Annotated in this window: 94 protein-coding genes, 1 tRNA gene and 1 other RNA gene; 35 read left to right on the top strand and 61 right to left on the bottom strand. The window is 48.0% G+C overall.

What is annotated here, in order from left to right:
• The first annotated feature begins 16 nt into the window (after positions 1–16).
• The gene (rmuC, locus tag ACSHX2_RS04570) at positions 17–1,570 is read left to right on the top strand and encodes a DNA recombination protein RmuC (RefSeq protein ID WP_435691031.1); all 1,554 of its coding nucleotides are present in this window, start codon (positions 17–19) and stop codon (positions 1,568–1,570) included.
• Positions 1,571–1,663: 93 nt separating this feature from the next.
• On the opposite strand, the gene efp is transcribed toward rmuC, so the two are convergent.
• From efp to ACSHX2_RS04555, 3 genes are all read right to left on the bottom strand, one after another.
• Positions 1,664–2,227 (bottom strand): elongation factor P, encoded by a 564-nt coding sequence (efp, locus tag ACSHX2_RS04565; protein WP_435691029.1) that lies wholly within the window; start codon positions 2,225–2,227, stop codon positions 1,664–1,666.
• A gap of 126 nt (positions 2,228–2,353) precedes the next feature.
• Positions 2,354–3,337, bottom strand: a complete 984-nt coding sequence (locus ACSHX2_RS04560) for a KpsF/GutQ family sugar-phosphate isomerase (protein ID WP_435691027.1) — start codon at positions 3,335–3,337, stop codon at positions 2,354–2,356.
• 13 nt (positions 3,338–3,350) lie between these two features.
• Positions 3,351–4,538, bottom strand: a complete 1,188-nt coding sequence (locus ACSHX2_RS04555) for a formylglycine-generating enzyme family protein (RefSeq protein WP_435691025.1) — start codon at positions 4,536–4,538, stop codon at positions 3,351–3,353.
• A 53-nt stretch (positions 4,539–4,591) separates the two neighbouring features.
• Between ACSHX2_RS04555 and hisA the strand changes: the two genes are divergently transcribed.
• Both hisA and ACSHX2_RS04545 read left to right on the top strand, forming a co-directional pair.
• Positions 4,592–5,356, top strand: a complete 765-nt coding sequence (hisA, locus tag ACSHX2_RS04550) for a phosphoribosylformimino-5-aminoimidazole carboxamide ribotide isomerase (RefSeq protein ID WP_435691023.1) — start codon at positions 4,592–4,594, stop codon at positions 5,354–5,356.
• Positions 5,357–5,364: 8 nt separating this feature from the next.
• Positions 5,365–6,177 carry a zinc-dependent peptidase gene (locus ACSHX2_RS04545; protein ID WP_435691021.1) on the top strand — a complete coding sequence of 271 codons (813 nt, stop codon included), beginning with the start codon at positions 5,365–5,367 and terminating at the stop codon, positions 6,175–6,177.
• A gap of 74 nt (positions 6,178–6,251) precedes the next feature.
• Here the strand turns inward: ACSHX2_RS04545 and ACSHX2_RS04540 are convergent, their stop codons facing one another.
• Entirely contained in the window at positions 6,252–7,397 is a 1,146-nt protein-coding gene (locus ACSHX2_RS04540) for a DEAD/DEAH box helicase (RefSeq protein ID WP_435691019.1), read from the bottom strand.
• A 115-nt stretch (positions 7,398–7,512) separates the two neighbouring features.
• Between ACSHX2_RS04540 and ACSHX2_RS04535 the strand changes: the two genes are divergently transcribed.
• Positions 7,513–8,232, top strand: a complete 720-nt coding sequence (locus ACSHX2_RS04535) for a hypothetical protein (protein WP_435691017.1) — start codon at positions 7,513–7,515, stop codon at positions 8,230–8,232.
• Between the two features lie 300 nt (positions 8,233–8,532).
• On the opposite strand, the gene sufT is transcribed toward ACSHX2_RS04535, so the two are convergent.
• Positions 8,533–9,081, bottom strand: a complete 549-nt coding sequence (gene sufT / locus ACSHX2_RS04530; protein WP_435691016.1) for a putative Fe-S cluster assembly protein SufT — start codon at positions 9,079–9,081, stop codon at positions 8,533–8,535.
• A gap of 265 nt (positions 9,082–9,346) precedes the next feature.
• On the opposite strand from sufT, the gene ACSHX2_RS04525 reads away from it, so the two are divergent.
• On the top strand, positions 9,347–10,741 hold the full coding sequence (locus tag ACSHX2_RS04525; RefSeq protein WP_435691014.1) for a UTP--glucose-1-phosphate uridylyltransferase: 1,395 nt from the start codon (positions 9,347–9,349) through the stop codon (positions 10,739–10,741).
• A 191-nt stretch (positions 10,742–10,932) separates the two neighbouring features.
• The gene (locus ACSHX2_RS04520) at positions 10,933–11,550 is read left to right on the top strand and encodes an HAD family hydrolase (RefSeq protein ID WP_435691012.1); all 618 of its coding nucleotides are present in this window, start codon (positions 10,933–10,935) and stop codon (positions 11,548–11,550) included.
• Between the two features lie 68 nt (positions 11,551–11,618).
• Here ACSHX2_RS04520 and ACSHX2_RS04515 read toward each other — a convergent pair whose 3' ends face one another.
• A complete protein-coding gene (locus ACSHX2_RS04515; protein WP_435691010.1) occupies positions 11,619–12,413 on the bottom strand; it encodes an MlaE family ABC transporter permease in 795 nt (264 codons plus the stop codon).
• A 222-nt stretch (positions 12,414–12,635) separates the two neighbouring features.
• On the opposite strand from ACSHX2_RS04515, the gene leuC reads away from it, so the two are divergent.
• Complete coding sequence (gene leuC, locus ACSHX2_RS04510) at positions 12,636–14,039, top strand: 3-isopropylmalate dehydratase large subunit (protein ID WP_435691008.1); 1,404 nt, start codon at positions 12,636–12,638, stop codon at positions 14,037–14,039.
• Positions 14,040–14,128: 89 nt separating this feature from the next.
• Here leuC and ACSHX2_RS04505 read toward each other — a convergent pair whose 3' ends face one another.
• The 4 genes from ACSHX2_RS04505 to ACSHX2_RS04490 all read right to left on the bottom strand — a co-directional run bounded on the left by ACSHX2_RS04505 (position 14,129) and on the right by ACSHX2_RS04490 (position 28,417).
• Positions 14,129–15,901 (bottom strand): Trx7/PDZ domain-containing (seleno)protein, encoded by a 1,773-nt coding sequence (locus ACSHX2_RS04505; RefSeq protein ID WP_435691006.1) that lies wholly within the window; start codon positions 15,899–15,901, stop codon positions 14,129–14,131.
• Entirely contained in the window at positions 15,894–16,727 is an 834-nt protein-coding gene (locus tag ACSHX2_RS04500) for an EF-hand domain-containing protein (protein WP_435691004.1), read from the bottom strand. The genes ACSHX2_RS04505 and ACSHX2_RS04500 overlap by 8 nt, the downstream gene beginning before the upstream one ends.
• A gap of 101 nt (positions 16,728–16,828) precedes the next feature.
• Complete coding sequence (locus ACSHX2_RS04495; protein ID WP_435691002.1) at positions 16,829–18,832, bottom strand: TonB-dependent receptor domain-containing protein; 2,004 nt, start codon at positions 18,830–18,832, stop codon at positions 16,829–16,831.
• A 327-nt stretch (positions 18,833–19,159) separates the two neighbouring features.
• Positions 19,160–28,417, bottom strand: coding sequence for a S8 family serine peptidase (locus ACSHX2_RS04490; protein ID WP_435691000.1), 9,258 nt, complete (start codon positions 28,415–28,417; stop codon positions 19,160–19,162).
• A 108-nt stretch (positions 28,418–28,525) separates the two neighbouring features.
• Between ACSHX2_RS04490 and ACSHX2_RS04485 the strand changes: the two genes are divergently transcribed.
• Together ACSHX2_RS04485 and ACSHX2_RS04480 are read left to right on the top strand one after the other, a co-directional pair.
• Positions 28,526–29,047 carry a hypothetical protein gene (locus ACSHX2_RS04485; RefSeq protein WP_435690998.1) on the top strand — a complete coding sequence of 174 codons (522 nt, stop codon included), beginning with the start codon at positions 28,526–28,528 and terminating at the stop codon, positions 29,045–29,047.
• A gap of 133 nt (positions 29,048–29,180) precedes the next feature.
• Positions 29,181–31,874, top strand: a complete 2,694-nt coding sequence (locus tag ACSHX2_RS04480; protein WP_435690996.1) for an MGH1-like glycoside hydrolase domain-containing protein — start codon at positions 29,181–29,183, stop codon at positions 31,872–31,874.
• On the opposite strand, the gene ACSHX2_RS04475 is transcribed toward ACSHX2_RS04480, so the two are convergent.
• The 7 genes from ACSHX2_RS04475 to ACSHX2_RS04445 all read right to left on the bottom strand — a co-directional run bounded on the left by ACSHX2_RS04475 (position 31,864) and on the right by ACSHX2_RS04445 (position 36,853).
• Positions 31,864–32,223: a sulfite exporter TauE/SafE family protein gene (locus ACSHX2_RS04475; protein WP_435690994.1), complete on the bottom strand. Its 360-nt coding sequence runs from the start codon at positions 32,221–32,223 to the stop codon at positions 31,864–31,866. The two genes, ACSHX2_RS04480 and ACSHX2_RS04475, sit on opposite strands and share 11 nt — an antisense overlap.
• Positions 32,224–33,336, bottom strand: a complete 1,113-nt coding sequence (holA, locus tag ACSHX2_RS04470; RefSeq protein ID WP_435690992.1) for a DNA polymerase III subunit delta — start codon at positions 33,334–33,336, stop codon at positions 32,224–32,226. It abuts the gene before it with no gap.
• 12 nt (positions 33,337–33,348) lie between these two features.
• The gene (locus ACSHX2_RS04465) at positions 33,349–33,825 is read right to left on the bottom strand and encodes a DUF2017 family protein (protein ID WP_435690990.1); all 477 of its coding nucleotides are present in this window, start codon (positions 33,823–33,825) and stop codon (positions 33,349–33,351) included.
• Positions 33,822–34,109 carry an ATP-dependent Clp protease adapter ClpS gene (clpS, locus tag ACSHX2_RS04460; protein WP_435690989.1) on the bottom strand — a complete coding sequence of 96 codons (288 nt, stop codon included), beginning with the start codon at positions 34,107–34,109 and terminating at the stop codon, positions 33,822–33,824. The genes ACSHX2_RS04465 and clpS overlap by 4 nt, the downstream gene beginning before the upstream one ends.
• A gap of 109 nt (positions 34,110–34,218) precedes the next feature.
• The gene (nadA, locus tag ACSHX2_RS04455; protein ID WP_435690987.1) at positions 34,219–35,157 is read right to left on the bottom strand and encodes a quinolinate synthase NadA; all 939 of its coding nucleotides are present in this window, start codon (positions 35,155–35,157) and stop codon (positions 34,219–34,221) included.
• A gap of 185 nt (positions 35,158–35,342) precedes the next feature.
• Complete coding sequence (locus ACSHX2_RS04450; RefSeq protein WP_435690985.1) at positions 35,343–35,948, bottom strand: bactofilin family protein; 606 nt, start codon at positions 35,946–35,948, stop codon at positions 35,343–35,345.
• A gap of 86 nt (positions 35,949–36,034) precedes the next feature.
• Complete coding sequence (locus ACSHX2_RS04445; protein WP_435690983.1) at positions 36,035–36,853, bottom strand: tetratricopeptide repeat protein; 819 nt, start codon at positions 36,851–36,853, stop codon at positions 36,035–36,037.
• 179 nt (positions 36,854–37,032) lie between these two features.
• Here ACSHX2_RS04445 and thiE point away from each other — a divergent pair, with 179 nt between their 5' ends.
• On the top strand, positions 37,033–37,674 hold the full coding sequence (gene thiE, locus ACSHX2_RS04440; protein WP_435690981.1) for a thiamine phosphate synthase: 642 nt from the start codon (positions 37,033–37,035) through the stop codon (positions 37,672–37,674).
• A gap of 9 nt (positions 37,675–37,683) precedes the next feature.
• A complete protein-coding gene (locus tag ACSHX2_RS04435) occupies positions 37,684–38,607 on the top strand; it encodes a PfkB family carbohydrate kinase (protein ID WP_435690979.1) in 924 nt (307 codons plus the stop codon).
• Between the two features lie 219 nt (positions 38,608–38,826).
• Here ACSHX2_RS04435 and ACSHX2_RS04430 read toward each other — a convergent pair whose 3' ends face one another.
• Complete coding sequence (locus tag ACSHX2_RS04430; RefSeq protein ID WP_435690977.1) at positions 38,827–39,528, bottom strand: esterase/lipase family protein; 702 nt, start codon at positions 39,526–39,528, stop codon at positions 38,827–38,829.
• Between the two features lie 31 nt (positions 39,529–39,559).
• Positions 39,560–41,782: a replication restart helicase PriA gene (gene priA, locus ACSHX2_RS04425; protein ID WP_435690975.1), complete on the bottom strand. Its 2,223-nt coding sequence runs from the start codon at positions 41,780–41,782 to the stop codon at positions 39,560–39,562.
• A 232-nt stretch (positions 41,783–42,014) separates the two neighbouring features.
• Between priA and ACSHX2_RS04420 the strand changes: the two genes are divergently transcribed.
• From ACSHX2_RS04420 to ACSHX2_RS04410, 3 genes are all read left to right on the top strand, one after another.
• Complete coding sequence (locus ACSHX2_RS04420; RefSeq protein ID WP_435690973.1) at positions 42,015–42,794, top strand: hypothetical protein; 780 nt, start codon at positions 42,015–42,017, stop codon at positions 42,792–42,794.
• A 165-nt stretch (positions 42,795–42,959) separates the two neighbouring features.
• Complete coding sequence (locus ACSHX2_RS04415; protein WP_435690971.1) at positions 42,960–43,475, top strand: RNA polymerase sigma factor; 516 nt, start codon at positions 42,960–42,962, stop codon at positions 43,473–43,475.
• A gap of 12 nt (positions 43,476–43,487) precedes the next feature.
• Entirely contained in the window at positions 43,488–45,578 is a 2,091-nt protein-coding gene (locus ACSHX2_RS04410; RefSeq protein WP_435690969.1) for a vWA domain-containing protein, read from the top strand.
• 60 nt (positions 45,579–45,638) lie between these two features.
• On the opposite strand, the gene ACSHX2_RS04405 is transcribed toward ACSHX2_RS04410, so the two are convergent.
• From ACSHX2_RS04405 to ACSHX2_RS04390, 4 genes are all read right to left on the bottom strand, one after another.
• Positions 45,639–47,741, bottom strand: a complete 2,103-nt coding sequence (locus ACSHX2_RS04405; protein ID WP_435690967.1) for a prolyl oligopeptidase family serine peptidase — start codon at positions 47,739–47,741, stop codon at positions 45,639–45,641.
• A gap of 101 nt (positions 47,742–47,842) precedes the next feature.
• Positions 47,843–49,033: an RsmB/NOP family class I SAM-dependent RNA methyltransferase gene (locus ACSHX2_RS04400; RefSeq protein WP_435690965.1), complete on the bottom strand. Its 1,191-nt coding sequence runs from the start codon at positions 49,031–49,033 to the stop codon at positions 47,843–47,845.
• Between the two features lie 41 nt (positions 49,034–49,074).
• A complete protein-coding gene (gene dusB / locus ACSHX2_RS04395) occupies positions 49,075–50,079 on the bottom strand; it encodes a tRNA dihydrouridine synthase DusB (protein WP_435690963.1) in 1,005 nt (334 codons plus the stop codon).
• 37 nt (positions 50,080–50,116) lie between these two features.
• On the bottom strand, positions 50,117–50,815 hold the full coding sequence (locus ACSHX2_RS04390) for a zinc ribbon domain-containing protein (protein WP_435690961.1): 699 nt from the start codon (positions 50,813–50,815) through the stop codon (positions 50,117–50,119).
• Between the two features lie 127 nt (positions 50,816–50,942).
• Here ACSHX2_RS04390 and ACSHX2_RS04385 point away from each other — a divergent pair, with 127 nt between their 5' ends.
• Together ACSHX2_RS04385 and ACSHX2_RS04380 are read left to right on the top strand one after the other, a co-directional pair.
• Positions 50,943–52,514 (top strand): hypothetical protein, encoded by a 1,572-nt coding sequence (locus ACSHX2_RS04385; RefSeq protein WP_435690959.1) that lies wholly within the window; start codon positions 50,943–50,945, stop codon positions 52,512–52,514.
• 51 nt (positions 52,515–52,565) lie between these two features.
• A tRNA-Leu gene (locus ACSHX2_RS04380) sits at positions 52,566–52,652 on the top strand.
• Between the two features lie 116 nt (positions 52,653–52,768).
• On the opposite strand, the gene ACSHX2_RS04375 is transcribed toward ACSHX2_RS04380, so the two are convergent.
• From ACSHX2_RS04375 to ACSHX2_RS04360, 4 genes are read right to left on the bottom strand one after another with little or no spacing between them, the layout of a single operon-like run.
• Positions 52,769–56,230: an AAA family ATPase gene (locus tag ACSHX2_RS04375; protein ID WP_435690958.1), complete on the bottom strand. Its 3,462-nt coding sequence runs from the start codon at positions 56,228–56,230 to the stop codon at positions 52,769–52,771.
• Between the two features lie 30 nt (positions 56,231–56,260).
• The gene (locus ACSHX2_RS04370) at positions 56,261–57,505 is read right to left on the bottom strand and encodes a metallophosphoesterase family protein (RefSeq protein ID WP_435690956.1); all 1,245 of its coding nucleotides are present in this window, start codon (positions 57,503–57,505) and stop codon (positions 56,261–56,263) included.
• Between the two features lie 43 nt (positions 57,506–57,548).
• Positions 57,549–59,324 carry a GTPase gene (locus ACSHX2_RS04365; protein ID WP_435690954.1) on the bottom strand — a complete coding sequence of 592 codons (1,776 nt, stop codon included), beginning with the start codon at positions 59,322–59,324 and terminating at the stop codon, positions 57,549–57,551.
• Positions 59,321–61,306, bottom strand: a complete 1,986-nt coding sequence (locus ACSHX2_RS04360; protein ID WP_435690952.1) for a hypothetical protein — start codon at positions 61,304–61,306, stop codon at positions 59,321–59,323. The genes ACSHX2_RS04365 and ACSHX2_RS04360 overlap by 4 nt, the downstream gene beginning before the upstream one ends.
• A gap of 389 nt (positions 61,307–61,695) precedes the next feature.
• Between ACSHX2_RS04360 and ACSHX2_RS04355 the strand changes: the two genes are divergently transcribed.
• Together ACSHX2_RS04355 and ACSHX2_RS04350 are read left to right on the top strand one after the other, a co-directional pair.
• Complete coding sequence (locus ACSHX2_RS04355; protein WP_435690950.1) at positions 61,696–62,259, top strand: class I SAM-dependent methyltransferase; 564 nt, start codon at positions 61,696–61,698, stop codon at positions 62,257–62,259.
• 87 nt (positions 62,260–62,346) lie between these two features.
• On the top strand, positions 62,347–63,075 hold the full coding sequence (locus ACSHX2_RS04350; protein WP_435690948.1) for a DUF481 domain-containing protein: 729 nt from the start codon (positions 62,347–62,349) through the stop codon (positions 63,073–63,075).
• Between the two features lie 86 nt (positions 63,076–63,161).
• On the opposite strand, the gene ACSHX2_RS04345 is transcribed toward ACSHX2_RS04350, so the two are convergent.
• Positions 63,162–66,725, bottom strand: coding sequence for an ATP-binding cassette domain-containing protein (locus ACSHX2_RS04345; RefSeq protein ID WP_435690946.1), 3,564 nt, complete (start codon positions 66,723–66,725; stop codon positions 63,162–63,164).
• A 122-nt stretch (positions 66,726–66,847) separates the two neighbouring features.
• On the opposite strand from ACSHX2_RS04345, the gene ftsH reads away from it, so the two are divergent.
• Both ftsH and ACSHX2_RS04335 read left to right on the top strand, forming a co-directional pair.
• Positions 66,848–69,283: an ATP-dependent zinc metalloprotease FtsH gene (gene ftsH / locus ACSHX2_RS04340; protein ID WP_435690944.1), complete on the top strand. Its 2,436-nt coding sequence runs from the start codon at positions 66,848–66,850 to the stop codon at positions 69,281–69,283.
• A gap of 113 nt (positions 69,284–69,396) precedes the next feature.
• Positions 69,397–70,320, top strand: a complete 924-nt coding sequence (locus ACSHX2_RS04335; RefSeq protein WP_435690942.1) for a tetratricopeptide repeat protein — start codon at positions 69,397–69,399, stop codon at positions 70,318–70,320.
• Here the strand turns inward: ACSHX2_RS04335 and mfd are convergent.
• The gene (mfd, locus tag ACSHX2_RS04330) at positions 70,317–73,547 is read right to left on the bottom strand and encodes a transcription-repair coupling factor (protein WP_435690940.1); all 3,231 of its coding nucleotides are present in this window, start codon (positions 73,545–73,547) and stop codon (positions 70,317–70,319) included. The genes ACSHX2_RS04335 and mfd overlap by 4 nt on opposite strands.
• 79 nt (positions 73,548–73,626) lie before the next feature.
• Between mfd and ACSHX2_RS04325 the strand changes: the two genes are divergently transcribed.
• A complete protein-coding gene (locus tag ACSHX2_RS04325; RefSeq protein WP_435690938.1) occupies positions 73,627–73,863 on the top strand; it encodes a DUF1653 domain-containing protein in 237 nt (78 codons plus the stop codon).
• Between the two features lie 187 nt (positions 73,864–74,050).
• Positions 74,051–74,731 (top strand): proprotein convertase P-domain-containing protein, encoded by a 681-nt coding sequence (locus ACSHX2_RS04320; protein WP_435690936.1) that lies wholly within the window; start codon positions 74,051–74,053, stop codon positions 74,729–74,731.
• Between the two features lie 848 nt (positions 74,732–75,579).
• Here the strand turns inward: ACSHX2_RS04320 and ACSHX2_RS04315 are convergent.
• From ACSHX2_RS04315 to ACSHX2_RS04270, 10 genes are all read right to left on the bottom strand, one after another.
• Positions 75,580–76,596 (bottom strand): glutamine synthetase beta-grasp domain-containing protein, encoded by a 1,017-nt coding sequence (locus ACSHX2_RS04315; protein WP_435690934.1) that lies wholly within the window; start codon positions 76,594–76,596, stop codon positions 75,580–75,582.
• Between the two features lie 119 nt (positions 76,597–76,715).
• A complete protein-coding gene (locus tag ACSHX2_RS04310) occupies positions 76,716–77,528 on the bottom strand; it encodes a PP2C family protein-serine/threonine phosphatase (RefSeq protein ID WP_435690932.1) in 813 nt (270 codons plus the stop codon).
• Complete coding sequence (locus ACSHX2_RS04305) at positions 77,528–77,926, bottom strand: serine/threonine protein phosphatase (RefSeq protein WP_435690930.1); 399 nt, start codon at positions 77,924–77,926, stop codon at positions 77,528–77,530. The genes ACSHX2_RS04310 and ACSHX2_RS04305 overlap by 1 nt, the downstream gene beginning before the upstream one ends.
• Positions 77,927–77,938: 12 nt before the next feature.
• The gene (gene crcB, locus ACSHX2_RS04300; protein ID WP_435690928.1) at positions 77,939–78,325 is read right to left on the bottom strand and encodes a fluoride efflux transporter CrcB; all 387 of its coding nucleotides are present in this window, start codon (positions 78,323–78,325) and stop codon (positions 77,939–77,941) included.
• Positions 78,326–78,327: 2 nt separating this feature from the next.
• Entirely contained in the window at positions 78,328–79,164 is an 837-nt protein-coding gene (locus ACSHX2_RS04295; protein ID WP_435690926.1) for a metal ABC transporter permease, read from the bottom strand.
• 3 nt (positions 79,165–79,167) lie between these two features.
• Entirely contained in the window at positions 79,168–79,932 is a 765-nt protein-coding gene (locus tag ACSHX2_RS04290; protein WP_435690924.1) for a metal ABC transporter ATP-binding protein, read from the bottom strand.
• A 6-nt stretch (positions 79,933–79,938) separates the two neighbouring features.
• Entirely contained in the window at positions 79,939–80,415 is a 477-nt protein-coding gene (locus ACSHX2_RS04285) for a hypothetical protein (protein WP_435690922.1), read from the bottom strand.
• Positions 80,416–80,542: 127 nt separating this feature from the next.
• Entirely contained in the window at positions 80,543–81,199 is a 657-nt protein-coding gene (locus tag ACSHX2_RS04280) for a phosphoribosylanthranilate isomerase (protein ID WP_435690920.1), read from the bottom strand.
• 78 nt (positions 81,200–81,277) lie between these two features.
• Positions 81,278–82,048 carry a hypothetical protein gene (locus tag ACSHX2_RS04275; RefSeq protein ID WP_435690918.1) on the bottom strand — a complete coding sequence of 257 codons (771 nt, stop codon included), beginning with the start codon at positions 82,046–82,048 and terminating at the stop codon, positions 81,278–81,280.
• A gap of 30 nt (positions 82,049–82,078) precedes the next feature.
• Positions 82,079–82,981, bottom strand: coding sequence for a hypothetical protein (locus ACSHX2_RS04270; RefSeq protein ID WP_435690916.1), 903 nt, complete (start codon positions 82,979–82,981; stop codon positions 82,079–82,081).
• A 555-nt stretch (positions 82,982–83,536) separates the two neighbouring features.
• On the opposite strand from ACSHX2_RS04270, the gene ACSHX2_RS04265 reads away from it, so the two are divergent.
• From ACSHX2_RS04265 to ACSHX2_RS04240, 6 genes are all read left to right on the top strand, one after another.
• On the top strand, positions 83,537–84,286 hold the full coding sequence (locus ACSHX2_RS04265) for a hypothetical protein (protein ID WP_435690914.1): 750 nt from the start codon (positions 83,537–83,539) through the stop codon (positions 84,284–84,286).
• Positions 84,287–84,384: 98 nt separating this feature from the next.
• Positions 84,385–85,806, top strand: coding sequence for a hypothetical protein (locus tag ACSHX2_RS04260; RefSeq protein ID WP_435690912.1), 1,422 nt, complete (start codon positions 84,385–84,387; stop codon positions 85,804–85,806).
• Positions 85,807–85,862: 56 nt separating this feature from the next.
• Positions 85,863–87,011 (top strand): hypothetical protein, encoded by a 1,149-nt coding sequence (locus tag ACSHX2_RS04255; protein WP_435690910.1) that lies wholly within the window; start codon positions 85,863–85,865, stop codon positions 87,009–87,011.
• A gap of 6 nt (positions 87,012–87,017) precedes the next feature.
• Positions 87,018–87,677: an ATP-binding cassette domain-containing protein gene (locus ACSHX2_RS04250; protein ID WP_435690908.1), complete on the top strand. Its 660-nt coding sequence runs from the start codon at positions 87,018–87,020 to the stop codon at positions 87,675–87,677.
• Entirely contained in the window at positions 87,616–88,749 is a 1,134-nt protein-coding gene (locus ACSHX2_RS04245; RefSeq protein ID WP_435690906.1) for a hypothetical protein, read from the top strand. Before ACSHX2_RS04250 ends, ACSHX2_RS04245 begins: the two co-directional genes overlap by 62 nt.
• On the top strand, positions 88,736–89,368 hold the full coding sequence (locus ACSHX2_RS04240; protein ID WP_435690904.1) for a DUF1461 domain-containing protein: 633 nt from the start codon (positions 88,736–88,738) through the stop codon (positions 89,366–89,368). The genes ACSHX2_RS04245 and ACSHX2_RS04240 overlap by 14 nt, the downstream gene beginning before the upstream one ends.
• Here the strand turns inward: ACSHX2_RS04240 and queA are convergent.
• Positions 89,365–90,345, bottom strand: coding sequence for a tRNA preQ1(34) S-adenosylmethionine ribosyltransferase-isomerase QueA (gene queA / locus ACSHX2_RS04235; RefSeq protein WP_435690902.1), 981 nt, complete (start codon positions 90,343–90,345; stop codon positions 89,365–89,367). The genes ACSHX2_RS04240 and queA overlap by 4 nt on opposite strands.
• Before the next feature lie 71 nt (positions 90,346–90,416).
• Here queA and ACSHX2_RS04230 point away from each other — a divergent pair, with 71 nt between their 5' ends.
• Together ACSHX2_RS04230 and ACSHX2_RS04225 are read left to right on the top strand one after the other, a co-directional pair.
• Positions 90,417–92,531, top strand: coding sequence for a glycosyltransferase (locus tag ACSHX2_RS04230; protein ID WP_435690900.1), 2,115 nt, complete (start codon positions 90,417–90,419; stop codon positions 92,529–92,531).
• A 30-nt stretch (positions 92,532–92,561) separates the two neighbouring features.
• Complete coding sequence (locus ACSHX2_RS04225; RefSeq protein ID WP_435690898.1) at positions 92,562–93,155, top strand: trimeric intracellular cation channel family protein; 594 nt, start codon at positions 92,562–92,564, stop codon at positions 93,153–93,155.
• Positions 93,156–93,215: 60 nt separating this feature from the next.
• On the opposite strand, the gene pyk is transcribed toward ACSHX2_RS04225, so the two are convergent.
• The 3 genes from pyk to ACSHX2_RS04210 all read right to left on the bottom strand — a co-directional run bounded on the left by pyk (position 93,216) and on the right by ACSHX2_RS04210 (position 96,890).
• The gene (gene pyk, locus ACSHX2_RS04220) at positions 93,216–94,616 is read right to left on the bottom strand and encodes a pyruvate kinase (RefSeq protein WP_435690896.1); all 1,401 of its coding nucleotides are present in this window, start codon (positions 94,614–94,616) and stop codon (positions 93,216–93,218) included.
• A gap of 130 nt (positions 94,617–94,746) precedes the next feature.
• On the bottom strand, positions 94,747–96,102 hold the full coding sequence (locus ACSHX2_RS04215) for a sigma-54-dependent transcriptional regulator (protein WP_435690894.1): 1,356 nt from the start codon (positions 96,100–96,102) through the stop codon (positions 94,747–94,749).
• Between the two features lie 47 nt (positions 96,103–96,149).
• Positions 96,150–96,890 (bottom strand): isoprenyl transferase, encoded by a 741-nt coding sequence (locus tag ACSHX2_RS04210; RefSeq protein ID WP_435690892.1) that lies wholly within the window; start codon positions 96,888–96,890, stop codon positions 96,150–96,152.
• Positions 96,891–96,945: 55 nt separating this feature from the next.
• Here ACSHX2_RS04210 and glpK point away from each other — a divergent pair, with 55 nt between their 5' ends.
• Entirely contained in the window at positions 96,946–98,472 is a 1,527-nt protein-coding gene (gene glpK, locus ACSHX2_RS04205) for a glycerol kinase GlpK (RefSeq protein ID WP_435690890.1), read from the top strand.
• A gap of 17 nt (positions 98,473–98,489) precedes the next feature.
• Here glpK and ACSHX2_RS04200 read toward each other — a convergent pair whose 3' ends face one another.
• The 7 genes from ACSHX2_RS04200 to ACSHX2_RS04170 form a co-directional block, all read right to left on the bottom strand.
• The gene (locus ACSHX2_RS04200) at positions 98,490–98,969 is read right to left on the bottom strand and encodes a DUF1348 family protein (protein WP_435690888.1); all 480 of its coding nucleotides are present in this window, start codon (positions 98,967–98,969) and stop codon (positions 98,490–98,492) included.
• A 61-nt stretch (positions 98,970–99,030) separates the two neighbouring features.
• On the bottom strand, positions 99,031–99,474 hold the full coding sequence (cynS, locus tag ACSHX2_RS04195; RefSeq protein ID WP_435690886.1) for a cyanase: 444 nt from the start codon (positions 99,472–99,474) through the stop codon (positions 99,031–99,033).
• A 588-nt stretch (positions 99,475–100,062) separates the two neighbouring features.
• Positions 100,063–100,878 (bottom strand): formate/nitrite transporter family protein, encoded by an 816-nt coding sequence (locus ACSHX2_RS04190; protein WP_435690884.1) that lies wholly within the window; start codon positions 100,876–100,878, stop codon positions 100,063–100,065.
• Positions 100,879–101,278: 400 nt separating this feature from the next.
• Positions 101,279–101,626 (bottom strand): histidine triad nucleotide-binding protein, encoded by a 348-nt coding sequence (locus tag ACSHX2_RS04185; RefSeq protein WP_435690882.1) that lies wholly within the window; start codon positions 101,624–101,626, stop codon positions 101,279–101,281.
• A gap of 42 nt (positions 101,627–101,668) precedes the next feature.
• A protein-coding gene (gene prfB, locus ACSHX2_RS04180) for a peptide chain release factor 2 (protein WP_435690880.1) occupies positions 101,669–102,800 on the bottom strand; the annotation gives its coding sequence in 2 pieces (ribosomal slippage) (positions 101,669–102,721 and positions 102,723–102,800; 1,131 coding nt in all).
• A 70-nt stretch (positions 102,801–102,870) separates the two neighbouring features.
• Positions 102,871–103,737: a M56 family metallopeptidase gene (locus ACSHX2_RS04175; RefSeq protein WP_435691337.1), complete on the bottom strand. Its 867-nt coding sequence runs from the start codon at positions 103,735–103,737 to the stop codon at positions 102,871–102,873.
• Between the two features lie 101 nt (positions 103,738–103,838).
• Entirely contained in the window at positions 103,839–104,213 is a 375-nt protein-coding gene (locus tag ACSHX2_RS04170) for a BlaI/MecI/CopY family transcriptional regulator (protein ID WP_435690878.1), read from the bottom strand.
• Positions 104,214–104,390: 177 nt separating this feature from the next.
• Between ACSHX2_RS04170 and ACSHX2_RS04165 the strand changes: the two genes are divergently transcribed.
• Positions 104,391–105,107, top strand: a complete 717-nt coding sequence (locus ACSHX2_RS04165; RefSeq protein WP_435690876.1) for a hypothetical protein — start codon at positions 104,391–104,393, stop codon at positions 105,105–105,107.
• 72 nt (positions 105,108–105,179) lie between these two features.
• Here the strand turns inward: ACSHX2_RS04165 and ACSHX2_RS04160 are convergent, their stop codons facing one another.
• The 3 genes from ACSHX2_RS04160 to ACSHX2_RS04150 all read right to left on the bottom strand — a co-directional run bounded on the left by ACSHX2_RS04160 (position 105,180) and on the right by ACSHX2_RS04150 (position 107,331).
• Entirely contained in the window at positions 105,180–105,509 is a 330-nt protein-coding gene (locus ACSHX2_RS04160; protein ID WP_435690874.1) for a hypothetical protein, read from the bottom strand.
• Between the two features lie 157 nt (positions 105,510–105,666).
• A non-coding RNA gene (gene ssrS / locus ACSHX2_RS04155) (6S RNA) lies at positions 105,667–105,844 on the bottom strand.
• Between the two features lie 59 nt (positions 105,845–105,903).
• A complete protein-coding gene (locus ACSHX2_RS04150; RefSeq protein ID WP_435690873.1) occupies positions 105,904–107,331 on the bottom strand; it encodes an FAD-dependent oxidoreductase in 1,428 nt (475 codons plus the stop codon).
• A 36-nt stretch (positions 107,332–107,367) separates the two neighbouring features.
• Here ACSHX2_RS04150 and ACSHX2_RS04145 point away from each other — a divergent pair, with 36 nt between their 5' ends.
• Both ACSHX2_RS04145 and ACSHX2_RS04140 read left to right on the top strand, forming a co-directional pair.
• A complete protein-coding gene (locus ACSHX2_RS04145) occupies positions 107,368–108,066 on the top strand; it encodes a glycerophosphodiester phosphodiesterase (protein ID WP_435690871.1) in 699 nt (232 codons plus the stop codon).
• Positions 108,063–108,830 carry a hypothetical protein gene (locus tag ACSHX2_RS04140; protein ID WP_435690869.1) on the top strand — a complete coding sequence of 256 codons (768 nt, stop codon included), beginning with the start codon at positions 108,063–108,065 and terminating at the stop codon, positions 108,828–108,830. The genes ACSHX2_RS04145 and ACSHX2_RS04140 overlap by 4 nt, the downstream gene beginning before the upstream one ends.
• 24 nt (positions 108,831–108,854) lie before the next feature.
• Here the strand turns inward: ACSHX2_RS04140 and ACSHX2_RS04135 are convergent, their stop codons facing one another.
• The 6 genes from ACSHX2_RS04135 to ilvE form a co-directional block, all read right to left on the bottom strand.
• Complete coding sequence (locus ACSHX2_RS04135; protein WP_435690867.1) at positions 108,855–109,682, bottom strand: hypothetical protein; 828 nt, start codon at positions 109,680–109,682, stop codon at positions 108,855–108,857.
• A gap of 31 nt (positions 109,683–109,713) precedes the next feature.
• On the bottom strand, positions 109,714–110,844 hold the full coding sequence (gene lpxB / locus ACSHX2_RS04130) for a lipid-A-disaccharide synthase (RefSeq protein WP_435690865.1): 1,131 nt from the start codon (positions 110,842–110,844) through the stop codon (positions 109,714–109,716).
• Between the two features lie 71 nt (positions 110,845–110,915).
• A complete protein-coding gene (locus tag ACSHX2_RS04125) occupies positions 110,916–111,674 on the bottom strand; it encodes an MBL fold metallo-hydrolase (RefSeq protein ID WP_435690863.1) in 759 nt (252 codons plus the stop codon).
• Positions 111,675–111,747: 73 nt separating this feature from the next.
• Positions 111,748–112,050, bottom strand: a complete 303-nt coding sequence (locus ACSHX2_RS04120; RefSeq protein ID WP_435690861.1) for a peroxiredoxin family protein — start codon at positions 112,048–112,050, stop codon at positions 111,748–111,750.
• A 9-nt stretch (positions 112,051–112,059) separates the two neighbouring features.
• Positions 112,060–112,260, bottom strand: a complete 201-nt coding sequence (locus ACSHX2_RS04115; protein WP_435690859.1) for a redoxin domain-containing protein — start codon at positions 112,258–112,260, stop codon at positions 112,060–112,062.
• 115 nt (positions 112,261–112,375) lie between these two features.
• A complete protein-coding gene (gene ilvE, locus ACSHX2_RS04110; protein WP_435690857.1) occupies positions 112,376–113,257 on the bottom strand; it encodes a branched-chain-amino-acid transaminase in 882 nt (293 codons plus the stop codon).
• A gap of 160 nt (positions 113,258–113,417) precedes the next feature.
• Between ilvE and ACSHX2_RS04105 the strand changes: the two genes are divergently transcribed.
• On the top strand, positions 113,418–113,930 hold the full coding sequence (locus ACSHX2_RS04105) for a hypothetical protein (protein WP_435690855.1): 513 nt from the start codon (positions 113,418–113,420) through the stop codon (positions 113,928–113,930).
• Between the two features lie 65 nt (positions 113,931–113,995).
• Here the strand turns inward: ACSHX2_RS04105 and ACSHX2_RS04100 are convergent, their stop codons facing one another.
• Entirely contained in the window at positions 113,996–114,388 is a 393-nt protein-coding gene (locus ACSHX2_RS04100) for a DUF167 domain-containing protein (protein ID WP_435690853.1), read from the bottom strand.
• A 254-nt stretch (positions 114,389–114,642) separates the two neighbouring features.
• On the bottom strand, positions 114,643–115,206 hold the full coding sequence (locus tag ACSHX2_RS04095) for a PEP-CTERM sorting domain-containing protein (RefSeq protein WP_435690851.1): 564 nt from the start codon (positions 115,204–115,206) through the stop codon (positions 114,643–114,645).
• Between the last annotated feature and the right edge of the window lie 137 nt (positions 115,207–115,343).

Below are 115,343 nucleotides of genomic sequence, written 5' to 3'. Positions count from 1 at the left end.
TCGCAAGTATCAAGATATGGATAAAGTGACACCTGAGATGTGGGCTATTTATGGAATCAGTCTGTTAGTCGTAGCAGTGCTGGTCTGGATAGGGAGTAATTCTGGTAAAAAAGTGGCTATGCAGTCGGCTGTAAAGTCGGCAGTGGATGCTGTGGAGGGGAAACTCCAGAGTTCCTTAGATGCTGAAAAGCAGCGCTCTTCTGAACTCAGTGTTAGATTATCTGGTGCTGAAAAAGAGGTGACATCACTACGTGTGAAAGAGGCTGATTTAACCAGTATGGAGGCTGGTCTACGCGCTAAGCTGGAGGCCGAGCAAAAAATGCTCAAGCAGAAGGAGGAACTCTTAGGGAGAGCTGAACAGAAGTTCACGGATACTTTTAAAGCGCTCTCTCAAGATGCTCTCAAAGCAAATCAAGAGCAGTTTCTACAGCTAGCTAAGACGACTCTACAGGCTCAGCAGGAGTCTGTGAAGGTGGACATGGATAAGCGTGTCGACGCTGTCGAGCGTTTGGTGAAGCCTATCAACGAATCTTTAGATAAAGCTCAAAAGCAGGTAACTGAAATCGAGAAAGTCCGAGAGGGTGCTTACGAGTCTCTCCGTGAACAGGTACGACACATGCAGTCAACCCATCTTGGATTACAGAAGGAAACTCAGAAGTTAGTGAAAGCGCTTCGTCAGCCAACTGGTCGTGGACAATGGGGCGAGATGCAGCTTCGCCGTGTAGTGGAGATGAGTGGCATGCAGGAGCATTGTGATTTCGAAACTCAGACCACGACGACGACAGATGAAGGTAAAAAGCTTCGTCCTGATCTGATAGTGAAACTTCCGGGTGGTCAGAATATTATCGTGGATTCAAAGGCTCCGATGGATGCCTACTTAGATGCCGTTGAAACGAATGACGATCTAGAGAAAGAGGCAGCTTTAGTGAGGCATGCTGCTCAGGTGCGTACACACATTCAGCAGCTTAGTAGTAAAAAGTACCAAGACCAGTTCGAGACGAGCCCTGAGTTTGTCGTGTTGTTCTTACCAAGTGAGGCATTCTTTTCCGCAGCTCTGGCTCAAGATAGTTCATTGATCGAAAAAGGGGTGGAGCAAGGAGTGATTCTCGCGACGCCAACCACACTTATCGCGCTGCTTCGAGCAGTAGCTTATGGTTGGAGACAAGAAGCGCTTGCGCAGAATGCTAGGGCTATTTCAGCTGTCGGCCAGGAGCTTTATGAACGTCTCAGTAAATTTACTGAGCATGTCGACAAGGTGGGGCGTTCGCTTGGAACAACAGTGAACCATTTCAATAATGCTGTAGGTTCATTGGACTCCCGCGTACTAGTAAGTGCCCGAAAGTTTGAAGATCTCGGTGCCGCTACTGAGTATACTAAGCTTACCGATGTCCAGCCGTGTGAGAAGGTGGTTAGAGACGTGAAGTCGGTAGCTACTGAAGCTATCCCTGTGGTGGAAGATCCTATGGACGCTCTCCAGTCAGTAACGGACTTTGGAGACTTTGCCTCAGTGGTGTCCAGCGAAGACGGTTTTGAGGGCTTTACCGCTGAAGGCGAGGGCGACGGAATTTAATTCTGCTAAGTGAAGATCGGCAGATTGATTTACAAAAAAAGCGTTCCCTATTAATGGGAACGCTTTTTTGTTTGAAGAGAGTAATTTAGAAAATTACGCGCGGCCGAGGTATGACGCATCTTCGGTGTTGATCTTAAGTATGTCACCTGGTTTGACGAAGAGTGGCACCTGAACGGTTTTACCAGTTTCAAGCACTGCAGGCTTGGTCGGGTTGTTCGCTGTATCTCCTTTGATGCCTTCAGAGGACTCCGTGACGAGTAGCTCAACAGTGGCAGGGAGAGTGATGGAAACAGCGTTGCCTTCAATGAAGAGAACTTCTACTTCGAGACCTTCTTTGAGGAAGTCAGTGGACTCCGCTACAAGCTCTTTATCGAGAGTGATAGTTTCGTAAGTAGTGAGGTCCATGAAGTTATATCCAGATGGATCTGCGTAGGAAAACTCAAGTTTTTGGCGGTCTGTATCTACAAGTTCTACCTTATCTGAGGATGCAAAACGGATAGACTTAGTCTTGCCGGATTGGAAGGAGCGGATAGTAGCGGCGATGAGAGCATTGCCTTTGCCAGGTGTGCGGTGGTCGAGCGCTAGGACGAGACCAGTTTCACCTTGGTACTTAATACAGTGGCCTTTTTTGAGGTTAGTTGCGACTACGGATGCCATGATTATAAAAGTTTTAAAATTAGAGTTAAGGTTGAGCGGGTGAGTTACTACACAAGTATTTGTTACTAGGTGGCAAGCTCAGCGTCGTTCGATGGGCTATTTGGTAGGCAATCGGTGGCGGATTGGCTAGACAATTTTTAGACGAGCGAGGTCTTGAGAGTCGACGAGACCGACGACTTCTTTTTGAGCGTTCAGAACAATGATGTCATCGATGCGGTGTTTCTCAAAAATTTTCACTGCTTCTACAGCGAGAGCTTCTTGTCTAATGCTGATTGGTGTTTTATTCATGAAGTCTTCTACCGGCTGAGACCCTATGTCTTCACCAGTAAGGAAGTTTCTGGCAAAGTCTCCGTGAGTGTATATCCCGCAGAGGCTTTTCTTATCAGGCGACACTATGATGCATGAGCCAGTTCGGGCTGTACTCATGGCGGAGATGGCATCGGCAACTGTCGCGTCACTATGTACGATCGCTATATTGATACCTTGGCGCATAATATCTGTCACCTTTGTGAGTAAGGCTCTACCTAATGAACCACCAGGGTGATAGCGGGCAAAGTCTTCTTGAGTGAATCCACGCTTATCTAATAGCGCCATAGCTAGAGCGTCACCCATTACTAAAGCTGCGGTGGACGAAGAGGTAGGTGCTAGGTTGAGCGGGCACGCTTCACGTCGTATAGGAGTGCAGACGGTTACGTCTGAGTACTTAGCTAGTGATGAGTCCTTACTCTTAGTAATGCTGATGATGTTGACATCGAAACGCTTAATGAAGGGGATAAGGTCTATGAGTTCTGCTGTTTCTCCGGAATAGGAGAGAGCGATGACCGCATCTCCATCCGAGAGCATGCCTAGATCCCCATGCAATGCATTTTGAGAGTTAAGAACGACGGCTGTGGAGCCTGTAGAGTTTAAGGTAGCTGCGATTTTGTGACCAACGTTACCCGACTTTCCAATCCCAATGACTACGATCTTACCTCTATTTTGGATAGATTCAGCAAGTGTGTTAACAGCGAGAGCAAAGTCGTCATCTAAGTGGTTTACAATTTGCTGGAGTGCATCGATTTCAATCTCGATGACACTTTTACCGCGGGCAATAAGTTCGGAGTTAGTCAAAGTGGTCAGTTAGTTAGGGTTTTTCTGCAGAAACATCTTTCACGCAGCGGAAGCCTGTATGGTGCGCAGGTGTTAGAGGTTCATGATAATGACGTGCACCGGGGCGGAAGCGCAAGCAATAAGAGAAGTGACAGAGGAATGATCCACCTCTCGCTACACGGAGCTTCGTGAGTTCATGTAGGTTAGGTATCTCTGTGTATTCTCCTGTGCGTTCGATTTCGCTTGATTGGCCTTCAGTGATTCCAGTGCTTGGGCCTTGCGGATTATCATGTGGGGCTTTGACGAATTCGAAATAATAGCGTGGATTGTAGTAATCGCTACAAATCTCCCAGATGTTTCCAGCCATATCATAGAGACCGTAGTCGTTTGGTGGGTAGGATTTCACGGGAGCGGTGAAGTGGAAGCCGTCCTGATCATCTGATTTGTTCGGGAAGTCTCCTTGGAAGCAGTTGCTCATCCATTTGTCGTCTTTCTTAACATGGTCACCCCAGATGAACATGCGTTTTTCATGGCCTCCGCGAGCAGCAATCTCCCATTCAGCCTCAGTTGGGAGGCGTTTGCCGGCCCATTTGGCGTAGGCCCTAGCATCATCATAATTCACATTAACCACTGGGTGATCCATGATGTCTGCTATGGAAGAATCTGGGCCTTGTGGGTGACGCCAGTTCGCGCCTTCAGTAAATGCCCACCAGCGCCACGCATCATTCGAGCGGCGAGGGTTAATGTCTTCAGCTGGTTTGGTGTAGACATTTGCTCCCCCAACGAGGTCTTCAGGCCTAGCGTTTGGAAATTCTTCTGCTGAGAGACCTTTTTCAGCCATTGTTACGTAGCCGGTGGCGTCGACGAATGCTTTGAACTGACGGTTCGTGACTTCGGTTTCATCCATGTAGAAGCCCTTGACGGTGGTCTGGTGTACGGGGCGTTCTTCTTTGAAATGTCTTTCGGCAATTTGTTGGCGTTGGATAGGGTTAGATGCGCCTTCTTGGAAAATAGAAAGGTTGCCCGGGTCTTTATCATTACCTCGCCAGTAGGTGCCGCCAGGAACCCAGACCATTCCCTCTGGAGCTGGATCCGGACCCTGTGGTAGGGAAGACTCTTCGCTAGTGGTTGCTGCTGTTGCTTGGTCAGTCACAGGTTTTTCACAGGAAGTGAATGCGAGTGCGGAAAGGGTTGCTAGAATAGATGTTTTGAAAGGATTCATAGGCTTGAAGCTTGCGCTTTGCTCTTGTCTAGACTCTGCTTGTCGGCAGAGCGATGACGAAATTTAGACCATGCATTGATATTCACAATGGCCAAGTGAAGCAAATTGTTGGCGGCACATTATCTGACGATGGTGCGGGCTTGAAGGAAAATTTCGTGGCTGATGCCTCGGCCGCTGAGTTTGCCCAACGCTACCAGCAAGACGCCCTTAGAGGTGGTCATGTGATTCAGCTCGGGCCTGGGAATCGGGAGGCGGCGATCTCAGCTCTCGAAGCTTGGCCAAATGGTTTACAACTTGGTGGTGGGGTGACGATTAAGAATGCAGCCGAGTGGATCGAAGCGGGGGCGAGTCAGGTGATAGTGACATCGTGGCTTTTTGATCAAGATGGAAGATTTCGTATGGATAGGCTCAAGCAGCTTTCTGAGGAAATTGGGCGTGAACGCTTAGTGGTAGATCTGAGCTGCCGGCGCACTGATGCTGGTTGGACCGTCGCGATGAACCGCTGGCAGACACTCACGGATATGGAGGTGACTAAGGAGTCGCTCGATAGTATGGCTGAGTACTGCGCTGAGTATCTAATCCACGCCGCAGACGTGGAAGGTCTGTGTGGCGGTGTGGATATTGAGCTGGTACAATTACTCGGTGACTGGGCTGGTATTCCTATGACCTACGCTGGTGGAGTTGGCTCAATGAAAGATATTCTAGTAGTCGACGAGCAGAGTGGTGGAAATGTGGATATCACGGTCGGTTCCGCATTGGATATATTCGGTGGCTCAGGAGTGAAGTACGAGGAACTCGTAGTTTGGAACCAACGCTAAAAATTATTATGTTTAATACCTCAAGTATTTTGTTCGCAGCAGCGGTGTTAGTAGTCGCTATTTTCATCCTACGCAAGCTCGGTAATAGCCGGGAAACGAGGCGGGGTGTGCTGTTAGGTAAGCGGCTGACTTTGGCGGAACGTGAAAAATTAGCAGAGGATTTTCATCTTTATGCAAGGTTACCAGAGGCTCTGAAGGATGAACTCGATGGGCTGATCCACGTATTTGTTGAAGAGAAAAACTTTGAAGCATGTGGCGGCCTTGAGGAGGTGACCCTACATATGCAGCGCGTTATAGCTGCGCAGGCATGCATGCTCTTATTGCGGACGCCTCATCACTATTACCGTAACCTCAGAAGTATCTTGCTCTATCCAGATGCTTACCGGGCGCCTGGACAGCACGGTGCTGAAGATGTTAGGTTAGGCGAGAGCTGGGGCTCAGGATCTGTAGTGCTTTCCTGGGGCAGTGTCTTAAGTGGTGGCAAAAATGATGAGGATGGTCATGATGTCGTGATTCATGAGTTTGCTCATCAGTTAGATCAAGCTGATGGAGCTGGTGATGGTGTTCCATATCTCAGGAGCCGCGGAGCGTATCGCTCATGGGCTGCAGCTTTTCAGCCTGCGTTTGAGCAATTTTCTAAACAAGTCCATGCCGGTAAACGGACCGTGATAGATGACTATGGGGCTGAGAATCCGGCGGAGTTTTTCGCGGTAGTGACCGAGACCTTTTTCGAAAAGCCACATCAGCTGAAGGAACGTTATCCCGAAGTCTATGCTCAGTTAGTCGACTACTACGGAGTAGATCCGGACGAATGGAAGTAAGGGCTTATTCATTAAATAAAAAAGGCGACCTGATACGGTCGCCTTTTTTGTGAAATGAGTAAAGGGATGAAGGATTAGACGCCGTGCAGGTTGATGTCGTCGCTGTGCTGCATAGGGACTTTATTACCGGTCTTTTTCTGGATCACGCGGAAGTGGGGGAGTTCCTCCATAGTGATCAGAGTGATGGCGTCGCCAGGAGAGCCGGCGCGGCCAGTTCTGCCGATGCGGTGGATGTAGTCTTTAGGCGCGCGTGGGAGCTCGTAGTTGATCACGCAGGGGAGGAATTCGATGTCGATTCCACGGCCTAAGAGGTCGGTGGCGACGAGTACTTTAAGACTGCCGTTTTTGAATTGACGCAGAGCATCTTGGCGTGCGCTTTGGCTCATTTTTGAGTGAATGGCTGCGGCGGGAAGTTTGTTTTTTCTGAGCTTATTGACGACAGAGTCTACAGTTTTCGATGAAGAGGCAAACACGAGGACCTGCTTGCGGTTTTCGCTTTTGATTAGATAACGAAGGAGTGGGCCTTTGCGCTCGGTTGTGACGAAGTATCCAAGCTCGTTGATAAGGTCTTCATCCTCCTCGTCGTTGGATTCGATTTTGATGACACTTGGGTCAACTAAAAACCCTTTTTGGATGGAATCGAGATCGTCGCTGAGGGTGGCGGAGAAGAGGAGGTTTTGTCGTTTGGTCGGGAGAAGAGAAAGGATGCGGTCGACTTCCTCTTTGAAGCCGAGGTTAAGCATCTTGTCTGCCTCATCGAGCACGAGGGTGGAAACTGAGTCGAGCTTGAGAGCGTTCTTGTCGATGAGATCGAGCAGGCGGCCAGGTGTGGCAACAAGAATGTCGATTTTCCCCAGAGCTTGCATCTGAGAGTTGACTGAGCGACCACCGTAGACCGCAAGCGAGCTGATGCGCTGAGGGAGTTTCTCGGTAAAACTGCGTATGACTTCTAGAACTTGATCGGCGAGTTCGCGAGTGGGAACGAGAATGAGTACAGCGGGTTCGCGGTGCTTAGCTGAAGTCTGAGTGAGAAGATTCTGGAGAATTGGTAGCACGAAGCTAGCGGTCTTTCCCGAGCCGGTTTTAGCAATACCCATGACATTCTTACCCTCAAGAATAGCTGGAATGACTTCCTGCTGGATCGGAGTGGGGGTGTCGTGGCCTTGGGATTCAAGGGCCTGGAGGAAAAGGTCGTTGAGACCTGTGGATGAGAAAGACATGGATTGCGTTTTTGGTTGGCTGCCAGTTCTGATGAAAAACGTAAAGAATAGCAAGGGCTATAGCATTTGGTTCTGATTGACAGTTCCTGTGCGCTATGTGGGTATTTAAACAGCTATGAAAAAATCCTTTCGATCTCTCATTCTTTCGACACTCAGCGTGCTCGTGTTCTCTAGTTGTTCGGGAGGTCTGACCCAGCAGCAAAAAGACGCGATTACCACGGTCAGTGTGTTGAACCATTCGGTAAATAAGAACGCTCAAATGCCTATCAATGGAACGGAGGCTCCGAGTCACACACACAAGGCGCCGTTTGTCTACACAGGTGACGAAAACTTCTCGAGCACCGAGGCTACGGGAACGACTGGTCTGCTTTTTGAAGAAGCAGCAGATGCCGACATGCTAGAGGTGCAAGCAAAGGGATTTCAAAAGCAGTACAGAACCGAACTCGAGAAGATGAACTCAGTGGTCTATCCGAAAATTGCTGAAGGTATCGAAAAGAGAGCCATTTCTGCAGTAAAAGAGAATGGATTCTTAGGGGGACGTTGGGCTAAAAATTCTCCCCACTATTTCGACGGTGAAATCATAGCCTATGGGCTCCAACGTAAAGTTCGTAGTGGTGAGGAGACCTACCTCGAGGCCGTTGTGGGCATGCGTGTTTGGTTTGTCTCGGAGGGCAAGCAGCTCTTTAATGAGTCTATTGTGATGCGTTCTAGAAATGCACACACTGTGGCATCCTATGTGGAAAACCCTGAACTCCTACGCACGGTTTTTCAAGAAGCGGGAAATGACTTCAGCATCCAGTTCAAAGAGTTGCTAGAAAAGAAGTTCGGTAAATAAAGGGCACCTCCGACACCTCCCGTTCTCGGTGTGAATGTTATTTATTCTTTGAAATTGCGAGCCGAGCTCGTTTTTGATGATAGGCCCCCTTCGGGCTAAAAAGCCTCTCTGCGCAACGTTTCGTTGCTCTTCATATCACGGATATAAATCTGCTCACTCATCACGTCTAGCCTAGCTTGAAATTCTTTACAGCACCAACAACGCTAGTTGCCGGAGCTGCCCTAAAGGTTTCCACCGCAGTGGAGTACAATAAAAAAGGCGACCGAATTGGTCGCCTTTTTGAAATTGATTGAAGGGGGGTTAGATCATACCGAGTTTCATTTTACCTTCTTCGGTGATCATGTCTTGGTTCCAGACAGGATCCCATACGAGGTCGACTTGAGCGCCTTCGATGTTGTCGAGCGACATGATGCGTGCTTGGGCGTCTGCAGCGATGACTGGTCCCATTCCGCAACCTGGAGCCGTGAGAGTCATTTTGACGTTCACGTCGGTCTTGCCATTTTCATTTTCTGCGAGCACACAGTCATAGACGAGGCCTAAGTTGACAATGTCTACAGGAATTTCAGGATCATAAACTTCCTTGAGCTGTGCCCAAACTTGGTCTTCGAGCGGCGCGTCTTTGAGTTTATTTTCGTATTCTTTTTTCTCCTGAACTTCATTGGCGTCTATGCCGAGAGCATCTGAGTCATTTGCAGAAATGCGGGCTAGGCCGGCTTGTGTTGCGACAGTATAGCTACCACCGAGTGTCTGAGTCACTACAACTGGTGTGCCTACGGGAAGTGTGACGCTGTCACCGCTAGGAATTTGAATGGCGTTGACCTCGCGTTCGAGAATGATTTCCTGATTCATGGGCGGAGTTTCAGTGTGGAAAGTAGAACTTGCAAGAGCTTTCAGACCTTTGGTCGGGGTTTTTAGGTTTCGTCTATTTTAGTTGCAGGTGTGAAGTAGGTTCATGTTACGCATTAGTATTGTGTGTAGTGTTGTAAGTTTCTTAACAATAGATCTTAATGGTTTTTTGTGCTGGTGTGGTGTGACGGGTGAGCCTTGGTTTTTCCTTAGCTAGAGAACTTCTGGCGTGACTTGGTGTCCGTATTACGTAATGCAGTATCTACCCATGAGTTCATTTACCCCTTTTCAAGAAAAGATGGAGCAGGCTGATGTCAGCGTGTCAGCAATCAAGAGTTTTGAGCGAAACTATAATATTCTGGTGGAGGGAAGTTCGACCGATATCACTGAGGACAGTATTGACCCTGTGTGTAAGCTGACTGAGCTAGAGGAACTCTCTGAGGAGGGTGAAGCTTTTGATCCAGCGCTTCTTGCTCAGACCGTGGTGATAAAATTGAATGGGGGTTTAGGGACCAGCATGGGGCTTCAGAAAGCCAAGAGCTTGTTAGAAGTGAAGAATGGAGCGACATTTTTAGACATTATTGTTGAGCAGATATCTTACCTTCGTGAGAGCACCGGTGCTCAGGTGAAGTTTCTTTTGATGAATAGCTTTAGTACCTCAGCTGACACTTTAGATCACCTAGCACAATATGCAGATCGAGGACTGGCGGCGAAAGAGGATGTGGAGCTTCATCAGAATCAGATCCCCAAAATTAATGCGGAGACCCTAGACCCAGTTGAATTTCAAGACAATCCAAGTCTGGAGTGGTGTCCGCCTGGGCATGGCGACCTCTATCCCGCAATTGCAGGTTCAGGTTGGCTAGAGAAACTTCTCGAAGATGGGGTGAAGTATGCATTTGTATCGAACTCCGATAACTTAGGAGCAGTGCTTCATCCGGGGATTCTCCGCTATTTCGCGGAGAGTGGTAAACCATTTTTGATGGAAGCGACTCGCCGTACTGAGGCCGATAAAAAGGGGGGGCACCTCGCGATTCGCAAGTCTGATAAGCAGATGCTTTTACGTGAAGTAGCACAGTGTTCTGATGCTGATCTGCCCGAGTTTCAGAATGTTGAAAAGCATCAGTATTTTAATACGAATAGCCTCTGGATTAATCTCGAATCACTCAAAGCTGAGCTAGAAGCGCAAGGTGGTGTGCTGCCTCTGCCTGTAATTATTAATAAAAAAACAGTCGACCCTCGCAACAAGGCTTCTCAATCAGTGTACCAGTTAGAGACGGCTATGGGAGCTGCGATCGAGTGCTTCAAAGGGGCTGATGCCATCTGTGTTCCTCGTTCTCGTTTTGCTCCTGTGAAGTCGACGGGAGATCTTTTCACCCTTCGCTCAGACGCTTATGAAACAACTCCTGATGGGCGTATCGCGCTTTTAGCTGAACGCAATGGGACGCCTCCTGTCGTGTCGCTTAGTGGTGAGTATAAGCTCGTTGATAGTCTTGAGGGGCTTGGTGAACCATCGCTCAAGGATGCAGAAAAACTCACACTGGTTGGACCTGTTAGATTTGCTGATGAAGTTACTATTCGTGGTGTCGTCAGTATCATTAACGAGAGTTCAGACACCAAGTGGGTAGCAAATGGCATCTATAAGGATGAAGAAGTAAGTCTTTAGTAGTTATGCATTAGTGGTATTCATGGCTGCCGTTAACGTCTGGTTTGGAATGCTTAGTCTCTGCTGTATAGAGGGTTAAATAAATTTATCGGAGTAAGCTGTTAGGTTGTAAGTTCTTGTGAAGAAATTGTGACTCTGGCGCCGTTTTCTGGGCTTGCCACGGCCTGTGGAAAAAGGCACTACACCCAGTAATGGAACAGTTTGGCTCTCTTAATATCCCCAAGTCCGGTTACAAAGCAGTAATCTTCGATCTCGATGGAACGTTAGTCGATTCAATGCCCGCGCATTTCGCCGCGTGGTGTGAGGCTCTTGCGAAAAACGGTGCGCCGAAAGATGTTTTCCCGGAAGACGTTTTTTACTCAATGGGTGGGCGTCCAACAAAAGATATCGTTATTGAGATTAATGGTGAGTTTAACCTAGATCTAGATCCATCAGATGTAGCCTATGCTAAACGCCAAGCTTTCATGTCGAAGCTTGACCAAGTTGAGCTGAATGAAGACGTGGTGGCCTTCGCTCAATCACTACGAGGCAAGATGCCCTTGGGTATTGCGACTGGAGGCAGCCGTAAAGTAGTGGAAGCAACCTTGAAGGCGAAAGGTCTTACCGATTTGTTTGATGAGGTAGTGACGGCAGATGAAGTGAAATGCGGCAAGCCAGCTCCTGATGTCTATCTTGATGCGGCAAATCGTCTCGGAGTAGATCCAAAAGACTGCTTAGTGTTAGAAGATGCAGCGCCTGGTATCATGGCGGCTCAATCTGCAGGAATGCAGGTGGTTACTGTGCCAGCAGCAATTCACATTGTGCTGTAGTAATCTACTCTACCTAAATTTTGATGAAAGCCCACGGTGTAACAGCTGTGGGCTTTTTATATAGTTTGTTAGCCTGAGAAGCCTAGCGGGAACACTATGTTGAGTACCATTGTGAGGAAGAAGTTTACAATGAGAATGGCTAGTGAGGACAGAACCATTGCGTTCGTAGTTCCTCGGCCAACGCCTACTGCTCCGTTGCTTGCTTTCAGTCCTTGATGGCATGAAATGAGGACAATCAGCATGCCGAAGACGAAGCCTTTGGTGATCGCGATAGTGATGTCTGTCATGTCGGTGTGATTACCCATACGGTTTAGCCAGTACGCTGGGGCGACATGGAAAATTTTGGTGCCAACAATGTAGGATGAGAGGATTCCGAAAAAGGCTGACTCGGCGATGAGCAGAGGGATGGAAATGGCCATGGCTGCAAAACGCGGAGTTACGAGGTAGTCTATAGGATGGACATCCATCGAGCGTAACGCATCGACTTGCTCGGTGACTTTCATTGTGCCAATCTCTGCAGCTATGGCTGCTCCTACTCGACCCGCAAGCATGAGTCCGGTGATCGTTGGCCCTAGTTCTCGTAACATTCCGACACTGACGAGGGCTCCGGCCATGGTCTCCATTTTCATTTGCGTCAGTTGGAAAAGGGCCTGTGCAGCGAGAACGGATCCAGTGAATGCTCCTGTGACGATTACGACTGCTTGCGAGCGGTAGCCGATTTCAACGATTTGCTTCAGTAGCTGGCCAAAGCAAAACCTGCCGCGGAATAGTGATATGAACACTTCGCAGAGTAACTGGAACAGTTCACCGAGGTAGTTAAGAAAGGTTAGAACGGGAGCCCCTATGAGTCTAAGTGCGAACACGTCTCTTTATCTAGAGAAGAAAGGACTAAGGAGAAAGGAAAAACAGACAATACGGCTAATGTGGACTCAGCCTATTCGCTAGTTTCTGGCGATATTTGTGCTGTTGGAGAATAGTTCATTTCATATTAGCGCATCTAATACTTAACTCCTGCGATCGGTTTTTGACTTTCTGAGGAATCTTGTCCATCTTTCCCGCCCGTTACTTACAGAACGGACGCAGTTATGGGAAAAACACTTTACGACAAAACATGGGACGCGCACAGCGTCGGAATCTTGGAGGATGGACGTACGCAGTTGTTCATCGGTTCACACTTGATTCACGAAGTGACTTCACCACAGGCCTTTGGCATGATCCGCGATCTCGGACTGACTGTTAAATTTCCAAAGCGTACCTTTGCGACAGTGGATCACATTGTTCCAACTAAAAATCAGCAGCAGCCATTCGAAGATAACTTGGCTGAGGCGATGATCAATGAGCTGAAGAAAAACGTAGAAGAGTACGGGATTAAATATTTCTCCCTGAACACGGGGATGCAGGGCATCGTTCACATGGTGGGACCTGAGCAGGGGATTACCCAGCCGGGTACAACGATTGTTTGTGGTGATTCTCATACAGCTACTCACGGTGCATTTGGCGCAGTGGCTTTCGGTATCGGAACCACTCAGGTGCGTGACGTGCTAGCGACTCAGACCTTGGCAATGGCGAAGCTTAAAGTACGCCGTGTCAATGTGAACGGTAAGCTTAAACCTGGTGTTTATGCGAAAGATGTTTCGTTACACATCATCCGTCACCTTGGAGCTAAGGGCGGTATCGGATTTGCCTACGAATACGGTGGCGATGTGTTTGATAACATGACTATGGAAGAGCGCATGACTGTCTGTAATATGGCAATCGAAGGTGGCGCGCGCTGTGGTTATGTGAATCCAGATGAGACTACTTTCAATTACCTTAAAGGTCGTCCATACGCGCCGAAAGAGGACGCGTGGGACGAAGCAGTCGCACGTTGGAAGAGCTTTGCCTCTGATGCAGATGCGGAATACGTGGATGTGGTTAACTTTGACGCTGCAGACATCGAGCCAACAGTGACTTGGGGTATTTCTCCAGATCATGGTGTTGGTATTTCCGAGCTTATTCCAGATCCGGAAAAAGCTGATACTCCTGAAGAAAAAGCGAGTATCGTGGAAGCGCTCGAATATATGAAATTGCCGGCAGGTACGCCAGTGAGTGAAATCCCGATTGATGTGGCTTTCATTGGTTCTTGTACCAATGGACGACTTTCTGATTTCCGTGAGGCAGCAAATCTACTTAAAGGGCACAAAGTGGCTGAAGGCGTGACAGCGATCGCTGTTCCAGGATCGCAGATCACTGCGCATCAGTGTGAGCAGGAAGGCATCGCAGATATTTTCCGTGAAGCTGGTTTTGAGTGGCGTTTGGCAGGTTGTTCCATGTGTCTTGCGATGAATCCAGACAAGCTCGTGGGAGATCAAATCTGTGCGAGTTCCTCAAACCGCAACTACAAAGGCCGCCAAGGTTCTCCAACTGGGCGTACGATTCTCATGAGCCCAGCCATGGTTGTCGCTGCTGCCGTGAACGGCAAGGTCAGCGACGTACGGCAGCTGGCTTAGAGAGCTACATTCTTTAATTTTAAAAACTCAGGTGATTCGTTCATCTGAGTTTTTTTGTTAGTGGCTATGAAGCGAAATCTAACGGGTGGTTAGTTTAACTCAGCGGGTACTAAGGAATATAAGATGTTTTGCATCGTTAGATTTTCTTCTGTAGAGCTTGGAGGTGGAACTTTGAGCGTCATATCAAATGTGCCAGCGCAGGATTCAGAGGTACATGCTTGAGAACGAATACCGACTTCTATCGCTTGCTTAGGCATTTCGTCTAACGCGATCGCAAAGTAGCTAGTCCCCTCGAAGCCCCATGTGTACCAGTGGATTTCTGGCTTCGAGTAATCGTTAGGTGGGCTTTGCAACCAGCCTTGGCTAGGCTTAATATTAGACGGAAGGGTGATTGCTGTGGGGAGATCTTGATCGCCGACTTTTCCCTTCAGCTTGATCGCTAGCTGAGGATTATTCAGGGCATATGTATGCCACCCTTTGTGGTGTTTAGCCTCGATTATGAGATGCTTATTAGTAATGGTCGCTCGGTATTCCACTGCGATCTCGTTACCTTTACGGATCGCTTCTGTTGCTGACCAGTTGGTGTTAGATTGGTTAGGAGTGATGAGGTTTTCTTCTGCTTTCCGAAAGGCTGCGCGACCAGTTTTAAGTGGTAGTTCTATCTCTTCACCGTCTCGTAGTATCTTTAATAGGAGTTCGCTTCCTGTACTGTGTGAGAGCTGGATGTGCGCTTTTAGATCAGTTGTGCGTGGGTCGAATTGACGCTCATTGACGGCAGTGATGATGTCGCCATTTTTGAGTTGATGCACTTGTTTGAGGAATGCCTCGAAGTCGATACTAGTGATGATGCTTGCAAAACCGTTTTCTGGTAGACTGAGCTTCTGTTTTTCCTCAGTAGTCAGAGGTTTCGCTGCGAAATAGAGTTGAGTTTCGAGCGACCAATGGCGGAAGCTTAGATCCGTTTTCCACCATTCGAAGGGGAGTGAAATACTGGTTGTGATGGATTGCTCTCCTCGACGTACCGTAAGCTCCACCGAAGAGGCGGTTCTTGGGACTTTGTTGTACTGGTACTGTAAGTCGCCAAAGGTGAGGACTGGTGAACCGTTTATTGCCGTGATTGTATCGCCGGCGAGGATGCCTGCTTGTTCAGCTGGACCATTTGTATCGCATAGCAAGAGTCCTTTTGGAACATCTAATATTAAGCCGATCTTTTTGATGTCAGGAGACTGATAGAGATCAGCAATAGGGTCTAAAATACCTGCCAATTGTTTCTCTTGAGCTGTGTAATCTCCGATCAGATGGCACTCTGTGCAGCGTCCTGTACTGATGACATTTTTTTTGATTAAGGGATAATCTGCCGGAGTGTGTTTAGGCAGGCGAGCAGGAGATGGACGCTTTCCTGATAGAAATTTTTCATGCTCTGTTAGGCCTAGCTCTAGCGCTAGTTCTAGGCTGTCGAGATCGAGGTAGGACGTGGCAGAAGTTTCATCTCTTCCGCCGTAGCGCATGTAGATGTCTTCGTTGGCATTGATGATGAAATAGTAAAGGGAGTTATGCCAATCTCTGTCAAAGTGAGCGATGTCTACACCGGTCATGGTGGTGACGCGGGCTCTGACATAGTTATCGAGTAATTTGCCTCGGTCGCTGTTAGGGGCGGTGTAGAGAACTTGCGCGTCAAATTCACGGCCGTTGACGCAGGGCGCGCAACGAAACTCTACGATGAGAGGTTTATTGGTCTCCCGCGCTTCCGCGATAGCATCTGCATAGGAGTAATGCCAAGGCAGATACGAGTTCTCTTCTGCCACAGCGAAGGAGCAGAAGAGAACGAAGGTAAGAAGTGATAGAGAAATGCGCTTAAGCATCGGTGATCATTTTTAGTTTATCCATACCTAGCCAGTAAATGCTCGGGTAGGCGAGCTCGAGTTTGATAGATGGATTATCTTTGACGATGTCTTTCCAGATGTCTTCTGCTTCAGGGTTGATCGAAAGAAATTCTTCTTTGGAGATTTCTCCGTCGTTATTGCTATCTGCTCCTTTAAGAATAAGAGAACTGTGAATGAGAGCTGCGCGGTAGATAACTCCTTCGGCGGTGAAGGAAATCATTTCAGATTGATCGAGGAATCCATCGTTGTTTTTATCATCACGATCAAAATGGCCTCGTTGATGCCAGTCGAGCCCGTCTTCGTCTTTTTCTTCGTCGTGTGCTGGGACTGATAGCGCGTATTCCTTAGGGCTCAGCTTTTTATCTTTGTCTCCGTCGACTTTGAGTTTGTCGTCGAGAACGAAGAGTAGTGAACTCTTGACGCCTTCGCGGAGTTCAACTTCATCAGTTTTTAGATCGCCATTGACGTCTAGAGCTTTGAGAAGCTTGATATCATATTGAGCGAACATCTTGAGACGCTCTTCAAGTTCAGGGCGTTTATGCTCGTGAGCTTCTTCGTCTTCGGAAATCCAGTGAGCAGGGAAACCTGGGGCTTTTCCTAGGCCAAGAGTGCCCATAGCCTGGGCTAGAGCTGCGTAGTTTTGCTCGTTTTCTTGATTTTGGTTAGCCAGTTCAATCGCTTCAATAATGTGTGGGATTGCGCTATCAGCAGTATTATTGATGAGTATATCGACTGTGGTGTCGACGGCCGTGCTGCTTGCTGAGCATAGGCCGGTGAGCAGGAGAGATGTGATGATTTTTTTCATGATGATAAATGAGATAGAGCAGGCCTCCACGAATGAAGACCTGCTCAGTTTGCTCTCGAGTTATGATAACGAGGGTATTTTGAACTACAGGTTGAGAGGTTTTAGAATGTGTAGTTCGCACTGATACGAAGCTGCCGACCTGGGCTGTAGAGACCTGATGATTCGTATACAGTGTGATCCATGTATTGTTTGTCGAAGAGGTTGTCTACGTTGAGCTGAAGGTTTAGGCCTTCAACTTGTTGTACATCCCAAGTGAGGTAGAGGCTGCTGAGAGCATAGCTTTCTTTGGTGTATGGAAAGTCTTCGTAACCAAGATATTGGCCATCTACACTATCCCGATATTCGATGAAATAGCCTACGCCGACGCCTGTGTTAGCGTGAGTATAATTAAAATCGGCTGTCCAACGGCGACCTGCTAGGACAACACCGTAGACTTCAGTGTTTTCTTCACCGTTAGCTTCAGGTGTTGCTTCTGCAACTGCGAGAGTAGTAGTGAAACCGTTTTTTCTGAAGCCAAGACTAGCTTCATAGCCCTGAACCGTGATATCTCCAGCTGTTCCTGCACCTCTTATAGCTATGGGCTCAAGGTAGTTCTCCACCTCCTGTTGATAGATGGAACCAGCTCCGAAGAACGTGCCGTCGTCGTAAGCAATGTTAGCTTTCAGTGTGTTCGCTTTTTCTCCTTCAAGGTCAGTTGGGCGTTGACCGTTAAAGAATGCTTCTCGGATGCCGACACCACGATATGCTTCAGAGTAACCAGCGTCGACACTTAGTGCGTTAGTTGGTCTCCAGATTACACTCGCATTTGGACTAAATCTGTCAGAGCTGTATTCTTGATCATATGAATCAGTATAGTCGTAGTTGTCATAGCGAACACCAAACGAGAAGTCTACTTGCTCATGCACAGAGAGGATGTTTTGGTTATAAAATCCAAAGATTTGTTCAGTTTCGTCTTGTGATGGGTTTACGTAATATGGGTCAGTTCCTGCATAATTACCCCAATCTTTGGACCCAGATTTGTCTTGGTAGTCGAAACCAAAAGTGGAAGCAAGTTTCCAGAACTTAAACGTATTCCTTAGGTCTAGACCTAAGGTTTCGACCGCAGCGGTTTCCTTAGTCTGCTGGCGCTCTAGGTCTTGATTAGTGTAGAAGAGATTACTTTCAACATTTACGAGATCATTATGTTCTGGGGCGAAGTCATAATTTAAAGTCGCTGTTGTCCGAGATGATGTCATCTTCTGCAGAGGGCCTGATCTAGGGCTGGGAGCTCCGACGAAGGCTGGGTCGATGTTTACTCGATCATAGGAGAGAGAGTCGTTTTCAAAGTAATCAACGCCTAAATCAATGCTGTGTCCATTTTGGAGTCTACCAGAAATTTTTAGAAGGCCGGCAGCTTGGGTGTAGCCAGAGTTACCAACTGTATTGCCGTCACCGTCTTCGTACTCGTCACGATCAGTGTATGCACCGCTGAGGAGATAACCCCACTCTGGAGTGAACTTTCCATAGATAGTTTGGCTGAGTCCATAGCCGTCGCCATTTGAGTAGTAAGTAGCTTTAGAGTCAGAACCAAAACGTTCATATTCAACGTTCATTGGTCCTTTCGATCCAAGTGCCACACCTGATGTGTATGGTAGGTAGTCAAAGACATTTTTTGTTTCAAAGCGAATGGAGCCAGCAAGGGCGCCAGGGCCATCGAGCGCTGATCCTGCACCAGGAAGGATATCGACTCTCTTGAGGAGGCTAGGGTCTACAAGGACAGATGATTGGTGGTGGTTTAGATTTCCTTGGCTAGCGCCATCGATTGTCACATTCATTTGTGTGGACTCGAAGCCATTGACGAAGACTTGTTGGCCCATGTTAGCGCCACCATTGACGACAACGCTTGGAGACTTTTTGAAGAGCTCTTTAAGATCTGCAGGGTTTTCCTGTTTGATGTCTTCTGCTGTGACGTTGTTGTCTGTGTCAACGTCAGCATCAGCGGTGAGCGTTGTTCGCTCGAGATCTTGAGTTGGCTGAACTGCTTCGTTACCTTGAGCGCTCGCAGTGGCGCTGACCGCTAGAGTCGCACCTGCGAAAGCGCAGATTTGCTTGGTAGTAATTTTCATGGGCGCGCAGCCTAAGTCTACTTATGGAAATTCAGCTAACGCTAGGATGACTTCGATTGGCGGCAGGATGCCATTTCGCGGGAAATCTGTTCTGTTGGTCTCCTATGCCTGTGATAATCCATGCTTTTCTACAATCCGCCGAGCTGTTAGGGGACATATGCGCAGCATTTAGTAATCACTGTGCCGTGGAGATAGAGCCGAACAGAGAAATAATCGAAGAACACCTAAGCAATTAAATGCCTGGGTGTGACCCGAAGATATGATTGGTTCAGTGTTTAAAGGTGGCGAAGGCAGGCTTTAGCTTCTGGCATTGAAAATGTTGCTACGTTATTCTTGCTGTCCATAGTCGTCCCACATCTTGAATAGGAAAAACTGTGAAGGTTCTTCAATCAAATTCAGCCCGATAGTCACTGTGGTCGTGCCATCCCCATTGTCTTGGGGTGTTGATGATCTGCTGGAGGTCATCTCTGAGGTACTGATTTCTGACCAATTCTTGAGGTCAGAAGAACATTTCCAAATAAGCATGTCGTCCGAGAGGTCGGTAGCGCGGGTGTAACTCAGTACCGGCCCAAAATCAGAGTCATGCACTTGTGGTAGATGGTTTTTAGCATCATGAGATCCGGGGTCTGATGAAAAGTAGAACTCGACGCCGTTGCTTAATCCATCATTGTCATAATCTTCTCCAAAGCCAATGTTGCTAATGGCGGACGGGAGGTGCTCATTGAGCCATGTCGTATAGATGCTGGTCGGGAACTCAGGTAAGACGATGAGGTTTATTGACACGTCTTGTGACGGATTTAGAGGGTCATTTGTTTCAAACGTAAGGAACGCATTGTATGTGCCTTCTGTTAGGTCTCCAGTGTCAATGTTGAGGTAGACGCTATCACTCTCACCCGGGGAAATAGAGCCGATGAGTTGAGGAGTTTCGATCCAGGGTGCTGTGTTTGCTAAGTAGCAAATGCAATTAGTGATGAACTGTTCACCGTCTCCGGAGCTTATGCTAGATGCATACATTGCTTCAAAACTTAGGGCGATGACTTGGCCTTTACCGTGACTAAGTAGCGCTCCCGCAATGTCATTATTTTCAAATATAAGTAAGGGAGTTGCAGATTCAGGGAGGCTAGTGAGTTCTGCATCAGGATAGTATGCATTTATTGTAGTGATATCCGTGAGAGTAATATGTTCTCCAGTGGGGTAGATAGGGGTAGAATAAGACCCCGACTTATAGAGAATACTGCAATCAAACCTAGCAAGAACTGCACTCATTCGGGCGGTAGAGTCATCACAGGTAAAGAGGGAGCCCCCATCCTGAACCCACGTGTCTAGCAAATTAAGAGATGAAGCGCTTAGGGTGAATGAACCGTCATAAATAAGAACCTCTATGGGCTCTAGAGAGGATTGGCTCAATTCGGTGGCAAGCTGGATCACATTGGCTCCATAGGAGGATAGAATGGTTTCGAAAGGGGCCGTAGAACTAGATTGGCTTAAGAATCCAACATTTCGGCCATTGAGTATCTCGGTTGAAACTGAAGACTGGTCTGTCCGCGCCCTAGATAGTTGCCAGTGCAGAGCCCCTGAACCATTGTTAGTGAGAGGAATACTTTCCGGAAACACCTGGTTCACTTCGGAAATTATTGAGATGGAATCTAGATTTATGGTGAGTGAAGGAGCTGCCGAGCCGACCCCTTGTAGTTCGATGACTTTATCTGGAGAGGTGAGAGCATTTGAATGTATAGTTACAGACCCCGCCTGCAGACCCAGAGCTAGAGGATTGAAGTTGATATCAATCACCAATGACTCATCCGGATTTAGAGTAATAGGGAATGATTCATTAATTGAGAAGTCGCCAGTCACTGGCATGGAATCAATTACGAGTGGTGAATAGCCATTGTTAGAAATGGTTAAATCTTGTGTGCTAGTAGAGTTTACAAATGTATTTTCAAAGTAGAGAGCTTCTATATCGGTGTAAATTTCAGAAGCGTTCGTGACTGAGATTTCTACAGGGACCCTGATTTCAAGTTGGTTAGGGTCGTTAGTATGTATAACAATATCGGCAGTGTATGAACCTAAGGTGAGTGAGGATGAGTTCACTTGATAAAGTACTGAATGAGCATCACCGATGGGTGTGTTTCCACTGCTATTAAGTAATGAAAGCCACCCCCTCTGCTTATTGCCTAACCACAGCAGGGTGTTTTCAATGAACCTCCTGTTATCTGAATTGGTGATCGAGATATCTGCAAGTGAGTCAGTAAGCGCCACTACTTTCCCTGATCCGAGAGTAGATGCCGCAGCATAGATTTCCTGCTCTGCGCTCCATACGAGAGGGTAGGCGTCTCCCGAAAGGCTTAAATCTAGACGCTTATATCCAGAAATAGAGCTGACACCCTGAGTGATAGGGTGGTAAGGGAAATTCGAATAGCTGGACGAGCCAGAATAGTTATACGTAGTTGCAATTCCTGTTCCGTTGAAGAGAGCTGATGTATAGCTGCTAGAGGATGAAGAGTAGTCAAAAAGGAGTGCACCTCCATTACTAATCCAAGTATTGATTTCAGTATACTCAGTAGTGGTGAGGTAGGTGCTTGAACCCAAAATCAGAACATCATATCCGACTAGATCAGACAGGTTGAAATTGTCATCAAGCACTTCGTCCAGTGATCCTCCTGCTGCCTCCACATAGGACTCTAGATAAGCATAGGAATCTGTGACAGATGAGTAATCGACAGCTAAAACCTTGAGCCCGTCGTATTGAGGTGTGCCTATAGAATTTGAGGTTGGGCCATAATCGATAGATGCATCCCATGTGAGTGTCGAGTTGCCTGTGTTCTGGATGTCGAAATTTGACAGAAATGAGGTATTTGCTCCCAGAGTGTGATCTCTTGTAGTCGTATTCACAACAGCGGCAGGGGGGAGGACAGCAACTCCGCTGAGCAGGATTTCATAGCTACTAGCATTAGCGGCATCTGATAAGATGCTGAGGCTACCTTGTTCTAGGCCTGAAATAGAAGGGGAATACTTAACCGCTACCAATACAGATTCTCCAGGAGAAATGGAAGATGGCCAATTTTCTGCGCTGAAGAGCGTGTTAGCGAAGTTGAGCCCAGTGAGGTTGAGCTGTTCACTTCCTGAATTCTCTATTTCGAGGAGAATCTCGGTATTTAATCCAATTACGGTGGCTGGGAAATTTAAGTAGGTAGTAGAGGTGGCAATCTTTGGAGAACCGGTCACAGTGAGGTCCACTGGAATGTTTACTATGGGCGTGTCGAGATCATCACTTTTAATCAAGCAGTTGAATTTAAAATCTCCAGCATTGAGGGTTAGTGCATCAAATGTTGCAGAAATAGCGCTCGTGCTCATGGCTGCGGTACTTCCAATTGTAGGAGAAAAATGCATCACATTTGAGCTAGTCTGAGTGGAAATGACCTGAATGAACTGCTGAGCTATCGTCTGGAACTCTTCGTCAGGTACTTCTCCTCCATTTTCTTGCCCGAACATGAGATAGTAGAGGCGCGAGTGGTTTTCTATACCCGTGACAAAGTGGTCATCATAGTAGGTAGAGCTTTCATAGGTGCGTATTAGGTCTGGACTGTCTTCTAGAATGATAAGGTGGTTTACAGATGGAGAGCTCTTTCCAAAGACCTTTTTTGTGAAAACCTTATAGTTTATACCAGAGAATGTATAATTAAACTCATTGGCAGCTACTGTGCCACTAGAGGAACCACCGCCTAAGAATCCATCGATCGCAAAGTGTGTGACGCCGTCTAGATCAGCTCCAAGAACGAACAGTCCTGGGAGTTTCGCTGTAAAATAGGATCCTCCAGGTCCAAAATTACCATTAGAGGATTGGACTTCGAAATTGGAATAAGGAGGAGAAGGGTCGTAGTTGGTCTCAATTTCGTTTCCAGTGTTGAACATGTCACGACCACCATCACTAATATCATCGCCAATCTCACCTTCAGTGAACGCATATGGTTCAGGCAGAACATTGATTAGATCATCAGAATATGACTCTAGTGAATCTAGTACCTCAGGGAGTGAACGATCCGCAGCTGAAGTAGTAGGGAATATCTGCCAATTTAGCTCACTCTCTCCAAGGTTCTGAATATCAAAAGAAGTTGAGATAGAGCTGCCGCTAGCCACAGTAAACGCTAGGCTGGCAGGTACTTGTATTTCTGGTGAGCCGACGGCTCTGGCATAGACTTGAATTTCATAAATAGGAGTATCCGGGTCGTCACTATTGATAGTGATTGATTCCTCATAGGTTTGCGCAATGGATGGGGTGAAGGTGACGTTGACCTCTACGCTCTTACCTGGAGCAATAGTTGTTGCTGCGTCGAGATCTGTTGCAAAAGCGTTTGAGCTTGAGGTTATACTAGAGACGGACAGGTTACTTGTTCCCGAATTGGTGAGCGTGATGGTTTTAGTTAGGTTCTGAGAAAGAACGAGATTCTCAAAAAGAATTTCTTGGGTAGAGCATGTTAAGTTAGGCTCACCCGTCACTGTAAGGTATATCGGTATTGTTGTTTCGACTATGCCAGTATCTCTATTCTTAATGAAAAAATCAGCTGAGTAGGTCCCTGCATAGAGGTTTTGAGCATTAAGGGTAATCGGATAATTTAGAGAACCATTAGGTAGCAAGGATTCCTCAGTGGAATAGGGGTGTATCCATGAAAGGTGGCCTTTGCTGAGCCACGCCAAGCATTTTTTAAGGAAGAGGGCGTTTTCCTCCGATGAGACGAACTGAGTAGCCTCTGCGCTAGTACTGATAGTGACTACTTTTCCTTTTAGATACTCGGCAGCAACTGCTCGTGTGCGACCTTGATTATCTACGTATATCCCTTGAGATTTTGAGGCCTCAGTTACTGTGTAATGTGTTTGGTAACTGTATGAAACATCGGTGATGGGAAGAGTGTCTGCATTTTCTGAGATAGGATGGGACGGAGTGAGGGCTTCCCATGGGCTCGCAGGTGAGGAAGATGTGTAATAGCTAGTAATACTTAGTCCATAATTCGTGAGCAGTGCCGCTTGGTCAGTATAAGTTGAGCCACTATTGTGAATGAAAAGACTGCCCCCGCCGTCGAGCCATGTCTGAAGGATTGCGCGGTTTGATGACGAGATATATTCGAAAGTGTAATCAGTAATAATCAGGTCATAATTGCTGAGTAAGTCTGCTGTTAAGGTGTCATAAATACTGATGAAATCTGTGGTGCCACTTTCACCTTCTATAAGATCAGTTAAAAAAGATTGGGACGATGTATAGCTTAACATCCCTACATTCACTCCTGCTAAGCTAGAGCTGGTACTGCTATTGAGCTTGGAGTAGGTGCTGAAGTCGACACTAGAAGAGTAAGAGCTTAGGAGCTCTAGTGAAGGGCGTATTAGGGTGCCCGCCTCGAGCGAGTACTCAAGACTTGTTGGAATACTGGTGATGCCCAGTCTTTCTAAAGAGTTTGCAGATAAACTTATACTGGCGCTTCCAACTACAGTATCATTATTGATCGTGAGAGTAGCGTCATGTTGGCCCAGGGCGCTTGGAGAAAAGAGGATAGTAAGAAAGTGTGTCTCTCCAGGCTGTAGGCTGAAAGTAGTCGCACCGGGGGCGCTGAAAGAGGCGTCTGAAAAAATGAGATCCGTGACGCTGAGAGGCTGGTCTCCAGAGTTGGTGATTTGGATATTCTGCTGGGATGCTGTATTGTTTGTAATATCACCAAAGTCGACTGAGCTTTGATCAGTTTCCATTATCGGTCGTGACGTTACTGTCATTGCTAAGTCGATGATTTTTTCAGCATTATTGGGGTCATTAGAGCGAATGAGCAATTGACCCTCATATAGCCCCGCTGCCAGATCTGAGGGGGAGAATGCGAGCTCTATTGTATCAGTAGAGGTGGAGACTGTACTACCTGCACTCTTGTTTAAGGTGAGCCACTCTGTAGAGGTGAGTGGACCTTGTGTAGACAGCTGGGTTTCGATGAGCCAATGAAGGTCAGCGCCTCCATCATTGCCAATTTGGAGTAACTCAGTTGAAGTAGATTTGAGCGGGATAGTTACATCAAATGATGTTGTGTTTAATGTGATTCTGGGAGCTGCGAGACTAGTTCCAGAGAGGCTCACTACATAGCTAGACTGAGTAGGGCTATTGTTTAAGAGTGTCAGAGAATCATTAAAAGAGCCAATAGTAGTGGGAGAAAAAGTGACTGTAATGACTTCTGTGCCTCTTGCTGGGATAGTCAGAGGAAAGGAGCTTGTTGTCGAAAAAGTTGTTCCAGCGAAAGAGCCTGAGGAGATGACCAAGTCGTCAGTGCCAGGGTTACTGATCTCTAGTTCTACGGTGTAATTACCATCTACATGCTGTGTACCAAAGTCATGATTTGAGAAGTTACTTGCGATGCTTGGTGAACCGAGAACTGTGACTTCAATAGGGATGTTTTGAACCCCATTAGATAGATCATTGCTATTGAATGTGATAATTCCAAAGAGTGTGCCAGCCATTTGGTTGGTCGTGTCAATAGTGACAGTGACTGTTTCAGTTTGCCCTGCAGCTATGGAGCCTGATTTCAGGTCGGTTGAGAGCCACCCTGTTACTCCTGCAAGATAGCTGGCAGTGTTAAGCATTAGGGTACGGCCATCCTGAGTATAGGAGGAGTTAATTTCGTTAGAAAGGTAGGCAACCCGCCCTAACCCAAGAGAAGATACAGCCATTAGATCAGCGCCACTGTCGTTGCGCATGAGTGAAACCGCAGGTGTTGTGAGAGAACACGTAGTGCCGTATGAGCGGAGGTAGACCGTCTCTACGCCTTCTGTGATGTCATGCGTACTAATGTCGGAGACAGTAGTATCCAGATAGCCACTGTGAGAAACTGTTATAATTCCTGTTTGGGCGAGGATAGAATTATTATTGTCTGTGTATGAGTCACCTGTGAGCATGAGCCCCCCGCCTGTATGCACCCAGTCTCGAATAAGTGCGATGTCACTACTGCTAGCGCTGGATATTGCGTCGTCTATGAAGAGGGCGTCATATGTAGCAAGTGATTCAGTAGTAAGAGGGAAGCTTAGATAACTGACTACTGCGCCCAAGCTGATGGCGTCGCTAGCTAATGAGCTAGAATGGGTTCCAATAATGGCAAAATTGAGTCCATTAAAGTCGGTACTAGTTGCCGCATTTAACTCAGATGTGATCGATTCAGACAGACTATCTAGAGTTTTACTATCAGAGTCTATGAATGTAGCCACTCTCGCTGGAAGGAGAAAGTGCTGGCTACTAGGCGCAGCATTTTTTTGAGTGATCAATGACCATTCGACAGTTGCTGTTCCATCGTTAGATAGAGTTAGATCTACTGTTTCTATAGTGCCAGCATAGACCGTTTCGCTTATAGAAGAGGGAGAAATATTGAGGTCAGGGACACCGAGTCCAATGGTTAGGCCTGAAATGTTGGGGGGTACAGTATGGCTAGTTTCTTCAGATGTAATGTAGCCTGTAGCGGCAGCTGAGATATCATAGGTCCCATCAACCACCGTGAAGGTGAAATTGCCATTACTGTCAGAGTTAGTGGTTCTCTCGACTTCTCCGTTTGCTTGGACTAGGGCTCCTACAATGTTGGAGTTGTCTACTAGGCTGAAAATGCGCCCTGAGATCGTAGCGCTGTTGTAAATATCTAGAGATGAGGAGTAAGTCTCACCGTCTTGGTGGTCATCAGATGAAGTGATTTCAAATTGGTGATGGGTCGGAGTGCTTGTGCCCGCTTGCACAGTGAAGGGAATGGAAAACTCCCCAGTAGTAGAGCCAGATGCAATGGTGCCTATAGCAAGAGGGCTGCTATCAATAGTGATATTAGCGGAACTCACTAATGATGCAGCAGAAGCTGTGGCATTGTGAGATACTTCTGACCCACTATTCGTGAAAGACACGATTATACTACCAGTCTCTCCGGGGTTTACAAAGTCATCGAAGTTACCGGTGGATGTTTCTACTCGTAGGGTTGCTACTTTGATATATGATCCTTGCAGGTTTAATACAGCGGTGTGGGCATTAAGGCGTCCACCTGATAGAGTACTCCCATTCAATGCCGCAGTTTGGTCAGTGTACTCAAGCAGATGGCTTTTGAGCTCCAGCGCACTAAGGTTAGGAGCCAGTGATTTCATGAGACAAAGCACGCCAGATACATGGGGTGTTGCCATAGACGTGCCACTGAAGGTGGAGTATGAGCCATTTCTAACGGTACTGTAAATAGCGGAGCCAGGAGCTCCTAGATCCACTGTAGTAGCTCCATAGTTTGAAAAGCTGGAAAGTGTTTCGTCATCTGCAGTGGATGCTACTGATATGATGGTATCCACATCATAGGAGCATGGATATTGTGGAGAGCTGTCGTTGTTAGAGCTATCATTCCCTGCTGCCGCTACAAATAATATTTCATTGTCACCAGCGTTAAGAATAGCATCTTCTAGTAGTAGAGAATAGCCGCCTCCGCCCCATGAATTTGATGTGAGATCAACACCAAGCGCTGTGGTGTAATTGACCGAATCAATAGCGTCAGAGGTGGTGCCTCCAGAGGTTCCTAGAAATTTGATAGGCACTATGGAAACGTCCCAAGCCACACCAACTACACCTGAGCTATTGTTACCGACGGCACCTATTGTCCCTGAGCAATGGGTGCCATGATCATCATCATCATCTGGATTTGAGTCATCATTACGGAAGTCCCAACCGTGCACATCATCGATGAATCCGTTGTTGTCGTCATCGATTCCGTTCCCCGCGATTTCGTTAGGGTTGGTCCAGATGTTATCCGCTAGGTCAGGGTGGTCCATGTCGACACCTGTATCAATAACAGCAACGATGACATCCTTGTTGCCTGTCGTAATATCCCATGCTTCTGGAGCGTCGATATCTGCATCAGATGTTCCACCAGTCTGGCCTGTATTGTTTAAGCCCCATAGGCTTGAGTAACTTGAGTCATTTGGAGTAGTGACCTGTGTCGTATAGATGAAATCTTTTTCGGCTATCCCAGCTACTTGAGTAAGGTCACTTTCTGGGAAGTCTTTCTCAAAACTTGCAACAAGATTTTCGGAGTCAAATAGTTGAGGTGTCTCCGTTGCTATGAGGTAGATGGAGTCTGTTCTTAGTTTATTTCTGACATGGAAACCTCGTTGTTTTGCCCAGCTATAGATCTCCTTCGTTGATAGAGTAGAGGGAAATTTGACCATCACATGATCTGCAATAAAATATTCAGACTTAAGATACTTCCCGGCTTCATCGGTAAAAATATCACATTGGACATTTGGGTACTTAAAATCAGTTTTAAAAAGAGTGGACTGTTTGAATCCCTTTGCTAGAGCATACGTTTCAGACATAATCGCCTCACTCTCTTTGAGCAGGTTTTGGCGTTGAGGTGACAAAGCTGGTTTAGATTCAATAAATCTAGAGGATTCAAAAACTTCACTAGGAGGTAATCTCAGTGACTGTTTTTCCAGCTTAGGTGTCTGAGTTGACTGTGGGACTGGTGCAGAGTTCTTGTTGCCTTTATCGATGGATAAATAGCTAATGCAGCCTAGGAAAATGAGAGCAGGGAGAATAAGTAGAGATTTTTTCATTATAAACGACAAAATGACATGCAGCTGATATCACTAAACTAATTTGTGTGGAAGGGAAATATGTGGTCAAACCCACAGAGTTCTGCTAGGGTGTTAAGCTGTCATATTATGAAAACTCCATTAGAAAAACTTATCGCGGCCGTCAGAGGGGAAGAGGTCTTTGGGACTCCTCTTGATGGGATTATTCGTCATGTCTCAGATGAAATCACGGGGCACACATTTTTAGATGCTTGTAGCAAGTGCGACTTAGACGACCCTGAGTGGCCCGCTCAACTAGCTAGAGAGCTGAATCGTAGGTCCTCGCAGGTTGAACAGGAGCAGGAGTCTGGTTTAGGTGGAGAGTCCTGGGAGGAACCAGTGGCAGGGCAGGTTCAACAAGAGTATGAGGTGTTTCTTAAATTGAATTACCGTACGGCTGAAGCGAGTCTCTATCAGTTCGAATTATTTCCTCGGCTGAATAAGTCTTACATTAAAGATTTTGAAAAATTGAAAGTAAGGGACGCTCACTATTTGAAGCTCGTTTTAGAGTCCAAGAATGATCTCGAGCTATTTGTTCGGTCATTAAGAAGTAATCAATATCTGAAGTCAGTGGAGAAGATTTCAGCTGAAGAGTTCCAGCGGGTGGCTTAGCGAGGTTGTTTTGAACTCAATTTCTGTACTTGGGGAATGAGATTCATCAAGGATTCAGACGATCGTTCTAACAGGTTAATGTGGTACAGTTTATGTTCACAATTGGTATTGCGCGTGCTAGCTTGCATCTAAGATGATTACCGAGCACGAGAGAAACACCCCCGAACGTGTACGTTTAGCCGAGGAGGCTTCATTAGAAAAGAATTGGAAGCGTTGGGGCCCTTATCTAGCGGAGCGCCAGTGGGGGACCGTACGCGAGGATTACTCTGAGGGTGGTGATGCGTGGAATTATTTTACGCATGATCAATCACGGCGTAGAGCATACCGCTGGGGTGAAGACGGATTACTAGGTTGGTGTGATCGTAAGTCTCGTATTAATTTTGCGCCGGTACTGTGGAATGGGAAAGATTCGATTCTAAAGGAAAGGCTGTTTGGACTCAGTGGAACACAGGGAAATCACGGTGAAGATGTGAAGGAGTGTTATTACTATTTGAATAGTACTCCCACACATTCTTACACCCGAGCGCTCTATAAGTACCCGATGGGTAGCTACCCATATGAAGATCTAGTGGATACCAATAGAGGGCGTGGTCCAGAAGAGGCTGAATACGGCATCGAGGACACAGGAGCGTTTGAAGATGAAAAGTATTGGGATGTTGAGACCACTGTGGCGAAAGAAACCCCGAGCGATATGTGTTGGAGACTTCGTCTTACCAATAATAGTAGTGAGGAACAGCTGATCCATATTCTTCCAAGTGTTTGGCTTCGAAATAGCTGGGCGTGGGGAGATAACCATTTTGAATCAGATTGGGAGAAGCCCAGTATAAAGTTAGATGGTGATCGATTAGTTATCGAGCATTGTGACATGGGGAAATTCCATTTCTACATTGATGCAGAGGAGGAGGCCCCAGTCGAATGGCTCTTCACTGAGAACGATTCTAATCTGAAAGAGCTTTTTGGTCAGAAAAATAAGGCCAAGTACACTAAAGATGCTTTTCACGAGTATTTGATCAATGTCAGAAAAGATGTGGTGAATCCAGCAATGGAGGGAACCAAAGCTGCTGCTTGGATGAAGGTACGCGTGCCCGCTGGCGAGACATTTGAAGTGCGTTGCCGTTTGATTGCTGTGGAAGAGGATCATGGCCAGCGTTTTGAAGACTTTGATGGAGTAATCGAAAAAAGAAAAACTGAAGAGAGAGATTTTTATGACTTCATGCTTCCGGTTGGCTTGGGTGAAGAAGAGCGTCGTGTCGCGGTGCAAGGTTATGCTGGCCTGTTGTGGTCTAAGCAATTTTATTACTATGTGGTGAAGGCTTGGCTTCATGGTGACAACGGAGAGGAAAATGCGACAGCGTCACGTCTCACGGGTCGGAATAAGGACTGGCGTCACATGTTTGCTCGAGATGTACTTTCTATGCCAGACAAGTGGGAATACCCATGGTTTGCATGCTGGGATAGTGCGTTTCACATGGTTGCCTTTGCTCGCTTAGATCCTGATTTTGCGAAGAAGCAGCTCTTGCTATTCCTCCGCGAGTGGTATCTCCATCCCAATGGTCAGATTCCAGCATACGAGTGGAGCTTTTCTGATGTGAATCCACCGGTTCATGCATGGGCTGTATGGGAAGTTCATCAAATTCTCGAGAGAAACGGGATTGCTGATCTCGACTGGTTAGAGCGTGCGGTGCAAAAGCTTTGCCTGAATTTCACATGGTGGGTAAACCGAAAGGATCACGATGGGAACCATTTGTTCTCAGGAGGTTTCTTAGGGCTTGATAACATTGGAGTCTTTGACCGTTCTCAAGAGCTCGGTGATGGAGCGCGCCTTCTGCAAGCCGATGGTACGGCATGGATGGGTGGGTTCTGTTCGCAGATGTTAGAAATGTGTATTAAGTTGGCGGCCACGAGACCTGCTTATGAAGATATGGCATCTAAATTCTTCGAGCACTTTATTCGTATTGCACGTGCAATGAATGAAGAAGATGGGCGTGGACTCTGGTGCGAAGAAGATGGATTTTATTACGATCATTTAGTTCTTAAAAGCGGTCAGAAGATTCCGCTCAAGGTGCGTTCTATGGTCGGGTTGTTAACGATGATGGGAGTTGCTGAAATCGATATGAAGCAGGTAGATAAAATGCCTGGATTCAAGAAGCGCTTAAATTGGTTCATCGAGAACCGTCCAGATCTAGCTGAATATACTACTTACTGCGACAAACAGCGTGACGATAAGGAATCACGATTACTGATGCTACCGCTTAAAGAGCGATTTGAGAAATTGCTCGTACGCATGTTAGATGAAGATGAATTCCTGTCCGACTACGGCCTACGCTCACTTTCTAAGTACCATAAGGAAAATCCTTATGGTATCGTGTGGAAAGGGGAGGAGCATACTGTGAGTTATGTTCCGGGTGAGTCTAATGGTTACATGTTTGGAGGTAATTCTAACTGGCGAGGACCGATCTGGTTCCCAGTGAATTACATTATTATTTCTTCACTTAGAAAGTATCAGCATTTCTATGGCAATAATTTTCAAGTGGAATTCCCGACGGGTTCAGGGAATATGTTGAGTTTAGGTGAGGTAGCAGATCAGATCAGCGACCGTTTGGTCGGAATGTTTTTACCTGGTGAGGATAGAAGTAGGCCATGTTTGAGTAGTAGCGAATCATACTCAAAGGGTGAAAAGTGGGGAGAGCTTGTATTGTTCTATGAGTATTTCCATGGAGACACTGGTCAAGGTCTCGGAGCTAGCCATCAGACTGGCTGGACAGCACTGGTTGTTACACTCATGCGTTATCGGGCGAAGCAACTGGCTGAAGAAGCTAAGGCTTAATGAGCATTTTTGCTCCGAATACTAAAAGTGTGACTCCGAAGATGCGGGTGAGGGTGGTGGACTGAAGACTCTGCATGAGGTCAGATCCCCACCATGCTGCAGCTGCTGCCCCAAGCGCGGCGGCTGCCACGATGCGCCAGTCGACTAAGCCAGCTTTGGAGTTGTTCGCAGTGGCTGCTACGGCGGTGATGATGATGATCGCCAGCGAGGTGGCGATAGCTTGCTTGTGAGAAACGCCTAAAATCTGGGTGAAGGCTGGCACCATGACGATGCCGCCACCGATGCCGCATAAGGCTCCTAACAAGCCGGCGCAGGCTCCCACGATAAGGCTTGTTAGAATGATTTTCATCTATCTATGAGATCTAGCACTACTCATGAGTTCTACCACTAAACGGTGGAGAACCATACGGTGATCGAGGCTAGTAGTGACCAGTGAGAGGTCTGCATCTAGGCTGGATTCCATCGCTTTTTTTAGAGCAGTTAGAGGGAATGCTTGCGCGTCACGAGCTGCAAGGAATAGCGGGTAGGCATTAACTCCGCCCGCTTTTTTTTGAGGAAGCCACGCACGATCCATTTCAGGGAGTTTGTCTAGTGCTCCAGCGAATGCATTGTAGTTGTGAGTGGGGAGTTTCATGTTTTCACCTGCGGCGCGCGCCATGAAAAGGTTGCGGATAGTAGGGATGAGCGAGGCGCGTAAAATAGCGATCGCTGACTCTCCGCGGTCTAGCTGCTGATCAATGAGTTCAAGTGCGCGTACGCCATCGCGTTTTTGTAGTGCGCGACCAACTTCGAAGACTAGTCCAGCTCTAGAGAGGGGAACCATTTTACGGATATCTTCTAGTTCTACAGTGCGGCGTTCTTTTCCTAGGTAGAGATCGAGCTTGTTGATTTCAACATTGATCTGACGTGTGTCCTCGCCCGCGAGCAACACGAAGAGTTCCATGGCGTCGGCGGTAAAGCTGAGATCCAACTCTTTCGCCTTTTTCCGAACCATCATGGAGACTTGTTCCTCCCAGCCGTCTTTCGAGGTGTCGAGTTTGTTGTGCTCGATCAGATTTGCGTTTTCTTTAAGCCATTTATAGAAGGATCGGCGTTTATCGATTCCTGTGGCTGACAGAATGAATGTGATGTCGTCGCCGAGTCCTGCCGCGAGTGTTTCCTTGATAGCTTCGACACCTAACTTGGCGCGTTCAGCTTCACCCGTGCGGTCAGATCCCATGAATGTGGCTCGCTTGAGCCAAACAATTTTACCTCCACCAAAGAAGGGGAGAGTCTGTAGTGCCTGGATGGTATCGGCAGAAATCTCGTAGGCGTGCTCAGCATTGTCAGCATTTCCGTCGACTATGTCGTTAGCAAAGTCATTTCCGTCAGCTGGCTTGAGCTTGTTGAAGAGCTTGAGCGCTGCTTCTGCGCAAGCTCCATCATCTGTGCCGTAGATTGCGTGTATGTTGCTGGGTGGCATTGTTCGTAAATGTTAGTCGAGGATGTAGTCTAACATGATCGACTGAAGACTCGTGTAGAAGTGGTAGCGGATGATGGCAGCTTTGAGCGATGGGTCCTCGTATTCGAGAGCGTCTTCATTAATCTCGTCTTCATGTTTACTGATGTCATGGCGCTCTTCGAGCGAGAGGCGCGCTTGGTTGATGGCGCCGAACCAGATGTCAGCGTCAGCTGCTTTGATAAACAGGGAGCCGGTAAGCTTGCTGTCTTTTTCTGCAGTACTGATGGCACGTGAGACATGTCGTACTTGTTCGTTAAACTGATCAGAGAGCTCTGGGGTGATTAGCTCATTCCAGTCTTCGTCTGCAGCCATATAGTTGGCCAGCTTATCTGCAAGAGGTCCGTCAGGCATCTGGCTGGCATCTGTGCAGATCATTTCTAACACTAGCCAATCGGTGGCAGATTCTGCGTCGATGCGGAGGCTTTTATCGAGTGTAGGAGCGACTCTCATTGGGCTTTTTGTATTGTGGCTTTGAGCTGATGAGAATGGAGTTGCTGAACGTAGAGTTCGGCTTGTTCCTTTTCGCCAGTCCAGACAATGGATTTACCAGCATTGTGGATTTCGAGCATGAGTTTTTCGGATTGATCTTTGTTATAACCAAAGATGCGCTTGAGCACGAGAGTGACGTAGGCCATCAGGTTGACGGGATCATCAAAAATAACGACCGACCACGGCTGGGTGGTTTCAGTCTTAGATTTGCTACGGGTGCGGGTGCTGGGTGATTCCGGTGGCATTTGCCGATCATGTTGACGTGAGGAAAGCAAAGCTTCAACCCGTAAGTAAATAAAAAGCCACAGGAGCGAGGGGCTCTGTGGCTTTTGAAATTTGTGTCTGTTTGAATGCTTATTTGGACTGTTCAAGCATGCGCATGATCGGAGCTTCAGCACGCTTGCGGATCTCTTCTGGCATCTCCACAGTAGGTGAGAGGTCGCGGAGGCAGTCGCGGAGTTTTTCCATAGTGTTCATTTTCATGAAGTGGCAGTCGTTACACGCACATTTGTCGGTTGGTCCAGGGATGAGGTTCTTGTCTGGAGCTTCCTTTTGGAGGCGGTGCAGCATGCCTGACTCAGTCACCACAATGATGTCTTTGACCGGAGCATTTTGGCAATAGCTGATCATTTTTTCAGTAGAACAGACTTCATCTGCGAGCATGCGGACTGCAGTGGTGCACTCTGGGTGCGCTACGACAAGAGCTTCAGGGTACTCTGCTTTAATCTTGTTGATAGAGTTTTGAGTGAACTCGACGTGGACGTAACAGGAACCCTGCCAGAGATCCATTTTGCGACCTGTTTGCTCCATTACCCAAGCGCCCAAGTTTGCATCAGGCACGAAGAGGATTGGGCGGTCAGCAGGGGCTTTGTTTACAATGTCGATAGCATTACCTGAGGTGACAATGACGTCACAGAGCGCCTTCACGCCGCCAGAGCAGTTAATGTAGGCTATGACGTAGTAGTTCTTTTCTCTGTTCGACTCGAGGAATGCTTCGAGATCTTCTGCGGGGCAGGACTCTTCGAGAGAGCAACCTGCGTCTCGATCAGGTAGGACTACAGTTTTGTTGGGATTAAGAATTTTTGCAGTTTCAGCCATGAAGTGGACACCGCAGAATGCGATGACGTCGCAATCAGTTGCTTGAGCCTTGTAGGCAAGTCCTAATGAGTCACCCACATAGTCGGCGATGTCTTGAATTTCACCCACTTGGTAGTTGTGAGCGAGAATGACGGCATTGCGCTCTTTTTTGAGCTGCAGGATTTCTTCTTTGAGATCAATAGCAGTAGTGGCCATGGACGTAGGTGGTCAGTTTGAACTGAAGTTTGTTAGGAAAGGAAAACGGACAATCCAGTAGAATGGAGTGTCCGTTGATGAAATTATTTAGATGTATAAATCTAGTTGGTTACTTAGCCGGGGTACAGGTGAGTCAGCATTTAAGGTGTGATTCGCCGATTGCTTGGCCGTGTCTAGCCTAGGTCCTAAGACCTAGCAGCCGGGGCTGCTTTTGCTGCAGGAGCAGTAGCTGCAGGCTTGGTGGTCTGAGTCGCTGCAGGAGCAGCTGATGATGGTGCACCAACTGTAGACTTGCCGACGAAGATTGCGCCAGCTTCGATAGAAAGAGTGGCAGCTTTGATGTCGCCAACGAGTTCCGCATTTGCTTTGAGTTCAACGCGGTCAGAAACAGTGATGTTACCGTGGACTTTACCGTAGATGACAACGGAACGTGTGCGGATTTCTGCGCGAACACGTGCGTTTTCGCCAACTGTGAGTGAACCATCAGAGTCGATTTCGCCTTCGATTTTTCCGTCAACTACAAGGTCGTTGGTGAAGCGTACTTTACCTTTGATTTCAACATCAGAGCTGAGCATGTTACGGCCACTGCCTGCCGCGATCTGTGAAGTGTTTGACTTCTGAGATGGACGGGATTCAGCAACTGGCTTTTGTGAAGCAGCAGCTGGTGTGCTAGAGCTAGCTGATGGGCTAGGTTCTGGCTTTGGAGATGGGGTGGCGGACTGAGAAGGTGTGCTGCTATGGGCGCTTGGTCCTTCGTTCTGGTTGCTGATATATTTTTTGAATACAGACACGGCTGGTTATGAATGGTTTATGATTGTTTGGAGCTTCGGTGAGGAGGCTCGGAAATTTGGAGAATTTGTTGCTGCGTATATATAGCTTACTCGCTAGCTTGTGAATTTTTTTCGTCTTTTTCTTTATTCACCGCTTTTTCTTCAGCGGGAGCTTCTGATTTGACTTCAGCTACAGGAGTTTCAGCAGGTGTAGTAGGAGCGACACTAGGCTCTGGGCTTGTCTTCTTTTCTACTTCTTTAGGCTGTTCAGCTGTGAGAAGGAGGAGGCGAGTGTTAGCGATCTGGGTGTATCCAGAAAACTTATTGATTGTTTCAAGTGTGTCGCCGGAGCCTGCCACATCTGCAACAAGGTTGATTACTTCGTTGTAGTTCTGTTTGGCTAGTTCGATATCACCTTTTACTTTTGCGATATCACCAAGACCAATTTTAGCGACTGGAGCGATGTAGGCTGAGCCATCAATGTCTTCGACTGAGCTGAGCTGAGCTTGCGCATCATCGAGCTTGCCCTCGTTTAGGAGGCGGAGACCGAGATTGGTGGTCGCGGTAGCTAGAGCAGGGTGATTAGGGTAGTTGCTGATGAACTCACGGAGAGCGTCAATCGCAGCCTGATTTGAATCGTCAGCCTTTTGGTTTGCTAAAAGTAGGGCTGCAGAGCCAGCCGACGCTGAGTCGCTATACAGGCTGATAACTTGCTGAACTTCTTCATTGTCTCCAGCCGCTGCTAGAGCTTCACCCGCTTCAGCCGCCTTCATATTAGCGTAGCTTGAGTAGCCAACGTAGCCGAGGACAGCGAGGAAAATGACAATTGCTCCACCGAGGAGAAGCTTTTGGTTTTCTTCGAGAAAAATTTCAAATTTAGAAGGACCGTGATCGATCTCAGCAATAGGTGTGGGTGTATCGTCCATTTGTTCTGCGTGGTGGTAAGAATCTGAGCCTCATCTTGCAAGTAAGAAAGAGCGTGCAGCAAAGGAAATTCCTATGCTTGGGGTTTCCCGTCTTGGGTATATATTCAATTAGTCTTGAATTGCTGCACCGAATCTTTAGATCCGTTGCTTATAAATAAAGGCTTCACGGACTATTACTTATGAGATCTAAACTAAATAAGGCACTACTCTACGGGATTGTAGACATGGGCTACACTAAGGCTGAAAATGTAGAGGAAACAACGCGCGCCTTGATCGAGGGTGGAGCTGGAATCATTCAGTTGAGGGCCAAAGGTTCTGAGCTTCCTGAAATCGAGCGGCTGGCTAGACTGGTTCTGCCTATCTGTCAGGCTGCTGGTATTCCATTTATTGTGAATGATTTCCCTGAAACAGCGAAAAAGGTGGGAGCTGACGGTGTGCATATCGGTCAGGACGATGGCACACTAGAGCAAGTCCGCGCGATCGTAGGTGAGGAAATGATTGTTGGGCGCTCAACACATGCACAAGACCAGGCTGAGGATGCGTTGTTAGATGGTTTTGACTACATTGGCTTTGGCCCGCTTTTCCCGACTCCCACGAAAAAGGGGCGCCCAGGAATTGGCGTTGAGAATGTGAGAGCGGTACAGGGCACGATCGGTACACGCATTCCGGTGTTTTGCATTGGTGGTATCAGACGTGATAATTTAGCGGATGTTATTGCGACAGGAGCTCGACGCGTAGTGATCGTGTCAGACCTACTTGGCGCTGAGGATATTTCAGCTGCAGCTAAGTCTGTGGTTGATCAGCTAGAGAAAGCCGAATAACACACTTTCATGAGTAAAAAATCAGTCATCGTGGGCGGCACAGTCGCAATCGACAATGTGAAAACGCCAACAGCCGAGGGCAAAAACCTTCTGGGTGGTTCAGCTGCTTACGCGTCATTAGCCACTTCTTACTATCACGACTCAGTGAATCTTGTGGGGATTATTGGTCATGACTATCCACAGGAGCATCTTGACATGCTTGCATCCCATGGTGTGAATTTAGCCGGCGTAGAGCGCTCAGAAGATGCATCGTTTACCTGGACTGGTGAGTATATGGCCAACATGAATGACCGTGAAACGCATGCTGTGGCTCTCAATGTTTTAGAAGGCTGGAAGGTAAATGTCCCAGCTGAGATTGCCCAGAGTGAAGTCGTGGTTCTCGCGAATATGTCCCCAGAGAATCAGCTGGAGATGTTAGATGGCTGCATGGCTGAAACTCGTTATGTGATAGCAGACACAATGGATCTGTGGATCGCGATTGCGAATGAGAAACTGCATGAGGTTCTTCAAAGAATTGATCTATTAGTGATCAATGAATCTGAAGCACGCGAGTTCGCGCAGACGTCTAATTTGATAGTCGCTGGCGAGCGCTTGTTAGAGAAAGGGCCAGAGCATGTGATTATTAAGCTAGGTGAATTCGGCGCACTATTGTTTGCAAAAGACGGTTCACTCTTCCGTTGCCCAGCTTGGCCACTGAAAGAGGTGGCTGATCCTACAGGAGCGGGCGATTCCTTCCTCGGCGGGATGGCTGGATATCTAGCTAACTTAGAGAATGAGAGCTATGCTTTTGACGATCTACGCCAAGCAATGGTCCGTGGCACAGTGGCTGCGAGTTTTACCTGTGAGGCATTTTCTACACAGCGCCTCCAGTCAGCGACTCGTGCAGATCTTGATGCTCGCATGGCTAAGCTGAAAGAGATTTCTACTTGGTAAGCTGTTAGGTGAGCTTCTCGGGATCAAATTCGGTCGGCGAATTTGGCCCTGAGGCTCTCTGACTCTATCGGGTAGGTTTCCAGTAAGGTCCTAGTATAGCCAACACTTATGGGAGAGCGTGGATTGAGGTTATAATTGCCATAAAGCTTAGCTAAACAAGCGCGGCTGGAGTTGTGGTGCTACGTCTTATTCAGCCTTCTGAAATTTCCTAGTACGAAATCAGCGCGAAAAGTGACCTAGCTTAAGGAAATGCACGGTTTCATAAATCACTTTGTTGTTCTTCATGATGTAAGGATGGGTAACATGGAAAACCCTGTGTTCCTTGACACCCAGGAACATCGTTCTAGTGACAGAGACCTTTCCGTCGTCTTTCCCGGGGATTATCAGGCTGTTAATCCAGTTTATCGAACGATCACCGGTGATTACGCCGCATTCAAAGGTGATTTTGCCAAGCCGGTTCGGTGTTGAGTCCGCTTCAGTTGTTAGTTCGCTCCCCGCAGGCCCATTAAGCTTCTTAACAATCTTCCATGATCCAATTTTATCGATGACCTCACTACCCTGATTTGGCGGCGCCAACATGACTACCCGGCCAAGTCGTGGTTCCTTGTGTTCACTGAAATAACTCCGCACCAAAATCCCACCTAAAGAATGCGTTACAAAGTGAATTCGGGCGCATCCCTTCATCTCGTCGCTAGCTATTGCGGAACCGATTGCATTGTTAGCTAGCTCATTGATTGGTGCTGTGCGTGAGAAATACCCTACGTTTAAGACGGAGTATCCTGATTCGGTAAGCGCCCTCTCCATCTTCGACATGCTTGCCGATGTTCGGCATAGCCCATGCAGAAGAATCACGCCTTCTTTAGCGCAGACATTAGTTGCATGTAAGACCAGAGAAAGAACCAGCAGGAATAGACTTCTCATTTTTCAGTAGAATAAGTGATTAAGTAGCATTTTAAAAGAACCCTAGAGCGTCCATGTCGAAGATGATGGTGACATCATCTGGTGGGGGAGTAGCAGCTAAGACACGTTGGACATGCTGGTGGAGGGCGCGTGCTGATGTCGATTTTAGCATGAGCTGGTAGCGGAATTGCCCGTGCGCTCGTGTTAGAGGTGAGGGCATGGGTTCTCCTAGTTCTAGCTGAGCTGGAAGATCTTTTTGCAGTCGCTTGTGGAGGTTTTCGAGAGTGAATTCTGCTCGTCTCTCGTGGGTGGAGCGGGTGCCTAAGAGTGCGCAGTGAGAGAAGGGTGGATAGAGGAATTGGTTGCGGAACTGGAGTTCTTGTTCGGCATAGCCATCGAAGTCGTGGTGACGCGCGAACTGAATACTCGGGCTATGCGGGGTGAAAGTCTGAACGATAACTTCACCTTCTAACTCACCGCGTCCAGCACGCCCAGCGACCTGAGTGAGTAGCTGGAACGTGCGCTCGCCAGCACGGAAGTCAGGCACGTGGAGGCCGAGATCGGCATTAAGAATACCTACGAGAGTCACGTTAGGAAAATGGAGCCCCTTGGCGATCATCTGGGTGCCGATTATGATGTCGATCTTGTGCGCTTTAAATTTATTGAGGGTGTCGCGCAGTGCGTTCTTGCGGCGCATGGTGTCGGCGTCGATCCTCGCCATCCGAGCCTTTGGGAAAACTTTCTGAATGACTTCTTCGACTTTTTGAGTGCCGAAACCTTGGAAGCGAATGGCGTCATCTCCGCAACTTGGGCATTTTTTAGGCGGGAGTGATTGGTAGCCGCACATGTGGCAGACGAGTCTCTCATCAGTGCGGTGGTAGGTGAGGGGGATGGCGCAATGTTGGCATTCACAGACGTGGCCACAGGGTGGGCACTGGAGTGAGCGAGCGAATCCGCGTCGGTTAAGAAATAGGATAATCTGTTCCCCTTGCTCTAGCTTTTTCTCCATAGAAACTCGGAGACGGTCAGAGAGGATAGCGATACGGCCTTTTTGCTTTTGAGCTTCGAGCCGCATATCGAGGACACGCATGATAGGCATGGCTTGGGAGTCTGCTCGGTGAGTGAGTCGGATCAATTCGTACTTACCAGACTGGGTGTTGTGGAAGGACTCTAGTGAGGGCGTCGCTGAGCCTAACACTATCACTGCTTTTTCGAAATGTGCTCGGAGGACAGCGATGTCTCTGCCGTGGTAGCGCGGGCTGGTTTCTTGCTTGTAGGTGTTTTCGTGTTCCTCATCGACGATGATGATACCCAGCTCTTTTAGCGGGGCAAAAACAGCTGATCTGGCGCCGATGACGATACGCGCTTCACCATTGCGGATTCGGTGCCATTCATCGAAGCGTTCGCCTTGTGAGAGGTGGGAGTGAAGAACCGCGACTTGGTCTTGCTGGGTGGCAAAGCGCGACTTGAAGCGTTGAACAGTTTGAGGCGTCAGCGAAATTTCAGGAACGAGGACGAGAGCGCTTTTTCCTTGGTCGAGAGCGTGCTGAACCGCCTGTAAGTAGACTTCGGTTTTACCCGAACCGGTCACCCCGTGCAGGAGAATGGGTTTTGGTATGCCGTTTTCAGAGCATACAGGGTGGATGGTTTGCTCAAGGGCTACGGCTTGCTCAGGGTTGAGCTTGAGTGGTTTGCTTTCAAGAAATTCTTGGTCTTCATCTGGGTCACGTCTCACGGCTTCTTCGGTGAGTTTTATGTGGCCTTTTTTCTCTAGTGATTTGACTGCGGCGCTTATTGAACCTCCGCCAAGATCCTTGAGAGACATTTTGCCGGCATTGGCTTCTAACAGCTTGATGATGATGTGTTGCTTGGGGGCGCGTTTGGCAATTTTCTCTAACTCCTCTGAGGTAGGCATCGTCGTAAGCTCGACGACCTTTTTTGTTTTTTCGCTGTGCGTGTCTTGTCTGACGGATTCTGGGAGCAAGGCGCGCATGACTTGCTCAAGTGGAGCGACATAGTAGTTCGCTATCCATTTTCCGAGTTTCATCAAGTTGGCGGTGATGAGTGGCTCAGGGTCGATGAGGGAGGAGATCGGGCGGAGTGTGAAATTAGTCTGCGGAGGAGGGCCGATATCGAGTACGGTTCCAGTGGAGTCGCGATTACGTAGGGGGATCCTTACACGGCAGCCAGTGACGACAGGCATGTCAGTCGGGATCATGTAATCGAAAACGAGCTCGGATGGACCGTCGATGAGGACTCTAGCGGATTGCTGCACTGGGGGAGTGTGGAGTGTGAAGCGGTGAGTGTTAAGTGTTTTGTGGAGGAGAATGAATAGGACACGATGTATTCTAAATGCTCTTTGCTCCAATGGCGGAATTTTGGCCTTCTTCTGGCGGAGAATAGCATTGCTATCTGTGAGGAGTTTCGTTTGTGTTGGGATAACGATCCTCCACAAAATAATTATGAAATATACTCTCAATTGGAAGAAAGGCACAATCGCGCTGACATTGTTAGCTTCTCCGTTTGCTCATGGTGAGCAGGATTATTTTGGTAAAGATAAAGAGCCTACGGGGTTAATTGGAAATTTATATGACCTAAAAAGTGATGCAGAACGAGAGCCTACAGATGTTGTAGGCAAGAATGGTGGCGTAGATGCCAAAGAGTTTTACGAGGCCTTTGCGAAGCTGATCAAAAAAGGGTTTAGTGAAAAAGACTTAGAAGAGTATTACATGGGTGATGAGCAATGTAATTTTGAGTACATGGCGATCCGCTCCGCAGCGGCTGACAAGGTGCCAGAAGCTTTTGGATCTTCATACATTGAGCCTAAAGGGGTGATTGTTCTCTATGAAGGGGTGATTGGAAAAGCGCCCAAAAAGGAATTTAGGTTTGCAGGTTTTTTTGATGATGCCGTGGCAGTGTTGGTGAATGGTGACTTGGTTTTTTATAATGCGTACCAAGATTTCAACCGACTCAAACCTGAGGAACGATCTAAAGCATTTAAAGAAACTGGCTCGATAGCAACGGATGCTTATGGGAAGTACATCACGCTTAAAGAAGGTGATAAAATCCAAATCGCATTTGCGGAGGTTCCTGGTGGAGGCATTTTAGGCGCACTAAAAGTTCAACTGAAAACCTTCAATTATGATGAAGATCAGTACGATGACCCTATCTTACACCCATTTGTCGCTAGAAAAGTTGATAAAGATTTAGAAGAGGAACTTGCGAGCACGAGAGTAAAATTTGAACAGAAGCGTGTTCCGGAATTTATTTTTAAGAAGGGAGAATAGTCTGCTCGCTTGAGCGTCACTTTCAGTTTCGTTGAAGCATTATCCACTGCCTGCACTGTAATGAGTGCGGGCATTTTTGTGTCTAAGTAGATTTTTTTTCAAATCGATGTCACAAAATGGATCGCTGGGGCCAATAGCTCATGAAAGACTATGGAAGCTCTAGTAATGACAAATCAAAATAAAAGGGAGGCCTTTGCGGATCTGGCGCGCGAGCACCATCGCGAGCTGCTGGTGTACGCGAGGTCGTTGACGCGTGAGACTCATCAAAGCAGAGACATTGTACAGGACTCCTTGGTGACGGCTTGGGAGAATCAAGATCGCTTCGATGTGACGCGAGACTTTGGTTCCTGGCTGCGTGGGATTATACGTAACAAATGGCGAGAGACGATGCGCCGAAACAAGAAACAGGTGGCGATCGAGGATGGTGTGCTCGAGTCAATGGAGGCCGAGATGCTGACTTGGCAAGAGCTGAGACAGGACGGCGGCCCTGGAGTTTTCGTGAAGCTCGAGACTTGTATTAAAAAGCTTCCAACCGCGCTGCTAGGCGCTGTGGAGAGTTTTTATTATGAAGGATGTAGCACGGAGGAGGCTGCAGAAAAATTAGAGGTAGGTGGCGCAACAGTGAGAAAACGACTCGAGAGAGCACGCGAAGCATTACGCCAGTGTTTGGAACAAAACTAGGAAGGTAGAACAATGGAAAAAAATCAATTAGTAGACGAGTTGCTCAAAGAGCACTCAAAGAATGGAACGAGAGATGATGAGGCATTTCTTAAAGAGTTAGAGGACAGAATCGAAGCGAAAGAAAAAGTGGTCGAAATGGCTCCGAAACGCCAAAGCGCGGGAACTCGCTGGGCGCTAGGTACTGGCGTGGCTGCTTGTTTAGCTCTAGGTATAGGAGCGAGTTTCTTCTGGGAGACTGAGGAGAAGGACATCGTGGCGAAGCATGAGGTGGAGCTGAAAGTGTATGCAGTAGATGAGCCATCCTCGGCGTATTCAAGGAAGCGTCCAGAACCTCAGATTAAGGATGAGGTTTTGCATGTTCCTAGAACTCCTTCTCCATCTTCGAGTCGAATTTCAAGTTTGAAAGCAGATAGTAGCAAAGGTCATATATCGATCCCTGAAGTTGAGCTTGAGTCTAGAGACATGGCTTTTGGGGAGGTCATGGATTTTGGTGGCCGCTCCGGAGATGATGGGTATGGAGCTCTGGCGGGGCAACCCGCTTCAATGCCGAGCCAAGCGAAGAAAGCTAAGAGTGCGAGTAGCTCTTTCTTTGGGTTGGCAGCACCTACTTTAGGGGGGGCGCCGACTCCATCTGTGCCACTAGGCCGTGGCTATGTAGCAGCAAAGAATAGTGAGAACTACGGAGGCTTAACCGACAACACATGGAAGGCTCCATTGGATGAGCGTTCATCGCTTTCGACTTTTGCGGTCGATGTCGATACGGCGAGCTATGCAAATATGCGTCGAATGATTAATCACGGTCAGGTGATTCCCGCAGACTCTGTAAGGCTGGAAGAGATGATCAACTACTTCGATTACCAATACGCTCAGCCGCAGGGGAAACATCCTTTTGCTGTGCAGATGGATTCAATGGCTGCACCATGGGAGCCGAAGCATCGACTGGTTCAAGTGGGAATTCAGGGCAAGGATATCGTGCGCACTGAGCGCCCAGCTGCGAACTTGGTCTTCTTGTTAGATGTTTCTGGGTCGATGAGTAGTGATGACAAATTACCGCTTCTGAAGAAGAGTATGCAGTACTTGTTAGAGGAGCTGGATGAAAACGACTCTGTGAGTATTGTAGTTTATGCTGGGGCATCTGGCTTGGCGCTTCCTGCTACGAAAGTGGATGACATTGGTCGTCAGACTATTTTGCAGAAGATGGATAGCCTCAGTGCTGGCGGTTCTACGGCTGGTGGTGCTGGTATTCAGCTCGCCTATAAGGTGGCGAAGGAACAATTCAAGGAAGGTGGAGTGAATCGTATCATTCTCGCCACGGACGGGGACTTCAATGTGGGTGTTTCTGATAATGCTGCGCTGACTGAGATGGTGAAAGAAAAGGCGAAGAATGGAACCTACATTTCGGTCTTAGGATTTGGTCAGGGTAACATCAATGATGCCATGCTCGAGTCGATCACTAACAATGGTAACGGAAACTATAGTTATATCGATTCGATCAAGGAGGGTCGTAAGGTGCTGTTAGAAGATATGATGGGAACAATGGTGACCATCGCTAAGGACGTGAAAGTGCAGGTGCAGATGAACCCTGCGAAGGTGAAAGCGTATCGCTTGATTGGCTATGCTAACCGCATGTTGCCACCAGAGGCATTTCTGGATAAGAAGGTGGATGCTGGTGAGATCGGCGCGGGCCATACTGTTACGGCGCTGTATGAAATCATTCCAGCTGACGGCACCCCATTCGGTGAGCAAGTCGATGGATCACGTTACTTCGAGACTCAGAAGAAAGAGGCTGGCGCGAAGGTGAAGGACAGCGATGAGCTTTGCTTTGTAAAGCTCGCTTATAAGAAGCCTGAGCAAAAGGTAGATGATGAGAGTACCTATTTCTCTGTGCCATTTATCGATGGGAAAACTGATGTGACTACGGATATGCAGTTTGCCGCTTCGGTCGCGCTGTTTGGAATGCAACTGCGTGACAGTGAGTATAAGGGCGTAGGGGACGTAGAAATGGTGATAGACCTAGCGAAAAAAGGCAAAGGAGTTGATGGCAAGGGCCTACGCTCTGAGTTCATCCAGTTGGTGGAGAAGTATCAAGAGAGAGAACAGTAATACTTTGTGTGTTTGATCAGGTCAGCCCCGAGAGGGGCTGGCCTGTTTCTTTTGGGTGACTCATTCCTCATGGAACTGGACTTCGAAATCGAGTTCTTTAGAAAGGAAGGAAAACTTATCTGCGGCTTCCTCAATACGCTTCGAAGTGGGGGTGCCTGCGCCGTGACCCGATTTAGTTTCAATGCGGATGAGCATGGGGTTCTGGCCTGCGTTTGCCGCTTGAAGTGCTGCAGCAAACTTGAAGGAATGTGAGGGGACTACGCGGTCATCGTGATCGGATGTGGTGATCATAGTTGCTGGGTAGCTAGTTCCCATTTTTAGATTGTGGTAGGGCGAGTAGGCTCTGAGAGTTTCGAATTCTTCTAGATCCTCTGGTGACCCATACTCAGCAGTCCAGGCCCAACCGATGGTGAACTTGTGGAAGCGAAGCATATCCATCACTCCGACTGCTGGAAGACAGGCTCCGAATAAATCAGGGCGCTGTGCCATGCAGGCTCCAACCAGAAGCCCACCATTGGAACCGCCGGCAATCGCTAGTTTGTTAGAGGATGTGTATTTTTCGGATATGAGGTACTCTGCCGCTGCTATAAAGTCATCGAAAACATTTTGTTTGTTGAGTTTCATTCCCGCTTGATGCCAGTCTTCTCCGTATTCTCCACCACCGCGGAGGTTAGGCATGGCGTAGACACCACCCATGTCGAGCCACGTCATAGTCGCTGGTGAATACATAGGAGTGAGCGAGACATTAAACCCTCCATAGGCATAGAGGTAAGTAGGGTTTTTGCTGTTGAGGGTGATGCCTTTGCGGTGGACGATGAACATGGGGATTTTAGTCCCATCCTTAGATGTGAAAAAGACCTGCTTGGTTACGTAGTTTTTAGAGTCGAAGGAGCTACTAGGCTTCTTAAAGATAGTGGAAGTGTTCTTAAGAATATCGTAGTGGAAAATGGTGCCAGGTTCCGTGAACGAGGTGAATGCGTAGAAGGTTTCAGTGTCGCTGGGTTGTCCCCAGAAACCACCAGCGGAACCGAGCCCAGGAAGGAAAATTTGACCTAGGCTTGTGCCGTCAGTTTGATAACGACGGACTTCACTGTGGGCGTCCTTCATGAAGCTTGCGATAAAGATGCCGCCTACATGAGAAACTGATGAGAGGGTGGACTCGCTTTCAGGGATGATAGTTTTCCAGTGTTTGCGCTTAGGTTTTTCAAGGTCGATGGCGATCACTTTTTTACACGGAGCATCTAGGTCGGTCTCGAGGTAGAGAGTTTTTCCGATATTGGAGATGTATTGGTAGGATGCATCGAAGTCCGGTAGGAGCTCGACTACTGGGGCGTCTTTCTGTGTGAGGTCTTTGTAGAAGAGTCCATTCTTACTGTCGGTGCCTTGGCTGACATTGATGATGAGGTAGCGACCGTCGTCGGTGACAGATGCGTAGAGTCCCCAGAGTGGATTGTCTGGGCGCTCATAGATAAGTGTGTCTTCTGACTGGGGAGAGCCTAGACGGTGGTAGTAGATTTTTTTGTCGGTATTCTTCGCTGTAAATTTATCATTCTCTTTTGGTTGAGCGTAGCGTCCGTAGTAAAAGCCCTTGCCATCCTTAGACCAGGAAGCACCTGAGAATTTTGACCACTTGAGGTTGTCTGTTAGGTCTTTTCCAGTTTCGACATTTCGGACTTTCCACTCGATCCAGTCTGAGCCTGATTTTGAAATGGAATAGGCGAGATGCTTGGCTTCTGGTGAGACTGAGTAATTCTTGAGCGCGACAGTTCCGTCTTCTGAAAGTCTGTTAGGGTCGAGCAAAACGGTGGCTGCACTCTCTAACGACTTTGTGGTGTAGAGGACGGATTGATTCTGAAGTCCGTCGTTTTTGGAAAAGAAATAACGACCACCTTTTCGGTAGGGAATACCGTAGCGTTCATAGTTCCATAGCTTTGTGAGATGGTCTGAGATCTCCGAGTGGTTAGGAATGGTCTTGAGGTAGTCTTCCGTTAGCTGATTCTGAGCGGCGACCCATGTTTTCGTTTCTTTGGAGTTCAGGTCTTCTAGCCAACGGTAGGGATCAGCAATTTCTTTGCCGTGGATTGTTTCTACTACGTTGCCCGGACTTGAGTCTGGGTAAGTGATTTTAGAAACTGCAAAAACAGAATCTGCGAAAAGGCTCATGGGTATGAGAGTTAGAGCCGTGAGGAAAGTGCGAACCATACTTGGAAGTTAGGCTCGATTCGTGCAGCTGACGAATAATTCTTTTCACTCCCGAACGCAGACTAAGGGTTCGGCAATTTCTCTAAAACAGCAGCGTAAAATCCATCGTAGCCACTTGCTGCGGGTGAGACTGGACTCTCTTCGACTAGCTTAAAGGTTTCTTTGCTGAGGAAACTGTCGACATTCCCTCGATTTTCGGAGGGCAGGATGGAGCAGGTAGCATAGACTAAACGACCACCAGGCTTGAGCATTGTCGAGTAGGACTCGAGGCATTCTAACTGAATAGATCTGATTCGTTTGATCGTCTCTGGCTTGATTCTCCACTTGAGGTCGGGCTGACGTTTCAAGGTGCCAAGTCCGGAGCAAGGTGCGTCGATAAGAAGCCTGTCTGCTGTTTCGTGAAATTGTCCAATCGTGTTATTGCCAATGAGGTGAGTCTGAATCGAGCGCAAGGCCTTTGCGCGTTTTGCGCGGCGCTCGAGCTCGTGGAGTTTCTTGGGAACGATATCCATGGAGATGATACGTCCTTGGCCGTGCATCAAGGCTGCGAGGTGGAGTGATTTCCCTCCGGCTCCAGCACAGGTGTCGATGACACAGTCTTTTCGCTTCGGCGCGAGTAGAGGAGCGATCATTTGCGAACCGGCATCTTGGATTTCTACACGACCATCCATGCGCAATGATTTGGGGAGAGTCTTGCCTAGGTTGAGTACGAGTGTGTCGGGAAGGCCACTGACCTCATGCGCTGGGATATGATAGCTATCGAGCCATTGGATGACCTCGCTGCGCGTCGCTCTCAGGGTGTTGACCCGGAGGTAGACTCGAGCGCGCTGATTGAGTGCTGCGAGTTCGGCGTCCCATGCGTCCCCGAGTTCTTCTGCGCCAAGTGTGTCGAGCCAGTCCGGAATGGACTCGCGGATGGCACGAGGTTGGGAGGCGAGTTCGGATTCGCTGGCCTTGATCGTGTCTGCGCTGGCGCCGTCATGGGACCACCATTCAGGGAGTTCGTACCCCATGCGTGTCCACTGGGCGGCACAGAGAGCTTCGGTGGTCTCGCTTTGAGCCAAGAAGCCTAAGGCTCTCCGCCAGCGGACGACTTCAAAGACGGTTTCTGCTATGAAATTACGGTCACGCTTGCCCCATTTAGGATTTGCTTCAAACGCTTTCGCTAGGCTGTGATCGAGTACTTTATGCTCGTAGAAAACAGCGTGGATGATGTCGGCGGCAGCGATGGCCAAGAGGCGGTGCATTCTCATGTCGAGGTCTGGCGGTACGGTGGACTAGAAACAATGCTGGGCTATTCAGCGACGACATTGTCATATCTACCAGCGAGGTGGTTGGCTGCGATGTCTTCGAGTTCGGTGACTGAGACAACTTGGCAGAGTTTTTGGCGCAGAGCTTTGGCGCCGGAGAACCCTTTACAATAGGCCATAAGGCGCGAGCGCATGGCCATGATAGTGTGTTTTTCCTCACCGCCATAGCGGTCGGATTGCGTAGCGAGCGTGCAGTGACGGATGATGAGCAGCCAGCGTTCTTCGATGGTGATTGGAGGAAGGTGCTCGCCAGTTTCGAGATAGTGCTTAGCCTCGCGGAATATCCATGGGTTCTGCATGGCGGCACGGCCGATCATGAGTCCAGAGACTGCGGTGGAGTTCTTACGCTTTTCTATGTCTTCACCACAGGTGATATCGCCATTTCCAATGATTGGCACACTCACTGAGCGGGCACATTCATCGATGATATTCCAGTTCGCTTCGCCTCGGTACCCTTGGGAACGGGTACGACCGTGAATAGCGATCTGCTGCATGCCACAGTCGACGAGAGTTTCGCAGACTTCGGTCGCATTGATGCTTTTCTCATCCCAGCCGACGCGAATTTTCGCGGTGACAGGGACTTGGTCGCCCACGGCTTTAGCTACTCCGCTTGCCACGGATGCTAACAACGGACAATCCTTGAGTAAGGACGATCCGCCATTTTTAGAAACTACCTTACTAACTGGGCAGCCGAAGTTTATGTCGATGAAGTCTGGTTGCTTCCAGTCGATGATTTTCTTAGCAGCCTCGCCCATGCGTTCGCCATCGGCGCCGAAGAGCTGGACGCCGACTGGGCGCTGGCCTTCGTGAAACTCTGTGTACTTACGAGTACGGTCATCACGACGGATAATGCCCTCGGCGGAGACAAACTCCGTGACCATAACATCGGCACCGAGCTCCTTACAGATAGTGCGGAAAGTCACGTCTGTCACGCCTGCCATAGGAGCTAGGAAGAGAGGGAATTTGTCGTTATCGAACCAAGGAAGCACGCTGATCTAATGTTAGGTTGTGAGTTATGGGCGGTGATTAAGAGTAAAGAATGCGACCACAGTTTTCACATTGAGCCACTGCATTTTCTGCCTGCACGTTCACCACGGTAGAAGCCGTGACTTTCATGTGGCAGCCTCCGCACTGGGAGCCTTTGAGTGGGGATACAGGATCATGCCCTTTACTCTTGAGAAGGCGGTCGTAGAGCGCGATGAGTCCCTCGTCAACCTTTTGAACTAACTCAGCGCGTTCGGCTAGGAGTTCATCGAGTCGTTGTTGGCTTTGTGTACCTTTTGCTTCGAGGTCTATGATGTCTTGGTCGACAATTTTTTGAGTTTCACCGAGAGCTGAAACGGTTTTGGCGTGGGTAGCTTTAAGTGCATCGGCCTTTTCCATGAGTTCGAGCTCTTGGGTTTCGAGCTCGTCTACCATTTCTTCATAACGGATGCCTTCTTCGCCTAGCTTCGTGTATTCCTCATTTTTCTTAGTCTCAAATTGCTGGACCTTAAGGCGTGAAATAGTGTTGCGGCGAGTCGCGATATCGAGTTCGAGGTTCTTGATAGCGACTTCATTTTCTTGAGCTGCTTTCTTTGCGTTGGCGACAGCTTGCTTGTCAGAGCTTAGCTTTTCTTCAGCACGCGCTTTATCGCGGGGGATCTTTGCGAGTTCTTGCTGGAGGGCATTTATTTTTTGGTCGCGATCTTGGACGATGAGTAATGACTCTACTTCAGGTAGCATGGCTAAGAAGTAGCGGTGATAGCGGATGAGCGCAAGTGCATCTAGTGTCTGCTGAGAGATATTTTGCGACTAGCCAATCTAACATTCCTTGTATAGCGTAGCGTCAAGAACCCCGTACTTTTACTGAATGAGCGAAATTAAGATCGAGTGCCCAGAATGTAGACAAAGCTTTGACGTTACAGATGAGCTTATGGGAGAGCCCGTGGAATGCGGAAACTGCCAACACCATTTTAAGATTTCCACAGAAAACCAAGCTAAAGTGGTGCGTGATTATTTTCCAGGTGAGAAAGCGCATAATCTGGAGGTCTTTCAGCGTAAAACTCCTGAGGCCTTAGCTTCAGCTCCGGTGGAATTCCAGGCTGCAGATTACGCTCAGTTTTCTGACCCTAATACTGTGCTACCAGTCGGACCCATGCGCTTGATCTGTATTTTTGGTGGGATCTTAGGGATGGGCTTGGTCATTCTCCTTTTTGTTTTAGGTAGTGGCCAGGGAGGTATTCTGACAGATGTGCCGGATGGCAAACGTTGGTTTTTAGTGGGCTTTACCGCCTTGATCGGGAGTTTGTTAGTGCTTTATGGTTTTGTGAAATACCGTATCTTAGGAGTGGTTCTCACCTTGCTTTTTGTGGGTGGCTTAGTGGCGATGCCTATCGTGTATCCTGAGCGGCTGACTCCGGTAGCTTCTAGCTTCAATCCTGATGAAATGGATTTGGAAGTGCATGTGGATTTACCGGGTGAAGATGTGATGCGTTTTAAAAGTGACTTAGGTTATACCACTGTGGAAACGCAAATTAAAGAAGCGGAGCATCCTGAGCGAGTGATCGCATTTGCTCTAAAGCGCGCGAAGCCTGTGCATTTAGAAACGATTAAGAAATATCTAGCCCAGTCGCTGATCACTGCGGAGATACCCCGAGTCTATGAAGGGCGGAGAATTAAAGAAGAGCCCGCGACGCTGCTGATCTATAATAATGCTCGGATTCCGATCGATGAAGCTGCCACATTTGCTAAGAAATTCGCCGATAGCCTACAGGTGCGTGAAGATCTTCAGCTGATAGAAATTGATGTCAACGTGGATTCCTTAACCACGACGGATGCCAAAGAAATTACTGACGAAAATCATCCGAACTACCATGCGAAGAACTTAGTGGAGCTGCGAAGCATCGACCCGACCCGCCAGGCGGCAGCGATTCAGCGCCTTGGTAATACTAATAATATAAAGCTGCGTAGTGATATCGTGACCCAGTTGATTGTGCTTCTCACTCATCAAAGTGGTGAGCAAAGGGCTGAGATCGTGGATACGCTCAGAACTTGGGCTATTCCTGATGATGGAGCCGATGAAGTAATCACGCAGCAAGCAAGAGAGCGGATGAAAGTGGGGATGAAGCTGCCGGAGAGTTACCTACAGTATTTAGTGGAACAGAACGTCGAAAGCATTGGTGATATTTTAGTGTATGCTTGGGCTGATGACGTGATCGTCTATGAAGAGTTGATGCTGACTGCTGGGGAAAGAGCGGAGGAAGGTCTTCTAAATGTGCTGTCAGAGCTGGATAATTACCAGTTAGAGTCCGCTGCTAGTATATTATCTAAAGTTGGCTCGCCAGTCTCCATCCCAGCACTATCAGAGGCTTATGAAAAGTCTAAGGGCGAGTTAAAAAAATCTCTGAAAGCTACCATTGACGAGATTCAATCTCGTAGATAGTCTCCGCCTCGCAGGTAGCAGACGGGCACTTTTAAAGCGCTCCGAAGCAAGGCCATCGTGGCGGAATTGGTAGACGCCGCAGACTTAAAATCTGCTGTCCTTCGGGGCGTACCGGTTCGAGTCCGGTCGATGGTACCACTGCAATATCAATGAATTACGCGACTCTTAGGAGTCGCGTTTTTTGTTGGGGGGGCTTGCCGTCCGAATAAAGCCCTTAAATTCCGAAGATGGGGGAGGGTTTTGAGCATGATTTGTTAGGAGGATAGGAGGTGTAGCTGGACTGTGGGTGTTGAGGTGGTGGCTAGGGTGTTGAGGTGGGCGTGGTGGGAGAATATGATGACTTGGGTCTTTTTGCTGAGTTCGGCGAGAACGGGGAGGAGGGCGCGGGTGCGGTCGTCGTCGAAGGTCATGAGGAGGTCGTCTAGGATGAGTGGAATGGGCGTGTGTTTGTCGAGGTGGAGGTCGATGGCTGCTAAGCGGAGAGCTAGGTAGAGCTGGTCACGGGTGCCTTCTGAGAGACCTGGAGTGTGGATTTCTTGGGAGGGGGTGCCATCAGTGGTGCTACGGAGTGCGACGAGGTGGTTTTTCCCTTTGTCATCTAACTGGGCGGCGACTCCGCTGTAGCGACCGCTTGTTAGGGCTCGGAAGTAGTGGCTGGTTTTTTCCATCATCGGTTGTTGCGATTGCTTGCGGTAGGCTTCGATTTGGTCACGGAGGAAGGTGATGGCGTACTGGAGCTTGATGAAGCGTTCTGTGTCGGTGACGATGGTGGCCAGAGCGTTTGCGGCGTCTTGTTTGTGAGAAGCTGCAGCGTCGGAGGCTTGTTGGAGATCTGAGAGTTGTTGTTTTAGGGTGTTGAGTTCTTTGAGAGCTAGGTCGCGTGTTTGTTGGAGTGGTTCCGCTTCGGCTCTGAGGCTGTTGAGTTCTTGTTGGAGTTGCTCGTGATCGAGGCCATCGAGCTCGGTGAAGAAGTGGTCGAGGTCTGTTTGCTGAGCGAGCGACTGGAGGGTGTCGCGCTGGGAGTCGAGGGCTTCATTGAATTTGATTTTCGCTTCGATGGCGAGGATGGCGGGTTCCATGGCATCGAGGTTTTGAACTTTGGCTTGTTGTTGGAAACCGAAGAGAGTGGATTCTATGTCTGCGAGCTGGAGTTCAAGTGCTGGGAGTTTCTCTTTCGCTGTGGCGATATTCGACTGAATTGTGGAGGCCTTCGTTTGTGATTGCTGTGCTCGTGCAATGTGTTGCTTGAGCAAGGGGAGAATCTTAGCTGCTTGCTCGGGTGCGTCTGGAAGGAGGAGCTGTGAAAGGTTTTGCGCTTGTGCGTGGAAGTGCTCGATCGCTTGGCTCTTGGTTTCGAGTTCTTTGCGCTTGGTGCGGAGTTCGATGTGTTTTTGCTGAGCTGAGTTGCGCTTTTCGATGAGGTCGAGTGCTTGCTCTGGCTGGATGCTGTTTGTTAGACCGGCATCGTCACAGAGTGTGAGCCAAGCGGCGTGGCTATCGGCGAGGGCGGTTTCGGCATTTTCTAACTTATCGGCAGCGAGTTTGCGCTTGAGCTTGGCTGAGGTGAGTGCTGTCTCTGCGGCCTCGCGTTTGCCTTGGCCGTGGGTGGCGGCTTTCAACTCAGACTTGAGAGTGGAGTAGAGTGTGCGGAATTTTGGTTCGTTGATCTGCAGGAATGCCTGCATCTGTGTGACGAGCTCTTGCTGGGTGGCGTTGTGCAGTTGGGATTTGTGCTGGAGCTCGTCGAATTTGTTGATGGCGCTGCAGAGTTCTAACCACTGGGAGCGCCATTGGATGAGATCGGTGGGTGATTGTGAGGGAACTGGGATGGCGGCGCAGCGGGTTTGCCAGGTGCTCGACCAAGTTGTTAGTTCGCTTTGCGCTTCTTGTTTGTAGCGCTCAGAGTTCTGCTTTTTGAGCGTGAGTGCTTCTATTTTAGAGCGATGAGCTTCGGCTTTTGCGATGTTTTCGGCATTGCTGTGAAGGGCGTCCGCGATGGTGTCTGCGAGAGTGATCGATTCGCTGAGCTGAGTGAATGCGGCTGGTTCTAGATTTTTACCGGCAGCGAGTGTGGTGCTGAGCTGGTTGAGCTGAGCGTCTCTGTCTTGGCGAGCGTGGGTGAGGTTGGTCTGGCTGTAGATCGCGGCTTGCGCCTTGAGTCGGTCGAGCTGGGCTTGTTCGGTTGCGAGTTCTTCCTCGTGGGATTCGATTTTCTGTTGGTGGGCGTCGCACTTTTCGCGAAGTTCGTTTTCGCGTTGTTGCTCGAGCTGGATGGACTCTGCGCTGGGGAGCGAAAGGGCAAGGATTGCGCTATCAGTTATTTCGAGATTGAGTCGGGCGCGGAGTGTTTCTAACAGTCGGCTGAGGCTGTGCGCTTCTGTTTCTCTTTCTTCTTGGTTAGAGATTTGGCCAGCGTGGGATTCGCAGAGCTGGATGAGGTCTTCTAGTTCTGAAGTGTCGCTGCTGTTAGAAAAACTCTGAAGGTCGTCTTGGTATTGGACAATGTTAGAGTCGATCTCCGCAAGCTCAGCGTGGGCGAGTTGGCTGAGGTGGTTTTGCTTGCTGAGCGCTTGGACGAGCTGTTTGAACTGGCTGTGATGGCTTTCAGAAATGGTGCTGAGCTCAGCGATTTTGTCGGGTGATGCGAGTTCGAGTTGCTCAGAGTAGAGCTGGAGTGTGGCTTCATGAGTTTCGATTTCGCGCTGGAGGTAATCGACGGTTTCGATGTTCGCAAGGTAGGTTTCAAAGCCATTGCTGAGAGACTCGACATCAGCTAGGTGCTGGAGGGCGTCGGTGCTGTTAGGAATCTGATCGAGCTCGGTTTGCTGGTCGGCGATGGATTGTTGTAAGATTTGCAACTCTCGGCTGAGGTTCTTTTTCTGAGCGAAGGTTTCGCGGAAACGTGGGATGAAGTCTGAGCTGAGGTCAGGAGCATCGATCTCGGAGAGTTGCTTGATGAGCTGCTGATACTTGCTGTAGCTGGGCAGGGCTTTGGTGAGATTGTTGAGTTTCTCTGTGCGGGAACGATTGTCGCTGAGTATGGTGTTCACTCGGTCGAATTCAGCTTCGGCGGCTTTGAGCTCTTTCTGTAAATTTTTCCAAGCGGACTCGACGGTGGCGGATTGTTTGGCAGCTTTTTCGCTTTCTTTGAACTGAGCGAGGGCGGGGAGGATAGTTTTCCCGACTTTGGCAGATCCTTTATAGAGAGCGTTCGCCTCTTCTTCTAATTTGGCGATGGCAGTTTCGACGGATTTTCCACCGAGGCTGGCAGAGAAAATCTGCATGCCAAAGTCTCCTTCTTCTGAGAGTAAGGCGTCTGCTCCTTCTCTGAGGGATTGGGTATCGAGCCCGAACATTCTATCGAAGAAGTCGGCTCCGACAGAACCGAGGAAGCTGTCTACGGAATTGTCATCGATGGAGTTTCCTAGAGTGTCTAACAGCGTGTTCTTGTTGCCCTTTTTTCGAAGAAAGCTGAGTTGCTGATCATGGTGGGAAATGGTGCCACCGAGGCGCAGCTTGGGATTGTCGTGGAGGAAGTTGTCCTTGGTCTGAGCTGGGATGCCGTAGAACATCTGGTGGATGCCTCGGAGCATGGAGCTTTTTCCGGCTTCGTTTGCACCATAGATGAGATGGATGTCGTGGGAGTTCTTCGTGAAATCGAGTTTGAAATCAGTGAAGGGACCGAAGGCGGGGATGTGAATGGAGTCGAATCTCACGGTGGGTGGAGGAGTAAGAAGTTAGGGAAATTATTGAGAAACGCTGGAAGAGAGGCTCTGGAGCACGATGGCGGTGACGTCTTCTTTGATTTCTTCTCGATTGCGCATGGCGAGGGTGTCGCTGAGTTCCTTGTCAGAAATGCTATTCAGCTTTCCTGCGAGCTCGCTGACGGCGGGTGGGACTTGTTCAGTATCGAAATGGTCGAGAGAATCTAACACGAGCTTGATGAGTTCGTCTCGCTCGGCGAGTGTGGCGGGATCGTAGGTGGGAGCTGTCTTGATGCGGAGGCGCTCGAACCAGATGAGCTCGTCATCGATTTCGGAGGCGATGTTGACGCATTCGGCTTGCCAGAGTGATTGCTCGGTGTGGAGCTGATCGTGTAAGGCGGTGGCACCGGTGAGGGTGAGACGAATGGCGAGGAGGCGTCCCTCGGCCTGGCTGAGCGCTTTTGAGAATCTCTCGGAAATGGATGTACGCAGTTGCTCGGAGTCCTCGAGCTGGCTGATGTCGATCACGAGTGTTTCCCAGCGGACGACATCGGTGTGGATAAAGGTGGTGGAGGCTACTGTGAGTTCATCGCTGACTTCCACGAGATAGCAACCGCGTTCGCCAGTTTCGCCGATGTGACGGCCTTGGGGATTTCCTGAATAGACGATGTAGGGTTCTTGGCGGAGGATGGCGTGGAGGTGAATGTGACCTAGCGCCCAGTAGTCATAGCCTTTTGTAAGGAGATCAGATTCGCTGCAGGGGGCATAGGGATCGTGGTCTGGATTTCCTGCTAGACTGGTGTGGAGCATGCCAATGTTGAACATGCCTTCGACCTTTGCTGGGTAGTTGGCTGCTAGATTGTCTTGGACATGCTGGGTGGCGAAGCCTTGACCGTGGATGGCGCAGGGGATGTTAGCAACTGTTAGGGTCTCGGCTTTTTTTGTGGAAAGGACGTGGACGTTAGAGGGTGGCTGGAGGCTCTTGCTGATTTTAGAGGCGGCATCGTGGTTGCCTGAAATGAGGTAGACAGGGATGTCGGCGTCTTGCAGGCGACGCATTTGTCGATTGAAGAAATGGCCGGTGTTGAAGTCTGGCCAATCGCCATCGTAGAGATCGCCAGCGATGAGGACGAAGTGGACAGAGCGTTCGATAGCTAGATCGACGATGTTGGTTAATGCCTTTCGCGTGGCTCCGCGGAGGAGTTCTTCAGGCGCACCTTCATGTTTGCTGAGGCCTCTTAGTGGGCTGTCGAGATGGATGTCTGCGGTGTGGATGAAAGAAAACATGGGGAAAGTGAGAAGTGAGAAGTGAGAAGTGAGAAGGACGCAGTTAGGCTTTATTTTTTAAGGCGTAGCATGTGTCGAGGAGGGTTCTGACGGCATTGCGCACTTCGTCGTCGGTGACGAGTCGGAGGGTGCGTTTGTCGATGGCGCTTTTGACCTCTTCTTTTGTTCCTTGAAGGATGTCGAGGGAGCAGCGGTTGATGCGTTTATTGGAGACGGTTAAGCCTTGGGTGATCAGAGCGATCAAAAAGACGGGGGCGAAGATGAGCACGACACTTGCGAAAATCATGCCAAAAGAGGGGGTGGGAAATTCTGTCCAATGGGCGTGTTGACCAGCCTGGATACTGTTATTCCACGCTTCGATAAAATCTTTATAGATCGAGTAAGTGGGGCCTGCTGCGAGACCGATCCAGAGGAATAAGGCGACTAGTCCGGTGAGGATGGACACTCTAGGAGCGGGGCTTTTTTCGGTCAGCACGGATTCATAGAGGGAGGAAATGCTGTTTTGCAGCTCGGTGATGCCTTCGACACGGGTGGCAATGTGGCGGTGGGAGAATTTATTGCGGCTTTCTGGAGGGAGTTTTCCTACGATAGAGCGCGCAAATGCGGTGTTCGCTTCGGCGAGTGCGGAGGTGGCGATTTCGGTGGCGCGGGTGGCGAGTTTGGTTTGTAGATCGTCACTCGGCTGCTTACGTGATTTGATGTTTTCTCTCGTTTGGACATAGGTCATGACGAGGGAGGGAACGCTGCCGAAGCTGCTGAATATGAGTTTGTCCCAAGCTCCTGCAGTGAATGAGAGGAGGCCGAGAAAGCTGCGGTAAGGGAAAAACAGAGTGGGGCAGTTTTTCGTCACAATCGCGAGCATGCGGGCGCGCACGCTGCTGTAGATTTGTTTATTGGAACCGATGAGCTGATTGGCGACTTCGAGAGTGATTTCTTCCTCTTTATTGATGAGGTGGAGGTAGTGTGGTTCTACATGTTCAAGGAGATCAGAAAGCTGCGCAGAGAGTTCTCTGACCCATTGTTCGAATCTTGTCTGAGCGAGTTGCTCCGGGCTGGACTTGGGATCTTCTAAAAGCGCTTTAAGGGCATCGATGACGAGGTCTCTAGCGATGGTTTCAGCTTCGGCAGAATCATTGATGCGTGGGATTCGGATGGGAGATTCGACAGTGGACGCGGGGCATGCACCTTGGATCCTTTGTTGAAAACGAATACAATCGGACTCGATGGTGGTCGGTTCTCTGTGGGCGAATTTGTCATCGACGATGACGGGCTGGATGTGCGCGCCTTCGCAGAGACGGATGTAGTGCAGGGCGGACTCGTCCTCGAGGCGCTCAATGGAGCTCACAAAGAGAATGGTGGATGCCATTCTGAGGGCGCGAACTGAGGCATTTCTAGCTCCTGCATCAGCGTCAGAATAGCCAGGGATGTCTACGATGCTGAACTCTGTCCCAAGATCATACATGGATGAACTTGGAATGCTGAGCGATTCTTCAGTGGCGTAGTCGAGTTCCTGCGGAACTTTAGAGCCAATCCACAGCGCTTTTAGAGTGGCATTGTTAGCACCAATTCCCGCGCGGATTTTAGCTGCTTCTGTGGGTGATTTGACCAAGAGGGAACACAGTGTCGATTTTCCTGCGTTTTTGTGTCCAAGGACAGCAATGATGGGGGAGCGTAGGCCTCTGTTATTGAGTATTTCCTTGATGTCGGATTTGGCAATGGAGCTCCGGCGCAGGAGTGACTCGCAGGTTTCAGATCTGCCGTAGAGCGTTTTTAGAGAGGCTTCGATCGATTCGATGCGCTGCGTGTAGTAGGTATTCATTTGAGGAGTTTATGAATTTGATCTGAAAGTTTTTTGCGCGCTGAAGCATCGATGGCGATGATAGGATCCTCGAGCACTTTGATGACTGGATTTCTTAGGTAAAGATCCTCTTCGTCCACGAATGTTAGCTTGAGTTGTTTGTTCTCTGGGAGTGAAAGTAAGAGAGCATCGCTGGCTCTTGGGATGCCGAGTCGGTCTTGGAGGAGTGCGAAGAGCCTAGAAAACTGTGGGCGGGCGACTTGTTCTTCAATAGCTTGGTTGATCGAGTGCGCTGTATGGACGCTAAAGGCGGCACTCACGAGGCTGCCGAGACCTGCAGCGGCGAGGATTTCCTTCACCGATGCAGCAAAGATAACGGTGGAGGTGCCGCCATCGAAGGGAACGATCATGACTGTGGCTAATGCGAGTAAAAGAGGAATAATGACAAGCGAAGCGAACTTCAGTCTTTGCCAGATGGTGATGGTTTTCCAAGTGTTTCTGAAGGCTTCATTAAAGTCTTCGTGGATGTCATCGCTGTGAATGATTTCTAGCTCACTGATGTCTGCAACGGAAGCGTCCCAGACCTTTGCCATCTCTGCTTCTAGAGTTTCCTGCGGCACCCATTCGCGGCCATTGATGTGCGCGTAAAAGCTGTGGGATGTGACTTCTTCTACACCGGCTTCGCTGAGCTTTTTCTTGGTTTTTTCAAGCTCCTGTTTGTTGGGAAAGAGGGTTGAAATATTTTTAATTGAGCCACTGATGAACTTGCCGATGTTCTTGAAATGTGTGAGAGCCTTTAGTTGGAACTTCAGCCACCAAGGAGCTGTCTCGATAAGGGAATGGTAGATTAAGTGCGTGAACTCTTGGGTATAAATCGGTTTGAGTCCTTCTTCAGGTTTGAGGAATTTTTTCTTAATGAAGCCTAGAATGGCGGCGCGTGCGCGGTTTGCCGTTTCTTCCTTTGTGGCGATGAACGCATCGATGCTGTCTAATGATGCGTCAAAGTTCGAGGTGATCTTGCCTTTGAGCATGCTCACTTGGTCCTTGAAAAGTTTCGCGGGCTTGAGCTGAGATTTTACTTCGCTGATGTCTGAGAATTGGTTTTTTTCCGAGTGGTATTCTACGCCTTGGGGATAGCCTGTGGCTGGTGGCGCTGCTACGCGTGGACTGATGAAGATACCATTGACTTGCTTGTCTACTTCGAGGTCTTGGAGGCGCTTGAGTACTTCAGAAAAGTAGGCCGAGCAACGATCGGTATGGACTTTAGTGATGATGCAATAGGTAGGTAGCTGCCAATTCCTAGTTCCCATGAGCTCGAAAAAGTCCGCAAGCTTGCTGTCCTCAAACTGCTCAACACTGGAGACGAGGAAAAATGCAGAGCACAAGTGGGAGGCTTTTTCTAAGATAGTTTTACGTACTTCAGAGGTCGCACTGTCACTGCTGAGATCGTGGCTGCGCTGGATGTCAGGGCAGTCAAGAAGAGCGATCTGATGCTCGTCTAAGCGCGAGTCAAAGGCTAGCAGTGGAACGTGGAAGCTCTCGTGGGAGGAATCGCGAGCATTGTACGACAGTGCTGCCTCGTCCACAGAACCAGAAAGGTATTCGGGGCTGGCTCCGAAGCCGTTTTTCAAAATGTGGTGGAGGAGCTCGAGTTTATCGGCATCGGATTTCCATGATTCAGGAACCCAGAGAACAAAGCGATGGGTGCCTTCGTTTTTTAAATCACCAATCAAAACGCGCTGCTGGCCAGCCGTAGAAAGGTGGTGGGCGACAAGAGTGGATTTCCCAGAATTCATCATGCCGCAAACGCCGATGATGGGAATGTGGGCGAAATTCTCACTATTCTCTATTGCGTTTAATTGCCTGTTGATGTCATCGAATTTTTCATGGTCGATTTCTTTTAAAATGGACATGAACGAGACAGGCATACTGCTCGAGCCAAGGATTTTACCGATGGCTTGTTCGTGTAACAATTGGGCAGATTGATTGGTTTTAGTGTCCATGCGTATTAGGGGTTCTCTGTATGGATGAGAACGATGCTGTGGTACAGTAGAGCTTCTTTCACTAGCTGATGACAGGGAGCAGTTAGAGGTGTGACCCTGCTATTGCCTATAAATACGCTATGTTGGCTAAACTCTGAATAATCCACTGGAGGAGAGAATGAGAGAACGCGCTGTTAGTTCCAGCAAATTATGAGCACTGGCGGCATGGGTGAGCTTAAGAGCTTGGCTCAGAGTGATCTGAACAGCAAGGCTTTCGGTGCTTATGAAGGGCTGTGTGCTAGGCGTTGGCGTGAAAGCATTTAGATATGCAATCAATCAGTTTTTCTAAGTAGGTTGTGTAATACAGTATGCTGTTGAATCTTGAGCGGAGCGACTTAGGCTGAGGTGAGATGTTATTAAGACCGTTAGAAATGGCACAGGAAATGGTGCGAGGGGCTGTGGAGTCAGGCGAGACGGTAGTCGATGCTACTCTGGGGAACGGTAATGATGCACTTTTTTTAGCAAAGCTCGTGGGTGAACAGGGGAAGGTGCTTGGTTTCGATGTTCAGCAGGAAGCTGTAGATGCATCTTGCTCAAAGCTCGCAGAAGCAGGGTTTTCAGGAGACGCTTTTCAATTCAACTGTGTCGGGCATGAGCTGTTAGGCGAGTTTACAGAAGGTCCGCTGGCTGCAGTAATGTTTAATCTGGGGTATTTGCCGAGGGCTGATAAAGCGGTGATTACGACAGCTGAGACGACCTTGCCAGCGCTGGAACAAGCATTGAGCTTATTACGAGTAAAAGGAGTGCTTACGGTGATGTGTTATCCAGGTCATGAGGGCGGTGGCGCTGAAGCTGAGGCGGTCTTGCAGTGGGCTAGTCACTTAGCTCGGGATGAAGCAAGGGTAATGCGTTATGGCATGTTAAATGCACCTAACTGCCCACCCTTTCTCGTTGCAGTTGAGAAGGTAAAGTAAATCCGGGTTGTCACAAATTGACGTGCAAAAGCACGTGACAATTGAAAGTTTAGTGCATATGGGCGGGTTTCATTTTTGGACGTAGATATGAATAAATTTTTAAACATTACCGCATTAAGCGGGATTATTATGGCTGTGCCAGCATTGGCTCAGGAAGAAGAGGTAGTCGATAAGACTTGGGAGAGCAGTGTTGATTTAGGTTTCAGTTTATCCAAAGGGAATACTGATAATATGCTACTTCGTCTTGGGGCCCAGACTGCGAAGAAAGACGGGGCTGACGCCTATTTTGCAAATGCTAGCTATAAGTATGGTGAAGAGGATTCTAAAGCGAATGAAGACGAAATCTTGGCTAAGGCGACTTGGAAGCATGTCTATGAAGGGAAGAATTTTTACGGTATTCGTTTTGATGCCCGGAGTGATGCATTTGCGGATATCGATTACCGTTTCTCTCTCTATGCAACCTATGGTTATTATTGGATAGATACAGAGACTACCATATTCTCAACTGAGTTGGGCTTAGGCGTTACGACCGAAGATAAAGGTCAAGGGAACTCTACTTATATCAGTGGGTTGTTTGACCAATCCTTCGAGCATAAATTTAATGAAAATGCGAAGCTCTATCAGAATTTCTCCTATTCTCCACGCATTGATAACTTCGATGATTACCGTCTTGTATTTGAGCTGGGTGTAGAAACTAAGGTTACTGAGACAATCGCCTTGAAGGTGAGCTTTGAGGACAGGTACGAGAGTGTCCCTGCAGCAGGTAAGAAGAAGAACGATCTAAATTTCATTACCGGTCTCGCTTACAAGTTTTAAGTGTTTTTTAAAACATTGAACCGAATGCCGCAATCTTCACAGGTTGCGGCATTTTCTATGAAAAGGGGAGGTCGATAGAGTTTGGGCTATCGCACTTTCCTGTTCCATCGAGTTACCACAATAGTCGCGAGAATGAGGCTAGTAATAGTGACGGCTAGCAGTACAGATTTACACCAAAACGTAGAGCTGCGCTTTTCTCCGAACCAAAATTTCCATTCTGCGAGGAAGAGCGAGCGATCTTTGTTAGAATGCATGTCCACGCGGTTCATTTCAGCGCGTCGTACTAGTAATTCAGTACGAGTATTTTGAAAGAAAGATTGTACCGGTTCGGATTCGTCGGGTTCACCAAGGTAGATGTTGAGAGATTCCAGTTCTTCAAAGCTGCCGTGAAGTGAGATGTCTGCAATTTCGTGAGAGAGGGCCGCAGCCCCTTCTTGGTCGAGAGCTTCAGCCGCGTAGAGGCGTGTAAGACCAGAAGTGAGAATACTGATGCGCTCGGCTTCGGCATCTGTTAGGTACTCGGTGTCCTCGCCTTTGTCTTCTGGGAGCACTTTTTCTTTAAGTATATCTATACGGTGTTGAATACGCCTCCGTTCTTTTTCAAATGGATTCTCGGTGGCTTGAGCCAGTACGATTCCTTCGAAAGAGTAGCGTAGGGGCATGAACATAGCAGGCACAGGTTCCGCTCCGTCATCTCGGGCTTCATCACCTCCAATGAAGAGGCCTCGATTCATTTCTCCGAATGGGACTAGCGCTCCAGCTAAGAGCAGCTGAGGAACTAGTAGCAGAGGGATAGAGGATAGAGCAGCGCGTTCACTTTTAACAATAGCGGAGATAAACATGGCGATGGCTGTGCCACAGATCGCAGTGGTGGACATCCATAGCCAGTGGGAAAACCACATCTCTTTAATCTCTAGAAAATGGTGGCCGATAGAAACGTAAATGGCACATTGTAGAGTTGCGAGTAAGCTAAGCGTGGCACATTTAGCCGTGACATACAGGCCAGTGCCATAACGAGTGTTGCGCTCCCTGCGCAGTATCGGGAGGTCACGCAGTATCTCGGTAGCACTATTTGTTAGGCCTAGGAACATCGCCACAGTTACTGAGAGAAATAGGTAGGTTACGATGTGAAGACCGGAGGAGAATGCGTAAGAGCCTTCAGCTGAAGCTCGTAGGGTGATCGCGATCAGAGCGGCCAAGAGTGGAGCTTCAAGAATAGTACAGTAGAAGGTGCCACGATTACGAAATTTGGTGAGAAATGAGCGTGAAAGATGTGCTCTGAATAAGCGGAAGTAATCCACATAGCGGCGTGGTCGTGGGACGGGAACCGGCATATTATCATCCGCACGCGGCATGTCTCCTAATTGTGTCTGCACTTGTGATGCTGACTCCGAGACTTTCTGGATCAAGCGTTGGCTCTCGAGTCGCTCTTGCCAGAATGTTGGTGGAAAACGGCGAGCAAATGAGGAAGATTCATTTGCCCCAATGGGGCCGTGGAGAGGAGTTTCTAATACGTCAAATACGAAGTCAGCGCCGTTGATAGCACTTGCGGCACAGCCGTCACGGTTGAGAGTGGGGATATGAAGCTCTTTTGCGGCAGACTCAAAGTAGCTCGACATTTCATCAGGTGTTCCGAAGAATGCGACTTTCCCTTCTTTATCTAGCAATAGGACTTTATCGAAGAGGTCGAGGACCGTAGAGCCTGGTCGGTGGAGTGATGCGATGACGATCTTATCGCGGGCTAAAGCTCTAAGTGATTCCGCTACGTGTTCGGAATCTTTAGAAGAAAGCCCTGAGATAGGTTCATCGAATAGAAAGATCTCGGCAGCTGAACCGAGGTCGAGTCCTAGGTTTAGGCGGCCACGTTCACCGCCTGAAATAGTTTTGTCTCCAGGAGAGCCAACTTTTCGATCAGCCAGAGGCTCGAGCGCTAGTTCCGCGAGGATGCTATCGACACGTCGTTTGTGCTCCGGGCTCGCGAGGTGTGGTCGGCGAATTGTACATGCGTGGGTGAGATGCTCTCGGACGGTGAGGTGAGGGTTTAGCGCTTCCTCCTGAGGCATAAATGCGATGAAGGGAGCTAGCCTAGGACGGTGACTATAGAGAGAAATACCATTGAACCTGACATGTCCTCGGTTCGGTTTGAGCTGGCCAGCTATGACAGAGAGTAAAGTAGACTTGCCACAGCCGGAGGGCCCCATAATACAGAGCATTTCACCGCGCTGGATTCTGAAATCGACACTATCGAGAGCTGTCGATGTCCGGCTAAAGCTGTGCGTGATGCCATCGAGATGGAGTTCTTTGATGACTGTACGCTCTTCGTCAATAAGGCCTTCAGAGAAGCGGCAACGTACTGCTTGGCTGGCGCTGAGTCGGATGATGGCTCCATCCATGAGGTAGGTGCCAGATCGCACTGGCTGACCGTTCATTAATAAGGTGCGCTCAGATTCAATGATCTCTAACTCTCCGACGGATGTCGCTGGGTCATACGTGATCTTGAGAGTGATTTTTCCAGCTAAGCCAGGAGCAATGAGTAGGTCACCCTTGCCGATGGCTGATGAGTCGTTTGATACTAGGCAAGTTTGTTTTTCGCGGCTGAGGCGAAAGCGGCCACCAGCTTCGAGCGCTTGATTCCGGATGCTCTCTAGCTCCACTGTGGAGCCATTCTTTAAAGTAAGTGAATCATGGAAGGTGAGCACATGCATTTGCTCAACTTCTAGAGGTAGGCCTTTGAGCGTAATTTCACTAGAGCGTATGGCGGTGACTTCCGCAGTGATTCCGAAGTCGACCCGTATAGTGGAAAGGCGAGTTCGGCTGCGCTCAGAGATCAGCCCGCCATTCGACTCGTGGAGGTATAGGGTGCGACCCTGACGGGTGCGCTTGTAATTAAGGAAAAAGCTAAGGTCGTTGTAGGAAAGCGTCCAACCTGGCAGCATTATGCGCTGGTGGGAACGCATGCGAATGATGCTGCCAGGAATGAGTGATGAACCACTGAGGAAAATGGTTTGGTCACCAGTGTTACGAATAATGATAACTTGCCCTGCTTGGTAGATCCGGAAGGCGTAGTTCTCAGGTGAGAAGGGGAGTTGGAGATCCGCTGATTCTTCGCCTGAGCAGATAAGTCGGGTGAATGGTAGCTTCTTGGTGCCATTATATCCTTCTTCTATTTCCTGAAGGATCATTTTCCCAAGACCATTACCGTCGAGTTGGTGAAAGAGGTCGAGAAAGGCTCGTCGGCCTCGGTTGCGACGCGATGAAGCATCAATGAGTAAGTAGAGTTGGAGCCCGAGCGAAACGAGCCCTTCACGGTCGAGTTGTACCGCTAGTTTGGATGCGAGAGCTGCGGTGCTGGTAGGTGCGCGCAGGGCTTTTTGTAATCGGCGAGCGAGCCAGTGGTGGTCAGCCTCTGGGAAGGCGTGGCGCAATAAATCTAGAGCGACTTCGGCCTCTGCCGTGTCGACCTGTTCATCAAGTGAAACGAATGCAGCGAAGACCTCTACTAAAGAGGCTACCATAGGGGCTCCTAGAGGAGCCTTACGGGTCCAGCCTTTTAGCATAGAGCTGGACTTGAAAATATGCGCTTTTCCTTTAGGGTCTCTAGATTGCACGAGCGGTTTCACTGACCAATATGCTGCACGTATGGAAAGCATCTGGCAAGCCGACAGAAAAAAGGATTTATTTTTCCCAAACCCGTACTAACGTCTCGCGAAGCGAGTTTGCCGAAGCCTGCAGACTTCGTGTCTTTTATCGAAAAGATTTTCCCATAACACCTATGTCAGATCAACAACCACCGAAACCATCACCAGACAATAAGCCTGCTAAAGGTGGACAATCTCCCCAAGCGAAAGGGCCAAACTGGAGAGTGATGATATTGTTCACCCTCGCTATCGGGGTGCTGGTCGCTGCTTATATGAGCACGGCGCAGAAAAAGGGTTCTGAGATTGATTTTGCAGCATTCCGCAATAGTTATGAAAAAGGCCAAGTAGTGAATCCACTGGAAATCCCAGCAGTTAAGAAGGTTCATCAAGACTCCTCCGGTAAGTCCAAAGCCGAAATTCAGAAGGCCGAGGCAGAGGTGATGAAGGAGCTGAATGTGCTGCCAACCGATCAGCTTCAGTTTGTCACAAAAGATACGAATACCTCAGGTCAGCTCAAAGGTGTGCGCGATGTCACTGAATACCGTGATCTTAGCAAGGAACCAGATTACCAGAGTTTCCGTGTGGTTCTCAATACGAACTTACAGCAGGCCGAGTATGACCGTCTTCTCAGCGATAAGAGTGTTCCTCTACAGATTGTTTCTGAAGTTTCTCAAGGTGACGATTCGGTTTCTGGGTCATTACAAGATCTACGCAAGTGGATGGCATTTGACGAAGTCATCTTTGGCGGTGAGCAAGGTCTTAAACTTTTCAAAACATCCAATAGTAATGATGCGGTGCTCGAAGGTACGCGCAAGGTGTATCCCAAGCTTGCTGATGCTAAGCCTCTTTACGAACGCTTCAAGGTCGACATCAACCTATTCAAACTTCCTGACTCAGATGTGGCACTGGTGAATAATATCGCGCGTAATAAGCAGGAAAGTAATACGATGGGATTCATTCTCATTCAGATTCTTCCCATTTTATTGATTGTCGCAGTTCTGTTCTTCCTTTTCCGCTTCCAGATGAAGAATGCAGGTAAAGGCGCTATGAGTTTTGGTAAGAGCAAGGCTAAGCTCCTATCTCAGGACAAAGGTCGCGTTACTTTCAAGGATGTCGCAGGTATCTCTGAGGCAAAAGAAGAGCTCTACGAAATCGTAGATTTCCTTAAAGCTCCTAAAAAATTCGAGAAGCTCGGAGCGAACATACCTAAAGGAGTGTTGATGATTGGCTCTCCGGGTACAGGTAAGACACTTCTAGCACGTGCTATCGCAGGTGAGGCTGAAGTGCCGTTTTTCTCTATCTCGGGTTCTGACTTCGTTGAAATGTTTGTCGGTGTGGGTGCAAGCCGTGTGCGCGATATGTTCGAGCAGGGTAAGAAGAGTGCTCCGTGTATTATCTTTATTGATGAGATCGATGCTGTCGGCCGTCACCGTGGTCAAGGCATGGGCGGTGGTAATGATGAGCGCGAACAAACGCTCAATGCTCTCCTTGTAGAGATGGACGGGTTCGATGCTCGCTCCGGTGTGATCATTATAGCAGCAACAAACCGTCCAGACGTGCTCGATCCTGCGCTTCTCCGACCTGGTCGTTTTGATCGCCAAGTTCGCGTGTCTCTTCCTGACGTCCACGGACGTGAGCAGATTCTCGGAGTGCATGCGAAAAAAATTAAGCTTTCAGGTGATGTAGACCTCAATGTTATCGCACGTGGTACTCCAGGTTTCTCCGGGGCTGAACTTGCGAACCTACTTAACGAAGCAGCACTTCTGGCTGCTCGAACAGGCAAGACTGAAGTAGGAAATGCTGAACTAGAAGAAGCACGTGATAAGGTGCGCTGGGGACGTGAGCGTCGCTCATTAGCACTTTCTGATAAGGAGAAAGAGAATACAGCCTATCACGAAGCTGGGCACGCAATTCTTAACATCATGTTAGATCATACGGACCCACTTCATAAAGTGACGATCATCCCGCGTGGACCTTCACTTGGTATGGCCATGTTCCTTCCAACAGAAGATAAGTTTAGTTATCGCCGCTTGGAGATGATTGATCAACTCTGTGTCGCCATGGGCGGCCGAGTAGCTGAGGAAATCATGTTTAACAACCCGACGAACGGAGCGATGGGGGATATCCGTCAGGCTACCAGCATGGCTCGCAGCATGGTCTGTGAGTGGGGTATGAGTGAAGAGCTCGGCATGATAGAATACAAAACTGGCGATTCTGGTGAATTCTACGGTGGAGGTAGCAAAGACTATTCCGAAGAGACAGCTAGGAAGATTGACTTCGAGATTAAGAGCTTCATCGATGGCGCCTATAAGCGTGCTATGGAGATGCTTACTGAAAATCGTGAAGCTCTGGATCTTATTGCCAAAGCTCTGCTCGAATTTGAGACACTGGATGGTAAGCAGGTTACTGATCTTCTCTATAAGGGTGAGATGAGTGATCCACCTAGCTCACCTACTCCTCCGGAGCCACCTGTGGCTCCAGAGAGCACTGATTCGAAGCCTAAAAAAGTGGCTGAAGATAAGGAAGATGGCGACCCGCTCGCTGGTGAAGTAGTCGGAGCTCCAGCCTAAGAAATAATATTCTTACTTTTCAAAACGGTCAGCCTCATAGGCTGGCCGTTTTTGTTACGTGGGACTGATGAAATTTCTTCCAAGGGCCTAACAGACGATGTATTAGGTTACTTATGTTGAAGTTGTTTTTGTGTGGAATAGTGTTTTTAGGGCTGAATCTAGCCGTAGTCTCAATAGCTCAAGAAGCAGAGCTGGGTTTTCAAGAGGTATTAACAACAGCAGAAGCTGGAGATGCTGAAGCTCAGTTTGAAGTAGGTCTTTGTTATCAGCGCGGGAAAGGTGTCGAGAAGGATGGAGATGTAGCAATCGAATGGTACAAAAAGTCAGCCGAGCAGGGATATAAAGAAGCATATTTACAGTTGGGGCGCATACATGCGCGCGATCGACCCGCTCGGACAAATCAGCTCTATGCGTTTGAGTGCTTTCAAAAAGCTTTAGGGGTGAACCCGCGGTCTTATTTTCGTTTAGCGTATTGCTATCAATACTATGAAGAAGTTCCGAGAGACTCGGATAAAGCGTTAGAACTTTTTTTGAAAGCGGCCGAGCTTGGAGATCCGGCTGCTGATTATATGTTAGGCGATTGGTATTCTTCCGGAACAGTGGTTCTGCTTTGTCGGAAGACCGCGAAGACTTACTATGATAAAGCGGCAGCAGGGGACCTTCCTAAATATACCTACCATGTCGCAACTGTTTATTTAAACGGCAGCCGAGTGCTAAAAAATCCCATTCACGCAGTAGAGCTCTATGAGCGAGCTGTAGAAAAAGGTTACAAGCCTGCTATTGTTAGGTTAGCCGAAATCTACCGAAACGGAGAGAGAGGAGTCTCTCCTAATATGAAAAGAGCGGTTGAACTTTTTACTATAGCGGCTGAGAAAAACGATGCTGATTCACAGTTGGTTCTCTGTGAACTCTCTATTAAGGGTGAAGGCGTAGAGAAGGATTTAAAAGTGGCAAAGCTTTGGGCTGAAAAAGCTTTTGATAACGGCTCTAATGATGTCCGTGAGATTTGGGATAAACACCAGCTCTGGAAATATTAGATCTGTTTGAGCAGGTCAATCGCCTCGTTGAGCTTCTTATTCGGTTCACCTTCGGTGAGGCGTGGGAAGCGGGAACTATCTAATGTGATGTAGTTGCCATTGCGGGTAAGCATGAGTCGCTGACCTTGGAGCTCGATACTAGTGATCATCGCCTTGGCGGCAGCTAGCTTGAGGGAGGTGGCTTGGAGTAGGAACTTCACCGGTTTTGGGTGGCGCCCAAATTGGTCTTTCCAGTCTACGGCAATACGCTTGAGCTCTTTTTCTGAGACTGTTTCAGCGAGCTGCTTGTAAGCGCGGATTCGCATGGTTGGTTCCGTCATGTAGGCTGCAGGAATATAGCATGGGAGATTGCCAGAGCGGTCCGAATGGGTGTACTCAGTCTCGTTGAAAGTGAGGAAGTCTGCGCGGAGTGTCACATCGATACGAGCGTGAACGTGGTTGCCGCGTAGACGGTCGACAGACTGGCGCAGCAGCTGGCAGTAGAGGTCGAAGCCTACGGCTGCGATGTGACCAGATTGCTTAGTCCCTAAAAGGTTGCCCGCACCACGAATTTCTAGATCGCGCATGGCGATTTTAAAGCCAGAGCCTAGAGCCGTATATTGCTTGATCGCGTTGATCCGTTTGCGTGCATCCCCAGAGGTTACCATTTCTCTTGGGAGTAGGAGAATGGCGTAAGCTTTTTCGCCCGCACGCCCTACGCGTCCACGAAGTTGATAGAGATCGGAGAGTCCGAAGCGGTCAGCTCGGTCGATGAGAATAGTGTTGGCATTGGGGATGTCGATACCTGACTCGATGATAGTCGTGGCTAGGAGGATGTCCGAGTCTCCATTGACGAAGTCTCGCATGACGACTTCTAACTCGTCTTTTGCCATTTGTCCGTGGCCGATGGCGATACGCGCGTCAGGAACTAGCTCGTGGAGCTTCTTCTTCATCAAGTCGATGGTTTGGACCCGATTATGAAGGAAGAAGACTTGGCCGCCACGCTTGAGTTCACGCTGGATGGCTTCTCGGATAATGCGCTCGTCATAGGCGCATATTGAGGTTTGGACAGGGACCTTGTTAGGGGGGGCAGTGTCGATAGTAGACATGTCGCGCGCGCCCATCAGTGAGAGGTAGAGAGTGCGGGGAATCGGTGTGGCGGATAGCGTGAGCATGTCGATGCCACGCATGCGTTCTTTAAACTTTTCTTTGTGGCGGACGCCGAAGCGCTGCTCCTCGTCGACAATAGCGACGCCGAGGTTCTTAAAACTAATGTCGTCTGAGACGAGTCGGTGGGTACCGATGACAATATCTACTGAGCCATCAGCTAGACCTTTGAGGGTTTCACGAATTTCATTAGGTTTCCGGAAACGGTTGAGTAGATCGATTCTGATTGGATAGTCTGACATACGCTCGCGGAAGGTCCGCCAGTGTTGCTCTGCAAGAACGGTGGTGGGAGCCATGAGACAGGCTTGCTTACCTCCAGTGACAGCCTTGAAAGCCGCTCGGATGGCGACTTCAGTTTTGCCAAAACCGACGTCGCCACAGATGAGGCGGTCCATCGGTTTGCCGTTTTCCATATCGAGTTTGGTGTCCTCGATCGCGTCTAATTGACCAGGGGTCTCAGTGAAGCGGAAAGAGTTCTCGAATTCCCACATCCACTTAGTGTCAGGTGGGTGGCCTTGGCTTTGCTCGGTTTGGCGCTCGGCTTGGATTTTTAAAAGTTGGGCAGCGTAGTCGAGGATCGACTTCTCGGCGGCACGGCGTGATTTCGCCCACTTGGCATCACCTAGCTTGGAGAGCTGTGGAGTTTTTCCACCCATTCCGACGTAGCGGGCAAGCAGGTGGGATTGGTCAATGGGGACCGAGAGAATCGCACCGTCTCGGTATTCAATATGAATTTCTTCTTCCCCATCAGAGCTTGTTTCAATGTCACTGAAGCGTCCAATACCATATTCGCTGTGGACGACGAGGTCACCCTCGTTGATGTCTTCGATGTTGGTTTGTGCTCTGGCTCGACGCTGATGGTCTAGGTGATTGGTTCGGCGTGAATGTTGGTTCTGGTAGCGACCAAAGAGTTCGGCAGAAGAGAGAACGGAGAGTTTAGCCTCAGGGAAGGTGAATCCCTGAGAGAGCTCACCGCGGCAGCATTCTATGGACTCAAAAAAGCTGTCACCCATGAGTTCGGAGAAGCGTTCTTTTTCTCCATTGTTAGCGAACACGATATGGATCTGCCAGCCGTCTTGTTTCCATTCAGCAATTTGTTGATGAAAAGCGTGTCGCTTAGACTCTTGGAGGACAAAGTCTCCTGCCTCAAACGCTCCGAGTGGGCTGCCGTGAAGCGCTGTAGAGAAGTCGGCTTCACCGTTATCTAACAATGGTGCGTCAGGCGAAAAATGGAAGAGGGCGTCTGGGTGAAGATCTTCACCTATGCTGACTATGGCATCTTGCTCTGTGAGGAAGTCTGCGAGTGTGCCAGAGGTGTCTGGGTCGCTGATGGCGAGTTCCACACTCTCGAGCTTTTTACGTGATGTCTGAGTATCGAGGTCAAAGGCGCGGATGGAGTCGATTTCGATATCGAAAAATTCGAGGCGGATGGGGTCTGGGTTTTGCCAAGTGTAGATGTCTACGATGCCACCACGTTGGGCGAATTGGCCACGGTTGTGGATTTGGCTGACTTTCTCAAAACCTTGGTCACTGAGGTCGGCGAGCAGGGTGTCGATATCGACTTCTTGGCCGAGAGAGAACTTCAATCTAGCAGACTCTAACGACTGGAGTGAGGGGGCAGGCTCGTCGAGAGTGTTAGGGGCGAGGATGACGATTTCAGGGTAATCAGCAGAGGGACAATGGCTCAGCGCGTGGAGGTCCGCGAGTCGTTCGGAGTTCGCTTCTGGGTCGGCAATTTCACTGGACTTATCTGCTTGTGAGATTTCTTTTAGAAGATGGGCTTTAACTCCCCAGAGTGCTGATTCATCAGCGATTCGTTCGCGGAGGCGCGGGAGTGGGCTGAGTAACCAGAGTCGGCCTTTTGGGTTGGCTTCGGCAAAGGGTGTAGCGAGTAGGGCTGCCAGAAAAGCTGTGGCAGCAGGCTCGACTGGGCCTAATTGTTTCGGTGCGTGTGGTGGTGCCTCCGCCAGCCAATGAGCTGGGGAGCAAAGTTTGCTCGCGTGGCTGAGGCCAGGCGCAGGTGGTGGTGATTTTTTTCTCAGGACTATTAGATTCCGTTGAAGTGAGGGGAGCAATAGCACAGTATTTACGCTCAATCAAGGATAGCTCGCTGGAGCGAATGGAGAGTTGTGATTGCTGTGTGAATTGGTAAGTAGCGCCATGCAAAGAGAATTAGAAAAAGGGAAGTACCGTCACTTTAAAGGGAATGAATACGAAGTGGTTGATACAGCCCGCTGTAGTGAAACGGATGAGAAATTTGTGATCTACCGGCCGCTTTACGATACCGATGGTGAGCTCTGGATTCGCCCGCTCGCGATGTTTTTAGAAACGATAGAGCGAGAAGGTAAGGTGATAGAGCGCTTCGAGTATATGGGCGGTAGACCTATGTCGTTGTAGTTTAAATGTCTATGGTCATATTTTTTTGGGGTTGAGATTGAATTTTTTTCATGAGGAAGAAGTTGACTTCAAACCAATGTTTGATCTATAGCTTGCCTAAGTTTAACTGTGTTACGTGCTGTTGCTGTAATGCAGTGAAACCTACCCCCATGCTCCTCCTGAGTGTGGTTCGTAAACTGCTAAAATAATGAAAAATAGACAAAAATTGCCGGGCTCATTTGTGAAAATGAGCATCGTGGGTGGTGTTGCTGTATGCTGTGTAGCAACAGCGCAAGCTGTCACCTTGACTTCAACAATTGATTACACAACTTCTAATGTAATTGTTGTTGATGATGATTCAGCTATTTCAACGCTCGCATTGTCAAACCCTGTCCCAACTGATGTGATTACAGGACTTTCAGTGACTGTTAATGTTACAGGTTCATCTGGGTCAATCAATGCGGATGGTACTTCTACTGAGAGTGGTTTAGGCGCTAATGGGTACTGGAATGAGTTATCTCTAGTTCTTACAAGTGCTGAAGGTACATCTCTTACCCTGATTGCGACCGGTACATATGATCAAGGTGTTGACACAGAGTTCGTTGTTTTCAACTTCGAGCAGGGTGGTGCTTCTCAAAGTGGTACAGTTGCTAGTGGTAGCTTTGCTCCTACTGGTGGATCATTCGCAGCCTTCAATGGTGAAGATGCTTCAGGTTTCTGGACTTTGACTATTGCTGATAGTGTGGGTGGAGATCCAAAGAGTTTGAACTCATGGACCCTCAATGTTGAGACTGGGGCTGCGGTGGTTGCTGCAATACCTGAACCAAGTAGCGCACTTCTTTCCATGCTTGGAATCGGTGTGTTAGGCCTTAGACGTAAGAGAAGCTAGTATAGCATCTACTACATTTATAAACTTTCAAAAGCGCATCAGATCTGGTGCGCTTTTTTTTTAGTCAATCTTAGGTAGTTAGATTGCTAAGCAGCGCACCCAGTGCTCGTAGTTTCGGTTTACTATTGCTCCAGCCTTAATTGTTGGAGAGGTGTGCTGATTTATAGAGCCCATTTCTCTAGCTCCTTTGGGAGTACTCCCAAATATTTTCTAAAGCTCCGAGTGTGGGTCTCATGCTCGCTGAAGCCCTAGTTGTAGTCAATTTCTGTGATGGAGAGGTGCTTTAAGTTGGGGTTTTTTGAATCTGTCAAACTGCGCTTCAGGGGTAGATCTCTGATGTAGTTTGAGATTCCTCCGAGTGGCTCAGTGATCCGGTAAGGCTGGGTTCTTGATAAGCTGAAAGTTGCACAGAGTGTTGTCGGTGATGGCTCAGGATTTACGACGTTAGTACGGATATATTTTTAATAGCCATCAAGAAAGTGGCTGAGAGGGTCTCTACGCTTACCTGTAAAATGCTGGAATACTGAGCTCGTTAGTCGTTCCAGCTCCTATTTGTTAGAGTGATAGTATATGGTTACGTAGTAAGCACATCATGGGGCGGACCTGGGGTGCCATCTTCTCGTGTTAGGGGTAGGGCTCTAGCTGTTTGCGGGGGAAGAGTATGGAGAGCTTGTCGAAGTCTCTGAGCATCCCGCCCGAGAGAATTGAGACTGAGGTTTCTTAGAAAACTTCGGGTGGATAGAAACCAGTGCCTGAATTTGCTATATTCTGTGAGTGTTCTAGTTACAAAAAAACCGACAAGGTGTGAACCCTGTCGGCTTTTATTAAAGTATCTGTCTCGCGTGAGATTATGCAGTCGGTACGGACTGGATAGTCTTGATGACGCGGGAAGCGATGAGGTACGGGTCGCCTTGTGAGTTAGGGCGGCGATCTTCAAGGTAACCTCTGTAAGCGTCATCTTTAACGAAGCTGTGCGGAACGCGGACAGATGCACCACGGTCAGCAACACCCCAAGAAAACTTGTCGATGGACTGAGTTTCGTGAAGACCTGTGAGACGCATGTCATTGTCAGGACCGTAAACAGCGATGTGCTCTTCGGTGAACTCTTCGAATGCATCCATAAGCTTGAGGAAGTATTCCTTACCACCTACTTCACGGAGGTACGTAGTAGAGAAGTTACAGTGCATGCCTGAACCATTCCAGTCGCCTTTGATTGGCTTACAGTGGTATTCCACGTCGATCTCGTACTCTTCACAAAGTCTTTCGAGAAGGAAGCGAGCCATCCACATTTCGTCAGCACAACGCTTGGAGCCTTTGCCGAAGATTTGGAATTCCCACTGACCTGCAGCAACTTCAGCATTGATGCCTTCGTGGTTGATGCCTGCCTCGAGACAGAGGTCAAGGTGTGTGTCTGAGATCTCACGACCGAGTGAACTTACGTTCTTGAAGCCAACACCACAGTAGTATTCACCTTGTGGCTCTGGGTATCCGCCGACTGGGAAGCCGATTGGACGACCGTCTTGCATGAGGAAGTACTCCTGCTCGAAGCCGAACCATGTGCCTTCGTCATCAGCGATGGTTGCACGTGAGTTAGATGGATGTGCTGAGCCGTCTGGAAGCATAACTTCACACATGACGAGTACACCGTTTAAGCGAGTTGGATCTGGATAGAGTGCGACGGGCTTGAGGACACAATCGGAATCGCCGCCTTCAGCTTGTTGTGTGGATGAGCCATCAAAGCCCCACTCAGGAAGTTCCTCAAGAGTCGGGAAAGATGTGAATTCGCGCATCATGCACTTTGTACGGAGATTTGGCACGGGTGTGTAACCGTCGAGCCAAACGTAATCTAGTCTGTATTTAGCCATAATTGTGATATGATATGTTCTGCTTTTGAGTGGTGGGGCGGTTCCCCATCCGCTTCATGCATGCAGATGAAGCATGAGCTGTGCCAAGGTTCGATGAAAAATATTCATATGGAACTTTTTTAACGAATGTCAATGACGATGAGAGTCGTATCATCCGTACCGTCATTGTCAACGGCGCGAGTGATAAGAGCGTCTGCAGCGGTACGTGTCGAGTTTGAGTTTTCGCTGAGAGCTTTGTGGATATGCTTTTCCCAGCAGCCGTCGATGATGCCATCCGAGCAGAGCATGAATCGATCCCCTTTCTGATAGGGTATGGCAGCTACAGTGGGTCGCACGCGACGGTGGCCACCGCCGATGACTTCGCAGAGCACTGAGCGTTTTGGGTCGGTGCGATACTGACGCTCATTGAGTACGCCTCGATTAAATTTTCTCCACGTGAACGAATGATCTTGGGTGATTTGGGTGGTCTCCCCATTGCGAAAAAGGTAGAGCCGCGAGTCACCTGCGTGAGCGACATAGAGGTTCTCGGGTGTAAACCAGGCGAGAGTGAGAGTGGCACCCATGCCTTTAAGTTCATCCGAGGAGGCGGCTTTTTCGTTGATTGACGCGTGGACTTCTTTGATCTGTTGTTCTAGAAGTTCTAAATAGTCTGGGTGGAAGCCTTGAGCTGCAGATTTAAACGTCTTTGGAATGAGGAAGGTGAGCGACTTTAGGATCAATGAGGAGGCTAGGTAGCCTGCATTTCCTCCGCCCATGCCATCGGACACAGCAAAGATAAGATCCTCTTTATCTAGAGGGTTGTTGGAGTTTGCTTCGAGCTCAGTCGCTCCGTCTATGCCCGCGGAAAAAACGAGGAAGGAGTCATCGTTCTTTGCTTTACGAGAGCCAGACTTAGACTGAGCAGACCAATGGAATGTCGCTGTATCACTCATTAGTCATTTGTCTTTTTTGGGTCGGGGAGGAGGGTTGCGAGTTCGAAGTCGATCACACAAAACTGCCCACTTTTCGCATCGTAAGTCACGTTGCGAGGTTCTGGGTCGTCGTGCTGCACTCCGTAATCTTTTTCTAGCTTTTTAAAAAGTGAGTCGGACTTTTTTCTGGAAATGTTTGGAGCTGGGTTACCGCAGTTTGTGGTGACTAGGTAGTTCTCTTCGAGTTTATAATCGATGAGTTTGGGGACATAGTCGCAACCACGCTCTTCTAGCTGCTCGAGGATTTTAACTTCGGTGGCGCAGCGTTTCTCGGCATCTGTGCCGCGGAAGTATTTATGAACGTGGCCGTAGTAATCGATTTTTACGAGCGAGCGGATACCGTCTTTGAGATTTCGCATGAGAAAATGATGTTAGAATTGTGATGTAACCTGATAGCCGATCACACAGAGGAGTAGGCCTAACAATAGCGTGCCGATGGAGTAGAGCCCAGCACTAAGATAGGCTTGGTTCTGAAGCAGGATCTGGGTATCTAGCGTGAATGAGGAAAAGGTGGTGAACCCGCCAAATAGCCCAGTGACGAAGAGTGGGTGGATCCATTCGGGGTGATGAGATTTTAGCCAGCCGTAGCTACTGCCTATTAGTAAACAACCAATCAGGTTACATGCGAAAATTCCCCAAGGGAAATTGATCGAGTCAGGGTTTGCCGTTTTTGAGTTAACAAAGGTGGATAAGCTGAATCGAGCGGTAGCTCCAAGGCCGCCGCCAAGGAAGATCATTAGAAGTTGCGTGAAGGCCATGGCTATTTCTTTAGCACACCATGGCGTGGGCTGAGAAGGAAAGAGAGAAGAAAGATGGTGCCTAACATGATAATGATAGCAGGACCGGCTTGTATATCGATGAGCTGGGCTACAAATATTCCTGAGATACTGGTGAGGCAGCCGATGATAGCTCCACCCCAGAAAATGGCAGCAGTGCGATCTGTGTAGAGTGACATAATAGCTGCTGGAGCTACTAAGAGGCCTACTGAAAGGATGGTTCCCACTGCTTGGAGTGACGTTACCAACATGAAAATAAGGAGGGTGAAGCTCAGGTATTGCATGCAGCGAGTAGGCACGCCTTGTGCTGCCGCGACGTTGGGCTCAAACAAGGTGAGTAGCATGGGGCGCATGAAGAGGTTAGAGAGGACGAGGGTGATAGCGCTCACGATGAAGACGAGTTGGAGGTCTTGTTCTGAAATGTGGATGATGTTTCCAAACAGCCAGTCGTGAATACTGGTGGCAACAGGTAGGTGGGGGAGTAGAGCTATACCAATGGCGAATGCGGTGGTGTAGATGATCGACAGCGCTGTATCTTGGTGGATGCGCGAGTTGCGGCTCACGACTGTGGATCCAAGCCCTACTGTAAGACAGGCAAAGAGAGCGCCGATGAAGGCGTTGGCTTGAGTGAGTTCTTGAGTGATGAGTATGGCAATGGCGATGCCAGGAAGCATGGTGTGTGAAAGTGCTGATACGGAGAGAGCATTCCGACGCAGGTTGACAAAACCGCTGAAGAAGCCGTTAGCAAAACCAATGAGCGCTGCGCCGATAAGAGCATTTTGCAGAAAAGGGTTATCTGCAATGTTGAGGAAATTGTTCATTGCTTAGTGCGCGAAAGTGGCGCTGAGCTTGTCTTCGGTGATGAGTTCATCGCAAGTTCCAAAGCCATGCGAGCTCTTGTTTACAAGGAGGACTTGGTTGAAATGAATTTTCACTGTCGCCATGTCATGGTGAGAGGCGATGATTAATCGACCTTCTAGGGCCAGCTTCTGGAGGAGATCGGCTAGTGTCTCAGAGGAAGGTCGGTCAAGGCCGGTGAATGGCTCATCTAACAATAGGACATGGGCTTCCTGTGCTATGGCGCGAGCTAGGAATGCGCGTTGTTGCTGGCCGCCTGAAAGTTGTTTGATTTGACGATGCTGAAGGTCTACTAGGTCGAGTGACTCTAGAGCTTTGTCGACTGCTTCGGTGTCTTTTTTAGCGAAGTGTTTCCACATGCCGAGCTGTGGGTAGCGGCCCATTTCTACCAGTCCACGAACGGTGATCGGGAAGTCCCAATCGACTTCTTCACGCTGAGGGAGGTAAGCGAACTCCTTGGACCATTTTTTGATCTGTGTGCCACGCCAGCTAATAGTTCCCTTTGATTTCTTAACGAGACCAGCAATAGCTTTGAGGAGGGTGGACTTTCCTGCGCCATTCGGGCCAACGAGCGCTACGCGATTACCGCAGGAGGTATTGAGTGAAATGTCCTGCAGGGCAGTGATGTCGCGGTACTGTACGTAAAGCTGATCGATCACGAGATCGTGGTGATCGTGATGGTGTGCACAACAACTATGTTCGGAGGTGTCGATAAGGACGCTTTCTAACAATGTGAGTTACCAAGCAAAGTCAGCGATGTCAGAAATGTTGCCATCGTTGCGGAGAGTCTTGCTACGTGAAGCATGTTTTGCTGGGCTGACGATGATTTCGATCATATTCATTTCAGCTGGGTTTTCCCATTCGACGTCGATTTGGAGTTCCACATTATGGCCGTCAAGGCTGACGATTCCAGAGCCAGTCCATTCTGGGGAGTCAAACTCACTTGCCATGAGGATCTCCTTTTCGGTGGAGGGTTGGGAAATAGAGAGAGACTTGGGTGTCGATGAGAAATAGATTTCGAAGAATGTCTCTAGCGCTGAGTCATCGTGACCACCATTGGAGGCAGGGGCTTCATGGTTGTGGCCATGGTGATCTGCGTGTTCGCCAGGTTGTGGCTTAGGATCTTCGGGAAGCAAGATGGTGCGCATGCCCATGTAGAGTCCTAAGAGAACAAGGATTGTGATGGCGGTGGCGATAATCGGTGAACCTTTCACTTTTCTAATGTGTTATGTTTTAGATGTTACATTTGCGAGGGAGGAGGTGACTCAGCAAAAATTGTGGGAGTAGTGACTCTCGTAAGTATTCGTAAAATTGGTGGCTCAAAGTTGCAAGACAATTGCGTTATTGAGCTGAGTTGATTGCGTTTTTGATAGCTCGGATTTTTTCAAAATCCTTGATTCCAGGGGCAGATTCCGAGCCCGATGCGAGATCGAGCGCAGCTGGGTGAACTACTGAGGTGGCTTCAGCTGCATTGTCCGCGGTGATGCCACCTGCGAGTAAGACTGGAAGGTTGGGGTTAGCCTTGATGAATTCGCTGGCAAGATTCCAGTCAAAGGTGTCACCGGTGCCGCCGTAGACTCCTGGGGCATGAGCGTCCAAGAGGATCGCAGTTGCCTTATAGTCATGGATATTTGCTAAAGAATCTGCGTTTTTTACACCAATTGCACGGATGAAGGGATGTCCTTTCTCGGCGAAAGGTGCGCAGTATTCTGGTGTCTCATCACCGTGAAACTGCGCGACGTCGATCACGTCATTTTCTAGTAGTTCTAGTACTTCAGCCGCCGGGGCATTGACGAAAACGCCAACTCGCAAGATCCTTCCTTTTAGAGCGGGGAGGAACTCGGCAGCCTTTACGGGTGCGAGGTAGCGTTTTGATTTTGGCCAGAAGTTTACTCCGAGCGCGGGGATTCCTTCAGTTACAAGTCGGCGTGCATCAGATTCGAGAGTGATACCACATACCTTCAGTGAGGTGGTGGCTGGCTGGAGGAAGTCGTGCATTTACTGAGGCGTTTAGTTTAATAAAAAAGCACATCACGTAATGATGTGCTTTGAAGTCTGATTGTCGATAAAGCTTATCTAGTCAACAGAGTTAACTAGTTCAATTCTAAAGAACCCTTCTTCGATCCTGTCCTCAGTTCTGAAATCTGAGGTATTTACTGCAGGCATCCAGTCCGAGTCTCCGTCAATGAATCTAAGGCTGGCTTGTTCTTCAGCAGTAGGTCGTCTAAATGTAATAGAATAAACTGAAGCATCTAGGATGTAGGTTCCTCCCATAGTTCCGCTAATCTGATCACCTCGATCTGATTGGACGCTATGAGTCCAAGTGAGATTGTTGACAATTAGAATTTCATTGTCACTAGTATTTACGGTTAATCCCGCCCCACTCGGGTTGAGTATATTCGCGATCTCTGTGAGTTCATCATTAGTGAAGTCAGCTGTATCTCTATGGAGTAGATCTCTTAGTCTATTGCCTAATACTGTTCCTGTTCCGAAATCTCCAATATTGCTGTAGAGGGAAATAGGTAGTCTCGTTTCACTTTCAGATCCAGGGACTCCAGTGACTACGAATAAGTATTCACCAGATTTAGTGTACTCGTATGTAGTGTCATTAGCGAAAGTGTCTCCATTAGTGCTAAATGTAAGTAGGTCGGTGTAGGCGTCTGCATTGGTGTCAGTGTTCCATATGATTACGTCACCGAGGCTTATGCCACTGGGTTCGAGGCTTTCAGCTCTTAGGCTGTCGCGTTCTTCTACAGTAAGGTCGCTCTCGCCATCACCACTGCAGGATAAAATTGCTGTAAGGCATGTGACGGAAATGAAGGATGCTATAATTGGTCTAATTTTCATTGCAGTAATATACTGTGTTTTGAGCTTTTCTTAGTCGAGTTCGTTGAGGCGGATGATGAATGTGCCTTCTTCAATTTCATTCTCGATGATGTCTGCTCCAGTTCTCACATCGTGGTAGAGGTCGAGGTAGTCTTTGTCGTTACTTTCAAGGAAAGTGATTTGCTGCCACTCGTCGAGTACGGTGTACTGACCTGTAATAACTGGGTTGTTAGAGTCTAAATTGGCGTTGGTGGAGTCAATATTATAAAGGGATATAGTTCTGGTTCTTCTTACTGCTCCGGGGCTGCCAATGACATAAGTATCTCCTACGAGAACTTCGCTGAGTAATGTGGCTGCGATACCAGCAGTACTAATAGCGTCAATGATAGTGTTGTCTCTTGATGTGACGTTGCCACCTCCATTGATTGCGTCATCAAGCGATTGGGCGATTGATGAGTTGTTTTGGATTGCCTCCATTCGTGGAATGAAGTCTGTTAAACGTGTGAATTCGTGTTCAAATGCGTACTGTATAACTGCAGATGTTTGAGTTGAAACAGCTCCGTCATCAGTTCCCTCACCAATGGATGTAGAGTAGAGATAGCGAAATGTATCTTCTTTAACTGGGAAATAAATACTTCCGCTAGTAGCACCTTGTCTAAGGTAGGTTGATGACTCCGTGTTAAATGTACCTAGAGGAATTTCTTCTAAAAATGCACCCACTTCTGTTAAAATTGGGGTGAAAGTGATGGTTTCTCCAGATTCTAGTCTGTAGGGGAAGCCAGGCGTTCCTGTGGGGTTGCTTTGAGCTTCTGATAAACTAAGGCCGCGCTGAGTGATGTTGCTTAACTCTTCATCAGTTTCGTCTTCAGGGTTGCCGCTATCGCAACCCACAAGAAAAGATAAACCCAGAACGAGGCCGATAAGAGGGAGTGGTTTTAAAATGCTAGTATCCATATTGTGGTTCAGAATTTATGTGAGTAATGTAAATAGCTAACAAGGAAAGATTGTCAAAATCTATTCTTAGAATTACTGAATGAGCTTTGTGTTGTTAAACTGCCATGGTGGGTAGCGCTGCACTTTTTTGGTTTGGATGGAAATCGGAAATTCAGGGATTCAGTTGAGAAATGGCGCAGATTTGGTTCTCGTAGTATTTATTTCATCAGCTTCTACATCATGAGATGACATCTTTAAACAGCTCAAGCATGACTGGCGAAGTCACATAGCTAATCAAACTTTGAAAGAGTCGCGTTCTCTGAAGTCGATTTTCGATCCAATGTCACATGAAGAAGAATTTCTAAGTTAGCGCTAGCTGTTTATCGTAGATGTCAAAAACGCCCTGGTAGAAAAAGATCAAGCAGTATCTTCTACAGTAACTAACTACTTGGAGTTCTTCCATGTAGAAGTAATCGAGTATAGAATCATATGGTTTTTTATTTTGACAATGGTGGTTACATGACGACATATCTGCATCCCTCACTTTTTTTGAGGTGCAAACTAGAGTATTTGTTTATGAAATTTATTAAGAAACTTTTTGTATCGCCACTATTGTTGGGAGTGTTCCTGTTATCATCCTGTGACTCCGATCAAGTGAGTGATGAAGTAAAAGATGTACTAGATGCTAGAGATGATACCGGGCAGTACGTTCCCCAGTCCCTCAATGCTGGTGATGTCATTACAGTCGATGTGGCTGGTTCCACATATACCGTCACAATTCAAGATGAAAACTATGCCTCACTAGACGGTCCCAGTGGTTTGAGCTTTTCATTTTGGGAGTATACATTCGAGGCTGAAGAAGATGAGTATGCCTCATTTACTTCATTTGCTTTTACTGACCATTTTGACTACGATACCGATAATATTTTAGAAATTGATTATTACGAAAATGAAACTGGGGATTACGGTAGTGACCTTGATGATATAGAAGATGTACTGGTTGGGTATTTGGATGATTATCTAGCATCTAGTGATACTGCCGCATTGTCAGATTTTGCAGATAATGCAGCTCTGGCAGTATATTTTAATTCGGTTTCGTCTGATTTTTTTGAGAATATGGTGTTCTCAGTTAATTCGGATACTGGAAACTTGATTCTATACAATGGTTTTGGTTTTGATTTTGATTCTGAATCTGGATCTGTGTTTGTAATTCGAGCGATGAATGTGTATTCACTTGGGGCGACAACTCCAGACATTGAAATTTATAGCTACATTAGCGTAGTGAATGCTGATGACGCAGTGATTTCAGTGCTTTCTGTTGATTAATTAGCAGAGTAGTAATCTATATTTATAGCTCGTGCATGCGCACGAGCTTTTTTTGATTGAGACCACCTTGTTGTTCTGTAGAGTATATAAATAAGAGGATGAGCATTAGTAGTAAGGATCTAAAAATTCTCTTTTGGCTGATCAGTCTTACTTTGCTCACATCTATTCAGGTGTCTTGCTATGTGATGACGTCTCCAGAAAAAAGAGTCTCAGATAATAGAGGTGAAATTGAAGAGAGTTTCCAAAAAGAACTGAGAAGGCAGATGGCGGGTGCTGATGGTGGTGAGCTGAAAGTAAATTGGAATCAAGCACTAGAAAAAATGTACATGGATAATCCGCGGCTACTGCAGGCGGATTTTAAAGTTGAGGATGCCGTTAATCAGCAAAAACGCGTATGGACGGGTTTAATTCCTTTAGTTTCTGTTGGAGTTAGTGATTCTTTTGAGCTTGAGAATATTGATGAGGCCTTTGATGATATTAATCTACGTGTGTATTCATATTTGCCGTTGGGAGAAGTAGTACGGTTACCGAAGCAGATATATACAAAAAAACTTCTCTACATGGGCTCGCAGCTAAATGCTGAGCAGACTATGCGCCAAGAAGTGATCGCCTTATACCGATTATTCCAGCGTCAGTATTTATTAGAATTAGAGAAGCGAGCCATTATGTTAGAAGGGGAATTGACTAAAGGCTTGGTTAATCTTGAAGACGCAGACGCTCTGAAATTACGTGCAGATTATCTTGTGGCCTATCAAGAATGGGAGACTCGCTATGAGGATTGGCGGATCGAGATTGGAGATTTTTTTATGAGTGATTATCGGAAGGTTGAACTAAATTACCGTAGTTTACCTGATATTTCCTATAGGACATCCGAGTTAGATTTTACAGATTCTGGGCGCTGGGGTATGCTACAGCTCAATTTATTAGCACTGGAAAAAATCTCTGAGGATGCAGAGATTTTAGATACCTATCTGCGTTTCTTTCCTAGCCCTAATTTTAATGTGACAGCTCCCCCACTCTATAGTGATACAGCAAATAGTAGCTTCGATCCTGAGGAAATTAGTTTTGGTCCATCTCTGAATTGGTCGATTGATACTCGAGGGACTGTTTCAGAACAGTTGAACCGAATTAAGAGAGAGAAACCTTTGAGTGATTGGCGAAAGGATAAACGTAAAAGAGAGGAAATTAGTAAGCTTGTAAAGGGGAAGCAGAGTTTGTTGGAGATACAAACAGAGTTAAAGAAGTTGCGTTCTGCAATGAAAGGGTACAGAAAAGCTGTACAGAGCGGGTTAGTGGATGATCCGCGTAAAGCTATGCGTACGATGCGCTCACTTAGGGAGCGTGAAGTTCGATTGGCTGCAAAAGAAATTGAAATTTACACTTCGTTCTGGTTGATCGATGAATCTCGATGGGCTAAGACTACTAAGCGTTGGCAAGAAACTCGTGTGATTCGTGCAAAACAGCGTAAGAAAGATCGTGTTAGCCAAGAGAAAGAGCAAAAGGAAATTAGCAAACGATGAAGCTAGGATGTCCATTAAGAAATATTGTTAGCGTTTTAGTGTTGTTAGCACTGTTTTTGTTATCTTCATGTAGTAAAGAGACAGTGGATGATGAATCTAAGCTTATTGAGAAGGAGGCTTTTGTCTGGAGTTGGCGGGATTTTGAGAAGTCTAACGAAATTTCACTACAGTCCCTATCCGTCGATATTCAACCCAAGCGCTCATTGGAGGTAAAGAGTGAAGCCGCAGGGATACTCACTCTGGAGATTGAAGGGAATGTGAATACAGTTTCTAAAGATATGCGTTTTGCTCGTATGGATGTGGATTCTCTTGCTGAACAGAGAGAGAGACTCACTATTCAAGAGGAGAAACGCTTATTAGAAGATATGCGTGCTGAGAAATTAGATCTCCCTGAACAAAAACGTCTAGCTAAGGAAGAGCTCCTAGAAGCTCGACGTAAGGTGAGGCTTCTAGAACTTATACTAGAAAATCCAGCTATGGAGGAAATGTCTGCAGAGCTTTTTGGTGGAGATATAGGAGCTGTTTCGGACGCTTCACTCAAGGAGGCTAGAGATGCGCTTTCATTGGCCGAGAGCAAGGTGGCTTGGGCTGATGAATATGATGAGAAGTTACGTAAAGGCCAGTTACGTCTACAGGAAATGGACTTTGCTGAAAGTGAACGTACTTATTTACAGGCAAAAGACCGCTCCGTCTATACTGCTCCATTCCAAGGGGAGCTTCGATTAGAGGTAGAGTATGTGGAAGGGCAAACTGAATATACTGTTACAGCCCGTGAAACGATCGCGACTTTGAACGATTATTCTGAAATTCACGGTCTTCTCAAAGTAGAAAATGCAGCTTGGATAAACCTCTCACCTCAACGTCTTTACCTACAGCTTCGCGATCGTGACCGTACGATGATGCCATTTTCTGATGATAGGAATGTAAAGGATGAGCGCACACGACGCGAAGAACGATTTTATGTTTTTTCTGTACCTCTATCTGAAGGAGGGTCGCTACGCCGTTTGACTGGGACCCAGATGAAAGGTGATCTTATCTATAAACTACCTGAGCATTGTTATATCATACCTAAGTATGACCTGTCCTTGTATGCGCTTGGGAAATCAGATTCAGTCGATTGGTCGGAGATGGTGGCGGAACTGTGGCCAGGTGCAAAGGTCATTGCAGAGGGCTTGAGCGACGTGGCGATTTCATATCACCCCTAAGATGTTATGCTGAGCTGTGAGGGGATTTACTATCGCTACGGTGCGAAATTGGACTGGGTTTTGAATGACTTTAGCCACAGCTTTGCGCCAGGAGTGCACCTTATTAAGGGGTATTCGGGTTGTGGTAAATCGACTCTTTTAAGGATTTTAGGAGGCTACCTACCACCAATAAAAGGGAAGATTTCGGTGGCTGGTTACAGCAAACCTAATAGGAAATTTCAGCGTGAGGCTTTAGGTTTTGTCTTTCAGCAATTGAATCTTTTACCATTGGCTTCAATCGAAAGAAACTTGCAGTTAGCTGGTGCGCTTGCTGGTATTTCGAAACTGCAACGGGAGGAAAATGTATTGCGCTTTATGACTGAGCTCGGTTTGGAGGGGTTTATGAAACGTTTACCAGGTTCCATGTCTGGTGGACAACAGCAACGAGCTACAATTGCAAGAGCGCTTATTAAGGAGCCTGAGGTTCTTTTGTTAGATGAGCCTACGTCGGGCCTAGATGACCTCAATACCGAGGTTATTATAAAGGTTTTAGAAAAGTTTATTAAAGGTGGTGAGCGAGTCGCTGTGATTTGTACTCATGACCAACGATTAGATAAAATTGCGGATGAAATCTTGGATTTTAACAAGTTCTTACCTGTGGAAAGACACTTGGAAGCGTTGGTTTGAGCAACCAGGTAGCGTGTTAGCACGCTGTTTGGTAACTCTTATCATGGTCTTTCTTTCAGTGATTTTCTTGGTTGCTATGCGCGTCCAAGTAGAGCGCCTCCGTGCGGAGGTGAGCAAGTTTGGTTTGGATAACATGCTAGTCGTTGAGACTGTGTCATCGCAAGACCTACAGCTGGAGGCACCGGAAGGAAGATTTAGGGAGTTGAATAAGTGGGGTGACTTATTGACGGTAAAAAAGCTTTTAGTGTCTGCGCGCAGTGGCTCGGGAGATAGATATGGAGTGGTCTCCTATGATGACTACGATATGAGCGGGCTGGTTCAATACCTACGATATGGGTACTCGACATTTATTCTAAGCAATAAGTTGCCAGAAGGATTGCTTGTGGATTTAGAGTTAGTAAATCAGCAAGTGCGTGGTGTTGTTCTTAAGCCTGATGATGTGGCAGCTCAACTGCTTCAGGGAAATACACTGTTTGTGCCTTCTGTTGAGGTTCAAGAAATTGAAGACAAGGGGTATACTAAGGTGTACTACCTTAAGAGAAGAGAGGGCGCGCCTTCGATTGAACAACTCACAGACGCAGTTTACGATCAGGTCAAGCGTGATGGGTATGGGAAAGTGGATATCCGTAGTGCTGCTGCGATGAAGCAAAAGTTAGAAAAGTTGGAGAAGCAGCAAGGCGCTATGCGTGTGGGGATGGCATTTGCTCTTGGTGGAGCGGTAGCTTTGATTTATGGAACTCTGTCCGTGTTAGAATTCCGTCAGAGCATGTATGTTAGCGCTCTGATGAGGAGTTTCGGCGTGTCGCGCTTCTTTTTGGGAATGCGGACTTTGATAGAAAACTTGCTGATTGTGAATGTGGTGTCGCTTACGCTGGTTTATGCGCTCTCCACATCTTACCAAAGTCTCTTCAAGGTGCTTCGTCTCAATTTAGATGAGGGTGTAGACCCATCTAGTTACTTTTGGGGGCAGGAAACTATCTGGGTTTTGATGGCGGCTAATTTGGGTGTCCTTATGAGCTGTGTTCCAGTGTTTTGGGCGATGCGTAAGGAGGTCGGAGATGTGTTGGACTAAGAGGTTACTTAGAGTTCTATTCGTATACGTTCTTGCTCCGCTCAGTATGTTGGTGATGTTGTTAGGTGGGAGTTTGTTAGTAGTCGCGAGTCCAGTGCTTTGGTCTGAAGTGTATGAGGCTCCTTCAACTGTTGGACAATATGCTCAAGAGGACGGTGAGCTTATCGCTGCGCATTTGTGGACTGACAGAAGCTATGATGATGTTTCCTCTGAATTACAGGGGGGGAGATTAGTTCAAAGAGAAGTGGTGCATTATGAAGACTTACAGGAGAAGTTTTCTCACCTAAAGCTTGTTGTGTTATTTAGCGCATTGATTACTTTTGCTTCCTTTGCATTCAAAGAGAGAAACAGAATCGTAATAGCCTCAGTGTCTTGGCTTGTTGGTATTGCTGCGGTAGGTGGTATATGGTCGATGTACAATTGGCGTGGAATGTTTCGCGCACTGCATTGGTGGATTTTTCAAGACGACTCATGGATACTCCCATGGAGGTGCTATAGTCTACGACTCTATCCTTATTCAGTATGGAAAGAAGCGATGGTGTGGATGGTCGTACTGAGCCTTACTGGCTATGTTGCTATTTGGCTCTTTGCTCGAGTCGTTAGCAGAAAACTAAGCTAGAGAATTAGCATGCAGTCGCCGTAGCTGTAGAATCGGTAACCTTCTTGCACCGCTTCTTTATAGGCCTTCATGATGAGGTCTTTGCCGGCGAAGGCGCTGACGAGCATGATGAGAGTACTCTTAGGAAGGTGGAAGTTGGTGAGGAGGCGATCGACGACTTGAAACTCGAAGCCTGGATAGATGAAAATGTCTGTTTCTCCGCGGCTTTCGGCGAGCGTGGCAGATTCCCTGCCTAGACTTTCTAAGACGCGGGTGCAGGTGGTTCCTACGGCGGTGACGCATTTTGCTTGGTTGATGCGCTCGGCGGTTTCTGCAGAAATAGAGAAACGCTCGGAGTGCATGTCGTGGTCTTCGATTTTCTCCGCTTTGACTGGGCGGAATGTGCCGATGCCGACGTGTAGCGTGAGGAAGGTATGATCAATTTTTTCTAGTACTGCTGGGGTAAAATGAAGACCGGCGGTTGGAGCTGCGATTGCGCCTTCTTCCTCTGCGAATACGGTTTGGTAGCGGTCTAGATCAGCTGTGTCACTGTCACGTCCCATGTAGTGAGGGAGGGCGAGCGAGCCGTGTTCATGGACGTCAACAAACTGGTCCCACTCAATGAGACGATTTCCATTTTCAAGAATCTCGACCACTGTACCGACGGCGTCGCCGACTTCGACTGTGCGGCCAACTTTCATCTTTTTTCCGGGGCGCACCATGCATTCCCAGAGTTGTGGGTTTGGGCGGTCAGTGACGACGAGTTCTATAGACTCATCGTTTGAGAATATACGAGCGGGGATGACTTTGGTGTTATTAAGAACCAGAAGATCGTCTTCGGAGAAATAGTCGTGAATGTCTGAGAACTTGCGGTGCTCTATTTTTCCTGAGTCACGGTGAATAACGAGCATGCGCGAGCCGCTGCGGTTTTGCAGTGGGCGGCTGGCGATGAGTTCATCTGGGAGATGAAAGTCGAAATCGTCGGTGCGTAAGCTCATGGCTGCGAGTGAAGCTAGAAATGGGGAAGATTCAATATTGAAGTGTCTCGCTATGGCTTTAGTCTCACGCTGTGATAAAAGCTCACAAGCAACGCCTTCGAGTAGATGGAAAATTTTTCCAGCTCGATGGTCGTCGGCATTTTTTGAAAGCGGTGACTTATGGGCCATTTCCTGAGCCTCAACTAAATAATGCTGAGGAGTTTCAGAAAATGAAGGCTCTAGGGATCAATGCGATTCGTGTGTACACATCACCGAACTTGGAGCTATTAGATGCCGCGAGCGAAGCGGGTTTGTTGGTTTTTGTGGGATTTGATTGGCAATGGAGTCGGGTGTTTCTCGAGGGGGCGGATCAAGTTGTTTTTGAACAGGCTAAGCAGGATCTGAAGAAAGAATTAGCTCAATGGGGGCAGCACCCAGCTGTGGCTGCTTGTTTTGTGGCTAATGAGATTCGGCCTGATATCGCGAATTGGTCAAACCCTGTAAGCGTGCGCGAGGCTCTGGAGGAGCTGATCGAGATAGTGAAGATGGAGACTCCGCATTTACTAGCAGCTTATGCGAACTACCCGAGTTCTGAATACTTGGAGCCGTCTAATGCTGACTTTACTGCAGTTAATGTGTATCTTGAGAATGCCGAAAATTTTCAATCTTACCTTAGACGCTTACATCATTTAGCCGGGGATAGGCCGGTCCTCATTTCTGAATTTGGTGCGGACAGTGAGAGTTTGGAATTGGAGCGGCAAGCGGAACTGCTGCGTTGGGCTTTGCATTCATCCCAGTCAGAAGGAATGGCGGGGTGGACCTGTTTTAGCTGGTCTGACAAATGGCTGATAGCTGGTGAGGCCGACACGCAATGGGGCTTTGGACTGAGTGATCGCAGTGGGGAGCTCAAACCTGCCGCCTCAGTTTTGTCGGAACATTGGGTTCCAGCTTTTCCGATGCCTATGATTTCGGTGATTATATGTGTGTATAATGGCGCTGACAGAATAGGCGAAGCAGTGGCTTCATTAGAGGCTTTAAATTACCCGAACTATGAAGTGATCGTGGTAGATGACGGCTCAAGTGACGCTACAAGAGATGTGGTTAGAAGCTACTCCTATGCAAGATTAGTAGAAGCTAGGCATGGAGGATTGAGTGCTGCTAGAAATTTAGGGGCCAGCATGGCGAGGGGTGAAATACTCAGCTATACCGATGATGATTGTGTGGTCGACCAAGACTATCTCTTTTGGTTGGCGAAGTCCTATGCCGAGAATGGCTGGGATGCCTGTGGTGGGCCCAATATTCCGCCGAAAGCGATTATTGAAGATGAGGCAGTGGTGGCGAGTGCGCCTGGAGCTCCAAGCCACGTGATGCTGAGTGATTCAGAGGCTGAGCATATTCCAGGATGCCATTTATCGGTGACTAAAAAAGCGTTCGATGCGATTGGTGGGTTTCGTGCTCAATACCGTGTAGCGGGGGATGATGTGGATTTTTGTTGGCGATTACGTAATGGAGGTTTTGTGATCGGTTTTCACGGTGCGTCGTTTGTTTGGCACAGGCGTAGGACGCGTCTTAAGAATTATTTTAGACAGCAACGTGGTTATGGGAAGGCTGAGGCCTTACTGATGAAGGACCATCCTGAGAAATTTCGTAGAGGTTCAGGCGCGCGCTGGGAAGGGTGTGTCTACACTGGTGCAGCTGCTTCAGCATCAGATGGCTCTGTGATTTATCACGGTCCAGCGGGGCTAGCTGGATATCAATTATTCTGGAATCCAGTGATGCCGATGCGTTTGTTAGATCGTGACTTTCGTTATCCGCTGGTTCAGCTGAAACTATTGTTGGCGTGTCGCTTACAACCGATTGTTAGAAAATGGTCGCGGCGGCACTATGGGCGTGAGGAGATTGCTAAGCTAAAAGTTGAGGAATGCGAAGCTGCGGCGACGGTGGTTCAGGCTGGAGAGTGCCGTGAGATACTGTTGCCTATATTGCAGTCAGAATATCGAGGAGAGGTTTTACAGCATTTGTTGAATTCCGGGTGGCGTCATGCTGGTGATTATGAGGCATGGGATCTCTCGAGAGGAGAAATGAAAGCTGTGCTGGTGAGCGAATTACTCGGTCGTAATGCTTGGCGAGTACGCGTGCGATTCCTCGCGCCGATTACTGACTTACAGAGATTGGAGAGAGAATTGATAGAGGTGGTCGCTTGCTGATTTTGTGTTAGGGTCGCCTCTAGAATCATTATGTTTTACCTCTGGGATATCATTGGGACGTTCATCTTCTGTGTTTCTGGTGCTCTCGCCGGGAAGCAATTGAAGATGGATTACTTAGGGCTTTTCTTGCTAGCTCTGATCACTGGTGCCGGTGGCGGTGTGCTACGTTCAATCTTGTTAGGTGACTTGCCGCCCGTCATCTTGACCTCTCCTGACTATGTCGTGGCGGCAGCAGCGGCAGTTCCTGTTTCGATGCTGTTTGGCAATTTGTGGCAGCGTTACAATCGGCTTGTGAGTATTGTTGATGCTTTAGGTATTGGTATTTTTACCTGCTTGGGGGCTCGTATGGGCGTTGAGCATGGACTGAGCTGGTGGGCCTGTATGGGCTTAGGGATGGTCTCGGCTACTTTTGGTGGAGTGGTGCGAGACATTATTAGAAACGAAGTGCCTCTCATTTTCAGAAAAGAGATCTATGCAACAGCGGCTCTATTTGGCGCAGGGATGGTCCTAACTCTAGATGCTTTTGGAGCGCCTAGTGAGGTGTCTCTCTCGCTTTCAGCTCTGACGACTGCTGTCATTAGACTTTTAGCGATTCGTTATGCGATAAACTCTTCCACTCATTAACGAAAAAACTCCGACCAACAAAGTTGGACGGAGTTTAGGGAAATATTATCTCCGTACGGCTTATGCGTAAACAACAACGATAGAGTCTAGTTTCTTGTCGTCTTTGAGAGTGTCAGAAAGGATTACAATCGGTGTCCCAGTTAAAATTCCTACGTTATCCTTCAAGAAAGTAATAGCATCATTGATGGTGGTCATTGGCTTGGATGAGAAGGGAAGGACGTGAGGCTCGATTCCGCGACCTAGTGCTAGACGACGGCAAGTTGCAGCTTCTGGTGCGAAAGCGTGGATGGGAGCTTTCGGGCGAAGGAGTGCTGCTTGAACAGCCATGTCACCACGACGTGTGAATACCACTAGGTGAGCATTGGGTAGAGAGTCAACCAGTGTAGTCGCAGCGCGAATAACCTTCTGCTTGTCAGTTGCAAGTATTGCTAGGGCGTCATTTCCAACTGAACCTTCGCGTTCCATACGCTTAGCGATACGGTCAAATGTCTCAACACAGCGAACTGGGTAGTCACCAGTGGCTGTTTCGCCTGAGAGCATGATTGCGTCTGCTTCCTCGTACACAGCTGTGGAGACATCTGTCACTTCAGCACGTGTAGGAGTAGGGTTGGTGATCATGGACTCGAGCATGTGAGTCGCTACGATTACGCGGCGGCCGAGTGCGTGGCAACGCTGTGTGATACGGCGCTGAATGATTGGAAGTTCTTCAACGTGGACTTCGATGCCTAGGTCGCCACGGGCGATCATGATGATGTCAGAGGCGACGATAATGTCGTCGATATTCTTGATCGCTTCCTGATCTTCTACTTTAGAAACGATGTCAGCCTTGCCGCCGAGTTTTTCCATTTCAGCGCGAAGCTCATTTACGTGTGCTGCATCTCGAACGAATGAGCCAGCGATGTAGTCTGCACCGCACTCTACAGCGAGAGCGAGATCCTTATGGTCTTTTTCTGTGAGAGCTGGAAGGTTGAGGCGTGTGCCAGGAAGGTTGATGTGGCGGCGGTTGCCGATGGTGCCTGCAGTGAGAACTTCGCAGATGAGGTAGTCATCGTACTTTTCATCAATGCGCATGAGCATGGTGCCGTTGTCTACAACGAGAGTCGCGCCTGCTGCGACGTCGTCCATCATTCCTTCATAATTGACTGTAGTCGAAAATGGGATGGTGGCTTCTTTGGATTGGCGGCGGATTTCGAACTTGTCACCGACCTTGAGAGAATATGGGGCTTCTAGGTCACCAGTACGGATAGAAGGTCCTTGAAGGTCGAAAAGAATGGCAGTGTGCCTGTTCTTTTCTTCAGAAATATCACGAATAATTTTCACGAGCTCACGGCATTTGTCGTGCTGAGCGTGGCTCATATTCATGCGGAAAACATCAACGCCTGCGTCAATGAGGTTAGCAATGGCTTCAGCTGAGAAAGTTGCTGGGCCGAGGGTAGAAATGATACTAGTTTTGCGGAACATTGTGGTGAATGAGTTATGCAATTTTAAAAAATTGAAAAAAGCTAATTAACTTGCCGGGAGCCGCGATCCTACTGCATTTGCTACCTCTGGCAAGCCTTGGGTTTAGATTGGAGAAATGCGTTTAATTGTTTTAAGAAATACTCTTCATGCCGAGTAGTTGTGCGGCCTTAGTTTCATCGTTTTTGGAGAGCTTGAGGGCGTACCGTTTGAGTTCTTCAAAAAGTTGAATATCATGATTTTCAGCACTGAGTGAGAAAAGTTGGCTGATCAGTGTGTCGATTTCTGCCTCCGATCTGAGCGATACGCCGATAGGGATATCGTTGGCGAGTAGTACATCAGAAGTGGAGAGAGCAGCGGCTCGAGCCATGGTGTTTTCCAGTTCACGGACATTTCCTGGCCATTTGTGCTCTTGGAGAACCGTGATAGCTTCTCCTGAGAGGCGGATGCGGGCCAAACCATTTTTACGGGAAATTTTACGGAGAAAAAATTCGGCTAGGAGGGGGATGTCTTCGATGCGTTCGCGAAGTGGTGGTAGGCGGAGTTCTACTACGTTGAGTCGATAATAAAGATCTTCACGGAAGCGTCCTTCGCGTACTTCTTGTGCGAGGTCTTTGTTAGTTGCTGCGACGATTCTAACATCGCTGCTTAAGACTTCGTTTCCGCCGACTCGTGAGAAGGTTCCTTCTTGGAGGACTCGGAGAAGTTTGACTTGGACAGGCAGAGGCATGTCGCCAATTTCATCGAGGAAGAGTGTGCCGGCGTCGCATTGTTCGAATCTGCCAGCGCGCTTGGCGGCTGCGCCAGTGAAAGAACCCTTTTCATGGCCGAAGAGTTCACTTTCGAGAAGGTTTTCAGGGATAGCGCCGCAGTTGAGGGCTACCATTTCGTTTTGTCTCCGTGGGCTGTATTGGTGGACAGCATTTGCGACAAGCTCTTTACCTGTCCCGCTCTCACCATAAATAAGTACTGGAGCGTCTGTGCGAGCGACACGTCCAACGGTTTTAAACACGTCTTGGAATGCACGTGAAACACCGATGACTTGGAGTCGACCACTTTGGTCAGGCATGGTCTGTTTGTGTTCAAAGGCGGTACGGCGGCCTTCGATGACTTGCCACGCTCTTTCAATCACGCTGCGGAGCTCAAATACGAGGGATTCTTTTTTTAGAATATCGTGTGCCCCTTGTTGGCTGGCTTTGATGATTTGAGCTGTGCCAGGAAATGCTGCAGTGATGATGACTATGATGTCTGGATTGATCGCTTTCAGTTGGCTTAATAGCTCGAGCCCGTCAATGGGCTGAAGAGCGATGTCAGAGATGACGAGATCCACTGTGGTTTTCTCACATACTTTGGTGGCGTTGCTCGCATTGTCGCAGCGCAAGATACGGATGCCTTCGGCTTGGAGGTGCTTAGTGGCCCAGTCAAGGTAGTCGTGGTCTGTGTCGACTAGAAGGAGTGTGCGTTCATCTTTTGTAGCTATTTCTGACATGTGTGTGTGTGTCGTGCAACCCAGAGGTCTGGATTGCCGTTGAGGGGTTAAAGTGCACCAAATCGTCGCTGTCGACCACTGAAATGTGCGACAGCTGCGGTGAGGTCAGACTCGCTGAAATCTGGCCAAAACTTATCGAGGATGACAATCTCAGCATAACTGAGTTGCCATAATAAAAAGTTAGATAGCCGTAGTTCTCCCGAGGTGCGAATAAGCAGGCAGGGGTCTGGTTGGCCCGCTGTGTAAAGGTGGTTGGTGACAGTGTCGTTGTCGATAGTGTTGATGTCGAGTTCGCCATTTTTCACTTTTTCCGCGATAGCACGAGTGGCATCGACTATTTCTTCGCGGCCACCATAGGAGAGTGCCAGATTGAGGGTGAGAGCTGTATTGTTTTGGGTTGTTTCTATGGCGAGTTCGAGCTGCTTGCGCGTCTTAGCCGGAAGCATGTCGGTTCGGCCAATGGCGTTTAGCCGCACATTTTGCTTCATCATCTCCTTGGTCTTCTCTTTGAGAAATCGCTCAAGGAGCTGCATGAGTGCTTTGACTTCTGATTCTGGACGGTTCCAGTTTTCAGACGAAAATGCATAAAGTGTGAGGAATTTTACTCCAAGGTTTTTGCAGGCTTCCACGGTGCGTCGGACAGACTCAGCTCCGGCTCTATGTCCAGCTATGCGAGGTAGTCCACGTTGTTTAGCCCAACGACCGTTTCCATCCATGATGATGGCGATGTGTTCTGGAGCGGATGCTTCAGAATGAGTTAGAGGTGTGTGTTCGTGCAGCTTGCTCATTCGGATGCAGAAGTTCTGCACTTTTGTAACGCAGATTGCAAGTGTATCCTAGCTGATGAGAGCTGGCTGGAATGGATTGACTTGCCAAAAAGATCCACAGCTTCGTATGGTGTTAGGTATGGCTAAGTTTGTGCTCTCACTCGACCAAGGAACTACGAGTTCTCGCTCCATTCTCTTTAATCAGGAGGGGGAGATAGTGGCCGTTGCTCAGTATGAGTTCAGCCAGTATTTTCCTCAGTCAGGCTGGGTAGAGCATGATGCTAACGAAATCTGGCAAATGCAGCTAAAGACAATGGAAGAAGTGTTAGCGAAAGCTAACGCTACAACTGAAGATCTTGCTGCTATTGGGATTACAAATCAACGCGAAACTGTGTTGCTTTGGGATCGGCTTACAGGGGAGCCGATTGCAAATGCGATTGTTTGGCAGGACCGGCGTACGGCCGAAACCTGTAGACTAATGAAGGAGGCTGGATCTGAACAATCAATTTCTGCGATCACTGGTCTTCGGCTTGATCCCTATTTTTCGGCGACAAAGGTAGAATGGTTATTGGATAATGTGGATGGCGCTCGTGGGCGAGCAGATGCGGGCGAGTTGTGTATGGGGACTATCGACTCATGGTTGATTTATAAACTCACCAATGGTGAGAGACATGTGACGGATGCTTCTAACGCTAGTCGCACACTTTTATATAATCTCAGGACGGGTCAGTGGGATGATACCTTATTAGAGAAGTTTCATGTGCCTAGGGCTGTTCTACCAGAGATTGTAGATAGCTCGGGAGAGGTGGGGAAATGGCGCGGTGTGCCGATTTCTGGGGTAGCAGGTGATCAACAAGCGGCCTTGTTTGGGCAGGGTTGCTTTGAGCCCGGTATGGCGAAAAACACCTATGGTACTGGCTGTTTCTTATTACTGCATACTGGCGATCGGATAGTGCAGTCGAAAAACCATTTGTTGACCACGGTGGCCTGGCAATTGAATGGGAGGAGAGAATATTGTCTTGAGGGCTCCGTGTTTGTTGGAGGCTCATTGTTCCAATGGCTGCGAGATGGACTGCAGATTTTTGAGGATATGGAAGAGTTTAATGAGCTAGCTCATTCAGTGAAAGATAGTGGGGGCGTCGTTATTGTGCCCGCGCTGGTAGGACTTGGGGCTCCGCATTGGGATCCTTTTGCGCGGGGATTGATCACAGGGCTTAGCCGAGGATCTACTAAAGCTCATATTTGTCGTGCGGCCATGGAAGCCGTTAGTTTTCAAGTGGTCGAGCTACGTGAATGTATGCAGCGCGACGCTCAGAATAGAATTGATGAATTACGTGTGGATGGTGGAGCATGCGAAAGTGAGTTATTAATGCAGATCCAGTCGGATTTAATGGACTGCGATTTAGTGAGACCAAAGGTATTAGAGACTACCGCTTTTGGAGCTGCAGCGCTGGCTGGTTTAGCTGTTGGGTTCTGGGAATCGAAAGCTGTACTGAGCGCTAAAACGGGAGCTGTTAGGCGCTTCAGTCCGAATATAGATACTTCAGATCGTGAGGCATTGAGGCGTGGCTGGGATAAGTCTATAGAGCGAGCTAAGCTGTAGACTGGTCTGCTCGTCTCTTATAGATTGAGTTCCGTGAGGCTGGGGAAGTCATCGGGTCTTAGTTGACCTTCCCAAATGAGTTTTCGTTCACTTTCATCAATGAGAACATCATTGATGCTGGCATGTCGTTGCGCCATTAGTCCATTTTCATCGAACTCCCAATTCTCATTGCCATGGGATCGTATCCATTGGCCTGAGTTGTCCTGCCATTCGTAGACGAATCGGACGGCTATACGGTTCGCTTCATAGGCCCAGACCTCTTTGATTAATCGGTATTCAGTTTCATGCTCCCATTTCTTCTTTAGGAAGGTGATGATCTGATCACGACCACGGAGGAATTCTGCTCTGTTGCGCCAAACACTATCAGGTGTGTAGGCTAGTGAGACTTTAGTGGGGTCTTTAGTATTCCAAGCATTCTCTGCCATACGCGCTTTTAATGCAGCGGACTCAGCATCAAACGGCGGAAGTGGCGGACGAGGTTCTATTTCTGAGCTCATATGTGGGAGTGTAATCGAGGCAGCTAAAATACTAAACCCCCTAATGTTTAATGGCTAAAGTTTACCACTTTTTGTAGGGCAAGAACTTGCCATTCATTGTGACGACAACCCTGTCTCCTTTTGGGTCTTCTTGCTTGGCAATATCACAGGTGAAGTCGATGGCGCTCATGATACCATCTCCAAATTTCTCGTGGATGCATTCTTTGATCGCGCCTCCATAGACATAGGCAATTTCGTAAAAACGGTAAATGAGAGGGTCTTTAGAAACGAGGTCTGTATCCATTGCTTTCATCGGACAGACTGTGAGCGCAGTAGCGACCGCGTCATCTAAATCCAAAAATGAAGCGAGCTGGTTCGCGTCTTCTGGGCTTAGACTATTTTGTCCCAAGCATGCTGATGCCGTGAAAATATCTGATAAGCCGATAGCTGTTCCAATATCTACCCAACTAACACCTTTTGATAGTTTTGCGCTGAAGATGGCTTCGGTCATTTCAAGTTTTGTCATTTTTAATATATATGTTTTGTTTGGTTTTTTTGAGGATGCATAATGGATTTGTGGGAGGTGAATCTATATGAAGGATAGATGTGTTGCTTCAATCTATCAGTGCTTCTTTTTTGCACACATATCAGTACGGGTGATATGTCTTTTCATCTGTAGGATAGGTGTGGAAGGAACCACGACCGCCATCCATAACAGTAAACCGCCAGTGACACATAGTGTGAGCTTAGCTTGGTTGAAGATTGCTGAGCATTGTTTCTTCAAAGATGCCATGGGTGTGTTTATTTCACCGTGCTGATATGAGCTCTTTTCAGTGAACTCATAGTTAGCTATTGCTGTGTTATTATTCTTTGATGCATTCATAACTTACTTTCTACAGTTTGGGAATAAGCAGTAGCTGTGCCGATATGTGTTCTGTAAGGTGATACAAATTAATGATTTAGATTAGTGGATCTGGTGTTAAATGGTTGATTCTCTTGCTCACTTGTGCTAGTGGCGTTCAGTTGGTCAGGTTTAGAGTATGTGGTGCACGAAAAAGGCGGATCGACCTTGTGATCAATCCGCCCTGTAAAGTGGCTGTATGCTAATTGTAGCTTATTCGGCTTTCCCTTTTTTGTAGTGTGTTAGGTAGATTGGGAGGCCAACTAAACCAAGTCCGCCTACGATGTTACCTAGAACTGTTGGGATTTCGTTCCAGATGAAAAACTCAGGGATAGTGATGTCAGCTCCCATGGTCATTGCGAATGGGAAGAGGAACATGTTCACTACTGCGTGTTCGAAGACCATGAAGAAGAAGCACATGATTGGTGCCCACATGCAGAAGAACTTCCCGATTGATGATCTTGCGTAGATGGCGCCGATGACACCCATAGATACCATCCAGTTACACATGATTCCGCGGACGAAGCATGTAAGCCATCCCATGACTCCGTATTTTTCAAAACCAAGAGTTCGGCCTTCACCTACTTTAGCGAGTAGTTTGTGGAAGGCTGGGAATATCTCAGAAGTTTCACCTGAGTAGCCATATCTCACACTGAATGACGCGAGGAATACAACAAAGAGGGCTCCGACAAAGTTAGAGCAGAAAACGAGGAACCAGTTACGGAAGACTTTAGCCCAGGTGCAGCCTTTATTACCGGCGATGACCGGGAGTGGGGCGAGGGTGAATACTCCTGTGACTAGGTCAAACTTGAGCATATTCAGCATGATGAAGCCGATGGGGAATAATATGGCACCGAAGATTAAGCTGCCAGTTTTAGTGATTACAGTAAGTGCAAAAAACGCGGCAAGTGTGAGGAGCGCGCCGGCACCGATGCCTCGGATGATCGTGTCTTTTGTAGACATGAAGAGTTTTTCCTCTCCCGCTTCGATCATTTTCTTTGCCAATTCATTGGGTGGTAAATAGTCCATATCTTTGCTGTTTTATTATTTGTATAGTTGGTGGAGTGTATAAGTTCGACTGATCACAGATTACTCGGTGTTATCCTGTTTCGGGTTGGATTATATATGTTATATGAATGTCAAAATAATGACGTTCATTGTATACTCTCCGAACACTTGGAATATCTATTCACGGGCTACATGAGCTTGAGCAATAGTTGTGCCATGCCAATTTGGGTTAAGCCTGTATTTATGCTCGTTGACATGAATTTTATTAATAAGTGGCTTAATGGTTTAATTCCTTCGGTAAGTGTGGGGTCCTAGACGCAAAAAAGCTCGCCGTGGTATGGCGAGCAATAAATCAAAAGGGTAGTTGGCTACTTGACCTGAGGATACCGCTTGTAGCTAGGTCCGAGGGCGCTTCTGTAGACTAGCCTGGAGGCCACTGCATTTGACGGCCTGCTAAGATGTGCAAATGCAGGTGAGGCACTTCTTCTCCTCCGTGTGGCCCATTGTTAATCACAGTTCTGAAACCGCTCTCCGTGATTCCTTCTTGGTGTGCGACTTTGTTCACTGTGAGCATAAGGTGGCCTAGTGTGGCCTGGTCCTCACTGGAGCTTTCGGAGATTCTAACAATACGTTTTTTAGGGACGACAAGGAGGTGTATGGGAGCTTGTGGATTGATATCGCGAAAGCAGATACAGAGATCGTCTTCGTGGACGATGTCTGCAGGGATTTCACGATCAATGATCATTTCGAAGATAGTTTTATCTGACATAGTAAGGAGAGTTGATTTCTGGATCATCATAGCACACATGTGCTAGTCTTGCTTATCGTCGCCTTTCTTCTTCCCTTTGAGCATGGCTTCTATGAATGCATCGATTTCGCCATCCATGATAGACTGGATGTTGCCACTTTCTTCTCCAGTGCGTAGGTCTTTGACCATTTGGTAGGGCTGGAAAACGTAGGAACGAATCTGGCTGCCCCACCCAATGTCACCTTTTTCTGAATATTCACGCTCAGATTCAGCTTTCTGTTTGTCTTCCTCCATTTGATAGAGTTTCGCTTTGAGCAATTCTATTGCCAGTTCTCTGTTACGCAGCTGTGAGCGTTCCTGAGTGCAGCGGATCACAATGCCAGTAGGCTTGTGCTTGAGGATGACAGCAGTTTCGACCTTATTTACATTTTGTCCACCGGCTCCACCTGAGCGAGCAGTTTGGATGTCTATATCAGCAGGGTTCATATCGATCTCGATATTTGTATTCATCTCAGGGGTGGCATCGATAGAAGTGAATGATGTGTGGCGCTTGCCAGCTGAGTCAAATGGAGAGATACGAACGAGTCGGTGCACACCACGTTCATTCTTCAAATAACCATAGGCATATTCGCCATCTACTTTGATCGTAGCACTCGAAATTCCAACTGTGTCACCTTCAGCATAATCTACTGTAGTAACACTGAAGCCCTTGCTTTCAGCCCAGCGTGTGTACATGCGTAAGAGCATCGCAGCCCAGTCGCAGGCTTCGGTGCCACCAGCTCCGGAGTTAATGGTGAGGTAGCAGCTAGAAATGTCAGTTGGCTTGTCTAGTAGTACAAGGAGCTCGAAGGACTCGAGAGTTTTTGAAATCTCAATGAACTCGATAGCTACTTCGTTCGCGGAGTCTGCATCCTCATATTCCTTAGCGAGGTTGATGAGTTCAAGAAGGTCTGAGTAGCGTTGCTCAAGCTCGAGCAATGGATTAAGCTTTCGTTTGATGACATTGCCTTCAGCCACTGTTAGCTGAGCTTTATTTGAATCATCCCAAAAAGACCCTTCGGTCATTTTGGCCTCAATTTCATGAAGTTGAGACTCGAGAGTAGGAATGTCAAAGGTACCTCCTGAGTGTCGCGAGACGGCTCTTGATAGAGTCCGTGTCGACCGCCAGGAGGTCAGCGTTATATGGTTCAGACATGGGTCCCTTGTGCGATGATCAAGGGAAGATTACAACTTAAAATAGCCAAGTATATGGGCCTAAGTTGTACTTAAATATCCGCTGGAAAAGGTGTGGCGGATAAGCGCAGTTTCTGGTCCTCGTTTGAGTACGCCTGATTTTGTTCTATTGGTGAGGTAGCGGTTGTTGCGACAGCTACTGTGGTACAAATAGATATTAGGGTGAAGACCTTGAACGCGACAGGGTGGAGGTTTTCTTGACTGCGGCTAAGAGTGTTTACTCTTTTTCTAAGGGAGGATTGGTAAGCCATAGACAGGGTTGAGCATAGTAGAGGTCTATTTTTGAGCATTTCCTCTGCGACATTACACAGAGCTGTAATGTAACTTTTCGAATCTACGCCCTTATCTAGGATTGCTGCGTCTACAGCAAACTCACATTGATAGCGCAGGTTACTCTTAAGCATCCAGACTAGTGGGTTCCACCAATAGAGTACACAGTTTACTTGGGCCGCAAGTGAGAGCCAGAGGTCTCTTCTTTGGATGTGGCCAAGCTCGTGAAGGTAAACCATTCGCAGTGTAGCGTTGTCCCAATGGAGTGCATATTGCGGCAAGATAATAGTAGGGCGGAAGACTCCTGTCACGATAGGTGAATGCGCTTCAGTAGAAATTCGGAGAGCTGGGACACTCTTTAATCGAGATTGTTTCGCCGCCAGTTCTAGCTCGTGGGACATACTGCCTGAGTGAATGTGCTTAGTCCGGTCTACCCACTGCGAAAGCTGTAATGCTTGGATACAATAGAAAATCAGCGTTACAGAGGATCCCGCGATCCAGTATGTTAGTAACAGAGTAGGCAGGTCCCAAGTGCTACTGGTGATTGTCTCTGATGAAATAAACCCGACAGGGATTTCCCATTTTGGAACCAATAAAAAAAGTGGAGAAAATAGCAGCAGCAGCACCATTCGAGCTGTGAAGCGTGATGCCTGCACTAGGTTTCTGCGAGCCAGTAGCTGGCTGAAACAATACGCGATTACAGGTAATGTAATGCAGAGGAGGAACATAGCTACTTGTCATGTACCATTTTACGGATCTCGTCAATTTCAGATTTTGTAAGATTCTCATCACTTTCGTCTAACAAGGCTGCAATTAAATTCTTAGGCTTGTTATTAAAGAAGGTAGACAGAAGATTTTTAATAGCTGAGTTGCGTGCTTTTACCTCTGTGATTGCAGGGGTGTAGATATAGCGTCTAGATTCCTTGCTGTGATTGAGCATTCCCTTATTTTCGAGAGTAACGAGGAGTGCGCGAACTGCGGAATAGGATGGTGGATCAGGAAGGTTTTCTAGAACTTCTTTTGCCGAGGCTTTGCCCAATCGATAGATGATATCCATCATTTGTCTTTCTCTGCGGGAGAGTTGACCATTTTCGAGTCTATCCATAATTAATTACCTAGCAGATCTTATCTTTAATTCAAATTTAAATGCTATAAAATCAGCATATGATGTTGACGAAATGTTTAAATGCTGTTTTTCTAGCTTTTAATGAACGCTAAAAAACTTTTGTGTGTAGGCTTAATAGGGAGTGTGTTTGGCTGGTTGAGTTCGTGTACATCAACGATGCCAGCTCCAAGTACGTCCGACGCCGTTAGAGTAGGTCGTGACGCTGAACCGAGGTTGGAAGCCTCGTATAGACCAGGCTTAGGCACAGGCTTCGGAGAAGAGGTGGAGTCGTCTATCAGCTATACAGAGTTTAAGCGTAGTGGACAGAAGCCTAGTTCAGTTAATGTAATTTACTATAATGATAAACAGGGAGTAACTAAGATGACGAATGGGTCTAAAGTTACAGGTGATTCGTTGCAAAAAAGCACAGATAGTCTGGTCGAATGGGGGGTGAAGTCACAATGGGGATATGCCAAAAATATCCACTCACAAGGAAAACGTTTTGTAGTTGGTAAAGGGGGGAGCAGATATAGCTTAGTGGTGAAAAATGTGTCTTACTCCCGTGTAGAGATTGTGCTTAGTGTGGATGGTCTAGATGTGATGACTGGCAAGAGCGCTTCGGTGAAGAATCGTGGTTATATCGTCAAGCCAGGTGACACACTTGAGGTGAAAGGTTTTAGAACGAGTGAAGTAGCTGTGGCATCCTTTAAATACGCGAGTGTTTCAGAAAGTTACACACACTTGAAACATGGAAGTACGCGTAATGTCGGGGTGATCGGTATGGCTGTATATCCTGAGAAAGGCGCAGCATCTTGGTATAGGCCTCAGAAGGATATAGAGCGACGTTCGCAAGCTAGGGCATTTGCTGAGGCTCCAGCTGTGAGTGTGAGATGAACTCAGTTGAGTAGATATAAAAAAAGCCGCTAGCATTTACTGCTAGCGGCTCTTTTTATCTTAATAGATGTGTTAAAGCTGGCCTTTAAGGGCCGCGTATTCTTTACGAAGTCCGTCGAGTTCTTCTTCGACTTTGGCCATTTTCTTATGAATGTCACCGAGACGCTTAAGAACTAGAGATATATCTGCATTGCCTTTTTTACGTCGTGGAGATGGTGAGCCAGCCTCTTTGAGCCAGTTACCAATTGTAAGTTGTGAAACTTGAAATTTACGAGAAGCTTCCGCGGCTCCACCGCGTCCATTTTCTGCGTTATGTTTATCTACGAAAGTAAGTATCTCAGCTTTCTCTTTGGTGCTATAGCGCTTGCCTCGGCTCTGTGGTTTGCTGTTGTTCTTAGCCATAATGTTATTGGTGATTATATCATAACCATTTTTTCGCAAGTAATAAATCTAACTGTAAAATGATATGAGATTTCTCGGGTAAGTATACTAATGAGCTCTGAAGAAAAGAGAGTAGTTGACTACTGCGTATGCAGATTACTCCAAGTGAGCTTTAAAAAAAAGTACCGCCATGCCGTCCATAGAATTATGCCACTGATCCGAAAGCTCAGTAGGTGGGAGCCTCCATTGGCCCTCTGTCTTCCTGAAAAGGCATGACATTAAACCTCCGGGGCAGCTCCCTTTATATAAATATCGGCCTGGGCGCGTTCTATAAAGGACGAACATGGTAGCAGGGGAAATATAGGCAATTTTCCGGTGTCGGCAACCCGAATCGTCAACTATTAGAGAGATTGGGTTAAGGGGTTTTGATCTGATTAAGGCGTCTTTCTATGATAGTTGATTGAGCCTGAGCTGTTTTTGTATTTAGCATTGCCATGCGAGTGCGCCGAGCAAGGATGTCATCCGAGGTTCGAGCATAGAGTTTAGTGTAGCATTGCTCAATAAGTTCGCTCGAAATCTCCAGTGAGGGGGATTCATTTAATGTGAATAGTGGCGGACTTGCACCGTTTTCACACAGTTTAAGAACTTTGGTTCTACACGCTCTGTCGGGAAGTGAGTGTGTTTTTATAATCGCATCGATGGTATCTTCTGCCATTTTTCGGCAGGTCGTCCATTTTCCACCAAGAATAGAGACTAGTCCGTCAGGTGCGATATCTATAATATGTTTTCGAGAGAGTGCAGCGGTGTTTCCTTTACCAGCTCGGCTAACAAGTGGTCGAAGTCCAGACCATGAGCATGAGATATCATTCGGGTCAAAGTCGAATGTCTTAGACGCTTCGTGTACTAAGAATTGAATCTCTTGGTCTGATGGGACGGGGTGTAGAACTGGTGATTCGGTAGGAATATCAGTAGTTCCAATTAAGGTATGCTGCTTCCAGGGGATCGCGAAGAGTACTCTTCCGTCAGAGGTCTTTGGAATGATCAGTGCATTGTCAGAGCCTAGGATGTTTTTTGGGACTACAATATGGGAACCACGGCTTGTACGGATGCTCCATTTAATCTCTGAGTGATTTGCTTTTCTAAAGAGGTCGGAGAATATTCCCGTCGCATTGACGATAGATTTCGAGCGCATCTCCCAGCTTTGCGAGGTCTCACGGTCTTCTGCGATTAGTCCCACAAGTTTACCATTTTTGCGGACAAGTTGTTTTGCTGAGACGTAGTTTATTGCAAGTCCACCGCTGGAGTTAATCGCTTGAGCGAAGCCGACACAGAGTGAAGCATCGTCAAATTGTCCATCGGAGTAGGCTATGCCTCCTGATGGGTTGGGTTTCCGATAGTTGGGAAGTGCTTCTTGGAGTTGTGCTTTGTTTAATAGTTCAGCTGGCTGGAGGTTAGCTTTGCCAGCTAAGATGTCATACAGAGCCATTCCAATGCGGTAGTAGTAATGCGCCAGCGGGAGGTGAGTAGGGAGTATGAATCTCTGTGGTCGGCAAAACTCGGCTGCATTCTGGATAAGGAGACTGCGCTCGTGCAAAGCTTCTTTGACCAAGCCCAGTTCGCCTTTTTGTAGATAGCGCACTCCGCCATGAACAAGCTTGGTCGATCTGCTAGAGGTCGCTGCAGCAAAGTCCTCTTGTTCAATAAGTGCAACTTTGTAGCCTCGGGAGGCAGCATCCCATGCTGTGGCAAGGCCTGTAGCGCCGCCGCCGATGACAATGATATCCCATTCTATGTCAGCTTGGGCCTTGGATATAAGTTGCAGACGTGGATCTATAGAGTTCATATTTATACAATTGCTTTCATAGCATAATTTTTAGATATGTTAGATGTGAATTCTCACTTTTTAACAATAGGGCACCGAGGATGTGCTGGGCTAGAGCCTGAAAATACTCTGAGGTCGGTACGTAGGGCTGTCGAACTAGGGTGTAAAATGGTGGAAGTAGACGTGCATGTTGTCGACGGCGAGCTGGTGGTGATTCATGATTTTTCGGTAGACCGTACAACAAATGGCAAAGGAGAGGTGGAGGATTACACGATGACTGACCTGCGCGAATTGGATGCAGGACTGGGTGAACGAATACCTCTGCTAGGAGAAGTGCTGGACCTTTGTTTTATGGCGGGAGTGGCAGTAAATATTGAAATAAAGGGACTGGCGTGCGTGGGTTCCTTAGTTTCATTGATGAAGGAAAGATTATTACCTGAGATCGTAATATCGAGCTTCGATTTGCCTCAACTAGAGGAGTTTCGTTCGAAGTGCGATCATATTCAAATAGCTGTCTTGGTCGATAAATCCTCTCAACTTGATCGAGCATTTGACTTGGCTCAGAGGTTATCCGCTGTTGCGATTAATCCTAGTTTGAAGATTCTTGATAGGAGCTTAGTCGAGCGGGCGCACGTATTAGGCTTAAAAGTTTATTCTTATACTGTGAAAACAGTCGGTGATTACGATCGTGTTCTGGAGTCTGGAGCAGATGGGTGTTTTGCTGATGACCCGCGTATGGTATTAGAGAGATCATGAAAAAAGGTCTGCTGTTGTTATCGATGTTGGCTGTGATGAGCAGCTGTGCAGCCCCGATTAAAGTGGCGACCATTCCTCAGAATCAGAATGTGATATCCGCTATAAATACCATGCCAAGTGGAGGTGGTTATTCAACCCGGTCTGCTGCGCATAACGCATTGAGTCGTTCGATAGGTGTAAATAGTGGTGGGTTATTGCTTAGTCCTAAAGTGGCTCGGCCCAGTTATTGCTCTGGAGCGACTTACTTAGTTTTATTGGAAATGGTCAAGGCTGCCGAAGCGCGTGGTGAATTTAAACTAAGCCAGCAAGAAGCGTTAGCTTTATGTATGACTGGGCAGGCTGATGGGGTAAATGCCTGGGGCCGATGGAATGCTAATGGACCTGGCGCGGCGAAGATGATTCACGACTTAAAATTAGGCTATAATTTCGAGAGTTATGCCAAGGCGCGACCGGGTGATTTCATGAAGATTTTCTGGACCGATGAAATAGGAAAGCATGAGCATGGGCACTTGGTCGTTTACCTAGGAATACACCGTCATCAGGAGGTGGATTATGTGCGTTTTTGGTCCAGTAATCAGCCTAAAGGATATGGAATGAAATCTGTTCTTAAGACCTCGATAAAGTGGGCGATATTTTCACGAGTCACTCAGTTAGAAAACATCAAGCGTGTGGACCAGTTATCTGTAAAGGATCCGTTTTTAGCTGATATGCTTACGCACAGGTTTTCTCGCGCAGAGGTACGTAAAAAAGTGGGGATCCATTAGCTTTGAGGCTTCTAAAGCTAAGCGTTAATTCGCAGCTTTAAGTAGCAGGTTTCTTAATTGATCAGCAGCTTTGAGAGTCATCTTTACTTGTGCTGGTGAAATACTTTCGACAGATTCAGCTAGAAGCGCTGGATGGGTGATTTCTAATTTAGTTTTACCCTCCGTTTCAATGGGGACTGACTTTTCAGTGAGAGAAACCCAGTCGACAGTATCTGTGAGATCAACGGAGTCTTGTGTCCTAAGGATAATCAGTTTTTCAATCTGTTGACCGCGGCTGAGTAATTCCTTTTGAATCTGGGCTGCATGGACGTCTGCTGATTGGCTAAAGGGGGTGAGGACAAAGCGCAGAGTGGTGAGGGGTTTGGCTTCTGCCAGAGCTCGTATGACTGATGGCGTGAGTCCTAGGATCGCTGCATCGCCTCTACTTTTATTCTGATCAAGCTCAATGACGACGATTGTGAAATCGTTTTTCTGAACGCCGGGGATATCGACATAGGATAATCTAAGCATATGCCCATCGACCCTGACTGTATTAGTGTTATCAAATTGCTGACCAGTGCCGCCGGGGCTTACAGCTCCTTGGATAAGGCGGCTCGCTGACTCAATGTTAGATCGGCCAATTTCAGTTTCTAATGAGCGATTTCCAAGAAGAAGAGCGTGTTTCATTCCCGTTTCGATGTCTTTCGCATTGAGGGCGATAGCTACCTTGTACTGGTTGTGTTCTTCCTGTTTCTCGTTGTGGCGCAGATGATTGACCAAACTTAAAACGGAGCCAACAGCTAATCCAATGGGGAGAAGCATAATGATCCACCAATACTTGCGGGCGCTATTCTTATCTACTGAGTCAGACATAGTTGTTGGGGCACTGATGGAGCTGCTTGAGTTAGAGCGCAAGTACTTTAGCGACTGAATCGGCAGCTCTGACATGGCAGCCAGAATCTCCTAGCTTGCTTGAGGTTTCAACGAGCTGGGCTATGACGTTATTGCGGTGTTCGTCATCTGTAAGAAAGCGATCGAGCGCGTGCTGGATATGGCAAGGGTCGGCGTCTCCTTGGATAAATTCTTCGACTACCTGCTTACCCGCGAGAATGTTGACCAAGCCAATGTAGTCGACTTTGATTAACATTTTGCCAATGAAATAAGTGGGCCAAGCGATGCGGTACATCAAGCAATAGGGCAAGCCATAGTAGGCCGCTTCGAGAGTCGCTGTGCCGCTTGCTATGACTCCGCATGCTGCTTTTTGCATCAGCGCGTGGCTGTCTCCTGTGCTGATTTCAATGAGCTCAGTGGATACTTTCGCTTTTGAAATGAGCGATCGCATTTGGAGGGCAAGTTTTTTAGAAGCTGCGGGAGCTTTAAAGCGGAGCGATGGGTGTTCAATGCTAAGTCGTCTAGCTGCTTCTATCATTACCGGGAAGAGTCGTGCGACTTCACGTTCACGGCTGCCAGGGAAAAGCCCGACTAGCTTTGGATCGCGTTCCACGGATATTGTCTTTTCAGCTAGCTCGTCGACGATGGGATGCCCGACAAATTCGGTTGCGAGTCCGGCATCTTGGAAAATGTCTTTTTCGAAGGGGAAAATGCAGATCATTTGGTCGAGGAGCTCGGCCATTTTAGGGATGCGCCCTTTGTTCCATGCCCAGACTTGAGGGCTGATGTAGTAAATGATTTTGGTCTGCGGGAGAGCCTCGCGTACGGCTTTTGCCATGCGCAGGTTAAAGCCAGGGTAATCAATGAGAATGAGGGCGTCTGGCTTGAGCTCAATAATCTCTGCAAGCATGGCATCGAATTGCTGTTTGAACCACTTGTAGTGCTTTAGCACTTCCCAGATACCCATGACAGCAGCGTCTTCTACCCAATCACGGACATTCGTGCTGATAGAATGCATTTCTGGACCGCCGGTGCCACTGAGATCGACTCCGGGAATACGGTCACTGAGAGCATGCATAAGCTCGGCGCCATGCGTGTCTCCGCTGACTTCCCCAGCGATTAGATAGATTGAAGTGCTCGTCACTGGAGGGAATCTATAGGTATGTAAATAGGATGTTTCAAGTTCTGAACGCCAATAGCCATAGAATGGATTCCCTATCTAGGCGTGAAATCGATGATTTCGCCATCATCTGGGATGAAAAGTTGTGTTTCAGGGATGCCAGCCTCGTTGGCTGCGGTTCTGAGAGCCTCGCGGGTGACTGGACAATGATCGAGTGACTCGAGGTGCGTTGCGATGACTCTTGCTTTAGGTGCAGCTTTACAGACTGCGAGCGTTTGCTCGATGTCCATGATGATAGGGGGAGCATCAGGGAAATGTGCTCCGCCAGAGTTAGTGATGATCACGTCTGGCTGCTTCTCCGCGATAAAGCTTTCGACAGCTGGGCACCAGACTGTGTCAGAGGCAATGTAAAGAGACTTCCTATTAGGAGCTTTTAAGAAGTAACCGAGAACATGGCCCATTTTTTGTAGCCATTCACCAGATCCGTGTTCGGCTGGTGCGGGTTCGAAGCAAATGTCATTCCATTCGAATGAATCGGTGAGTGGGTGCAAATTATTGAAGCCTTTTCCTTCAATGGCGTTTGTGTCGATGGGCGCACAGAGAACGGGGAGAAATTTGGGGAGAAGCTGAGCTGCCTCATCATCAAAATGGTCAGGGTGAAGGTGAGTGAGCATGATGAGCTCAGCGTCTGCGATGACTGCTTCAGGAGCCATAGGTAGCTCGACGGTAGGGTTTGGCTGAATTCCAGCAAAGGGAGGGAGAACTCCAGCGGGGGAGAGAAAAGGGTCTAAGAGGAGGATGTGCCCATTGTATTGGATGCGGAGGGTAGCGTTGCGGATTAATTGAATTTTCATGAGGGATAAAAAAGTGAGCGCCCTACATTACATGAGGGCGCTCCTTAGGTAAAGAAAATGCAATAAAAGCCTTTTAGAATGAGGACTTCGCCTGAGTTAGGACGGCGTCAGCATCGGGGCGCTTTTTCTTTGTGCCTGTTAGGACGGACTTTATGATGCCGTCTTTCCCAATGAAATATGTGGCCCAGAGCTCTTTACTGTACTCTTTAGTGAGTGTGGTGGGAGAGTCGTTGAGTATAATGTCAAACTTGGTTTTAGCGTATGCTTTTTTAAGTCCATCGAGTCCTTCTTTGTTTTCACGGAGGACGCAGATGAGTTCCGCATCGAGAGCTTTGAATGCTTCTTGTTGTTTTTGCAGCTCAACTAGCTGCACCATGCAGAATGGTCACCAAGCCGCTCGGCTGAAGATGAGAATGACATTTTTTTTGCCTTTGTACTGAGCTAGAGAAACGTCTTTATTGTTTTGGTTTTTGAGGGTGAAGCCAGGGGCTTCTTTGCCGACAAGTTCCTGGTTGAGCTCTTTGGATTCAGCAAAGGCACTGGCAGCCATGACTATAGAGGCTGACGCGATGAGTGGAATACGCATAACATCAATGTGAGGGTGGCGTTGAGGCTTTATTCCATCCTTTCATCTAATAAAAAATGGCAGCCCGTAGATCGAGCTGCCATTATGTTGAAAATTGAGATTATTTTTCTAAGCCTTAAGTGCAGGGAGTTCCTTCGCTATTGGCGAGTGCTCGGAAGTCTTCGACGAGCTGCTTAGAGATGGGGCCAGGTGTGCCGTCACCGATGAGACGCTGGTCGTACTTTACCGCTGGGATGACTTCCGCCGCTGTACCAGTGAGGAAAATTTCGTCTGCGGTGTAGAGATCATAGCGAGTCATGGACTTCTCTTGGAGCTCAAGGCCAGCATTTTCACAGAGTTCAAAAATGACTTGGCGGGTGATTCCATCGAGCGAGCCATCTGAAACTGGTGGGGTGCAGAGCTTGCCCTTTTTGACGACAAAGATGTTATCACCAGTGCATTCAGCTACGTAGCCTTGTTCATTGAGCATGACGCCTTCGATGACACCTGCTTGGATACACTCAATTTTAGCCATGATGTTATTGAGGTAGTTGAGCGACTTGACCTGCGGTGAAAGTGACGCAGGAGTTGGGCGACGTGTGGCACAGGTGATGAGTTCTAAGCCTTTAGTGTAGTTTTCCTCAGGATAGAGCTGGATCGCTGCGGCGATGATGAACATGGAGGGTGTTGGGCAGAGATAGGGGTTGAGTCCCAGGCCGCCTTCACCACGTGTGATCACCAGTCGGACGTAGCCGTTGATGAGTCCGTTCGCTTTCACTGTGTCGACCGTGGCTTTACAAATCTCTTCCAGTGTCCACGGGAGAGTCATGTGGATTGCTTTGGCTGAGAGAATGAGGCGTTCGATGTGTTCCTCGAGACGGAAGACGCGACCGCTGTAGAAACGGATGCCTTCGAAAATGCCGTCGCCGTAGAGAAGGCCGTGGTCAAATACGGAAAGCTTGGCTTCGTCTTTGTTGACGATATTTCCGTCGAGCCAGATTTGTTGTTGGTCGCTCATAGTGCAGTGTGAAAATTTTGGACAAAGTAGTGAAACGGAGACTGAATGCAATCCTTTTAGAAAGGGCAACGCTTTACACTATGTCATCCACTGCATCGGTGATTAGAATGATCGGAAATTCACACTTTTCAGTAGAGAAATAGCGAGTAGGCTGTTGCCAATGGAAACTTTGCTAGATGTACTCGCCAATTCTTTTACTTGGGGTCTTATCATTGGACTCGGGCTGGTGTTTTTTGTTTGGAGATCAGGTGCGAAAGATAAGAAATTTCTCAAGACTGAGCTTGTTCGGGTGAAAGAAGAAAATGGGGAGCTCCAGTCTCATCTAAATACTCAACTCAAGATTAATGCCAAGGGGAACGAGTTGCTGCAGAACCAACTCGACGAGTTCAGAGAGCAAAACGAGACTCTTCGAGTAAATCTCAACGCAATCCAGCAAAAGCCTGGGAAGGTAGAGCTTCGTAGGCTTGAAATCATGGAGACAGCTATCAGCGTCTTGCGCGAGCAAGCACCTGGTTTTGCCCCAGCATGGGAAAAAGCGCTACGTGAGGCCGAGGATGATTACGTCGCTGCTGAAGGGGGCTTAAAAAAGTTGATGCGCAAGGTCGTTCCGAGTTTCCGGTCTACGCCCGATAGAGGTGGGAAAGTGGAGGAGATCGAAGATAAGTCTGAATAGGGACTTTCCGGGTAGAGATGGGCTGAGCAGTGAGTGGCTAGTGCTATTGCGCCATATCAGAGGATTTATGGCACTGGTAGTTTTTCAAGAACCTGGGGTAAAGATTGACTCGTTATTTCGACAGTTTTCTGTTGCGCAGTTGTACCAGAAATAACTGAGATATGAGTAGCTGGTACATCCAAAGCTTTCGAAAGTAATTTAATCACGGCTTTATTGGCTTTCCCTTTTTCTGGTGGCGCCTGAACTTTTATTTTAAGTGATTCACCTAACCAGCCAACAATTTCATTGCGCGTGGAGTGATCAACTACTTTGCCATCGACATCCCGTTTGGCGAAATACGAGCACTGGATCAGTGGATGAGACGCCGCTTGAGGTTCTACTACTGGAAATAGTGGGGAAGGCCGAGGGCAAGAAGGCGAAACCTCCTGAAACTCGGCATCAATAAGAACGTGGTTCATCAAGCAAGTCGCAGCCGGAAAGGGTACTGGCGGATGAGTCAAATGCGCTTGGTTCGCTGAGCGCTGACCAATGAATGGCACGAACAGCAGGGATTGCTTAGTCTAGAAAAACAGTTGATTTTTATTCGTTATCCCAAGGATCCTAAAAGCGCCAAAGGGTAGCAAGTGACGGATTGGAACCGCCGTGCTACGGACCCGTATGGCCGGTGGTGTGGTGGGCGGTAGTTAAAATCTACCGCCCACCCGATTCGACATTAGTTAGTTCTACGACGGCGAACTACAAAGCTTAGTGCTCCCAGTCCAACGAGAAGAGCTGATGATGGTTCTGGAACTGCAGCCACCTGAAAAGAGACTGTGTTTCCCCCACCGCTAAATGAACCAGAATCTCCAATAGTAAACCCTGCAGTAGCATAGCTAGTATTAGTGTATGTAGCAGAACCTGTTATTTGTGTTCCAGCGGTGTACAGTGGTCCAGATGCATACCAATAGGAGCCATCAAAACCAAAGTTGTCACCTGACTTCACTCCCCCAGAAAGACTGGTAGAGGTCCAATTGCCAGAGTCTAAAACGATCCCCGATGTGATATAATCATCATGATCTCCAGTCAGAGAGTAGAAGTTACTAGGAGTGGATTGAACAAAGGTTCCAGAACTTGGAGAGTCTGATGTCCAACTATCCAAAGTCCCGCTGTAGGAAAAGACTAAATCATTACCTACTTCATTAATTGTCATTGTCATCGCTGCATTCGCTCCCCCAACGAGCGATCCGATTGTGATTAGAGTTGCAGCTAGGGTAGCCACTTTTTTTGTTGTTTTCATTTTTGTTGTTCTTTTAGAGAAAGTGTTGTGATTTATATTCTTTGTCGAACGTAAAGCACACCAACCGAGTACTCGGCCAGAAAGCTTTGGATTAAAATTTAAGGATTGAATGTAGTGAAAGGTGAGTCGCGCTCAAA

Origin of the sequence: Rubritalea sp. (assembly GCF_051252225.1) — a bacterium.
Lineage (GTDB): Bacteria > Verrucomicrobiota > Verrucomicrobiia > Verrucomicrobiales > Akkermansiaceae > Rubritalea.
The sequence above is the reverse complement of the archived record's forward strand: the minus strand, read 5'-3'. Positions and strand labels throughout refer to the sequence as shown.

What these genes read in the sequence shown, in the direction of transcription:
- rmuC (WP_435691031.1), top strand. Translation starts at nt 17, where the DNA reads ATGGATAAAGTGACACCTGAGATGTGGGCTATTTATGGAATCAGTCTG.
- efp (WP_435691029.1), bottom strand. Translation starts at nt 2,227, where the DNA reads ATGGCATCCGTAGTCGCAACTAACCTCAAAAAAGGCCACTGTATTAAG.
- ACSHX2_RS04555 (WP_435691025.1), bottom strand. Translation starts at nt 4,538, where the DNA reads ATGAATCCTTTCAAAACATCTATTCTAGCAACCCTTTCCGCACTCGCA.
- hisA (WP_435691023.1), top strand. Translation starts at nt 4,592, where the DNA reads ATGACGAAATTTAGACCATGCATTGATATTCACAATGGCCAAGTGAAG.
- ACSHX2_RS04545 (WP_435691021.1), top strand. Translation starts at nt 5,365, where the DNA reads ATGTTTAATACCTCAAGTATTTTGTTCGCAGCAGCGGTGTTAGTAGTC.
- ACSHX2_RS04540 (WP_435691019.1), bottom strand. Translation starts at nt 7,397, where the DNA reads ATGTCTTTCTCATCCACAGGTCTCAACGACCTTTTCCTCCAGGCCCTT.
- ACSHX2_RS04535 (WP_435691017.1), top strand. Translation starts at nt 7,513, where the DNA reads ATGAAAAAATCCTTTCGATCTCTCATTCTTTCGACACTCAGCGTGCTC.
- sufT (WP_435691016.1), bottom strand. Translation starts at nt 9,081, where the DNA reads ATGAATCAGGAAATCATTCTCGAACGCGAGGTCAACGCCATTCAAATT.
- ACSHX2_RS04525 (WP_435691014.1), top strand. Translation starts at nt 9,347, where the DNA reads ATGAGTTCATTTACCCCTTTTCAAGAAAAGATGGAGCAGGCTGATGTC.
- ACSHX2_RS04520 (WP_435691012.1), top strand. Translation starts at nt 10,933, where the DNA reads ATGGAACAGTTTGGCTCTCTTAATATCCCCAAGTCCGGTTACAAAGCA.
- leuC (WP_435691008.1), top strand. Translation starts at nt 12,636, where the DNA reads ATGGGAAAAACACTTTACGACAAAACATGGGACGCGCACAGCGTCGGA.
- ACSHX2_RS04505 (WP_435691006.1), bottom strand. Translation starts at nt 15,901, where the DNA reads ATGCTTAAGCGCATTTCTCTATCACTTCTTACCTTCGTTCTCTTCTGC.
- ACSHX2_RS04500 (WP_435691004.1), bottom strand. Translation starts at nt 16,727, where the DNA reads ATGAAAAAAATCATCACATCTCTCCTGCTCACCGGCCTATGCTCAGCA.
- ACSHX2_RS04495 (WP_435691002.1), bottom strand. Translation starts at nt 18,832, where the DNA reads ATGAAAATTACTACCAAGCAAATCTGCGCTTTCGCAGGTGCGACTCTA.
- ACSHX2_RS04490 (WP_435691000.1), bottom strand. Translation starts at nt 28,417, where the DNA reads ATGAAAAAATCTCTACTTATTCTCCCTGCTCTCATTTTCCTAGGCTGC.
- ACSHX2_RS04485 (WP_435690998.1), top strand. Translation starts at nt 28,526, where the DNA reads ATGAAAACTCCATTAGAAAAACTTATCGCGGCCGTCAGAGGGGAAGAG.
- ACSHX2_RS04480 (WP_435690996.1), top strand. Translation starts at nt 29,181, where the DNA reads ATGATTACCGAGCACGAGAGAAACACCCCCGAACGTGTACGTTTAGCC.
- ACSHX2_RS04475 (WP_435690994.1), bottom strand. Translation starts at nt 32,223, where the DNA reads ATGAAAATCATTCTAACAAGCCTTATCGTGGGAGCCTGCGCCGGCTTG.
- holA (WP_435690992.1), bottom strand. Translation starts at nt 33,336, where the DNA reads ATGCCACCCAGCAACATACACGCAATCTACGGCACAGATGATGGAGCT.
- ACSHX2_RS04465 (WP_435690990.1), bottom strand. Translation starts at nt 33,825, where the DNA reads ATGAGAGTCGCTCCTACACTCGATAAAAGCCTCCGCATCGACGCAGAA.
- clpS (WP_435690989.1), bottom strand. Translation starts at nt 34,109, where the DNA reads ATGCCACCGGAATCACCCAGCACCCGCACCCGTAGCAAATCTAAGACT.
- nadA (WP_435690987.1), bottom strand. Translation starts at nt 35,157, where the DNA reads ATGGCCACTACTGCTATTGATCTCAAAGAAGAAATCCTGCAGCTCAAA.
- ACSHX2_RS04445 (WP_435690983.1), bottom strand. Translation starts at nt 36,853, where the DNA reads ATGGACGATACACCCACACCTATTGCTGAGATCGATCACGGTCCTTCT.
- thiE (WP_435690981.1), top strand. Translation starts at nt 37,033, where the DNA reads ATGAGATCTAAACTAAATAAGGCACTACTCTACGGGATTGTAGACATG.
- ACSHX2_RS04435 (WP_435690979.1), top strand. Translation starts at nt 37,684, where the DNA reads ATGAGTAAAAAATCAGTCATCGTGGGCGGCACAGTCGCAATCGACAAT.
- ACSHX2_RS04430 (WP_435690977.1), bottom strand. Translation starts at nt 39,528, where the DNA reads ATGAGAAGTCTATTCCTGCTGGTTCTTTCTCTGGTCTTACATGCAACT.
- ACSHX2_RS04415 (WP_435690971.1), top strand. Translation starts at nt 42,960, where the DNA reads ATGACAAATCAAAATAAAAGGGAGGCCTTTGCGGATCTGGCGCGCGAG.
- ACSHX2_RS04410 (WP_435690969.1), top strand. Translation starts at nt 43,488, where the DNA reads ATGGAAAAAAATCAATTAGTAGACGAGTTGCTCAAAGAGCACTCAAAG.
- ACSHX2_RS04405 (WP_435690967.1), bottom strand. Translation starts at nt 47,741, where the DNA reads ATGAGCCTTTTCGCAGATTCTGTTTTTGCAGTTTCTAAAATCACTTAC.
- ACSHX2_RS04400 (WP_435690965.1), bottom strand. Translation starts at nt 49,033, where the DNA reads ATGAGAATGCACCGCCTCTTGGCCATCGCTGCCGCCGACATCATCCAC.
- ACSHX2_RS04390 (WP_435690961.1), bottom strand. Translation starts at nt 50,815, where the DNA reads ATGCTACCTGAAGTAGAGTCATTACTCATCGTCCAAGATCGCGACCAA.
- ACSHX2_RS04385 (WP_435690959.1), top strand. Translation starts at nt 50,943, where the DNA reads ATGAGCGAAATTAAGATCGAGTGCCCAGAATGTAGACAAAGCTTTGAC.
- ACSHX2_RS04370 (WP_435690956.1), bottom strand. Translation starts at nt 57,505, where the DNA reads ATGTTTTCTTTCATCCACACCGCAGACATCCATCTCGACAGCCCACTA.
- ACSHX2_RS04365 (WP_435690954.1), bottom strand. Translation starts at nt 59,324, where the DNA reads ATGAATACCTACTACACGCAGCGCATCGAATCGATCGAAGCCTCTCTA.
- ACSHX2_RS04360 (WP_435690952.1), bottom strand. Translation starts at nt 61,306, where the DNA reads ATGGACACTAAAACCAATCAATCTGCCCAATTGTTACACGAACAAGCC.
- ACSHX2_RS04355 (WP_435690950.1), top strand. Translation starts at nt 61,696, where the DNA reads ATGTTATTAAGACCGTTAGAAATGGCACAGGAAATGGTGCGAGGGGCT.
- ACSHX2_RS04350 (WP_435690948.1), top strand. Translation starts at nt 62,347, where the DNA reads ATGAATAAATTTTTAAACATTACCGCATTAAGCGGGATTATTATGGCT.
- ACSHX2_RS04345 (WP_435690946.1), bottom strand. Translation starts at nt 66,725, where the DNA reads ATGCTTTCCATACGTGCAGCATATTGGTCAGTGAAACCGCTCGTGCAA.
- ftsH (WP_435690944.1), top strand. Translation starts at nt 66,848, where the DNA reads ATGTCAGATCAACAACCACCGAAACCATCACCAGACAATAAGCCTGCT.
- ACSHX2_RS04335 (WP_435690942.1), top strand. Translation starts at nt 69,397, where the DNA reads ATGTTGAAGTTGTTTTTGTGTGGAATAGTGTTTTTAGGGCTGAATCTA.
- ACSHX2_RS04325 (WP_435690938.1), top strand. Translation starts at nt 73,627, where the DNA reads ATGCAAAGAGAATTAGAAAAAGGGAAGTACCGTCACTTTAAAGGGAAT.
- ACSHX2_RS04320 (WP_435690936.1), top strand. Translation starts at nt 74,051, where the DNA reads ATGAAAAATAGACAAAAATTGCCGGGCTCATTTGTGAAAATGAGCATC.
- ACSHX2_RS04315 (WP_435690934.1), bottom strand. Translation starts at nt 76,596, where the DNA reads ATGGCTAAATACAGACTAGATTACGTTTGGCTCGACGGTTACACACCC.
- ACSHX2_RS04310 (WP_435690932.1), bottom strand. Translation starts at nt 77,528, where the DNA reads ATGAGTGATACAGCGACATTCCATTGGTCTGCTCAGTCTAAGTCTGGC.
- ACSHX2_RS04305 (WP_435690930.1), bottom strand. Translation starts at nt 77,926, where the DNA reads ATGCGAAATCTCAAAGACGGTATCCGCTCGCTCGTAAAAATCGATTAC.
- crcB (WP_435690928.1), bottom strand. Translation starts at nt 78,325, where the DNA reads ATGGCCTTCACGCAACTTCTAATGATCTTCCTTGGCGGCGGCCTTGGA.
- ACSHX2_RS04295 (WP_435690926.1), bottom strand. Translation starts at nt 79,164, where the DNA reads ATGAACAATTTCCTCAACATTGCAGATAACCCTTTTCTGCAAAATGCT.
- ACSHX2_RS04280 (WP_435690920.1), bottom strand. Translation starts at nt 81,199, where the DNA reads ATGCACGACTTCCTCCAGCCAGCCACCACCTCACTGAAGGTATGTGGT.
- ACSHX2_RS04275 (WP_435690918.1), bottom strand. Translation starts at nt 82,048, where the DNA reads ATGAAAATTAGACCAATTATAGCATCCTTCATTTCCGTCACATGCCTT.
- ACSHX2_RS04270 (WP_435690916.1), bottom strand. Translation starts at nt 82,981, where the DNA reads ATGGATACTAGCATTTTAAAACCACTCCCTCTTATCGGCCTCGTTCTG.
- ACSHX2_RS04265 (WP_435690914.1), top strand. Translation starts at nt 83,537, where the DNA reads ATGAAATTTATTAAGAAACTTTTTGTATCGCCACTATTGTTGGGAGTG.
- ACSHX2_RS04260 (WP_435690912.1), top strand. Translation starts at nt 84,385, where the DNA reads ATGAGCATTAGTAGTAAGGATCTAAAAATTCTCTTTTGGCTGATCAGT.
- ACSHX2_RS04250 (WP_435690908.1), top strand. Translation starts at nt 87,018, where the DNA reads ATGCTGAGCTGTGAGGGGATTTACTATCGCTACGGTGCGAAATTGGAC.
- ACSHX2_RS04245 (WP_435690906.1), top strand. Translation starts at nt 87,616, where the DNA reads ATGAAATCTTGGATTTTAACAAGTTCTTACCTGTGGAAAGACACTTGG.
- ACSHX2_RS04240 (WP_435690904.1), top strand. Translation starts at nt 88,736, where the DNA reads ATGTGTTGGACTAAGAGGTTACTTAGAGTTCTATTCGTATACGTTCTT.
- queA (WP_435690902.1), bottom strand. Translation starts at nt 90,345, where the DNA reads ATGAGCTTACGCACCGACGATTTCGACTTTCATCTCCCAGATGAACTC.
- ACSHX2_RS04225 (WP_435690898.1), top strand. Translation starts at nt 92,562, where the DNA reads ATGTTTTACCTCTGGGATATCATTGGGACGTTCATCTTCTGTGTTTCT.
- pyk (WP_435690896.1), bottom strand. Translation starts at nt 94,616, where the DNA reads ATGTTCCGCAAAACTAGTATCATTTCTACCCTCGGCCCAGCAACTTTC.
- ACSHX2_RS04215 (WP_435690894.1), bottom strand. Translation starts at nt 96,102, where the DNA reads ATGTCAGAAATAGCTACAAAAGATGAACGCACACTCCTTCTAGTCGAC.
- ACSHX2_RS04210 (WP_435690892.1), bottom strand. Translation starts at nt 96,890, where the DNA reads ATGAGCAAGCTGCACGAACACACACCTCTAACTCATTCTGAAGCATCC.
- glpK (WP_435690890.1), top strand. Translation starts at nt 96,946, where the DNA reads ATGAGAGCTGGCTGGAATGGATTGACTTGCCAAAAAGATCCACAGCTT.
- ACSHX2_RS04200 (WP_435690888.1), bottom strand. Translation starts at nt 98,969, where the DNA reads ATGAGCTCAGAAATAGAACCTCGTCCGCCACTTCCGCCGTTTGATGCT.
- cynS (WP_435690886.1), bottom strand. Translation starts at nt 99,474, where the DNA reads ATGACAAAACTTGAAATGACCGAAGCCATCTTCAGCGCAAAACTATCA.
- ACSHX2_RS04190 (WP_435690884.1), bottom strand. Translation starts at nt 100,878, where the DNA reads ATGGACTATTTACCACCCAATGAATTGGCAAAGAAAATGATCGAAGCG.
- ACSHX2_RS04185 (WP_435690882.1), bottom strand. Translation starts at nt 101,626, where the DNA reads ATGTCAGATAAAACTATCTTCGAAATGATCATTGATCGTGAAATCCCT.
- ACSHX2_RS04175 (WP_435691337.1), bottom strand. Translation starts at nt 103,737, where the DNA reads ATGGTGCTGCTGCTGCTATTTTCTCCACTTTTTTTATTGGTTCCAAAA.
- ACSHX2_RS04170 (WP_435690878.1), bottom strand. Translation starts at nt 104,213, where the DNA reads ATGGATAGACTCGAAAATGGTCAACTCTCCCGCAGAGAAAGACAAATG.
- ACSHX2_RS04165 (WP_435690876.1), top strand. Translation starts at nt 104,391, where the DNA reads ATGCCAGCTCCAAGTACGTCCGACGCCGTTAGAGTAGGTCGTGACGCT.
- ACSHX2_RS04160 (WP_435690874.1), bottom strand. Translation starts at nt 105,509, where the DNA reads ATGGCTAAGAACAACAGCAAACCACAGAGCCGAGGCAAGCGCTATAGC.
- ACSHX2_RS04150 (WP_435690873.1), bottom strand. Translation starts at nt 107,331, where the DNA reads ATGAACTCTATAGATCCACGTCTGCAACTTATATCCAAGGCCCAAGCT.
- ACSHX2_RS04145 (WP_435690871.1), top strand. Translation starts at nt 107,368, where the DNA reads ATGTTAGATGTGAATTCTCACTTTTTAACAATAGGGCACCGAGGATGT.
- ACSHX2_RS04140 (WP_435690869.1), top strand. Translation starts at nt 108,063, where the DNA reads ATGAAAAAAGGTCTGCTGTTGTTATCGATGTTGGCTGTGATGAGCAGC.
- ACSHX2_RS04135 (WP_435690867.1), bottom strand. Translation starts at nt 109,682, where the DNA reads ATGTCTGACTCAGTAGATAAGAATAGCGCCCGCAAGTATTGGTGGATC.
- ACSHX2_RS04125 (WP_435690863.1), bottom strand. Translation starts at nt 111,674, where the DNA reads ATGAAAATTCAATTAATCCGCAACGCTACCCTCCGCATCCAATACAAT.
- ACSHX2_RS04120 (WP_435690861.1), bottom strand. Translation starts at nt 112,050, where the DNA reads ATGGTGCAGCTAGTTGAGCTGCAAAAACAACAAGAAGCATTCAAAGCT.
- ACSHX2_RS04115 (WP_435690859.1), bottom strand. Translation starts at nt 112,260, where the DNA reads ATGCGTATTCCACTCATCGCGTCAGCCTCTATAGTCATGGCTGCCAGT.
- ilvE (WP_435690857.1), bottom strand. Translation starts at nt 113,257, where the DNA reads ATGAGCGACCAACAACAAATCTGGCTCGACGGAAATATCGTCAACAAA.
- ACSHX2_RS04105 (WP_435690855.1), top strand. Translation starts at nt 113,418, where the DNA reads ATGGAAACTTTGCTAGATGTACTCGCCAATTCTTTTACTTGGGGTCTT.
- ACSHX2_RS04100 (WP_435690853.1), bottom strand. Translation starts at nt 114,388, where the DNA reads ATGAACCACGTTCTTATTGATGCCGAGTTTCAGGAGGTTTCGCCTTCT.
- ACSHX2_RS04095 (WP_435690851.1), bottom strand. Translation starts at nt 115,206, where the DNA reads ATGAAAACAACAAAAAAAGTGGCTACCCTAGCTGCAACTCTAATCACA.